General features: G+C 58.8%; 93 protein-coding genes, 2 tRNA genes and 1 CRISPR repeat array (2 of these 96 running past the window's edge). Of the genes, 30 read left to right on the top strand and 65 right to left on the bottom strand.

Features of this window, described 5'->3' with window-relative positions; all coding sequences use genetic code 11:
• Both ABGM91_RS11920 and ABGM91_RS11915 read right to left on the bottom strand, forming a co-directional pair.
• Window positions 1-240, bottom strand: the start of a protein-coding gene (locus ABGM91_RS11920; RefSeq protein ID WP_215428515.1) for a DUF58 domain-containing protein. Its footprint begins 663 nt before the window's first position; 240 of the gene's 903 nt are visible here — the first part of the coding sequence; its start codon is at window positions 238-240; its stop codon lies off the left edge, out of view.
• Between the two features lie 40 nt (window positions 241-280).
• On the bottom strand, window positions 281-1,285 hold the full coding sequence (locus ABGM91_RS11915) for an AAA family ATPase (protein ID WP_022397351.1): 1,005 nt from the start codon (window positions 1,283-1,285) through the stop codon (window positions 281-283).
• A 103-nt stretch (window positions 1,286-1,388) separates the two neighbouring features.
• On the opposite strand from ABGM91_RS11915, the gene ABGM91_RS11910 reads away from it, so the two are divergent.
• Together ABGM91_RS11910 and ABGM91_RS11905 are read left to right on the top strand one after the other, a co-directional pair.
• Window positions 1,389-2,246: a carbon-nitrogen hydrolase gene (locus ABGM91_RS11910; RefSeq protein ID WP_290565269.1), complete on the top strand. Its 858-nt coding sequence runs from the start codon at window positions 1,389-1,391 to the stop codon at window positions 2,244-2,246.
• A gap of 20 nt (window positions 2,247-2,266) precedes the next feature.
• The gene (locus tag ABGM91_RS11905) at window positions 2,267-2,809 is read left to right on the top strand and encodes a hypothetical protein (RefSeq protein WP_354832608.1); all 543 of its coding nucleotides are present in this window, start codon (window positions 2,267-2,269) and stop codon (window positions 2,807-2,809) included.
• An 84-nt stretch (window positions 2,810-2,893) separates the two neighbouring features.
• On the opposite strand, the gene ABGM91_RS11900 is transcribed toward ABGM91_RS11905, so the two are convergent.
• The gene (locus tag ABGM91_RS11900) at window positions 2,894-4,000 is read right to left on the bottom strand and encodes a zinc-binding dehydrogenase (protein ID WP_354832606.1); all 1,107 of its coding nucleotides are present in this window, start codon (window positions 3,998-4,000) and stop codon (window positions 2,894-2,896) included.
• Between the two features lie 284 nt (window positions 4,001-4,284).
• Between ABGM91_RS11900 and serS the strand changes: the two genes are divergently transcribed.
• The 3 genes from serS to ABGM91_RS11885 all read left to right on the top strand — a co-directional run bounded on the left by serS (window position 4,285) and on the right by ABGM91_RS11885 (window position 7,313).
• Window positions 4,285-5,565, top strand: coding sequence for a serine--tRNA ligase (gene serS, locus ABGM91_RS11895; RefSeq protein ID WP_354832604.1), 1,281 nt, complete (start codon window positions 4,285-4,287; stop codon window positions 5,563-5,565).
• Between the two features lie 37 nt (window positions 5,566-5,602).
• The gene (locus tag ABGM91_RS11890; protein ID WP_354832602.1) at window positions 5,603-6,385 is read left to right on the top strand and encodes a hypothetical protein; all 783 of its coding nucleotides are present in this window, start codon (window positions 5,603-5,605) and stop codon (window positions 6,383-6,385) included.
• 427 nt (window positions 6,386-6,812) lie between these two features.
• On the top strand, window positions 6,813-7,313 hold the full coding sequence (locus ABGM91_RS11885) for a GNAT family N-acetyltransferase (protein WP_290565273.1): 501 nt from the start codon (window positions 6,813-6,815) through the stop codon (window positions 7,311-7,313).
• Window positions 7,314-7,802: 489 nt separating this feature from the next.
• Here the strand turns inward: ABGM91_RS11885 and ABGM91_RS11880 are convergent, their stop codons facing one another.
• The 8 genes from ABGM91_RS11880 to ABGM91_RS11845 all read right to left on the bottom strand — a co-directional run bounded on the left by ABGM91_RS11880 (window position 7,803) and on the right by ABGM91_RS11845 (window position 17,535).
• The gene (locus tag ABGM91_RS11880) at window positions 7,803-8,132 is read right to left on the bottom strand and encodes an RNA-binding protein (protein ID WP_286010595.1); all 330 of its coding nucleotides are present in this window, start codon (window positions 8,130-8,132) and stop codon (window positions 7,803-7,805) included.
• Between the two features lie 448 nt (window positions 8,133-8,580).
• Window positions 8,581-9,201, bottom strand: a complete 621-nt coding sequence (locus ABGM91_RS11875) for a hypothetical protein (protein ID WP_354832600.1) — start codon at window positions 9,199-9,201, stop codon at window positions 8,581-8,583.
• Window positions 9,202-9,435: 234 nt separating this feature from the next.
• Window positions 9,436-10,053: a hypothetical protein gene (locus tag ABGM91_RS11870; RefSeq protein ID WP_354832598.1), complete on the bottom strand. Its 618-nt coding sequence runs from the start codon at window positions 10,051-10,053 to the stop codon at window positions 9,436-9,438.
• A gap of 5 nt (window positions 10,054-10,058) precedes the next feature.
• Window positions 10,059-11,645, bottom strand: a complete 1,587-nt coding sequence (locus tag ABGM91_RS11865) for a hypothetical protein (protein ID WP_354832596.1) — start codon at window positions 11,643-11,645, stop codon at window positions 10,059-10,061.
• 33 nt (window positions 11,646-11,678) lie between these two features.
• On the bottom strand, window positions 11,679-12,497 hold the full coding sequence (locus ABGM91_RS11860) for a hypothetical protein (protein ID WP_354832594.1): 819 nt from the start codon (window positions 12,495-12,497) through the stop codon (window positions 11,679-11,681).
• A gap of 124 nt (window positions 12,498-12,621) precedes the next feature.
• Window positions 12,622-13,731 (bottom strand): radical SAM family heme chaperone HemW, encoded by a 1,110-nt coding sequence (hemW, locus tag ABGM91_RS11855; protein ID WP_354832592.1) that lies wholly within the window; start codon window positions 13,729-13,731, stop codon window positions 12,622-12,624.
• Between the two features lie 14 nt (window positions 13,732-13,745).
• The gene (locus tag ABGM91_RS11850) at window positions 13,746-16,673 is read right to left on the bottom strand and encodes a hypothetical protein (RefSeq protein WP_354832590.1); all 2,928 of its coding nucleotides are present in this window, start codon (window positions 16,671-16,673) and stop codon (window positions 13,746-13,748) included.
• A 214-nt stretch (window positions 16,674-16,887) separates the two neighbouring features.
• Window positions 16,888-17,535, bottom strand: coding sequence for a L,D-transpeptidase (locus tag ABGM91_RS11845; protein ID WP_354832588.1), 648 nt, complete (start codon window positions 17,533-17,535; stop codon window positions 16,888-16,890).
• A 132-nt stretch (window positions 17,536-17,667) separates the two neighbouring features.
• Between ABGM91_RS11845 and pyrE the strand changes: the two genes are divergently transcribed.
• Window positions 17,668-18,237, top strand: coding sequence for an orotate phosphoribosyltransferase (gene pyrE / locus ABGM91_RS11840; RefSeq protein WP_290565280.1), 570 nt, complete (start codon window positions 17,668-17,670; stop codon window positions 18,235-18,237).
• A 15-nt stretch (window positions 18,238-18,252) separates the two neighbouring features.
• A complete protein-coding gene (gene nagZ, locus ABGM91_RS11835; RefSeq protein WP_354832586.1) occupies window positions 18,253-19,317 on the top strand; it encodes a beta-N-acetylhexosaminidase in 1,065 nt (354 codons plus the stop codon).
• Between the two features lie 218 nt (window positions 19,318-19,535).
• Here the strand turns inward: nagZ and ABGM91_RS11830 are convergent, their stop codons facing one another.
• Entirely contained in the window at window positions 19,536-23,927 is a 4,392-nt protein-coding gene (locus ABGM91_RS11830; protein ID WP_354832584.1) for a DUF6288 domain-containing protein, read from the bottom strand.
• 174 nt (window positions 23,928-24,101) lie between these two features.
• On the opposite strand from ABGM91_RS11830, the gene ABGM91_RS11825 reads away from it, so the two are divergent.
• Window positions 24,102-25,412, top strand: a complete 1,311-nt coding sequence (locus ABGM91_RS11825) for a malic enzyme-like NAD(P)-binding protein (RefSeq protein WP_215428532.1) — start codon at window positions 24,102-24,104, stop codon at window positions 25,410-25,412.
• A 322-nt stretch (window positions 25,413-25,734) separates the two neighbouring features.
• Window positions 25,735-26,724 (top strand): hypothetical protein, encoded by a 990-nt coding sequence (locus ABGM91_RS11820; RefSeq protein ID WP_354832582.1) that lies wholly within the window; start codon window positions 25,735-25,737, stop codon window positions 26,722-26,724.
• Window positions 26,725-27,129: 405 nt separating this feature from the next.
• Here ABGM91_RS11820 and menD read toward each other — a convergent pair whose 3' ends face one another.
• The 35 genes from menD to ABGM91_RS11645 all read right to left on the bottom strand — a co-directional run bounded on the left by menD (window position 27,130) and on the right by ABGM91_RS11645 (window position 66,028).
• Window positions 27,130-28,725 carry a 2-succinyl-5-enolpyruvyl-6-hydroxy-3-cyclohexene-1-carboxylic-acid synthase gene (gene menD, locus ABGM91_RS11815; protein WP_354832580.1) on the bottom strand — a complete coding sequence of 532 codons (1,596 nt, stop codon included), beginning with the start codon at window positions 28,723-28,725 and terminating at the stop codon, window positions 27,130-27,132.
• A 5-nt stretch (window positions 28,726-28,730) separates the two neighbouring features.
• Complete coding sequence (gene metG / locus ABGM91_RS11810) at window positions 28,731-30,338, bottom strand: methionine--tRNA ligase (protein WP_354832578.1); 1,608 nt, start codon at window positions 30,336-30,338, stop codon at window positions 28,731-28,733.
• 184 nt (window positions 30,339-30,522) lie between these two features.
• Window positions 30,523-30,687 carry a hypothetical protein gene (locus ABGM91_RS11805; RefSeq protein WP_354832576.1) on the bottom strand — a complete coding sequence of 55 codons (165 nt, stop codon included), beginning with the start codon at window positions 30,685-30,687 and terminating at the stop codon, window positions 30,523-30,525.
• 240 nt (window positions 30,688-30,927) lie between these two features.
• A complete protein-coding gene (locus tag ABGM91_RS11800; RefSeq protein WP_354832574.1) occupies window positions 30,928-32,109 on the bottom strand; it encodes a MalY/PatB family protein in 1,182 nt (393 codons plus the stop codon).
• 23 nt (window positions 32,110-32,132) lie between these two features.
• Entirely contained in the window at window positions 32,133-32,552 is a 420-nt protein-coding gene (fucU, locus tag ABGM91_RS11795; protein ID WP_354832572.1) for an L-fucose mutarotase, read from the bottom strand.
• A gap of 72 nt (window positions 32,553-32,624) precedes the next feature.
• Window positions 32,625-33,773 carry an aminoglycoside phosphotransferase family protein gene (locus tag ABGM91_RS11790; protein ID WP_354832570.1) on the bottom strand — a complete coding sequence of 383 codons (1,149 nt, stop codon included), beginning with the start codon at window positions 33,771-33,773 and terminating at the stop codon, window positions 32,625-32,627.
• A 77-nt stretch (window positions 33,774-33,850) separates the two neighbouring features.
• A complete protein-coding gene (locus ABGM91_RS11785; protein WP_354832568.1) occupies window positions 33,851-34,771 on the bottom strand; it encodes a hypothetical protein in 921 nt (306 codons plus the stop codon).
• A 90-nt stretch (window positions 34,772-34,861) separates the two neighbouring features.
• Window positions 34,862-36,043: an acyltransferase gene (locus tag ABGM91_RS11780; RefSeq protein WP_290565291.1), complete on the bottom strand. Its 1,182-nt coding sequence runs from the start codon at window positions 36,041-36,043 to the stop codon at window positions 34,862-34,864.
• Window positions 36,040-36,417 (bottom strand): hypothetical protein, encoded by a 378-nt coding sequence (locus ABGM91_RS11775; protein WP_290565292.1) that lies wholly within the window; start codon window positions 36,415-36,417, stop codon window positions 36,040-36,042. The genes ABGM91_RS11780 and ABGM91_RS11775 overlap by 4 nt, the downstream gene beginning before the upstream one ends.
• Window positions 36,418-37,018: 601 nt before the next feature.
• Window positions 37,019-38,020, bottom strand: a complete 1,002-nt coding sequence (locus ABGM91_RS11770) for an acyltransferase family protein (protein ID WP_354832565.1) — start codon at window positions 38,018-38,020, stop codon at window positions 37,019-37,021.
• 41 nt (window positions 38,021-38,061) lie between these two features.
• Window positions 38,062-39,135, bottom strand: coding sequence for a Coenzyme F420 hydrogenase/dehydrogenase, beta subunit C-terminal domain (locus tag ABGM91_RS11765; RefSeq protein ID WP_354832563.1), 1,074 nt, complete (start codon window positions 39,133-39,135; stop codon window positions 38,062-38,064).
• A 179-nt stretch (window positions 39,136-39,314) separates the two neighbouring features.
• A complete protein-coding gene (locus ABGM91_RS11760; RefSeq protein WP_354832561.1) occupies window positions 39,315-40,838 on the bottom strand; it encodes a lipopolysaccharide biosynthesis protein in 1,524 nt (507 codons plus the stop codon).
• Window positions 40,831-41,991, bottom strand: coding sequence for a polysaccharide pyruvyl transferase family protein (locus tag ABGM91_RS11755; protein ID WP_354832559.1), 1,161 nt, complete (start codon window positions 41,989-41,991; stop codon window positions 40,831-40,833). Before ABGM91_RS11755 ends, ABGM91_RS11760 begins: the two co-directional genes overlap by 8 nt.
• A gap of 5 nt (window positions 41,992-41,996) precedes the next feature.
• Entirely contained in the window at window positions 41,997-43,022 is a 1,026-nt protein-coding gene (locus ABGM91_RS11750; RefSeq protein ID WP_354832557.1) for a glycosyltransferase, read from the bottom strand.
• A gap of 211 nt (window positions 43,023-43,233) precedes the next feature.
• Complete coding sequence (locus ABGM91_RS11745) at window positions 43,234-43,908, bottom strand: glycosyltransferase (RefSeq protein ID WP_354832555.1); 675 nt, start codon at window positions 43,906-43,908, stop codon at window positions 43,234-43,236.
• Window positions 43,905-44,942 carry an acyltransferase family protein gene (locus ABGM91_RS11740; RefSeq protein WP_354832553.1) on the bottom strand — a complete coding sequence of 346 codons (1,038 nt, stop codon included), beginning with the start codon at window positions 44,940-44,942 and terminating at the stop codon, window positions 43,905-43,907. Before ABGM91_RS11740 ends, ABGM91_RS11745 begins: the two co-directional genes overlap by 4 nt.
• 44 nt (window positions 44,943-44,986) lie before the next feature.
• On the bottom strand, window positions 44,987-45,991 hold the full coding sequence (locus ABGM91_RS11735) for a glycosyltransferase family 2 protein (protein WP_354832551.1): 1,005 nt from the start codon (window positions 45,989-45,991) through the stop codon (window positions 44,987-44,989).
• Window positions 45,992-46,015: 24 nt separating this feature from the next.
• The gene (locus tag ABGM91_RS11730; RefSeq protein ID WP_354832549.1) at window positions 46,016-46,864 is read right to left on the bottom strand and encodes a glycosyltransferase family 2 protein; all 849 of its coding nucleotides are present in this window, start codon (window positions 46,862-46,864) and stop codon (window positions 46,016-46,018) included.
• Between the two features lie 143 nt (window positions 46,865-47,007).
• Window positions 47,008-48,063 (bottom strand): glycosyltransferase, encoded by a 1,056-nt coding sequence (locus tag ABGM91_RS11725; protein WP_290565928.1) that lies wholly within the window; start codon window positions 48,061-48,063, stop codon window positions 47,008-47,010.
• A 3-nt stretch (window positions 48,064-48,066) separates the two neighbouring features.
• Complete coding sequence (locus tag ABGM91_RS11720; RefSeq protein ID WP_290565927.1) at window positions 48,067-48,618, bottom strand: putative colanic acid biosynthesis acetyltransferase; 552 nt, start codon at window positions 48,616-48,618, stop codon at window positions 48,067-48,069.
• Between the two features lie 32 nt (window positions 48,619-48,650).
• The gene (locus ABGM91_RS11715; RefSeq protein ID WP_354832546.1) at window positions 48,651-50,225 is read right to left on the bottom strand and encodes a hypothetical protein; all 1,575 of its coding nucleotides are present in this window, start codon (window positions 50,223-50,225) and stop codon (window positions 48,651-48,653) included.
• Between the two features lie 22 nt (window positions 50,226-50,247).
• Window positions 50,248-51,429 carry a glycosyltransferase gene (locus ABGM91_RS11710; protein ID WP_354832544.1) on the bottom strand — a complete coding sequence of 394 codons (1,182 nt, stop codon included), beginning with the start codon at window positions 51,427-51,429 and terminating at the stop codon, window positions 50,248-50,250.
• Window positions 51,426-52,562 (bottom strand): glycosyltransferase, encoded by a 1,137-nt coding sequence (locus ABGM91_RS11705; RefSeq protein ID WP_354832542.1) that lies wholly within the window; start codon window positions 52,560-52,562, stop codon window positions 51,426-51,428. The genes ABGM91_RS11710 and ABGM91_RS11705 overlap by 4 nt, the downstream gene beginning before the upstream one ends.
• On the bottom strand, window positions 52,559-53,683 hold the full coding sequence (locus ABGM91_RS11700; protein ID WP_354832540.1) for a glycosyltransferase family 4 protein: 1,125 nt from the start codon (window positions 53,681-53,683) through the stop codon (window positions 52,559-52,561). The genes ABGM91_RS11705 and ABGM91_RS11700 overlap by 4 nt, the downstream gene beginning before the upstream one ends.
• A gap of 4 nt (window positions 53,684-53,687) precedes the next feature.
• Window positions 53,688-54,899, bottom strand: coding sequence for an O-antigen ligase family protein (locus tag ABGM91_RS11695; protein WP_354832538.1), 1,212 nt, complete (start codon window positions 54,897-54,899; stop codon window positions 53,688-53,690).
• A 37-nt stretch (window positions 54,900-54,936) separates the two neighbouring features.
• On the bottom strand, window positions 54,937-55,899 hold the full coding sequence (locus ABGM91_RS11690; protein ID WP_354832536.1) for a hypothetical protein: 963 nt from the start codon (window positions 55,897-55,899) through the stop codon (window positions 54,937-54,939).
• Window positions 55,896-57,068, bottom strand: coding sequence for a glycosyltransferase (locus ABGM91_RS11685; RefSeq protein WP_354832534.1), 1,173 nt, complete (start codon window positions 57,066-57,068; stop codon window positions 55,896-55,898). The genes ABGM91_RS11690 and ABGM91_RS11685 overlap by 4 nt, the downstream gene beginning before the upstream one ends.
• 40 nt (window positions 57,069-57,108) lie before the next feature.
• A complete protein-coding gene (locus ABGM91_RS11680) occupies window positions 57,109-58,248 on the bottom strand; it encodes a glycosyltransferase (protein WP_354832532.1) in 1,140 nt (379 codons plus the stop codon).
• Between the two features lie 15 nt (window positions 58,249-58,263).
• A complete protein-coding gene (locus tag ABGM91_RS11675; protein ID WP_354832530.1) occupies window positions 58,264-59,469 on the bottom strand; it encodes a glycosyltransferase in 1,206 nt (401 codons plus the stop codon).
• Window positions 59,448-60,602, bottom strand: a complete 1,155-nt coding sequence (locus tag ABGM91_RS11670) for a glycosyltransferase (protein ID WP_354832528.1) — start codon at window positions 60,600-60,602, stop codon at window positions 59,448-59,450. The genes ABGM91_RS11675 and ABGM91_RS11670 overlap by 22 nt, the downstream gene beginning before the upstream one ends.
• A 50-nt stretch (window positions 60,603-60,652) precedes the next feature.
• Window positions 60,653-61,429, bottom strand: coding sequence for a glycosyltransferase family 2 protein (locus ABGM91_RS11665; protein ID WP_354832526.1), 777 nt, complete (start codon window positions 61,427-61,429; stop codon window positions 60,653-60,655).
• 19 nt (window positions 61,430-61,448) lie between these two features.
• The gene (locus ABGM91_RS11660; protein WP_354832524.1) at window positions 61,449-62,111 is read right to left on the bottom strand and encodes a CpsB/CapC family capsule biosynthesis tyrosine phosphatase; all 663 of its coding nucleotides are present in this window, start codon (window positions 62,109-62,111) and stop codon (window positions 61,449-61,451) included.
• 10 nt (window positions 62,112-62,121) lie between these two features.
• On the bottom strand, window positions 62,122-64,488 hold the full coding sequence (locus ABGM91_RS11655; RefSeq protein WP_354832522.1) for a polysaccharide biosynthesis tyrosine autokinase: 2,367 nt from the start codon (window positions 64,486-64,488) through the stop codon (window positions 62,122-62,124).
• 72 nt (window positions 64,489-64,560) lie between these two features.
• Window positions 64,561-65,343 carry a polysaccharide biosynthesis/export family protein gene (locus ABGM91_RS11650; protein ID WP_354832520.1) on the bottom strand — a complete coding sequence of 261 codons (783 nt, stop codon included), beginning with the start codon at window positions 65,341-65,343 and terminating at the stop codon, window positions 64,561-64,563.
• A 28-nt stretch (window positions 65,344-65,371) separates the two neighbouring features.
• Window positions 65,372-66,028 carry a sugar transferase gene (locus ABGM91_RS11645; RefSeq protein WP_354832518.1) on the bottom strand — a complete coding sequence of 219 codons (657 nt, stop codon included), beginning with the start codon at window positions 66,026-66,028 and terminating at the stop codon, window positions 65,372-65,374.
• 543 nt (window positions 66,029-66,571) lie between these two features.
• Here ABGM91_RS11645 and ABGM91_RS11640 point away from each other — a divergent pair.
• Entirely contained in the window at window positions 66,572-69,094 is a 2,523-nt protein-coding gene (locus tag ABGM91_RS11640; RefSeq protein ID WP_354832516.1) for a DNA translocase FtsK 4TM domain-containing protein, read from the top strand.
• Between the two features lie 23 nt (window positions 69,095-69,117).
• A complete protein-coding gene (locus tag ABGM91_RS11635) occupies window positions 69,118-69,744 on the top strand; it encodes a hypothetical protein (protein WP_354832514.1) in 627 nt (208 codons plus the stop codon).
• A 95-nt stretch (window positions 69,745-69,839) separates the two neighbouring features.
• Here the strand turns inward: ABGM91_RS11635 and ABGM91_RS11630 are convergent, their stop codons facing one another.
• Entirely contained in the window at window positions 69,840-70,436 is a 597-nt protein-coding gene (locus tag ABGM91_RS11630) for a GNAT family N-acetyltransferase (RefSeq protein WP_354832512.1), read from the bottom strand.
• Between the two features lie 302 nt (window positions 70,437-70,738).
• Between ABGM91_RS11630 and rbr the strand changes: the two genes are divergently transcribed.
• The 3 genes from rbr to ABGM91_RS11615 all read left to right on the top strand — a co-directional run bounded on the left by rbr (window position 70,739) and on the right by ABGM91_RS11615 (window position 74,207).
• Window positions 70,739-71,314 carry a rubrerythrin gene (gene rbr, locus ABGM91_RS11625; protein WP_215428025.1) on the top strand — a complete coding sequence of 192 codons (576 nt, stop codon included), beginning with the start codon at window positions 70,739-70,741 and terminating at the stop codon, window positions 71,312-71,314.
• A 91-nt stretch (window positions 71,315-71,405) separates the two neighbouring features.
• The gene (gene ccsA / locus ABGM91_RS11620; protein WP_354832509.1) at window positions 71,406-74,057 is read left to right on the top strand and encodes a cytochrome c biogenesis protein CcsA; all 2,652 of its coding nucleotides are present in this window, start codon (window positions 71,406-71,408) and stop codon (window positions 74,055-74,057) included.
• Between the two features lie 75 nt (window positions 74,058-74,132).
• Window positions 74,133-74,207, top strand: a tRNA-Val gene (locus ABGM91_RS11615).
• Window positions 74,208-74,572: 365 nt separating this feature from the next.
• Here ABGM91_RS11615 and ABGM91_RS11610 read toward each other — a convergent pair.
• From ABGM91_RS11610 to katE, 4 genes are all read right to left on the bottom strand, one after another.
• Window positions 74,573-76,156 carry a hypothetical protein gene (locus tag ABGM91_RS11610; RefSeq protein ID WP_354832507.1) on the bottom strand — a complete coding sequence of 528 codons (1,584 nt, stop codon included), beginning with the start codon at window positions 76,154-76,156 and terminating at the stop codon, window positions 74,573-74,575.
• Window positions 76,157-76,161: 5 nt separating this feature from the next.
• Window positions 76,162-76,584 carry a hypothetical protein gene (locus tag ABGM91_RS11605; protein WP_354832505.1) on the bottom strand — a complete coding sequence of 141 codons (423 nt, stop codon included), beginning with the start codon at window positions 76,582-76,584 and terminating at the stop codon, window positions 76,162-76,164.
• On the bottom strand, window positions 76,584-77,795 hold the full coding sequence (locus ABGM91_RS11600; protein ID WP_354832503.1) for a hypothetical protein: 1,212 nt from the start codon (window positions 77,793-77,795) through the stop codon (window positions 76,584-76,586). Before ABGM91_RS11600 ends, ABGM91_RS11605 begins: the two co-directional genes overlap by 1 nt.
• Before the next feature lie 395 nt (window positions 77,796-78,190).
• Window positions 78,191-80,446, bottom strand: a complete 2,256-nt coding sequence (gene katE / locus ABGM91_RS11595) for a catalase HPII (protein ID WP_354832501.1) — start codon at window positions 80,444-80,446, stop codon at window positions 78,191-78,193.
• A gap of 411 nt (window positions 80,447-80,857) precedes the next feature.
• On the opposite strand from katE, the gene ABGM91_RS11590 reads away from it, so the two are divergent.
• The 6 genes from ABGM91_RS11590 (at window position 80,858) to ABGM91_RS11565 (ending at window position 90,288) form a co-directional block, all read left to right on the top strand.
• Window positions 80,858-81,571 (top strand): hypothetical protein, encoded by a 714-nt coding sequence (locus ABGM91_RS11590; protein WP_354832499.1) that lies wholly within the window; start codon window positions 80,858-80,860, stop codon window positions 81,569-81,571.
• 143 nt (window positions 81,572-81,714) lie between these two features.
• Window positions 81,715-82,164: a R3H domain-containing nucleic acid-binding protein gene (locus tag ABGM91_RS11585; protein ID WP_354832497.1), complete on the top strand. Its 450-nt coding sequence runs from the start codon at window positions 81,715-81,717 to the stop codon at window positions 82,162-82,164.
• Between the two features lie 15 nt (window positions 82,165-82,179).
• Window positions 82,180-83,169 carry a hypothetical protein gene (locus ABGM91_RS11580; RefSeq protein ID WP_354832495.1) on the top strand — a complete coding sequence of 330 codons (990 nt, stop codon included), beginning with the start codon at window positions 82,180-82,182 and terminating at the stop codon, window positions 83,167-83,169.
• Between the two features lie 160 nt (window positions 83,170-83,329).
• A complete protein-coding gene (locus tag ABGM91_RS11575) occupies window positions 83,330-86,911 on the top strand; it encodes a proline dehydrogenase family protein (protein WP_354832493.1) in 3,582 nt (1,193 codons plus the stop codon).
• A 286-nt stretch (window positions 86,912-87,197) separates the two neighbouring features.
• Window positions 87,198-88,352: an acyltransferase gene (locus tag ABGM91_RS11570; RefSeq protein ID WP_354832491.1), complete on the top strand. Its 1,155-nt coding sequence runs from the start codon at window positions 87,198-87,200 to the stop codon at window positions 88,350-88,352.
• Between the two features lie 358 nt (window positions 88,353-88,710).
• A CRISPR array of direct repeats spans window positions 88,711-89,132; the repeat unit is 31 nt; unit sequence GTCGCACCCTCACGGGTGCGTGGATTGAAAC.
• 328 nt (window positions 89,133-89,460) lie between these two features.
• Window positions 89,461-90,288, top strand: coding sequence for an aldo/keto reductase (locus tag ABGM91_RS11565; RefSeq protein WP_354832489.1), 828 nt, complete (start codon window positions 89,461-89,463; stop codon window positions 90,286-90,288).
• Between the two features lie 342 nt (window positions 90,289-90,630).
• On the opposite strand, the gene ABGM91_RS11560 is transcribed toward ABGM91_RS11565, so the two are convergent.
• The 10 genes from ABGM91_RS11560 to ABGM91_RS11515 form a co-directional block, all read right to left on the bottom strand.
• Window positions 90,631-93,045, bottom strand: coding sequence for a tetratricopeptide repeat protein (locus ABGM91_RS11560; protein ID WP_354832487.1), 2,415 nt, complete (start codon window positions 93,043-93,045; stop codon window positions 90,631-90,633).
• A 47-nt stretch (window positions 93,046-93,092) separates the two neighbouring features.
• Window positions 93,093-95,393: a VWA domain-containing protein gene (locus tag ABGM91_RS11555; RefSeq protein WP_354832485.1), complete on the bottom strand. Its 2,301-nt coding sequence runs from the start codon at window positions 95,391-95,393 to the stop codon at window positions 93,093-93,095.
• 18 nt (window positions 95,394-95,411) lie between these two features.
• On the bottom strand, window positions 95,412-96,398 hold the full coding sequence (locus ABGM91_RS11550) for a VWA domain-containing protein (RefSeq protein WP_215428056.1): 987 nt from the start codon (window positions 96,396-96,398) through the stop codon (window positions 95,412-95,414).
• Window positions 96,399-96,404: 6 nt separating this feature from the next.
• Window positions 96,405-97,019: a DUF4381 family protein gene (locus ABGM91_RS11545; RefSeq protein ID WP_290566531.1), complete on the bottom strand. Its 615-nt coding sequence runs from the start codon at window positions 97,017-97,019 to the stop codon at window positions 96,405-96,407.
• A gap of 17 nt (window positions 97,020-97,036) precedes the next feature.
• A complete protein-coding gene (locus tag ABGM91_RS11540) occupies window positions 97,037-97,927 on the bottom strand; it encodes a DUF58 domain-containing protein (protein ID WP_290566530.1) in 891 nt (296 codons plus the stop codon).
• A gap of 94 nt (window positions 97,928-98,021) precedes the next feature.
• Complete coding sequence (locus ABGM91_RS11535) at window positions 98,022-99,005, bottom strand: MoxR family ATPase (RefSeq protein ID WP_102711352.1); 984 nt, start codon at window positions 99,003-99,005, stop codon at window positions 98,022-98,024.
• Between the two features lie 55 nt (window positions 99,006-99,060).
• Window positions 99,061-100,473 carry an Asp-tRNA(Asn)/Glu-tRNA(Gln) amidotransferase subunit GatA gene (gatA, locus tag ABGM91_RS11530; protein WP_354832482.1) on the bottom strand — a complete coding sequence of 471 codons (1,413 nt, stop codon included), beginning with the start codon at window positions 100,471-100,473 and terminating at the stop codon, window positions 99,061-99,063.
• 56 nt (window positions 100,474-100,529) lie between these two features.
• Window positions 100,530-100,823, bottom strand: coding sequence for an Asp-tRNA(Asn)/Glu-tRNA(Gln) amidotransferase subunit GatC (gene gatC / locus ABGM91_RS11525; protein ID WP_022397159.1), 294 nt, complete (start codon window positions 100,821-100,823; stop codon window positions 100,530-100,532).
• Between the two features lie 43 nt (window positions 100,824-100,866).
• Window positions 100,867-101,199 carry a hypothetical protein gene (locus ABGM91_RS11520; RefSeq protein WP_102711358.1) on the bottom strand — a complete coding sequence of 111 codons (333 nt, stop codon included), beginning with the start codon at window positions 101,197-101,199 and terminating at the stop codon, window positions 100,867-100,869.
• Window positions 101,196-101,813, bottom strand: coding sequence for a hypothetical protein (locus tag ABGM91_RS11515; protein ID WP_146016511.1), 618 nt, complete (start codon window positions 101,811-101,813; stop codon window positions 101,196-101,198). The genes ABGM91_RS11520 and ABGM91_RS11515 overlap by 4 nt, the downstream gene beginning before the upstream one ends.
• Before the next feature lie 308 nt (window positions 101,814-102,121).
• Here ABGM91_RS11515 and ABGM91_RS11510 point away from each other — a divergent pair, with 308 nt between their 5' ends.
• From ABGM91_RS11510 to ABGM91_RS11495, 4 genes are read left to right on the top strand one after another with little or no spacing between them, the layout of a single operon-like run.
• Entirely contained in the window at window positions 102,122-102,967 is an 846-nt protein-coding gene (locus ABGM91_RS11510) for a hypothetical protein (protein ID WP_354832479.1), read from the top strand.
• Window positions 102,964-104,172 (top strand): hypothetical protein, encoded by a 1,209-nt coding sequence (locus ABGM91_RS11505; protein WP_354832477.1) that lies wholly within the window; start codon window positions 102,964-102,966, stop codon window positions 104,170-104,172. Before ABGM91_RS11510 ends, ABGM91_RS11505 begins: the two co-directional genes overlap by 4 nt.
• Window positions 104,172-105,707, top strand: a complete 1,536-nt coding sequence (locus tag ABGM91_RS11500; protein ID WP_354832475.1) for an SUMF1/EgtB/PvdO family nonheme iron enzyme — start codon at window positions 104,172-104,174, stop codon at window positions 105,705-105,707. Before ABGM91_RS11505 ends, ABGM91_RS11500 begins: the two co-directional genes overlap by 1 nt.
• A gap of 35 nt (window positions 105,708-105,742) precedes the next feature.
• Entirely contained in the window at window positions 105,743-106,588 is an 846-nt protein-coding gene (locus ABGM91_RS11495) for a hypothetical protein (protein ID WP_290566525.1), read from the top strand.
• An 82-nt stretch (window positions 106,589-106,670) separates the two neighbouring features.
• Here ABGM91_RS11495 and ABGM91_RS11490 read toward each other — a convergent pair whose 3' ends face one another.
• The 3 genes from ABGM91_RS11490 to ABGM91_RS11480 are packed head-to-tail and all read right to left on the bottom strand — an operon-like array spanning window position 106,671 to window position 108,615.
• The gene (locus tag ABGM91_RS11490) at window positions 106,671-107,708 is read right to left on the bottom strand and encodes a PDZ domain-containing protein (RefSeq protein ID WP_354832473.1); all 1,038 of its coding nucleotides are present in this window, start codon (window positions 107,706-107,708) and stop codon (window positions 106,671-106,673) included.
• 20 nt (window positions 107,709-107,728) lie between these two features.
• Entirely contained in the window at window positions 107,729-108,478 is a 750-nt protein-coding gene (locus ABGM91_RS11485) for a serine protease (protein ID WP_354832471.1), read from the bottom strand.
• 8 nt (window positions 108,479-108,486) lie between these two features.
• Complete coding sequence (locus ABGM91_RS11480; RefSeq protein ID WP_354832469.1) at window positions 108,487-108,615, bottom strand: hypothetical protein; 129 nt, start codon at window positions 108,613-108,615, stop codon at window positions 108,487-108,489.
• Window positions 108,616-108,801: 186 nt separating this feature from the next.
• Here ABGM91_RS11480 and ABGM91_RS11475 point away from each other — a divergent pair.
• The 6 genes from ABGM91_RS11475 to ABGM91_RS11450 all read left to right on the top strand — a co-directional run.
• Window positions 108,802-108,876: transfer RNA gene (locus tag ABGM91_RS11475), tRNA-Gly, on the top strand.
• A gap of 118 nt (window positions 108,877-108,994) precedes the next feature.
• Window positions 108,995-110,128 carry a tyrosine-type recombinase/integrase gene (locus ABGM91_RS11470; protein ID WP_354832467.1) on the top strand — a complete coding sequence of 378 codons (1,134 nt, stop codon included), beginning with the start codon at window positions 108,995-108,997 and terminating at the stop codon, window positions 110,126-110,128.
• Window positions 110,129-110,191: 63 nt separating this feature from the next.
• Window positions 110,192-110,791, top strand: a complete 600-nt coding sequence (locus ABGM91_RS11465) for a hypothetical protein (RefSeq protein ID WP_354832465.1) — start codon at window positions 110,192-110,194, stop codon at window positions 110,789-110,791.
• Window position 110,792: 1 nt separating this feature from the next.
• Window positions 110,793-111,542, top strand: coding sequence for a hypothetical protein (locus tag ABGM91_RS11460; protein ID WP_354832463.1), 750 nt, complete (start codon window positions 110,793-110,795; stop codon window positions 111,540-111,542).
• A 40-nt stretch (window positions 111,543-111,582) separates the two neighbouring features.
• Window positions 111,583-114,135: a glucosaminidase domain-containing protein gene (locus tag ABGM91_RS11455; protein WP_354832461.1), complete on the top strand. Its 2,553-nt coding sequence runs from the start codon at window positions 111,583-111,585 to the stop codon at window positions 114,133-114,135.
• 9 nt (window positions 114,136-114,144) lie between these two features.
• Window positions 114,145-115,343: the start of a hypothetical protein gene (locus tag ABGM91_RS11450; protein WP_354832459.1), read on the top strand. It continues 8,617 nt past the right edge of the window; the window shows 1,199 of its 9,816 coding nt (coding positions 1-1,199); it begins with the start codon at window positions 114,145-114,147; the stop codon falls past the right edge of the window.

The following is a 115,343-nucleotide window of genomic DNA, read 5'->3' as shown; positions in this document are numbered from 1 at the left end:
GCGCAGGTTGGTATCCGCCTCAAACTCCTTGATGTAATACCTGTCCGACCGGGCGTACGCCTTCCAGTCCAGGCGGCGCGTATCGTCCCCGGAAACGTACTTGCGGTACTCCGCAAACTCCACGGAGGAGCCGCGGTTGGCGCTCCGGTGGCGGCCGGAGACGTTCCCCGTCATGCTGTGGCGCGCCTCCAGGGGAAGGTTCCCCAGGCGGCTGAGCAGGTCATGGTTCAGGTACTTCATGGGAGGGCAGGGAAAAGGGGGGTGGATGACGCGGGGGCGGTCAGACTTCCGCCGCCAGGCGCGCCACGGCCTTGCGGGGCGTGATGCCCTGGGACTCCGCGGCAAAGTTGGTGACCACGCGGTGCATCAGCACGGGCTCCACAATGGCGTCAATATCCTCCTTGCGGACGATGTAGCTGCCCTGGAGGGCGGCGCGCGTCTTGGCCCCCAGGATCAGGAACTGCACGGCGCGCGGACCTGCGCCCCAGGCCACGTACTGCTTCACCCATTCCGGGGAGGTCTCCAGGGAAGGGCGGGTGGCGCGCACCAGCTTCACGGCGTACTCGTAAATATGTTCCGGGACGGGCACGCGGCGCACCAGGTCCTGGTAAAAGATAATCTCCTCCCCGGAGAGGACGTGCTTGAGTTCCTCGCTGCGGTTCCCGGTGGTTTCCCGGGCAATGCGCATTTCCTCCTCCTCCGTGGGGTAATCCACTTCAATCAGGAACATGAAGCGGTCAAGCTGGGCTTCCGGCAGGGGATACGTGCCTTCCTGCTCAATGGGGTTCTGGGTGGCCAGCACGAAGAAGGGGGGCAGCAGGGTAAAGGTGCGGCCCATCACGGTGACGCGGCGCTCCTGCATGGCTTCCAGCAGGGCGGACTGGGTCTTGGCGGGCGCGCGGTTGATTTCGTCCGCCAGCACGATGTTGGCGAACACGGGGCCCTTGATGAACTCAAACTGGCGTTTTCCTCCGGCGGAATCATCCTGGATAATGTCCGTCCCGGTGATGTCCGCGGGCATCAGGTCAGGCGTGAACTGGATGCGGTTGAAACTGAGGTCCAGCGTCTTTGCCACGGAGCTGATCAGCAGCGTCTTCGCCAGGCCGGGAACGCCCATCAGAAGCGCGTGCCCGCGGGAGAACAGGGCGATGCTCAACAGCTCCACGACACGCTGCTGGCCGATGATGATCTTGCTCAATTCCGCGGAAAGCTCCTTGTAAATGGCGCCGAGCCGGTCAATGGCGGCCACGTCGTCGTCGGGCAGAGAGGGGGTGGTGGGTTCCATATTATAAGTTCATAGCACTTTTCAGGCCCTTTTCCACCAAATAATTGCGTCGCATTCATTTTCCCTGCTTGGAATGGGAGGGGAAACGGGGTAAGGAAGGGGCATGCCGAAAATCGCACTCATTCAACTGTCCGCAGACGCCCGGCCCTCCGTGAACAAGGAAAAGACGGAAGCCGCCATCCGTGAAGCCGCCGCCAACGGCGCGCAGATCGTCTGCACGCAGGAACTCTTTACCACGGAATACTTTTGCAGGACGGAGGAATGCGACCTATTCAACCTGGCGGAACCCATCCCCGGAGAATTGACGGAAGCCCACTGCAAGCTGGCCGCGGAGCTGGGCGTGGTGATCGTGGCCTCCGGCTTTGAAAAGCGCGCCACCGGGCTGTACCACAACACCGCGTGGGTAGTGGACGCGGACGGAACGTTCCTGGGCATGTACCGCAAGATGCACATACCGCAGGACCCCGGCTTTGAGGAAAAATTCTACTTCACCCCCGGCGACCTGGGCTACAAGGCGTTTGACACCAGATTCGGCCGCATCGGCGTGCTCATCTGCTGGGACCAATGGTACCCGGAAGCCGCGCGCCTGACGGCCATGCAGGGGGCGGAAATCATCTTTTACCCCACGGCCATCGGCTGGCTGCCGGAGGAAAAGCCCCTGCTGGGGGAACAGCAGCACTGCGCGTGGGAAACCGTGCAGCGCGGCCACGCCGTGGCCAACGGCTGCTACGTCTGCGCCGTCAACCGCGTGGGGACGGAAGGGGAAAGCGAATTCTGGGGGCAGTCCTTCGTGGCAGACTACTACGGGCAGATTGTGGCGAAAGCCCCCGTCAGTGATGAAGCCATCCTGTACGCGGACCTGGACCTGGACGCCCTGGAAGACCACCGCCGCATCTGGCCCTTCTTCCGCGACCGCCGCATTGACTCCTACGGCGGCATCACGGAACGGTGGGGGAAGTGAAGCTGTAGTACACCTAGATCATGTATTCCGGGGAAAACATGGAGCGGCAATGGGAGCAGGCCCGGGAAGTGCTCCTTGCCATGAAAACGCAGTGCGGTGAACTGGTCATCGACTGCCTGCATGGCATGCTGGGAGAGCAGGGATGCCAGGTGACCGTGCTGAGGCGTGAACACATCCTGTCCCTCCTGCAGGAGCTGAACCGTCTGTATGATTCCGGCGTCCCCCGCAGGGAGGTGAGCGACGATGATGATGATGATGATGATGATGAAAATTGCTCTTTTTCCTGGATTTATGAATTCGATTTTTACCTCCGGGAGTCCGGCTTCCTGCTGCATTTCGTCATTGACGCCGCCCTGGATTCCGGCGGAGGCATCACGGAATATTTGACGCTGGAGAGGCAGGTGTACCGGGAGGGGCTGTACCTTAAAGTGAGCGAGCCCATGGTTCTTGCCCCTGCGGCATTGGCGCAGTTGAAGAGAAAAGTCGCGGCTATCATGGCTATCCCTCCCAACACGGGGCGTTTTTTGGACTGGGAGGACCTGTGGCCTGAACCGGATAAGTGACGTCACCACTGGAGAAAATGGCGCAAAAAAAACCGCCGTTCCCGGAGAAACGGCGGTGTAAAAAGAACAGGGAATTGCTTCCGCTTAGTCGCAGATGACGGCAATCTTGATGCCCTTCATCTGGACGTTGGTTTCCAGGGCTTCCGTGATTTCATCCAGCTTGAAGCGGTGGGAAATCAGCTTGGTCAGGGGCAGGCCGATGCCGTACGCGCGCTTCAGGAAATCGAACGTGGTGGGGTAATCCTGCGGGGAATACACCCAGGAGCCTACGGCGGTCACCTCCTTGTTGCAGAGGTCGTAATGGTGGTTGATGACGCTCTCTCCGCCGTCCATGAAAAAGCCCACTTCACACAGGCCGCCGCCGCGCTTCACGAACTTCCAGGCGTTCGCTCCGGCCTTGCCCACGCCCGTGCACTGGAAGACGAAATCCGCTAGGCGGCCGCCGTTGTCCTTCTTCACGGCGTCAAGGAGGCCGTCCAAGTCCGCGTAATGGGTGAAATTATAGGTGCGTGTGGCGCCCATTTCCTTAGCCAGTTCCAGGCGGGAATCATTGCCGTCCACGGCGATGATGGTTTCAATGCCCAGCGTGCGCAGCGTGGCGATCTGGAGTAGGCCGATGGGGCCGCAGCCTTGCACGAGCACCACGGAATTGAACTTCAGCAGTCCGGTGGACTTGGCGCGTTCCAGGGAATGGACCACCACGGCGGCGGGTTCCACCAGAATGCGCTGGTCCAGCGTCATGCCGGAAACATTGAAGAACGTGGAACCCTTGCGGATGACAAGGTACTCCCCGAAGTAGCCGTTCAAATGCACGTCGTCGTCAGGCATCAGGCCGTACACACCCACGTTCTCGCACAGGTTGGTGCGGGCGGGCGTATTCAGGCAGGCGTCACAGGTGCCGCAGGGGATGATGCAGGTCACGATCTTGTCCCCCAGGGCCAGGGGATTGCCCGCCGTATCCTTCGTGATATTCCTGCCCATGGCGACGATCTCCCCGGTGCCTTCATGGCCCAGCACCACGGGGCAGAGGCCGAAGGGGTCCCGGTTATACTCATGGCCGTCCGTGCCGCAAACGCCGCAGGCTTCCACCTTGATCAGCATTTCATCATCCCCGATGGAGGGAATGGGGTACTCACGGATTTCAAATGTCTTGGGCGCTGTCAGGACAGCGGCGCGTGCGGTCTGTTGCATAGTGTGGCTACACTACCCTGTGGCGTTCGGACTCTTCAAGAACAAATGAGAATGGAGGTGAATTAACTTGCTGGAAACGGAAAAGCATTGCCGTACGGTCACTAAAAGACCGTCAGGAGCTCCGCATGCCATGCGGCAAATCCGCAGGATGTCCCTTCCCCTTCTCCTCAGGAAAACCGCGCCGCGCCGGAGCGCAAGGCAGGTTATTGCATGTGAAGTTTTTCCATGAAAGTCCGTTCATTTGGCTTGCGTGGCGGAGGGATGGAGTGCAAGCTGTGCGCGTTATGCTTGATATCCGTGTAATACGAGAAAATCCGGAAGAAGTGAAAGCGCGCCTGAAGCCCCGCAGCGGGGACGCGTGGAAGCTTGTTGATGACGTTCTGGCGTGTGATGAAGCGCGCCGCAATGCCGAGACGGAAAAGCAGGCGTTGCAGTCCGAGCGGAATGCCACCTCCAAGCAGATCGGCATGCTCAAGAAAAAAGGGGAGGACACTTCCTCCATTGAAGCGCGCGTGCGCGAGATCGGCGACCGCATCCGGGAACTGGACCGCATGGCGGAGGAAAATGCCGCCCAGCTTACCTCCCTGCTGATGAACATTCCCAACCTGCCGCACCTGGAATGCCCCGTGGGCGCGGATGAAACGGCCAATCCGGAAATCAAGCTGTGGGGCGAAAAGCCCGCCATTGAAAACCCGAAGGACCATGTGGAGCTGGCCGCGAACCTGGGCATGATTTCCTTTGAAGACGGCGCGCGGATCACGGGCTCCGGTTTTGTAGTGTACCGCGGCGCGGGCGCCCGCCTGGAACGCGCCCTGATCAACTTCCTGCTGAACACGCAGACCGTGGAAAACGGCTATCAGGAAGTGGGCGTTCCCTTTGTGGTCAAGCGGGAGTGCATGGAAGGCACCGGACAGCTTCCCAAGTTTGAGGAAGACATGTACGGCACGGAAGACCAGCAGATGTTCCTGATTCCCACGGCGGAAGTGCCCGTGACCAACCTGTACAGGGACACCATTCTGCAGGAAAGCGAGCTGCCCGTCAAGATGGCGGCGTACACGCCCTGCTTCCGCCGGGAAGCCGGGAGCGCCGGGCGCGTCAACCGCGGCATGATCCGCATCCACCAGTTTGACAAGGTGGAGCTGGTGCAGATCCTGAAGCCGGAAGACTCCTTCCGGGAGCTGGAAGTGCTCCGTAGCCATGCGGAATCCATCCTCCAGAAGCTGGGGCTTCACTACCGCGTGATTGAACTCTGCACGGGCGACCTCGGCTTTTCCTCCGCCAAAACGTACGACATTGAAGTATGGGCGCCGGGCCAGGGGCAGTATCTGGAGGTTTCCTCCTGCTCCTGCTTTACGGACTACCAGGCGCGCCGCATGCGCCTGCGTTACAAGGACGCGGACGGCAAAAACCAGTTCTGCCACACGCTGAACGGTTCCGGCACGGCTCTGCCGCGCCTGTACGTGGCCCTGCTGGAATCCTGCCAGCAGCCGGACGGCTCCATCCGCATTCCGGAAGCGCTTGTGCCGTACTTCGGCGCGGACAGCATCCGCCCGGAACAGGCCTGAACCGGCGTTTTTCACGTCCCAACTCTGAATCAAGCCCATGCCTGACGAGGGACCCCTGGAACATTACCTGACTGCTTCCCATGATGAGCCGGAGCCGGACGTTCCGGAACCGGCTCCGGAACGCAGTCCCGGGCCCTGGCGGGAAAGGGGCGTCATGCTGGGCCTTGGCTTTCTGCTGGGGTGCGTGGGGGCGTACGCGCTGGTCTATTCTGAAATGTCCGGCAGCATGGGGAAGCTGAAGAAATCTCTTTCAGAAGAGCGTGATTCCAATGCCTCCCTGCAAAAGGAGCGCGCCCATCTGCTGGAAACGCTGGAACAGGTGCGCATGGACAGCCTGCTGACGGAACGCTCCCCCCTGTCCATGACGGGCAGCGGCATTCCCAAAGCAAGCCGCCGCCCCGTTCCCCAGCCTCCCCCTCTCACGCCTCTGCCCTCCGGCGGGCAGGCCCCCCCGGCTCCCGTGCCGGAACCCGGCTCCGTGGAAGAACGCCTGGTGAATCCCGGTCCGGAGGACTGGAAGGAGCGCTACCAGTATGCCGCGCTGAAATACAACCGGGTGGTGGAGGACTACAACAGGCTGAGAAAGCTTTACATGAACCTGGTGGGCCAGGGCGGGGCCGCCACCGGCCTGGTGACCGGAGCTCAGTTTTACAAGGCCCTGCGGAAGGATACGCGCGCGGAAGCGCGCAAGCTGGATGAGCGGTACATGAGGGGCGGCCTGCGCGGAAGCGAGCTCCGGGAACTGGAACGTAGCAGGGATGAAATGCGGCACCGGGACTGGTGGCTGAAAAAGATGGCGCGCCAGTTCCGGATAGATTAGGAGCGGAGGGGAAGCCCCGCTGGTGGAAAAACTGCCTTCCGGGATGCTGTGGCCTGGCTTGGAGGCTTTATCCTTTGAACGGCGCCGGGGGATGGCCGCCGCCCATACAGCAGGAGGTCCTGGAAGAAATACATGCCGCGGCGCATCTATAAAAATAGTAAATGTTTAGTGGCGATAGGATCCTTTCCCGGCCGGAAAACCCGTGAAATCAGTATTTATGTGGTGTACGGTGCAATTTGAAAAGGGCAGAATGGAGTCCAAGTGGGCAAACAGGGTTATGCACAGTGCCATGAAGCTATGAAACACCATGAGTCGTTTGACATTTCCACACGCTACTATTAGAAGGAAAGGTAATGGATCAGTTGTGTGTTAGTCCGCCTTTGGCGGAGAAAGCGGACTCGCTCAAAATTTGAAAGGCAGGATGAATATGAATACGCTTGAAGTAGCACAGTTGGAAGATTGTAACATGTGTAATCACATGATTCGCATGGGGAGAGAGTTCCAGAGGGAGCAGGGCTTTGTTCAGTGGACGGATGATTACCCCAATGAGGATACCATCCGCAATGATATAAAGAGTAACAAGGGATATGTCATGAAGATAAACGGCGTAATTGCCGGATATATGTGTATAGACTTTGATGGGGAACCGGCGTATCGGAATATTCAAGGAAAATGGAGAACGGAAGGTCCATATGCAGTTATTCATCGGATGGCATTTGACAAGGGCTTCAGGGGAATGGGCCTAACGGGAACAGCATTCAAACTGATTGAAAAATTGTGCATTCAAAATGGTGTCAGAACGATTCGGGTAGACACTGATTTCCCGAATGAGCGCATGCAGCATATCTTGAAAAAGAATGGTTTTGAAAACTGCGGAACGATTATGTTTCAGGGCAGTGGAAAATTAGCATATGATAAATCATTCTGACAAAGTTTCATTGTCCGACTGGTCAGGTACGCCTTTTTGCCATAATGCGTGTTCCCCCTTGGGTCCTTCTTAATTGAGGTTTTCCATTTTCTTGTCTTCGCGAAAACCTGTAAAACCTGCTTTGTTGAAAGAGTCGCCCCATCCACCTGGCGACGGCCGCTTGCGTTACCTTGTGAATATTCCGCCGCTTTTTACTGCTTCGGGGAAAGGTGCAGTCCGCCAGGGCTGTAAGCAGGTCCGGACACGGGACAGCTTGTAGTGCCAACTTTACGAAAACACGCTGTTACAGCTCATGCCGCTTTATTCGCGGGATTTGAAAAAATGCCCTCCCGTGCGGGTTTGCGGCGTCTGCCAGTGCAGCTATTTGCTACCTTGTGTTGGCTAATATGGGCAATAAAAAATAATAAGGCCAGGAGCATGAAGCACCGGGCCTTACTGGAAGTGTGGTGATGAGGGAGAGGCAAATGCCTTTCCCTCAATTTCCGTTTTTTAGCGGCGATTACGGCCGTAGCCGTTATTGTCGCGTCTGCCGCCGCCGCCATAGCCGCCGCCACCGTTGCCGCGGAAACCGCCGCCCGTGTTTGACTGGGGCTTGGCTTCATTGACAACCAGGGCGCGTCCCTGATATTCATTGCCGTTCAGGGCCTCAATAGCATTGTTCATGGCATCCGCGGATTCCATGGTTACGAATGCGAAACCCCTGGGCCTTCCGGATTCACGGTCGGTCGGAATGAATACTTCAGTCACTTCGCCATGGGAACCAAACAAATCCCTCAGGTCCTGTTCGGTGGCATCGAAGGACAAATTCCCTACGTACATTTTTGTGTTCATATGATCAAAAGACAAAGTGATCTGATTGTTCTTTAATGCATTCCCGAAGAGCCGGGATTAGAAGGCAAAATCTGAATACGCAGACACCGTTGTCTGTAAAAAGAGTAGTCTCCGAATCATAAAAAGCCAAGAATAATATTGCCCGGGCTGAATATTTCCATGACAGCTTTTCATGAATTCCGCGGGTGTGCGGTTTTTTACAGGGGAAAAACTCCCTCCGTCAGCACAGTTCCGCGGCAATGGCGTCCACCAGCAGGTGGCCGCGGCCCTTCAGGCGGGGAGACATCCGCCAGAACCAGTTCCCGGTAATGGTCCGGCAAGGCCGGATTCCGGCAGCATATCCTAGCGGAGGCTCCCTATCTGCCAAAATAGAACCGCCAGTGTTTTTCACATTCTGCGCTGAATAAAGTGTGGAACAGGTACATAGTTAATAAGTTTATTCGGCGGGTGCGGACCAGGGCTCTTTGAATGAAGCCTCTATGTGTTCTTGGGATTCATACCGGGAATCAATGAATTTGGCAACGTCCTGGGCTGATTGGGCTGTAGGTTCCAGAATAGTATCGAAAAGAAGATTGCTGCCCCGGTAACAGGTGTGGCCATCCATTTTCCTTTCATTCTGCATGGGAAGGAAAATAACCAGAAGGCGGCTTTGAAGCTGGAGAATGCGCAAAAGAATAAATTTCTGCATTTCCGGTGATGCAGGGATAGACAGAACCTGCTTTTTCATGTCGGAAGTGGGTCCTGTAAGTTTTTTAAGGATAGGGGAAACTTCCGTAGAAAAAGATTTTGCCGCCGCGTCCGCGGAATTTTTATCCACGATGGAATTATACCAATTCTGTACCTTGCCTACAGGTGTTTCATAGGTTTCAACGAATGTCTGCCACGCTTTTTGATTCTGTTCGTTGAAGAGCAATTCCTTGCCGGGCGGATTATAAGAAAGTCTTTTCAAGACTTCCGGTTCCAGTCCATTGATTTGGCAGGTGTCCCCATAGCACGCTGAATAATAAATAAAGAGGGAAGATGCAAATGTGAGAATGATGGAGTATTCCAAGATCATCAGATTATGGAAGCATGACAGGGTTCCTGAATGAAGGGGAATAAACATTTATTCTGTGCAACTTTTCTCTGTGCAATGGCTAAGTTATTGATTTGTGGCGGTTCCTGGATGAGAGCACGCAGGTGAGGCAAAGAAACACTATTAATACATGGTAAGTGGAACTTAATTGAGGGAAGAATAAAAAAAGGATGGAAATTTAATAGAGATCAACGCAATTTCTCTGTAAACTGCTTTTTAAGAAGATGATGTCTCTGTCCATGGTTCTTTGAAAGCTGCTTCAATGCTTTCCTGGTCTTCATTTTGAGTTTCAATAAATTTTGAAATGTCCATGGCTGTTGTTGACGTTAGACCTAGAAATATGTCAAAGAGTTTTTCGCTGCCATGATAACAAGCATCGGAACTTGACTTTTTACTGTCTTGCATAGGAAGAAAAATTACTAGCAAGCGGCTCTGCAATGTGAGGATACGTGAAAGAATGAGTTTTTGCATTTCAGAAGAAGCTGGAATAGCAAGGACTTGTTTCTTTATATCAGCAGAACGTCCCGTCAGCTTTTTAAGAATTGGCAGGACATCTATCTTGAACGCATCGGCTGCAGCATCAGCAGAATCTTTGTCCCTAATGGAATTATACCAATCCTGTACTTTGCCTACAGGCGCTTCATAGGTTTCAACGAATGTCTGCCATGCTTTTTTATCTTGTGCCTCAGAAAGCAATTCATTCCCTGGAGGATCATAAGAGAGATTTTTCAAATCTTCTGGACTCAGACCATTGATTTGACAAATATCTCCCTGGCAAACTGAGAAATATATAAAAGCCGACGATAAGAATGCTATGGTGGTTGATTGTGTCATGGAAATTAGGGGTTGAAACGTTTAATAGGGATAAGACGGCGTTCTCCAACATCAATGCCGTTTGTGTCAGCTGCTTCAAGTACCTGTTCCCAAGTTGCTCCACTATATTGTAAAATAGAAGAAACTAAGGAAGCACAATTTGATCCATTTTCTGTACTTTCTGGATTTCGGTTAGTTGGTGGATTGGTTAGATATCGTTCCTGCTCATTATAACTTTGTGAAAAATGAAGAACTTTTTGAAATAGTTCCTTGTTCTGAATAGCTATGATATTTGTGAAATTTGTAAATTTTTTGTCATGCTGGTTTTTGAACCAGTTTTCAACAGCCGCTATATCAGGATTGTCGTTTTTATGGTAAACCATGTTAGTTAAGCAATCAATATATTTGCTGGCTATACCTGCTTGAGCAAATGGGGGAGATAGGGATTCATAAATCCACTTATAATAAACGGTCCCGGCAGCTGGGATGATTTTGAGCTTTTTTTGGTATTTGATTTCCGCTCCTGCATCTCCTCCGATAGTGATGATTTTCATTTTTGGGATGGCGTTGCAGTCGGCAAGTCCGGGGTTTGGGAGATTTAATTTTTCCGGGTCGTCAGGAACAAATAACAGAAAATGATGGTTTGCCATGGGCAGGCCCTGACAAGGACGGATGGCCCAGTAAACTTCCCCCAGGCGATTGGGAATTCCTTCATAGTAAAAGATTTTGTCACCAATTATCACACGGATTAGTTCTACTTCTGTCGGAGTATAGGTGATGCACGGTCCTTTGCCGATGGGTTTCCAGGCGCCATTGTTGGGTTGGAACGTATGGTTGCGTGCCAGAATGACTCCATTAAATCGCTGAGGGCATTTGGAGTAAGCTTGAGCTTCCCATTTGATGGGGATGCCTCCGGAATCTTCGGAAGGGCCATTCGCCAGGTAAGTTTTATTAATAGCAAGCCGGAGCTGGGTTTTTTTCTCTAAAAAGAGGTGGCTTTTGCGGGCGGGAACCGTTTTTTCTCCTATGCACACATCAACGACAATGGGAGCAACTACAAGGCTGATGCCGTCCAAGTCACTTGTGCCCGGTTTTGGATTGTAATAGGTTTGCGAGTATTTGATCTGGAATTGATAAGATCCCGCTTTCAGGACATGCGGACAGTCCCGGCGGCCTTTGGAAATGTCATGTCCTTGTCCATGTTCCTTCAGCCAGTCTGTTTTTTCACCTTGTTCCGTAGTATAAGTGATGTCGCAGCCGTCATCGGAAATCAGGGAAAGCCAGGCAACTGTTGTAGGTTGGGAAATACGTTCATCCTTAAAATCCTTGAGGGAAATTTTCCCGTTATATGAAATCGTGGAGGGTGATTTGGGGTCGGTTACTTCCGTCGTATTGGGAATTTTCAGTTCTCCGGCGCAGCATTGTTTCAATTTATCTGCAAGCTGGGAAAGATTGGCTACCACTTCAACCGGAGACAGGGAAGCTTCCATTGTTGTCTTCCCTTCATAAACTTGTTGTCCTTTTGCGTGGAGGACAGAGAGTGCAGCAATGCCGGCAACTGCAAGCAAAACAGGCATTTGAAAAAAACATCGGGAGATTAATGCTTTGTCCATATGATGATCAGGCAGGTTGAATGAGGTTATTTTTTACGATTTTTTTTTGTTGGAAGCGGGTGTTGTCCATTTCTGAATTAAGGCACGGGAACCTTCCATGCCCCGGATAGGCGGAATAAAGGATGCCGCCCACCGGGCTTTTTGCGGTTCTTTCATGCGTATATAAAGATTGGCTAACCGATATCCGCAACGGGCCATTAAATAAGGATCTTCTTTTCCGTACCGCAGTGTCCTTATAAATAAAAGAGCCGCCAGTTTTCTTTGCAGGCCGGTTCCTTTTTCCATGGATATTGCCGCGCTTTCCCAAATTTTTAAGATGCGGCTCCGGAGGCTTGGCGGACATCCTTCCTCCATTTCCAGTTCCATCAGGGCGCAAAGCGATAAAGCTTCCATATCCATGGGGGAGTACCGGGAAGAGTACGTCCGGAGAAAGGCGTTTTCCAAAAATCCCGTAAGACAGGAGCGGCGCTGCCTTGATTGCATATTCCTATGCCGCATCAGGGCGGTCAATTCATTGAGACGGGCGCAAACATCACCGGGTGTTTGTCCCATGGCAGTCCGCTGAACGAAAAGAGATACGCCTTCGTCAAAGGCCAATGCCGGATATTCCCGTACAAAATGATGGATTCTCGGGTTCTTTTCAGCAAAAGGAAAGGCGGATAGGGATTTCCGGAAGACCTGCCTTTTTTCAGAAAGAGGTGCGGATTTCAGGTAAAGGGGCAGGATGAAGGTTTGGGGTTCCTGGGCTGATGCCGGAGGCTTGTTTCCCCATGCGTGGTTAAAGGGGGCCTGCAACAGGAAGACAAGTCCTGCCAGAAAAGAAACAGGGTAAATGTTGAATAGCGGATGCATGGAACATATCTGTCTATTTATGGTATAATGGGCGATAAAAAATGGAAAATGTCAAGAAATCAATTTCAAGCATTTCTTAATTTATTTCCAACTTATTGATATTAAGTTGGAAAAATAACGCCAATCAGCACAGCTCCGCGGCAATGGCGTCCACCAGCAGGCGGCCGCGGCCTTTCAGGATGAGCCGTTGTTCCGGGGAAATGTCCGCCAAATCCAGTTCCCTGTATTGTTCCAGCAGGGGAAGGGATTCCGGAAGGATGTATTTCAGCGGAAGCCCTTCATCCGTCCGGAGCATCAGGGCGATGCGTTCCAGGCGGTAGTCTTCCGCGGTGACGGGCTCCTGGTCGGAGAGGGGTAGGCCGGTCTCCAGCGTGCTGTGCATGTAGGCGTCCGTATCCCGCGTGTTGGAGTACCGCACGCCGTTGATGGTGCTGACCGCGCCGGGGCCTATGCCCACGTAGTCCTCTCCTTTCCAGTAAGCCATGTTGTGGGGGGAGCGGCAGCCTTCCCGGGCGTAGTTGGAGGTTTCATAATGGCGCATGCCCGCCGCTTCCAGTATGGTTTCCGCCAGTTCAAAGTAGGCCGCGTCTTCGTCCGGCTCCTGCCGCTTTTCTCCGCGGAGCAGGCTCCGGAAGAATTCCGTGTCTTCCTCATAGGTGAGGTTGTAAGCGGAGACGTGGTCCGTTCCGGCGCGGACGGCTTCCCGCAGGGTGGCTTCCCAGGTGGAGAGCGTCTGCCCCGGAATGGCGAACATGAGGTCCATGTTGACCTGGGGCATGCCTGCGTTTTTCAGCATTTCCACGGAATGGAGGGCCTGTTCCGGCGTGTGCTCCCGCCCCAGCAGGTGCAGGATGCGGGCGTCCAGGGATTGAACGCCCAGGGAGACCCGGTTCATGCCCAGGCTGCGCCAGAAGCGCACCTTCTTTTCCGTAAAGGTGGCTGGGTTGGCCTCAAAGGAGAATTCGTCCAGCCTGTCCACGGGAACCAGGCGGTCCAGGGTTTCCATGAGGCGCCCCAGATGGGTATCCGAGAGCATGGAGGGCGTTCCGCCGCCAAAGTAGAGCGTGGCCGTTTCCCCCCCGCGGTCCATGGACAGGGCCGCGGCGCGGGATTCCGCCTCCCGCGCCAGCGCACGGATGAAGAGTTTCATGTCCGTGGAGGCCGGCGTGTGCTTGAAGAAGGCGCAGTACGGGCAGATGCGGTGGCAGAAGGGGATGTGAACGTAAAGGTGCACGGGGGCGGAGGGGATCAGCGTCTCCGGCGGCGTCCGGAGTTTTCTTCCCCCTCTCCCTTCTTTTTCTGGGAGAGTTCCAGAATCCTGGCGGAAGAGTCTTTCATCTCCTTCTTGACGCGGGATTTTTCCGTGCCGTCAGCCAGGGACATGTAGTTCTTCGTCAGGGCGCTGTAGAAGGGGTGGATCTTCGTTTCCTTCTTGTTCTTGGGCTTGTACCTGAAACCGTCCGGGCAGGAGTCCACCATGTTCTTCATCCAGGGCAGCAGTTCGTCCTTGGGCAGGGCCAGGCACAGGGCGTCCAGGGAGAAGGACATTTCCTCCTGGTCAACGTCCTTGGGCGCGTTCAGGGCGTTGTTTTCATCCCGGTAGAAGTTGACGGCTTTCTTGAAACCCCTGTCCACGGTCCTCTTGAGCCGGTCCGTGCCCTGGGCCTTGGCATAGGCTATCTGGTAGGCGGCCTGCGGCTCCGGGTAGGAGTTGCGCTTGGACTCGGACTTGAGCCAGGACATGAGGTCCGCCCACTGGAAGGTCTTGTAGTCATGTTCCTGCTTCAGGGCGTTTTCCAGAATCACGGAGCAGAGCACGTTGACGTATTCCTTGGCGTGGTTGGCCAGCATTTCCTTGCCGTTCTTGTCCCCGCGGCCTACGGAGGAAACGTATTTGCGCGTTTTCCAGAGTTTTCTGATGCCCATGCCGTCCGGGAGGGCTTCCCGTACTTCATCCACCATCTTGGTGGCCCCCATGAGGTCCTGGGGTGATTGCTTGAAGAGGGTGTACCAGGCTTCCGTATAGAACGGGTTGGCCTTGAGAACGGTTCTCATGGCGGTCTGGGTGAATTCCCTGGGGAGGGCGGCGGAAGCGTCTTCCGCTTCTTCCGTGGAGGAGCCCGCGCCCGCCAGCTTGTAGATGTTCATGGCAAAGCGGCTGTCGATGAATTTCTCGTAGTCGATGTTCATGGACAGGGCCAGTCCGGACTGGTATTCCGCGTTGCCGGTGCGCGGCGCCTTGGAGTCCCGGAAGTACCAGAATCCCGTGGTGGCTTTCAGCGTGTCCACGCTCTGGCCTACGCTCAGCCAGCAGCCGTTGCCGTTGAAGTTGGTGGTCATCAGGTTGCCGTGGCCGGGCTGCCCGGCCGGAGCGGCGGGAATGCCGCGGGCAATCTGGGAGTTGCGGGAGATGAGGGACATGGTGCCGCATACGCCGCCTTCATGGAGCTTGCGTTCATTGGACTCGCGGGACCATTCCGGGTCCGGGTCAAAGCTGAAGAGGATGGGCGGCTCCTTGTCGTCATCCATGCGGTAGGGGCCGTACAGCCACAGGCGCGTGGGGCCGCGCTGGCCCATGTAGCGCTCCCATACGCTGTCGCATTCCCGCAGGGGGCGCGTTTCGGAAAGGGCCATCATGGCCGGCCAGGGCGTCCCTTCCAGGGAGACGCCGGTCCATTCCACGCGCTTGCGGTCCACGTCCCGCAGCTTGCCGCAGTTTTCATATTTGTCCACCAGGTAGGTGAAGAATTCCACCGGGGTGGGGAACGGGTCCCTCTTGCGTCTCAGCTGGCCGTGGCGGTACAGGTATTCATGCAGGAAGCCGGCCAGGTTGCCTTCCGTGATGGCGGTGTCCCCGATTTCCGAGACGGTGGGGTATTTGTTGATCCAGGCCTGCTTGGGCGTGATTTTCTTGCGGTCCAGGTAGGCTTCCACCTTCTTGTAGCATTCTTCATCCACCGTGCGCGGAGCGTTCCCGTACCAGTTCACGGGAGGCTTTCCGGCGCAGTACAGGTCCGCAGGCGGAGGCATGGCGCCGGAGGACCTCAGGCCGTTCAGTTTGCCCAGGGCGTCAATGTAGCGGCCCTGCTGGGTAAGGTCGAACGCGCCCATGCCGAATTCACGGCGCCCCACCGCAAAGGCCAGAACGAGCTGGTTGTATTTTTCCGTTGTTTCCAGGCCCAGTTCGTCAATCATGAAGGCCACGTTGGTGGCGACGCTGGGGTCCGGCGGGAAGAACATGGCGAAGACTTCACGGTTGTTTTTCGTGTTTTTCAGCCATTTTTCAAAGTCCGGGGAGAAGGTGCCGCCGCGCTTTTTCACGTAGTCGCGCACGTAGGCTTCCGCATAAAGGGGATATTTAGCCAGAAGCTTTTCAGAGAATTTGCCCTTGGAGGCCATGGCTTCCTCCCGCAGCGCCTTTTCCATGGCGATGACTTGCGGGGAGGGGGAAAGATCGGGCGCGACCGGTTCCGGCTCAGGCTCAGGTTCCGGCTCAGGCGCCACGACGATGGGTTCCGGTTCCGGGGCAACCACCACGGGTTCCGGCTTGGGCGCAACGGGCTTGGGTTTGGGCTTGGGGGGAGCCACTACCGGAGGAGCGACGGTTTTGGCGACGGGTTCCTTTTTGTCCTTGAGTATCTGGTAGCCCAGGAAGCCGAAGAGGGCGAGCATTCCCGTGACGATGACCGTGATGACGGGGAAGCCGCCGGAACGTTTTAACTTGGGCAGCGGCGCGCCGGGTGCGATCGGGCCGGCCACGGGCTTCCGGAGCTGGGGCTGCTGCGGTTTTTTGGCCGGGCGCAGGGCCTGGGCGTGCGCTACGGCCGGCTGGGGCTGTGCCGCAGCCTGAACCTGCGGCTGTGCCAGCGGGTAGAGGAAAAGTACGGTTCCGAAGCCCCTCATCTTGCCTTCCGCATTGGCGGAGTACCGGGCTTCAAAGGCTTCCTGCTCCTGGGAGAATTGAGCTTCATTTCCCGGAACGGGGGAAAGTTCCCCGCTGGCCAGGTCACGGGTGACAAGGCCCTGGGGGAAGAATTCACGCACCAGCACGGCCTGTCCTTCCGGGGAAAGGGCCTGGTACAGATTATAATCCGGACCGCTTTCTACAAGCGCCGTGATTCTATAGCCGCCTATGTTGAAGTGGGACGGGAGGGCTGGGGTTTGAGGGGTTGTCATGACGAATCAAAAGATCAAAGACTCATGTATTTAAAAAGATCCGGAACCGCTTGTCAATTCCGGAGTGCGGAAGGTGTGCCATAAGCCGCCGGATGAAACGGAATGCCCCCGGTGTGCCATGACGCACCGGGGGCAGTGAGGGGGGACGCTCCGTGTTACAGAAGCTGGCAGGGGCTTTTTTCATCTTTGCGGCAGAAGGAGCCGCAGGGAAGGGCTACCGGATGGTGACCTTGGTGCCCAGGGGGGTGTGTTCAAAGAATGTCTTGGCCATGTCCGCCGGCAGGCGCACGCAACCGTGGCTGACCGGGTACCCGGTGACGAAGCCCACATGCATGCCGTAGCCGCCCGTAATCCGCATCCAGTAGGGCATGGGAGCCGGGTCAAAATACGTTCCCGCGGGCGGGCCGCTGGACCGGGCGTTATAGTCCCCGTTCACCACGGCTCCGGTGGCCCTGCTGCGCAGGACGCCGTAAGTGCCGGATTTGTAGTTGGCGTCCTTCTGGATGATCTTGTAGGTGCCCCTGGGGGTACCATAGCCTTCCTTGCCGGAGGACATGGGGGATACGCCCACCAGCGTGGCGTCTACGTAGTAAAAGACTTTCTGCTGCTTGAGGTCAATGATGATGTGCTTTTCCCCCTGAGTGCCCGCCGGCAGGTCCCAGTATCCCTGGCCCAGGCGGGCTTCCGGCGGAAGCTCCGTGTTGACCCCGGAGGTGGTTCCCACACCGGACAGGTAGCTGTCCTGCCCGGACGCGCCCTGGATTTTCCCGGCTATTTTATCAAAGAGCGGGGGCCTTCCGTACGGATTGCAGGAAACGAGAATGGAACTGATAGAAGCTAATGCCAGTATGCCGGATTTCATGGGAACGGGGGAATGACAGGCAGGTTATGGAGCCTCGCCGCCTTTTTGTCAAGATTTGCATGCTGTTATCCGTTGCTTATTCCGGGGGCATCTGTTATACACGGCGGAGCCATTTCATCCATTCCTATCTTCATGAGTGAACAATACGACCTTCTGAAAAGCATTCTTCTGGAAAAATCCGTGCGCACGGGAACTTTCACGCTGGCCTCCGGCAAGGTTTCCGACCTGTATGTGGACTGCCGCATGACCGCCCTGGACCCCGTGGGGGCCACGCTGGTGGGCGCGCTGGGGTGGAAGCTGGTTCAGGAGGAGATTCTTCCCCGTTTTCCGGAGGTTGCGGCCATCGGCGGCATGACCATGGGGGCCGACCCCATCTCCCTGGCCGTCGGCATGACGAGCGCCCTGGAGGGGGCTGGAAAGAAGCTCCAGGTGTTCACCGTGCGCAAGGAGCCGAAGGACCATGGCCGCGGCCGGCGCATTGAGGGCAATTTCCAGGCGGGAGATACCGTCATCGTCGTGGACGACGTTATTACCACGGGCGGTTCCACCCTGAAGGCGATTGACGCCATTGAGGCGGAAGGGGGCAGGGTTGCCGCCGCCCTGGTGCTGCTGGACCGTGAGGAAGGCGGCCGCCAGGCGATTGAGGAACGCGGCATTCCCGTGTATACCCTGTATACCCGGACGTCCCTTCTGGGCAAGTAATCTTTTTTTCCGTTCATGCTCCCCGCCCTGATCGGCATTAGCGGCCATGAAGTGGGCGCGGAAGAGGAGGCGGCCATCCTGCGTTTGCAGCCGGCCGGCTTCATCCTGTTCTCCCGGAACGTGGCTTCCGTGGAGCAGGTGCGGAAGCTGACGGAAACGCTGCGGAAACTTTGCCGCCACCATCCCGTCATTGCCATTGACCAGGAGGGCGGCCGTGTGGTGCGCACCGCAGCCCTCGGCCTGAATCTTCCTTCCCCGGCGTCCCTGGCGCGGCGGAGCGGTTTTAACGGCATTGTGGAGCTGGGCGCCGTGACGGCCCTGGCGCTCCGCTGCCTGGGGGTGAATCTGAACTTTGCCCCGGTGCTGGATATCTGCCATGATCCTGCCGCCTCCAACGCGCTGCCGGGCCGCTGCTGGGGAGACAATGCCCAGGACGTGATTTCACGCGGAGGCGTTTATTCCGCCAATCTGCGCCGGGGAGGCGTGGAGAGCTGCGGCAAGCATTTTCCCGGCATGGGACGCGCCCAGGCGGACCCCCATTTCAGTCTTCCCGTGGTTGACCTGAATGAACGGGAGTTGTTTGAGACGGACCTGCTGCCTTTCCTGGCGCTGTGTCCGGAGCTGCCCGCCATCATGTCCGCCCATATCATGCTGCCGCAGATTGATCCGGATTACCCGGCCACCCTTTCCGAACGGGTGATCAGGGGGCTTCTGAGGGACCGGCTGGGCTTCAGGGGCGTGGTGTTTACGGATGACCTGTGCATGGGAGCCATTGCGGCGCAGTACGCTCCGGATGAAGCGGCCCTGCTTTCCCTCAAGGCCGGGTGCGACCTCCCCCTGATCTGCCATGAACCCCTCCCGTGGCTGGATAGCCTGGCTGCCCGCCTGGAGGATATGAACGCCTACGACCGGGATGATTCCTCCAAACGGGTGGAGAAGCTGAGCGACTCCCTGTGCTTCCCATTCCCGGAAAAGGCCTCCCCGTGGGATTCCTGCCTGCGCCGTGCGGAGGCCCTGTGCCGGCAGGCGGATGACGGCGCGGAGAACGGTTTGTCTTCTTCTCCCGTGCAGAAGTACTGAAATCCCGGAGAAAACACGCCGGAAGCGCCGCATGCCATGCGGAACTGGAAAGGCTGGTCATCCACGGGATGCCCTTTGATTTAAGAGGAAAGAATATCGTTCGCCTTCTCTGTATTGAAACAGCGTGGTCCTGTGGTGCTCCTGGCGTTTTCCAGTCATGAAAAAGGCGCTGCCGCACTTATGGTGCGGCGGCGCCTGGAGGGGAAGGGGATGCTGCTTCAGTTGGCCGCGGCCATTTGCTTGGAAACGGCGGGTTTGGCGGTGTCCGCCTTGTACACGTGCAGTTCCGCCAGGCGGACTTTCCCGCCCTTCTGGAAGAGTTTGACGCGCAGCCTGTTGGTGGTAATGGGTTCAAACGTCCTCATGCACTTGATGAATCCGTTGCCCGGAAGCTGGAGCATGCGCAGCACTTCCGGCTCATTGGCGTACATGGCTTTCTGCGCATCACTGACGCCGGCCGTGGCGGCTCCCAGGGAGCCCCAGTGAATGGGAATCCACTTGCCGCCCTTGTTGGCTTCAATGACAAGGCGGTTGTAGCCCTTTTCAATCTTGATGTCCACAGCACGCAGGGAGGCGGGGGATTTCAGGGTGAGTTCCAGCACCAGGGGATCGTCCTCCGTGGTGGAGGCGTCCAGCTCCTCAATGGTGGTGGCGTCCCGGTCCAGCAGTTTGGCGGTGTCCACATGGCCTCCGGTGGAGGCTTTCAGCTTGTAGTCCGTGACTTCCTCCGTGGCGCTCCCCAGCAGCTTGAGTTCGCGCACGCGGCACTCCAGGCCGTGCCAGTCCGTGGAAACGCGGAACAGGCAGCGGGAACCCTGCGTCAGGCAGGAGTCGTTCGGGGAAACCCAGGTTTTTTCCTTCTTCTTGTCCGTTTCATCATACACCTCAATCTGGTTGCCCTGGGAGGCGGCGGAGATGTACGTGCCGTCCGGCAGGTGGAAGGAGCATCCCCAGTTGCCGTGGTCGCGGATCAGGATGCCCGGCACCCACAGGTGGTTGCAGTTGGTGACCGGTTGGGCTTTTTCACCGCAGCCCACTTCAAAGCCGCCCACGGCTATGGGGCGGTCATATTCCACGTCCAGGTCATTCACGCGCCATTTGACTTTGGCGCTCATTTTCTGCACGCCCGGTTGGGTGGGGCCGCTGAGTTCCTTCTTGTAGGAGTATACGTTCCACTGGCCGCCGAATTTGGAATCAGGTGTCCAGGAGATGGTCTCCATGGGGGAGAAGGTGGTGGTATCGCTGAACTGCACCGTGCCGGCAAAGTCGTACTTGTAGGCGGAATTGGCCTTGCCCTCCAGCTCCTTGTCACGCTGGAGCCCCAGCGCGCGGCCTCCCAGCGGCTGCTGGACGTCCACGTTCAGGGAGTATTCCCCCGGCTGGGGCTTGTCATCCTTCCGCTTGGGTTCAAAGAAGATGCGCACGTCCATGCCCAGGATCATTTCCGCACAGGTGGCCTTGGTGAGCTGGTCCAGACCGGGGATGCCCATGATGGCCTTGGCGATGGGGAGGGCCCGGGAGTTGACGATGCTCATGAGCTTGAAGCGGCTGCCCTGTTCCACCGGAACGTTTTTCAGTTCCCGGATGGCGGATTTCAGGGAACCGGGCGCCTTGGCACCCAGCGCCGCGTTCACCATGGACCAGTTGCGGACGTAGGTATTCAGGAAGCGGGATTCCGTGTCAATAATGGGTGGGACCTTCCGGAAGGATTTTGCCTGGAATTCCGGCTTGCCCGTGATCGCCAGGTTCTGGCGTTCCGCGCACAGCGCCGTGATCCAGACGCTGGTGCGGATGTAGGTGCCTATGACGGGGTCCGCCGTCATCAGTTCCAGGCGGTTGGGGTTTTGCATCATGCCGCCGTCAAACGGGCGCAGAAGCGTCAGCTTCCAGCGGAAGGCCTCCATGTTCTTGTAGTACGCTTCCGGGCTGGTGCGCCAGTAGGCGGGAAGGGCCCACATGATGGAGAGAGTCTCGGAAGAGTGGCCCTGGTCGCACCCGCCAATGGGGCCTTCCCCGTACATGATGCGGCTGTTTTTGGTGTACAGTTCCGGTCCTCCGCAGATGAGGGAGGCAATGTAATACGGACCGTGGCGGCCGGAGTAGGTGCCTCCGCATTCGCGGTTGGGTTCAAAGGTGAAGGCTTCCGTCATGCGGCCGTACGGTCCCATGCCGGTGGGGCAGATGGACTGGGCGTGGTCCATCATCTTGTCCAGCACGTCGTCTTCCGTGCGCGCCGGGGTCTTGCTGGCCAGCGCCAGGAACAGGCACATGTGGGAGCCGCCGATGCTGACGCCCGTGCCCGCGTAGCCGGGGTGGATGCCGTGCCCGGTGACGAAGTCCCCGTAAAGGACTTCATTCTTCATGCGCTGCACGCCGTTGCGGATGGCCGGAAGCACGGAGTTGTCCCGGTAGCGCAGCCAGTATTCGCACAGGAAGATGCCCGCGGAGGCCTGGGGGACGGCCCACCAGCACTGGGAACCGGAGAAGGCGATGTACTGCGCGGCTTTTTTGATGACGGGGTCATACTTGGGGTTGCCCGTGGCCATCAGGGCCAGTCCGGCCCAGCCCGTATCATAATGGTTGCCGCAATAGCCGCCCGGGCGCTCCCAGGAGCCGTCCTCCCGCTGCTGGGCGGCCAGCCATTCGCTCATCATGTGGACCACGGCCTTGCTTTTGGCGCAGTTTTTGGGGAAACCGGGCGCGTACGTGCCCAGCTGGGGAATCTTGAACGTGACGTTTTTCACGTATTTTTTCACTTCATCCGGCAGGGAGGAGGAGCCGCCCACCTGTACCGTGACGCCTACGGAAGCCGCGCCGCCGGGCGTTCCGGTGCCTTTCAGCTTCCAGTCCCCCTTGGGGATGTCAAAGACCAGGGAAGAGACGGCATGGGCCAGCCACACCTTGCGTTCGGGGTCGTACTTGGCCGCCCCGTAACCCACGCTGTATTGCAGCGGCTTGAGTTTGGTCAGCGGAATGGGCGCTCCGGAGCCTTCCAGCCTCAGGTCCGACCATTCAAAGCCGTCACTGCCGATGCCGTTGCCTCCGTCATCCACATGGAGGCGGAGCTGCTGGCCGCCCTTTACCGGAATGGAGAGGGCAATGGGCTTTCTGGCCCGTTCCTCCCGGAAGACTTCCTTCCAGAGCGGGGGGATGCCCTGGATTTTTTCCACGTTTTCCGCGGGGATGACATTGAGGGTGATTTTCCCGGCGCCTTCCGCCTTGTCCACCAGAAGGCCCGCGTGCATGTCCAGGCCGCGCCTGTCCTGGTGCTGGTAGGGGCCGTAGGGAACGTCCAGGCTGAGGGACGTCTTGAAGGGCTGGCCGTCAATCCCCAGGATCACGTCACCTTCCTTCACGTATTTTTCTGCGGGAGAGCCCTCAATCACCTGGGTGACCACGTACATGTTGGCTACCGGTTCTCCGTTGGGGTCCTGAAGGGACTTGGGGACGAAGCTCCGGAAATTGGCGTCCGGCCAGGAGGAGTCCAGTCCGCGGGCGCGGAAGCCCAGCGGGCCGAAGGTGGTGATCCAGCCTTTGGCTACCTCTTCATTGCCGCCGAACCAGCTGGTGTACATGTTGGCGTACTGCTTTCTCCATTGATTGAGGGTCATGGCCTTGGCGAATTTCTTCACGTAGGCGTTCACGTCCCCCATGTTGGTGGTCTGCTTGACGGCTTTTCCGCGGGGCCGCGCAGCGGGAGCCGGTTTGGCGGCGGCGTGTGCCGCCGGGGCGGCGGAGGGAGTTTCCTTTTGCTTGGCGGGAACGGCGGGGACCGGTTGTTCTTCCGCAGCGGGCGTTTCGGTATCTTCCGCGGCCTCTTCAGGTTCCGGAGCAGGCTCTTCGGCTGAAACGGCGGAATCGTCCCCGGTCTCCTCCGCAGGGGCATCCGCGGACGGGGTTTCTTCCGGCTGTTCTTCTCCAGCGGGTGCGCCGTTTTCCGCGGCGGCGGTTTCCTGTTCAAAGGGGTCTTCCGCCTCCACGGCGGGCTGGGCAGCTTTCTTTTCCGCCTTGGGGGCTTCCTTCTTTTCCTTCTTGTGCTGGGGCTTGGCGGCCTCCTGCGCAGCGGCAGGCTCTTCTGCCGGGGTCTGCGTGTAATGGTAAAGGCCGTAGGCGGCTCCAAGAAGAATCAGGAGGAGAATCCATAGCCCGGCGGAGCTTTTCTTTTTCCGGGGCTGGGGAAGGGGGATGGAGTGTGCCGGAGCTGCCGACGGTCCGGGAGTAGCCAGGGCTCTCTGGTCGCGCTGGAGGGGTTCCACCGGTGGAGCCGGGGCCGCGGGCTGCTCCGGATGGACGCCGGGCAGGGCATAAACCAGGTACAGGGTGCCCAGGGCGGGGATTTCCCCCAGAGAGCCGGTGCGGAACTGGGCTTCAAAATCGTTTTTCAGCGGGAGGACTTCCCGTTCAATGTCCGTGGTTTCCGGATAGCGCAGTTTTCCGCTTTCCGGGTCGCGCACGGCGAGGCCCTGCGGGCAGAACTCGCGGACCAGGTACTGAACGTGGCCGGCGTCCGATGCGTAGTAAACGTGGCAGAGGGAATCCGTCTGCTTCAGGGACTGAATAAGATAGCCGTTGATGTTAAATCCGGAAGGCAGGGGGGGAGTGGTTTCCATGGTCACGAGGCAATTGATAATCCGGCTATTTACTACCATATCCGGAAGCCTCTTTCAATGTAAAAAGCCGTTTTTCAGTCCCGGCGTGTGACGCGATTAAATGATTATTTGCTTGAAACCATGGTGATTATGTGGTGCAAGCAAGGCTCGATTTTCCGTTTTTCCATTACGATCATGAGTTCCGATATCAGATTAGATGCCTTGCAGTACCATTCCCAGCCCCGCCCCGGCAAGGTGGAAACGCTGCCCTGCAAGCCCTGCTTTTCGCAGCGGGATTTGACGCTTGCCTATTCCCCGGGCGTGGCCGAACCCTGCCTCCGCATTCAGGAGGACCCATCCCAGAGCGCCCTGTACACGGGCCGCTCCAACCTGGTGGGCGTGGTGACCAACGGCACCGCCGTGCTGGGCCTGGGCAACATCGGTCCGGACGCCGCCAAGCCGGTGATGGAAGGCAAGGGGGTCCTGTTCAAGGTGTTCGCGGATATTGACGTTTTTGACATTGAACTGAACGTGAAGGAGCCGGAAAAGCTGATCGAGGTCATCAAGACGATGGAACCCACCTTCGGCGCCATTAACCTGGAAGACATCAAGGCCCCGGAATGCTTCATGGTGGAGGACCGCCTGCGGGAAGAAATGAACATCCCCGTATTCCATGACGACCAGCACGGCACGGCGGTGATCTCCGGAGCGGCCCTCCTGAACGCTGCGGAACTGACGGGCCGCAAGCTGGAAGACATGAAGGTGGTGGTGGTCGGCGCCGGGGCTGCCGGCATCTCCTGCGCCCGGTTTTACATGACGCTGGGCGTTCGCCGTGAACACATTTACATGTTTGACTCCAAGGGGCTGATTCACACCGGGCGCATTGACCTGCACGCCACCAAGGCCCAGTTCTCCCAGTCGGAGGACTGCTCTCTGGATGAAGCCCTGACCGGGGCGGACGTGTTCCTGGGGCTTTCCACCAAGGGGCTGCTCACGCAGGACATGGTGAAGCTCATGGCGCCTTCACCCATCATCTTCGCCTGCGCGAACCCGGACCCGGAAATCACGTACCAGGATGCCAAGAAGGCCCGTCCGGACTGCATCATGGGGTCCGGACGTTCCGACTGGCCCAACCAGGTGAACAACGTCTCCTGCTTCCCCTTCATCTTCCGCGCCGCCCTGGACGTGCACGCCACTGTCATCAATGAACAGATGAAGATTGCCGCCGCGCGCGCGCTGGCTGATCTGGCGAAGGAGCCCGTTCCGCAGGAGGTGGTGGACCTCTACGGGGGCACGCCCCTCAGCTTTGGCATTGACTACGTGATTCCCAAGCCCATTGATCCCCGCATCATTGAATGGGAATGCCCGGCAGTGGCCCAGGCGGCCATGATTTCCGGCGTGGCCCAGTCCCCCATCCGGGACATGGAGGCCTACACGCTTGAACTGCGCAAGCGCATTGCCGCCGCCCGGGAGCGCGTCTCCGGCGTGGTGCGCAGCTACCTTTAACCGTTTCCGGCGGAAGGCCGGAAGTTACATGCCGCCGATTGATGTATCCAGCAGTTGCACGGAACCGGGGGAACGTCATGTTCCGCCCGGTTTTTCATGCCGGGCGGGGCGCTTGAATGACAGGAAACACTCTAAATATGCCGCGAACCGGAAAAGAGGATTGCGGCCCGGGGCTTCCTGCCGTATGAAGTGGGCAGACATGTCTGTTCATGGTGCTGCCTTGCTGAGTGCGGTTTTGGCCGTCTGTACATCATCCGCGTGGGCTGTTTCCGCTGCTCCGGCGGAGCCTGTTCCCGTACTCCCCGCTTCGGAATGCCTGCCGATGGAGAAAATGCTGGCGGAACAGTGGGAAGAGGCCATTCCCCGGACGTTGGAGGAATGTGACCGTTATCTGGCGGCGGGGCGGCTGGCCAATGATCCATGTGTTCTGAAAACGGAGAAGGACGGCCTGGGCCTGGTGCCCGATGCCGCCTGGGAGGAGGAGGAAGGCTGGAAAGCGATGCAGGTTCATCTGGACGGCGCCCTGACCTTCATTTTTTTTGACGAGGCGGGTATTCCGGAGCCGTTCTTTCCGGGATTGTGCCGGGTGACGGTGGACCACCGTTCCTCCACGGTGGTCAGGCTGGGATACGGCGCCTGGCAGGCAGGCAGGGCCAAGGCCCTGTACCGTACGTCCTATTGCTTTGACCCTAAAGGTAAAAATATGGGGGAAATTTGCGACGTTTCCTTTCCGGACGGACGGAACTTCAATGAGTGGACCTTTTCCCACAAGCCTGAGGGGCTGTTTGCGTGCAGGGATGAATCCTGGACTCTCTCCGGCCTCCGGTCATATACCCGCCATACCTGGGACATGAAAGACGGGCGCCTGCTCTGGTGGAAAATAGAAGAGATTCCCATGCCGGACAAAGAGCTCCCTGTTCACGGGGAGCCGGTGCGGCATGGAGCTTCTTCCCTGCCGGAGCGGGGAAGAGAGGAACCCGTTTACGTCTCCATCATGCACTTTCCGGAGAAGGGCGGCCAGCATCCCTCCCTGCAAATTAATGAGGATGTGAAGAAGAAGGAATTCCGGTGCCTGTTTTATGACGCTTCCGGCCACGGTACGGCCATGCTGGTCTACCGGGACGGAGTGCTGGACAGAAAGCAATCCTGGTTTTTCCAGCCGCGCATGGATGCCGCCGCCGTGGCGGCAAGGGAGAAAAAGGCGCGGAACAAGGAAGAGCGGCGGATGCTGAAACTCCTGTACCGCTTTGCCCCGTATGCGGAAAAGGCAGCAGAAAAAGTTCCCGGCCGTGGGGTGGCCATGCTGGGGTGATGGAGGGAAGAGAAGGGGGACTGTGGAAACGCCGTCCGCATCAACGCTTCCACTTGGGGGCGCCCTGTGGTTGCCTGGCCGGGAAGGATAACTTTTCCCGTTGTCCGGCGCGGGGAGGGATTTCTTGATTCGTTTGTTGCCCATAGTTTACAAGGGCCGGGAGGCCCTTGTTCCCAGCAGCGCGGCCATCAAGGGACACAGATGAACGGGCATATTCCTGCGGTTTGGACAGATCACGGCCAGCCGGGAGCGGAGGTTTGATTCGTTCATCTTCCAGATTAGCTCTCCTGCGGGCTGCACGCTCCGCATTTCGGCCGGGCAAGTTCGGTTTCCCGTCCTTCGTACTGAATTCCATCCGGAACGTGGCGGAGGCATTGGAAGCACGCGCGGCAAACTGCCGCATCTTCAACTTCCCGCCAGCGCGTTCCTGACGTGTTCCGTCTGTTCCCGGTCCGGGATGAGTTCCACAAGCGTCTGGCTGTCTTCAGCCAGGGAGTCAAGCTGGTCGAAGTCCTCCGCCGTGCGGACCACCAGGTAACGCATGCCCCATTGTTCCGCAATGGCCTTGAAGGAATGGGCGTGGGGCTGCACGAGCAGGTTGCGCATGGCTTCCGGATGGCTGGCCGCTCCGGGCAGGGCGCGGAAGATGCCGCCCCCGCCGTTGTTGATGACGCCGAGCACGCGGGTTCCCTTGTCCAGTTGGGGGAGGAGGGCCAGCGCGTTGGAGTCATACATGGCGGTCAGGTCTCCCACAAGCCCCCAGGAGCGGGAACACCGGGCGGAGACCCCCAGAAAGGAGGCGATTTGCCCGTCAATGCCGTTGGCCCCCCGGTTGGCGCGGACGTTTTCCGTGGGAATGGCCGTCTGGGCAAAGCTGTTCCAGTACCGCACGGGCATGGAGTTGCCCAGGTAAATGCAGTCGCCGTCCGCGGCAAAGCAGGAGAAGGCGCGCACCATGGCCTGCTCGCTGTCCGGGCAGGTGATGAGCAGTTCCTCCATCAGGGCTTTTTTCCGCTTGTTCATGGCGCGCAGGCCGTTGACGTCCCCCACGCTGTCCACATCACCCAGCGCGTGCAGAATGGCTTCCAGGTCTCCGGTGACGACGGTGGAGGGCCGGGCCAGCCCGGAAAAACCGGTGCGGGTGATGGAAAAGACTTCCGTGGAGGGGATGTCCTCCAGGTCACGCCAGAAGCGGGCCACGGGCACGTCCCCTATTCTGAGCAGGACGGCAGGCGGGTTTTCCCGGAGCAGGGCATCCGCGTCCGTCAGGGCCAGGTGCGCCAGGTCCTCCCGCAGGCCGGAGGTGGCGTCCGCCACCACAGGGGCTTTCAGTTCATTGGCCAGCCACAGGGCAGGGGCCTGTTCCATGGGATCCAGCCCGCCGAGCATGACCACCAGCCCGCCGCGCGATTTGAAGCGCAGGGCCTGGGCCAGTTCCGCCAGGGAGCCGCGGAATTCGCTGTCTTCCGGCGGTTCCGCCGGGTAAAGGTCGCAATTGCCGGGGTTCCAGGCGGGGTCCGGGTCCGGCAGGCAGACGTTGATGTGCAGGGGGGAGGCGTAGTCCCAGTCTTCCAGAATATCTTCCGGCAGGCTGTCCGGTGTTTCCAGGTCAATCGTGGGCGCGTAAACGCCGAAGATGTCCGCCTGTTCAATGGCCTGCGGAGCGGCGGAGCCGCGGTAGTCCGCCGGGCGGTCCGCGGTGAGCAGAAGCAGGGGGCGGCGCTCGTAGTACGCCTCCACCACGGCGGGGAGGAGTTCCGCCGCCGCCGTGCCGGACGTGGTGACCACGGCTACGGGCAGCCCCATGTCCTGAACGCGGCCCAGCGCGAAAAAGGCGGCGGACCGTTCGTCAAAGTGAGTCCATTTCACCAGGTCCTCCGCGGCGGCCAGCACCTGGAGCAGCGCCATGTTGCGCGCGCCGGGGCAGACCACCCATTCACAGATGCCGCCCAGGCAGCACTGGGCCAGCAGGGATTTGACGAAGGATGCGGAGGCGCTCACGGGAATCAGCCTTGTTTTTTTGCCGCCTTGGCCGCTTTTTCAGCCAGCTTGGCCTTTTCCTCTTCGGAGAGAATGCGCGGGAAGACGGGGGCCGGGTCATTGATGCGGTGGCCTGCGGGGAGGATTCCCCAGGCCAGCGTATCCGGCGTGCGGCCCTGGAACAGGTCCGCGGCGTTGAGCTGGTCCAGGATGCGGGCGGAAGCGTCCGGCAGGACGCAGCCGATGAGGTAGCCCGTCTGGGCGCAGCATTCCAGCAGGTGGCGCAGCACGCAGCGGAGGCGCGGCGCGGCGGACTCATCCTTGGCAAGCTGCCAGGGCTGCTGCTGTTCAATGTACGCGTTGCAGGCGGAAACCTGGGCATTCAGGGCCGCCAGGGCGTCAGAGACCATGTTGTCATCCATGAATTTGGAGAACAGGGTAACGGCCTGGTCCATGGTGACGCGCAGGGCCTTGGAGGCCTCGTCATCGTATCCTTCCTCACCGGAGATGACGGACTCGCAGTAGCGGCGCGTCATGTTGATGGAACGGTTGCACAGGTTGCCGAGGTCGTTGGCCAGCTCTGTATTGTACAGCATGACCAGGCGGTCCGCGTCAAAGTTGGCGTCCTTCCCGGTGGTGATGTCCCGCACCAGGTAATAGCGCACGGGTTCCGGGCCGAACTGTTCCGCGAGCAGGTTGGGGTCCACCACGTTGCCGATGGACTTGGACATTTTTTCCCCGTTGATGTTCCACCAGCCGTGCACGAGCAGGGTGGGCATTTCCTCGTCGGAGAAGCCCATGGCGTGCAGCATGGCGGGCCAGTATACGCCGTGGGCGGGTACCAGGATGTCCTTGCCGATCACTTCGCAGTCCGCGGGCCAGAGTTTGGAGAATTCCGGCAGGCCGCTGTCCGGTTCCGCCAGGTACCCGGCGAAGGAGACGTAGTTGATGAGGGCGTCAAACCACACGTAGGTGACGAATTCCGGGTCAAACGGAAGTTCGATCCCCCAGGAAAGGCGGCTCTTGGGGCGGGAAATGCAGAGGTCCGAGTCAAAATCGATGGCGTTGAGCACTTCCGCCTTGCGGAAGGCCGGAAGAACGAAATCGCTGCTTTTTTCCACGAACCGCTTCATCCACTCCACATGGTCCGTCAGGCGGAAGTACCAGTTTTCTTCCTCCAGTTCCACCACTTCACCCCATTCCGGACCAAAGTTGCCTTCCGCGTCCCGTTCCTTGTCCGTCAGGAATTGTTCCTGCCGCACGGAGTAGAACCCCTTGTAGGATTTTTTGTAAAGCTGCCCCCTGTCTTTCAGGTTCGTCAGGATTTTCTGCACGCAGGCCTTGTGGCGCGGGTCCGTGGTGGAGGCCCATCCGTCATTGCTGATGCCCAGGCGCTCCCACAGGGCCAGGAATTTGGCCGTGATGTTGTTCACATGCTCCTGCGGCGTAATGCCCAGTTTTTCCGCCGTCTGCTGTACTTTCTGCCCGTGCTGGTCCACCCCGGTCAGGAAATAGACTTCCTCCCCCTTCATCCGGTGCCAGCGCGCGAGAACGTCCGCAAGGACTTTTTCATAGGCGTGCCCGATGTGGGGCGGTCCGTTGGTGTAGTCAATGGCCGTGGTGATATAGTACATGCGGGGAACGATACTCCTTTCCTTTTATTTTGCAAGCAAAGTCATTCCCTGCCAGTGTTCGGGGAATGAAGCCGGCGTTTGCCCGGATGCCGAAGGTTTCTTTCCCGGACGGCCCCGGGACGGCATGAAAAGAGGCGCTTGGCCGCCCTTTTCTTTCCATGACGCTTTGATGCGGGAGGGGGGATTAGTCTTTCTTCAGGAAAGCTATCACGAGGAAAATAAAAGCAATGATGGTGAGCGCGATGGATAAAAGCGCAATTGTTTTTGTTGCCCAGATGGTTGTGTCTATGGTCAATGCCGCAGTCACCATGGAGAACCCGAAAATAATGGAAAAGGCGATTCTATTCATATACCTGCCATAATAATCCATTTTTTCTTGAAGACAATCATTTACGGACGGGCATTTCCTGTAAATGGGGCTTCCGTCTCTTCTTTCAGCCGGCGACTGTGGCAGGTTGGGAATTGAGTGCACCTCCCCGGCGTGCGGAGAGCAGGTCTGCTGAAGGTTCCCTCCATGACAGAGCAAAGGGGAGCGTGAAAGCTCCCCTTTCCTGAATGAACCGTGCCGGACGGACCCGGGCCTCTGTGATCAGAAGCCGCGCGCCCGGTAGGCCTCTTCCAGCTGGTTGAGCGCCTGTTCCAGGATGGAGCGTGGGCAGCCCGCGTTCAGGCGCATGAAGCCTTCCCCTTCCTTGCCGAAGATGGAGCCGTCATTCAGGGCCAGGCGCCCCCCGTCCACAAAGAAGTCCGCCAGTTCCTTCTGGGAAAGGCCGAGTTCCCGGCAGTCCAGGAAAACCAGGTAGGAGGCGTCCGGAAGCATGGCCTTTATTTTAGGCATGCGGCGGCGCAGTTCCCGGTCAATGAACAGGATGTTTTCCTGAATGTAGTCCAGCGCCTGCTTGAGCCATTCCTCCCCTTCCGGGCCGGAGTAGGCGCTGATGAGCCCCTCATACGCAAAGACGTGGCCTTCCGCCAGCTCCCTGCCGCTGACAAAGCTTTGGTATTTCCCGAAGAGGGCCGGATTCTGGCAAATCAGGTAGGAACTGCCCAGGCCGGGCACGTTGAAGGCCTTGCTGGGCGCCATGTACGTGATGGAGTTCATGCGCGCCTGCCCGGAGACAGTGGCGAACACGGTGTGCGTGTGGCCGGGGAGCGCCAGGTCCGCGTGAATCTCGTCAGAGACGACCAGCGTGCCGCTTTCCGCGCAGATTTCCGCCACGCGGCGCAGTTCCTCCGGGCTCCACACGCGGCCTCCGGGATTGTGGGGATTGCAGAGGATGAACATGCGGCAGCCGCGGACGGCCTCCTGCATATGGTCAAAGTCCATGCGGTAGCGCCCTTCTTCCAGGATAAGGGGGTTGTTCACGATTTCCCGGCCGTTTTCCCGGATAATCATGGCGAAGGGGTGGTACACGGGCGGCTGGATCATGATCTTGTCCCCCGGTTCCGTGAAGCACTGGATGGCGCTGGAGATGCCCGGGACGATGCCAGGCGCGAAGCCTATTTCCGAGGCGCGCACTTCCCAGCCGTGGCGGCGCCCCACCCAGTCCCGGATGGCTTCAAAGAAGGCGCGTGGCTTGACGGTGTACCCCAGGAGCTCATGCTCACAACGGCGGCGGATGGCCTCCATGATGAACGGGGGCGTTTTGAAGTCCATGTCCGCCACCCACAGGGGGAGCAGGTCATCCCGGCCCCAGCGGGGCAGCAGGGCTTCATATTTCAGGGCGCCGGTGCCGCGGCGGTCGATCACTTCGTCAAAGTCGTACTGCATGGATTTGTCCGCGTAGGCAAGTGTCAGGAAATGGGGGTAACGCCTTTTTTCAGGATGATATTGCCGTATTTGGCGGTTTCTCCGGTGATGACCACGGCATAGGCCTTTTTGGCCCGTTCATAAAAGGCGTAGCGCTCCATTTGCTCAATGTCCCCGTCATAGTTCAGGGCCTTGCGGTATTTGGCCTCCACCGCGGGGTCCAGGGAATCTCCCGGAACCGGGGCCATCATGATGACGGGGGTGGCGTATGCGTCCAGTTCGAAGAGGGGGATGACGGCGGCCAGCAGGGCGTCCGCTCCCAGTCCGTCCGCCCTCAGCACCGTGGGGTTGAAGGTGTGGCCGGGAAAGTGGGCGTCTGAAAAGACGATTTCATCGCCATGCCCCATTTCCGCCAGGATTTTCAGCAGGGAGGGGCTGATGAGGGGTGAAATATTTTTTAACATGCGCGGGAGTATACCAAACACCCGCGTTCGGAGACGATCACAAAATCAGGCGTCCGTTATATTAGTTCTCCGTCAGCGGGAGGCCGCGTGAAAGCAGCGCCGGACGCATTCTTCCATTTCCGGCATTTGCTCTTCCATGCTTTCCACCAGCTTGAGCTGGGTGCGCGCCCGGTGCAGGTTATGGCGGTTCCGCTCCGTTTTAAAGTAAACGTCCCCTTCCAGATAATCCGTCAGGAAGCGGATGCCGGTTTCCAGCGTGATGAGCACCCCGGAGAAGGCCAGTTTGGAAACTTCCAGCGGCGTGATGAAGTCCCTGGCGGCGTCCAGGTAACCCCTGGCTACGGCTTCAAACATGGGCATGCGCAGGAAGGTTTTGTCCAGGTCTTCTTCATCCTCCGCCGCGGGAGAGGTCATGGTGCGCACCATGTCCCCAAAGTCGTACAGCACGCTGCCGGGCATCACCGTGTCCAGGTCAATGACGCAGACGGCCTTGTCCGTTTCCTTGTCCAGCATCACGTTGTTGATCTTGGTATCGTTGTGCACGATTCTGACGGGGAGTTCCCCCCGTTCCTGAAGGTCCAGCAGGACGTCCACATACCGTTCCCGGCGGCGGATGAAGTCCAGCTCCCTCCGGCAGGAGTCCAGCCTTCCGCGGGAATCGCGGGCAGCCGCTTTTTCCAGGCGGTCAAAGCGCCTGCGGGTATGGTGGAAGAACGGGATGGTCTCATGGATGTCTTCCGGATTCATGTCGCACAGGAGCTGCTGGAACGCGCCGAAGGCGCGGGCCGCTTCATAAGCCTGGCGGGGATGTTCCGCCACGTCAAACGTATGGGTGCTTTCAATGCAGTTGTAGCAGCGCCAGAAGCCGGAGCCGGGAATTTCCAGGTACTTGCGGCCTCCGCGGGCGGAATACAGGTTAAGCGTCTGGCGGAAGGGCGTTTTCAGCACCCGGAGCATTTTCCACCGGATGTGGTTGGTCACCTTCTCCACGTTGTGCATCACGTCCCGTGGGCACTGGAAGACGGCGTCATTGACGCGCTGGAAGATGTAGCGGTCCGTGGTGCCGTCCATTTTCCGGTAGGCGGCCCGGAAGGTCAGGTTGATATGGCCGCTGTTGATGGTGTCGCAATGGAGGAATTCCCCGGCAATGGCGAAGGCGTCGCCCAGGGCGGCAACCTGCTCCTGGAGGGAATCAGTATGGAAAACGGCGGACAGGGGCATGGCAGGGAAGAGAAGCAGGCCCCCGGCGCATTGCTTGGAAGCGCCGGGGGCCGCAGGGATATGGATGAAGGGGAGGCTTAAAAGGAGTAGGTAACCCCCAGGCCCGCTACAAACGTGAAGTTGCGGTAAATCCGGGAAGGGATTCTGGAGGGAAAGCGGTCGGAGGGGCCGCGGTAGTTGCCCGCCATGCCGCCGTTGCCGAGCCAGACGGTGCTGACGAAAGGAGTGAGGACCAGGCGGTCCACCGCCTTGAAGGGCACGGCCACGGTCACGGAAATGCCTTGCGTGCCGTTGGCATTCAGGGAATCCCGGTCAAAGTAGCCGGCGGAAGCATTCCAGGTGCCTGCCACGATCAGGGAGGAGGAGCGGTTGAAGTCATATTTGTAGCCCAGCGTGTTGGTGAACCACCAGCCGGACATCCAGCGGAAGGTGTACTGCACGCGGCAGTCCCAGAAGAAGTTTTCAAGTCCCTTGCCGAAGTCATGATGGAGGTCCAGCACAAAGCTGTGTTCTTCAGACCGACCGTGTTCAAACGCCGGGAAGTCGCTGGAGGTCTGCCCGCGGTGGACGTTCATCAGGCCCGGCAGCCCGCCGTTGACGAACTGGTAGCCCAGAGAGGCCATGGTGTAATCGCTGAATTTGCGGCTGACGCCCAGCAAAGCCGTTGCTTCATCGGAAATACCCGTGCTGTCGTGCGTCAGGTCGTTCTGGGTCAGCCACTGGTATTTTACTCCGGCCAGGATGGAATATTTTTTGTTGAGGTCATAGGAGCCTATGGCTTCCACCGGGATCACATGGTCACTGCCGGATTGCTGGAAAGCCAGCCCGCGGCTGACGTACTTGGTGGCATAGCCCGTACCCAGCATGGCGGAAAACGGGCGGGAGGCGTCATAAGAGGCATTCAGCGCCCGGAGGGGGACATGAATATCTGCGGAAGCCATACCGGCGAGAGAGAAGGCCGCCGCGCACACGGTTGCGGTAATAGTTGTATATTGCATGTTTCGCCGCCATAATAATGGCGCCGTTCAATTTCGCAAGACATTCTTTAGGAAATTGAAAGAATTTACAGTTAAATTTACGCCGTGAAGTTATGATGGAATGCTCCGGAGAATCCATTGCTTCAATTTTGACAGGACGGCCTCCAATTTAACGGAAAGTTCCCGGATATGGAGCAGGCGGAACAGGACGCTCCGGACGGAGTCGATCATGCTGCATGCCAGGTAGATGCCCAGGCTTGCCCCCAGCGCTCCCGCGGCCATGATGTACCAGGGGGAATCCTGCAGCACGGCAAACCGTCCCTTCAGGACATGATGCCACACAAGGGGATTGGAGTGAATCAGGTAAACGGCAAAGGAAAACGGGGCAAGGAGGGAGATCAGGCGGATGGCCGCTCTGCTGGTGACCCGCATGCGCGCACAGGCCTGGAGAAGGAAGAAGGAGCACAGGCAGCAGAGCGGCGCCGTATAAACGGCAAAGAGTTTTTCTGAAATTCCCTGCCGGAAGGGAAGATAGTTCCATGCAAGCATTCCCGCCGTACCCAGGAGACAGCAAAGGAAGTAATAAAAAGCGGGCCGCTTTAACGTGCTCCATAGCTGGAAATGGCTGATGCACCCTCCCGCAACGTACAGGCAGCCCAGCCAGATGGCGCTGTATCCGCCGTGGCTGAGCCAGTCTTCATTTCCGGAGATGGTGGACAGCAGGGAAAAAATAATGAAGATCAGCAGGCAAAGCCATTTGGCGGATTCCCTGCCAAGGGAACGGATGAGCGTATTAAGGAAGGGAATAAAGAAAAACAGGACGGCATAAGCCGTAAAGTACCAATAAGCCATGCGCAGAACGGGAAAGAAGGCCTGGAACATTCCCTTAAGGCTTACGCTTCCAGGCATGAGCCATTTAAATAAAAAGGTTATTCCAACGGTGTAAAAGAAAACCTGAAACCATAAATTGATAAAACGGGAAATGCGGTGCGGCACCCTGACGCCTACATACCCTGTAATAAGAGCAAAACTGTTGACCGCGCAGAAGGCGCTTAGTTCAAGAAACCAGGAAACCGCGTAATTGGGAGTTCCCAGGGTGTGGTTGACCAGGTTCCCGGCCTCCCCCCACCTGAGCACGTGCAGAAGAACCACAAAGAACATGGACAGGCATCTGAGAAAATCAAGGCCGTAGTTTCTGGAATGGGCAGGCCCTCCCATGGGCAGCACCAGGGGCGCGGAGTTTTCCATGCCGGAGCCTGCCGCGTCCGCCTGCATTTCTTTCCTGCGGTTCATTGGACCCCGTCCCTCCCGTCTGCGGGGGTTTTCGCGGCCGCTTCCACGGCCCGCGCCAGGAATTCCTCCATCGTCAGGTTTTGCCGGACGGCCGCCTTCATGGCAAGGTTGAGCACCCTGTTACTCAGGGGAACCGTGATGAGGGAGGAAACCTCACGGGAGGCTCCCACGGCTTCCTGACCTTCCATGAACCGCTTGATGAGGATTTGGGCGTGGCGGGAAAGTTTTTTCCTGACAAAATAATTGTCAATGGCGCTTCTGTTCATGCCAATGGCTGAAGCCAGCGCGGAGCGGCTGATATGATTTTCAGCCATCCAGCGTCCCAGCTCCAGAATATCCACAAGAGGTTCGTGCATGAGGGGTACTTTGCTCATTGTGATAATGAATCAAAGATTTTGAGGCGTGTATGATTGAAAATCGCTCAATGAGTGTTATTGTTGAGCACAATAAAGGATGGATGCCGTCAATGAACGCGTCTATTTCACGGGAAGACAGGTATTTTTTTTGGACAGGGTCATCTGCCTTCCGTCCTTTTCTGGGGTCTTCGTCCGTTGATCAGAAATGGATAAAAAATTGTCGGCAGCATTCTTGCTGTGGCTGTAATCCGTGTTTGCCTCGTCAGGGCGTTTCCTGTTCTCCGGAATTTCATTGCTTGAATTAAAGTTTCCGTGCACGTTCAGGTTCTGCCATGCCGCATTTGCAGGGAGGACGGAGGCCTGGCGAACGCGTCCGGAAAAAGGTCCATGGGACAGCAAGGCTCCACCGCAGGGGAATGGCGGTGCCGCACATTAGTTCATGCATGCGCCTTGCAGCAAGTGCGGACGGATTCGCATCCTCCTCCTGTGAAAAGAATGAGGAGCTCCAGGCTGGAATATGGGAACAGTTGGAATCCGCAGGTAAGGCCGGCGTTTTCCGGCTGCGTTCAAGTATCTTTCCCGGCGGGCGCGGCTAGTGTTTTAATGGGGCATTTGCCCTTTAAGACGCTGATTTCCCTGACGGCCGTTTAACATGGGCCAGATACGGCAGCAGGAACGGGGCAAAGCGTTTCAGGGCAAAATAGAACAGGACAATGGCCGTGAATGCCATCAGCGGCGTGAACAGGGCGAACGCGCCGAATTTCATGGAAGAAGGCAGCCATTCGTAAATGGGCATGTGCAGCATGAACGTCAGGAAGCAGGCGGGAGCCAGCAGGGCTATTCTGGCGGCCACGCCGGGCAGGCGCTTTTCCATCCAGATGCCTGCGTACATAATCAGCATGACTCCCAGCAGCATGCCCGCGACCGTTTCCGTCCACAGGGAGAGGATTCCGGCGGAGTGCAGCAGAATCATCGCGGAGGAAGCGAGAATGCTTACGCAGAAGACGATGCCGAATTTTTTATTCAGCACCAGATGGATGTCGTCAATCCGGCGGGAGCTGAGCACGACGCCCAGCAGGTAGAAGGCGCAGGCTCCCACGGAGAGCGTCACCAGGGGATCGGGAGCCATGTTGCAGAAGGAGAAAAAGAGCAGCAGCACGGGCAGCAGCAGTATTTTGATGCGGGCCAGGAGCGGCGTCAGCAGAGTGAGGATGATGATGTCCCGCAGGAACCAGGAGGGACCGATGGGGGGAACACGATGAGGCTCGCTCCCGAAGGGGAAGAGGTCCATGCCCGGCAGGAAGACATCCCGGATGCCGAGCAGGTCCGCAAACTGGAAGGAACTGCCGCCGTGGAGGGAGAGAAGGAGCAGGTACAGCACGTTCCAGAGGATGTACGGGATGAACAGCCATAAAGCCCGGTCAAAGGCCTTGTTCCAGGTGATGTTCCTGGCCAGGAAATAGCCGGCCAGTACCAGGAAGAAGGGAACACGGCCATTGTAGAAGAGGTGGATTCCCGTTGTTTTGAGCAAGGGGGAGGACAAGTGGACGTGCATGATCAGGAGCGCTGCAAGCACTCTTGACACGTCAATCCATACGACGCGCTTTTTCGGTATTTCCATGTTGAGAGAGTTTTTCAACGGGGTCGGAAATAAATATTGAATTAGTGAATAAGGTTCTGGAAGGAGCTCATTAAAATGATGCGTTTCAAGATGGATTTCAGCTTTGTTTTCACTTTTGTGAAAAGAGTGGGCTTGAAATAGGAGTCCATGAGCCTGACTGCGGCCCGGTCAGACCGACATTTAACCAATCGCCGGAAAAAAGAGTCCCGACCGGGATTTTTTCTGGGGTCAAAACGCAAGCCTTCGTTATGAATTGCGGCCTGTTCATATTCCGCGGACCGTAAAATGGAAAAGGCATCACGTACCAAGTCCAGCAATGCATGAGCTTTCGGCGATTTACAGATTATGATGGAAAGGCCTTCCTGCATGGACAAGTCCGGAAAATAATTTTCCACCCCCCAGAAGTCACCCAAGGTGATGTCACTGCCGCTTGCCATGTTTTTGGCGGGGCATCGTTCACATGATGGGCGGGAAAAGAGTCCTTCCAGAAAACCGAGTCCGTAGGAAGTCTGGTAAATGGAATCCTGGAATGCAGGTTTGCCGGAATGGCCTGATTCCACCAGAAAGGAATCACATCTCCAGCCGCGCTGTGGATCAAAGGTCCTTTTTCTCATGAAAACACCTGTTGCCCCGGAAATCTTGTTTCTGGACATCAGGTCGCGGAAAAAGGCCTGCCAGACTTTGGGGGAAGGCACGCTGTGGCAGGCAACATCTACGGTGATCAGCCGATCGGAATGCTTCCGGATGACCTTTCTTAAACCCGAAATCTGGCATGGAGTTCCGGAAAATAAGACCTTACGGCCTTGTTTCAGAAAGTCCTGGACCAGGAGAAACGCATTTCCCATGGAGGATTGAATATACTTGCTGCCCTGAAGGAGGTGCAAATCTTTCATGTCTGTGATGAAATCATGGCGCACGGCCATGAAATCCTCATCCCACCTGGCGCCGAAGACAACGCCGCCTTCCTTCAGCACCTGTTCAGCCAGAACAGGGAAGATACCTCCCGAGGCGCTGTTGCTTTTGAGCCGTTCATCTCTGCACCGCGCCGCATAGGCCTTGATGGAGGAGTCCCCTCCATCCGGCACGGTAGATGGCGGGACGGGAGGGGAGATCATCGGGCAGGCGCGTTCGCACAAATGGCAGTCCACGCAGAGATTCAAATCCGTTGAGGGGTACAGGAAACCTTCTTCATCTGCATGCATGGAAATGCATTTCCGGGGGCAGATGGTCACGCAGGCATGGCAGCCGCAGCAGTCCTGTTTGCTTTCCAGAGTGATCATGTTCGTGGATGAGATTAACAATGAAGATATTTTCTTGCCTGCTGGAGGACAATGCGGCGTTCCGTGGAGGTCAGGCCCAGGAAGTAAATGCCCGCCATGGAAATGCAGCAGGACAGGAGAAGTATGATGATGTTGCCGTAGGGAATATCAGGGAAGAGGAAGAGAAGAACGGAATTCAAGGCGCAGATCAGAAGGACGACGGAAAGCGTTTTAATAAAAACGGAGCGGACGAAGAACGTGATGGAGAGGGAGAACATTTTCTTTAACAGGAAAAGCCGAAGGCCGGACGCCGCGAGCGTCAGCAGGATGGATACCACCAGGAAGCTTGTGGGGCCGTATCCCCATTTGAAGGCCAGATAGCTCAAGGGAATATTGAGCAGGAGGATGGTTCCTACGCTGACCTGGTAAAACGCAATTTTACCCGTAGCCAGCATCACGGTGATCAAATAGGAGGAGTAGCTTTCCATCAGGACGTTCGTCAGGAAAAGGATAATGAAGATATTGGTGTACGTGGGAATTTCCTTGAGCCAGAGGGACAGGATGAAATCAATGTTGAAGCATAGCGGGATGATGAAAACGGCCAGCAGGAAGAAACTGTAGCGCGTTCCGTTGAAGACGAGTTTCCACATGTGCCCATAGTCGCCGGAGGCATAGCTCTTGATGATTTGGGGCTGCACGGCGCTGGAAAAGCTCCCCATCAGGGCCGTCACCCCCGTGGATACCTGGGAAGCCACAGCCTGGGCCGCATTGATGAGAACCCCGAAGAAGAGGTTGATGACGACGTTGATGCCGGACCCTTTCAGCAACCATGCCACGGAACCGAACAGGTTCCAGGAGTAAAACGCCCCCATTTCTTTAAGGAAGGGCTTGTCCAGAATAAGGCGGTAGCGGCAGCTCGGGTAATGCCTCTTGCAGTAAAAGATGTAAAAGCCGCTTGAAGCCAGGGTGAGCAGGAAACAGTACCCGGCAAAGTAAATCAGCCGATCCATGGGGACGTAGTACAGCAGGATCACGCAGACGACCTTGACCACGGTCAGCGTGATGTCCACGGACGCCATAATGCGGAAATTCTCATGGGCCGCCAGCGTGGCGGAGTAAGCTACGTTGAGCACGCTGACCAGGAAAGTCATCAGGGAGAGCTGGTAAACCCAGTTGACGGCCGTCATGCGGTCCGCGGGAAAAACCATGTGGTAATTGACCGCCCAAAGCCCCACCGTTTCCCCCAGAATGAAAATGACCAGGGCAAAGAGGAACAGGATGCTCAGGGAGGAGGAAAAAACCTTGTTCAGCTTCTCATGGTTGTTCTTTCCCAGCTCATAGGTGATGAACCGGCTGATGGCCGTATTCAGGCTTCCGTTGAACAGGCCGAAAAGGGCCACCAGGCTGCCCACCACGTTGTAAATCCCATAATCCGCTATGCCCAGGGCGTCAAGCGTAAGGCGCGAGGTGTACAGCCCGATGAGCAGATTGATCAGCGAGCGGGAATAGAGCAGCATGGTATTGCGCGCAATGCGCCTGTTGCTGTTTTCTTCAGTCATGGCGGGGACAGGGGGTGCATTGTTGAATGGCATTCCCCAGGAAGTCCATGGAATGGCGGCGCAGGGCTTCCAGGTTCCGTTCCGTGGCTTCCCAATTGACGGGGCGCTCCAGTTGCGCGTTCATGGAGCCCTGTTCCGGGCGGTATATCCTGTCCTCCAGGCCCAAGGCTTCCAGAAGGGAAAGGACGCGGGCGTTCTGGGTGGCCGTGTGTCCGTTCTGGAGGATGGTCAGGAAGGGCTTTTGCATGATGATGGCAAATACCGTCCCGTGGAATGAATTGGTGATGACGCAGGAGGCTTCCTGAAAAGCCTGCAAAAATTGGTAGGGGTCCGGGGTGATGGCGTATTTTTCCGGAATGCAGTGTTCCGCCCCCTGGAGGGGAATCACATGAAGAGGGGCGTGCATCCTCCTGCTCACGGCTTTTACCTGTTTCCACGGCAATTGGGAAAGGTCTTCAATGTTGAGAAAGTAACCCAGCACGCAGGGGGCGACCAGGTAGGGGGAACGGCCTTCCAGCAGCCTGCCGTACTCCCGGCGGTCCAGAAGCAGCGTGGGGTCCAGCACCACGTCCACCTTTTCCGCCCCGGCTTTCCGGCAGATGTCCACTCCGTTTTTTTCACGCACGGAAATGGCGGCAAACCTGGGGAATTCCCTCTGCGCGTGCATGAACCATTCCGGCGCCTGTTCTCCCCAAGCGGCGCTGGCGGCGTACGCAATGCGTTTTCCGGGTGGGGCGAAGTCCAGGAGTTTTTCCGGTTCGCAGGAAGTCCATATCTGGTCGCTTCCCGCCAGGTACAGGTCAAAGCCCAATTTTTCCGCGTGAAGCTCTCCCGGACGGAAGACCGGGGGGAGACTGCGGATTTCCTTCTCCAGAAAGGCGCCGAACGGCAGCGTTTTCAGGGATGTTTTTCTCCGGGGAGCAAGAAAACGCGCGCAGCGTGCAAGAAAATGGAGGGGATGGTGAAGATAATAGGCCAGCTTCTGCCGGGCGGAGGGTGGAGCGGGGACGGGGGACAAAGCCGGCAGTTGCTTGATCAGCGCGGATTGAATGGACATGCGGTCCAGCACGCGCTGTATGGCGTACAATTGCAGCAGGGAGCCGTAATTGCGCGTGATGAAGGAGTAATGGATGGTGATGATGCCTATCTTCATGGGCGTCAGCTTTGGAAGGGGTTTCTGATTCCGTGCAGCAGGGACTGGAGCCGCGTTCCGATGCCCGCCTGCATTCTCCAATGCCGGAACATCAGGCGCAGGGACGTCATTTTTTTCCCCTTCCGCAGATAGCTTGAATAAGGAAAGGACGTGCTGCCCAGGATGGACGCGCGGTCTTCCCGCGCAAGCCGCCGGAGCACCTGCCCGTAAAAGTTCTTCCCCGCCAGGGCCCTGCGCAGCGTGCCCGTGACGCGTTCCCGGCGTTCCTTCCCGGGCAGGTCCCGGGGAACGCACTGGTACAGGTGGTAAATGGCCCTGAGGGAGTTGATGAAATCCGCCGTGCTCATCCTTCCGTTCATGAGATTGTTCATGATGCTGCTTTCATGGCCCGCCCGGTAATGGTACAGGGGGCGCGGAATGATGGAGATGCGGTTGCTGTGGCAGAGCAGCCGGGTGGAGAATTCCATGTCTTCTGAAACCTTGAGGTCCGGGATGAAATGAATCCCGTTACGTCTGATGGTTTCCGTTTTGAAGAGCTTGGCCCAAACGGATACGTCCACCAGGGAGGAGCCGGAAAAGGCCTCATTGGTAACCGGGCATTCCGGAAGATTTCCAAGAGGGCGGTGGGGAATTTCCGTATAGGCGTCTTCCCGGTTTGACTGGTGAATGAAGATGGAGCACACCGCCATGTCCGCGCGGCTTTCCTTCATGGAGGCCAGCAGGCATTCCAGCGCGTCAGGTTCCATCCAGTCGTCGGAATCCACGAACGTCAGCCAGGGCGCGGAGGCCAGTTCCATGCCCAGGTTGCGTGCGGCGGATACGCCTTCATTCCGCTTGTGGATGATGCGGAACCGCGCGTCCCTGGCGCCGTATTCATCCAGAATGGCGCCGCTTCCGTCCGGGGAGCCGTCGTCAATGCAGATGCACTCCCATTCTTCCACCGTCTGGCTGAGGACGGAATCCAGGCATTGGCGCAGGTGCTCCTCCACCTTGAAGACGGGAATGATGATGCTGACGAGGGGCTGGAGCATAGGGCTGGAAAGGAATGCGGGCGGGTTTTTATCCGTTCCGCACCTGCCGGGCGCAGGAACAGGGGCCGGCGGAGGCGCATAGGCCGGAGGCATTTGCCGCGCCGCCGCTTGAGAGAGGGTTCGTCATCCGGGTTTCCTTCTTGATATTATTCATGTGGAAATGTGCTTTTTGCCGGCCAGCCAGTTTTTAAAGGTGCGCCCGTAATTTGATTTAAGAAAAAAGTAAAGTATCAGAGGCAGGTTTGCAAGTGTTGCGTATTTTTTCATGCTCCGGATAGAGGGTTTTTATTCTGTCTGAAATGAGTTTATAGTCTGAATAGGAGAGCGTGAACAGGGCGAGCAGGCTTCTGTTCCGGAGAAAGTAGTTCCTGCTGTACGGGGAACGCCCGTTCAGGCATTTGCTCAAATCCAGGACGGGTTGAAGGGCGGTGCGGAAATCCTCCGGAGGTTTCCTCCGGTTGAAGAAGCCGCTTGTAGCTCCGGTGTCCCCGTTGGTGGAATATTGATAAAAAGGCTTGCTGATGACGGTTGCGGAGGTGCAAATGCAGAAATATTGAGCCGTAAGATAAAGATCTTCCGCAAATTTGAATCTTTCCGGGAATTTTATCTTATTTTTTACCGGAAATTCTTTTTTATATATCCTGCCCCGGCAGGCCGGAACATTATTGTTTGCCGCAAGTGGAACGCCTGAAGGGAGCTTGTCCCGCAAGGAATAGCCGTCCAGAATATCCGCTCTCCCGTCCGTAGAGCCGCCATTAATGCAGATGCACTCCCAATCCTCCAGGGTCTGGCTCCGGATGGAATCCAGGCAGGCCGCAAGCTGCTTTTCATTCCGGTACACCGGGATAATGATGCTGAACAGGGGGGGGTGTGCGTCCAGGGTCATGAAGGGTAAGTCAGGGGGGCGGACGGTTCAACGGAAAGGGCAAGGGGAGAGTACATCTTCTTTTTGAAGAACAGGAACCTGCTCCAGCCCAGGGCGTCGCATAATCTGGTGGCTCCCAGGCAGGCCGCCAGCACCAGCGTCACGGACAGGAGGGCAAAGCAAATTCTGCTGGAATCAAAGGCCAGCACCGGGGCCAGCGGCTTGCACAGGAGCGTGAAGGCGGGGGAAAAGATTACGATGGACAGGGAATTCCTTCCCAGGTAGGTGAACAGCCGCCGGACGGCTTCTCCCGCGAGGTCATGCGTTTTTACCAGAAAACTGAGCGTCAGCATGCACAGGCACAGCCCCAGCATGCTGTCCCGGGCGGGGAGGGGGAAAAGGAGGCAGAGCGCGGCGGCGGGGACAGCCGCCCACAGGGTGGGGAAGAAGCATTTCAGGATGGGAAGCCCGGTCGTCCGGAAGAAGGCCCCCAGGAGAAAGTAAGCGACGTGAATCATCTGGAACGCCGGGTTAAGCCAGGAAACCGCCGCCAGGATGGCGGCGGTTACGGCCAGCCGGGCCGGAGGGGAGAGCTGCGGAATGCGGGAGACGAGATAATAAACGCCCAGGCACACCACCAGGAGATAGAGGTACCAGTACGTTCCCGCCGGGGCCAGCAGCAGCGTTTTCCAGAAGGCCGTGAACGCGGGTTCCAGGCGGTTGCTGGCGGGAATGGAGGCGGGCAGATGGGCCAGGGCCAGGTAGTACAGCGATTCAAAGACTAGGTACGGAACCAGAATGCCCAGCCATGTTTTCAGGAACTGGCCCGGAGTCTTGTCCGTATTGGCAAAGAAGCCGGAAAGGATGATGAAACCGGACATGTGGAAGACGTACACGTACCGCGTGACGTCCAGGTAGTATGTGGAGAACCGGGATAGGTGGAAGAGAACCATCAGGGTAATCAGGATTCCCTTCAGGTAGTCCGCCTGCGGAATCCGCTCCCTGCCGGGCGCGGCGGCGGGTGCGGGGATGGAACTGTCAAGGGCGGCTTGCATGGCTGGATAAGGAAAAGAGAGAGGAGAGGAGGGAGGGCACGGCGTTAAAGGTGCCTTGTTTTCAGCAGGAGATGGGCCATGCGGTACCTGCGCGCGGCCAGCAGGCGGCAGACCAGGTGAAAGTACGGGCCGCACAGGCGCAGATCTGCCTTGCGCGCGGCCAGCCCGCTGGAGAGGAAGTCCCGGAACACCGCTTTGCGGGCGGCATAGGGCTGCTGCCGGAGGGCGTGGAAGATCACGTTGATTTTTTGCAGGATGTAGCCTTTGACGACGGGAACGTCTTCCTGCGGGAGGGCTAGGGTGTCCGTCCACGCCAGGAACTTGGCCGCCAGCACGTCGATGTCCTGCACAAGGTTGAAGCGGCTGCGCTTGGCCGCTCCGTTTTCCTCCTCATGGGCGCGGTAGTGGTAGAACGCCCTTTTCACCAGGCTGATGCCCGGCGCGCAGGCGGAAAGGTAGTCCAGGACAAACTGGAAGTCTTCAAACACCACCGCGGAGGCATTGAACCGGAGGCCGTTTTTTTCCAGAAGCTCCGTGCGGAACAATTTGTTGCAGGAGGATTCCATGTCCAGGCTGGTCAGCAGGTAGCGCAGGAAAGTTCCCGTTTCCTCCGCCGGGATGTACTGGTCCCGGCTGGGCAGCGTGGTTTCCGTGCGGATGAGGCGGCTCCCCGCGTGGAAATCCTTGCTGATGCCCCAGCAGTGGAGCGCCGCTTCCGGCGTCCGGAAGGCGGCTTCATGGAGGCAGGCCAGCATGTCCGGCTCCACGGTGTCGTCCCCGTCAATAAAGGCGGTCCAGGTTCCCCGAGCCCGGGAAAGGCCCGCATTGCGCGCGGCGCTCACGCCCCGGTTCTCCTGGTGGATGATGGTAAAGCGGGCGTCCGTGCGGGCATATTCGTCCAGAATGGTACTGCACCCGTCCGGGGAGCCGTCATTGATGCAGATGCATTCCCAGTCCGTCATGGTCTGGTTCCTGACGGAATCCAGGCAGTCCCGGAGAAAGGGGCCGGAACGGTAAACGGGAATGATGATGGAAAAGAAGGGGTTCATGGAAAAGCGGGAAGGAATGGGAGGTCAGCGCGCCGTCTTGCCGGAGTCTTTTTTCTGTTTCTCAAATTGCCGGGCGTCCACGAGGGTCCTGTACCACCATCCCTGCATGAAATGCCACAAAAATCCTTCCCGGCCGTCCAGAAAACCCAGTTTGAGGAAGTAGCGGTAGCAGAAGTAGGCGAAGGAGCGCCAGAAGAGCGGCTGCCGGGCGTAGCGTTCCTTCATGGCGCGCTTCCTTTCCGCCTGCCCGTTGATGCCGGAATCCGCGGCGGCGGCGGAGAGGATGTCTTCCAGGTCCGCCAGCTCCCGGGCGGAGTAGTCCACGTGCTTGTGCGCCCACCAGCCCAGGCCGTTCAGGTTCTCGTCCACGAAGTCGTGCTCGAACTCCACGGCGCGCCCGCGGCAGAGCTCCATGTGTTCGTCCATATAGCGCTGTTCGCATCTGGCCGCGCCATACCGGAACAGGCGCAGCAGCTTGACGGGGTAAACGCCGTGCTTCATCCACCGGCCCAGGAAGATGTGCCTGCGCTTGTGGATGACTCCGGTGACGTCTTCCGGCAGGGAGGGGAGTTTCTCCTTCAGTTCCTTCAGGGCTTCCGGCATGAACCACTCGTCCGCATCCAGGCGCAGAACCCAGGCGGTCCGGATGGGGCAGTTGTCCAGCGCCCAGTTGAACTGCGGGGCGTAGAGGCCGGGCCATTCGTGCTGGATAACCTGCACCCGGGGGTATTCCCGGCAGATGGCGGCGGTGTTGTCCGTGGAAAAGCAGTCGATGACGAAAACCTCTTTGGCCGCAGGGAGGATGTTCTCCAGGCAGCGGCGGATGTGAAGTTCCTCATTCTTGGCAAGGATGATGACGGAGAGGTCGAGCATATTTTATTTCGAGATTTTATATAGAGTAGTCTTGTCACGCTATTTTTATTCTCTATCAACGGTATTCAGATGATAACGATAAAATTCTGATGTTGTTTATCAATGATCTAAAATGGAAGAATCAGAGGTTGATCTCGGCAAGGCTAAAGAAAATAATTCTTTTTTATTTTCTTTTGTTTCTTATTTCTTTCTACAAAGAAGACGAGTGATAGGAATAAGTATAATATAAATAGATGATGACGGGAAAGAATGCCAACAATTTTTGGTATTCCGGATTCAAGATTGTAACTCCAATTTGGAAATTGTTCATTTGCAAATTGAGACAGGCGTGTCAGATGATAATACTTTTTATTTTCCCTTGAACGGAACAGGTTATAGATCTGAAATACGATATTATATGAGAAAACTTGCAATTTTCTTTCTAGAAGAATAGTTGTAAAATTTTCGCTGCAATACTGTTTTTCATAAAAATTACAGACATCCTTTATAGCATCAAGATATATTTTTTCACAGCTAAAAAATACATCTCCATAAAATTTGCAAGTGGTATTTGAAAAACTTATATCATAGCAATAGAGGACTAATGGCAGTGTTTGTACGCATGTACATTTTTTTAAATAACAATAGTTGAAACATGCATCTTCATGCAACCTTAACTGGGGATCAAGCCTCAGGTTATGTTGTTTGATAATCTCCTTTTTGTATACTTTAGACCATAGAGAGCCAAAAGTCAGATCATCTAAATCAAGAAGGACTTTAAAACATGCCAGCGGCGAATTATATTGTTTCTTTGCTGTCACATTTGTATGCAATTTTCCATTTCTTGTGGAATGCTGCGTGCTAAATATCGTCAAATCAGAATCAAATTCCTGTGCTTCAGATAACCCGGTTTTTAATGTGTCCGGAAGTAAATAGTCATCAGCATCTACAAACATAATATATTGGCCTGTTGCCTTATCTATCCCTGCATTCCTCGCGGCACTAACTCCTTTATTTGGCTGATTGATTACAGTTATAACCGGGCCGTATGCAACTTGATATTGATCCAGGACCTCCCTACTATTGTCAGTAGAGCCATCATTGATACATATAATTTCAATGTTATCAATATTTTGTGATAAGATGCTGTCAAGGCACCGCTTTAAGAAAGCTTCCGCATTATAAACAGGAATGATGATAGATAAACAGATGGCAGGCATATTCTAATCCTTATTGTTTGGGAGTTCCCTTTTCTTAATGAATTTGGCAGGATTTCCCCCGACAACCGTCCATGGTTCTACATCTTTGAACACGGCAGATCTTGCTCCCACCACCGCGCCATTGCTTATTGTCACCCCCATGCCCACGAAGGCCTGGGCCGCCACCCATGCCTGGTCTTCCACGGTAATGGGGGCGCAGATGAGGGGGTGGCGGGGGTCCGAGATATCATGGGAGGCCGTGCAAAGGAAAGCCCCCTGGGAGATGACGGCGTGGTTCCCGATGGTGATGGGGGCCTTGTTGTAGATTTCCGTGTCGGGGCCGATGCAGGCGTATTCCCCCATGGAGAGGTTCCACGGCGCCCAGATCCTGCTGCTGGGATACACGAGGGAGACGAGCGGTATTTTTGCCCCGAACAGGCGCAGCAGAAGATTCCGGGGGACTTTCATGGTGTTGGTGACCATGATCCGGAAGAGGGTCCGGTTGACAATGTACCAGCCGTACCGTTTGAGGCGGTGGCTGAGGGAGTAGTGTTCCTGGTAACGGGAAAGATCCATGGCGGAGGATGGGAGTAAATGGTGAAAGGTGATTATGGCCGTGGGGCGGTAGCAGGCTCCATGTCCGTTCTTATTCCGGTGGAAAATGGGCTCAGCGGGCCGTCCGCAGACTGGCCCGCCTTCTGGAAATAGACGGCCCGGAAGGCGGCTCCCTCTCCGTTGCCCCACAGCGGGGCATTCCAGGGATGCTCCGGATGGTGGAGGTGGCCCTCCCACAGCCGCTGCATGTTGGCAAGCTGCGCGGGCTCCGTGAAGGCGAGCGTGGGCGCGGCCTTGGCGAAGACGGAGAGGCTGGGCAGGGCCGCCAGCGCCAGGTAGCAGACGCACCAGGAGCGCCACGGGCGGGTGCCCACCGGCTCCGCAAAGATGCGGGTGAAAAGGAGAGCCAGGCAGAAGAAGCTGACGCTTGAGGCCTTGTAGCAGAATTCATTGTAGCCGCCCACGGACCCTATGTAAATGAAGTAGGTGAGGGTCAGAACGGTCAGCGCGGTCCAGAAGAGGGCGTCTTTTTTAAAGCGGCGGAACAGCAGGACTGCCGGAGCGCCGACCGTCAGCAGCCAGGACCCGGCCAGCGCACCCCAGAATTTCCAGCCGCCGTGCCGGAGCAGGTCAAAGGGGGAATCCTCCCACGTCAGGCGGATGCGGTTGTTCCCGTTGCTGCTCGTGAAGTAGATTCCCGCCAGCAGGACAAGCGCGCCGCCCGCCAGCACCGTCCAGGAGGAGAAATACTGCCTGGCGGGAGTGTGGCGGACCAGTGCGCGGACGGCGATGAAGACCAGCAGGCCCAGCGAACCGATGGGGGAGGCGAGCAGGCACAGGGAGGCCAGGAAGAGCTGGTAGCGGGGCGGAATGTTCCAGGCAAAGGCCATGGCGACGAACAGCCACAGCAGCGTGGTATGGTGGAAGGTGTAGTGCAATTGCATGGTGGAGGCCACGCCGCCGAAGAAGGCCAGCACCGTCAGGTAGAGTTCATGGGCAGTCTGCCCCTGCGGGTTGAATAAATGCACGCTCCATCTGACTATTCCGTCCAGCGGGCCCTGGAAGATGAGCAGGACCAGGAAGAGCAGGGTAGCCATGCGGAATTTGCCCCAAAGGACCGTGAGCGCCAGCGCCAGGCCCAGTTCAATCCAGGCGGTCAGAACGTAGTTGACCATGAAGACGTCCGAGCAGGAGAAGCATTTGCATATCAGGGCCGGAGGCAGCCAGAAGGCATGGTAGTAAATGAAGTGCCTGCCTTCCGCGTTCACCAGGGGCCAGTCACACCGGATGAGAGTGTCATAAATGGGGTTGCGGACGACAAAGTCCGCGTGTTGGAGCACCACGCCCGTAATGCCCCCCGCCAGCAGCCACAGGAGGGAGAGAAGAAGGGCGCAGAGGTAAACGGCCAGTTGCCGCCTGGTGAAATGAAGCGAAGGAACCGGGAGCTTTACGCAGAGCAGGACGGAAGCCGCCGCTACGGCCATGGCCGCCGGAACAGAGAACAGGGGCCTGACCCAGCCCAGCAGGAAGAGGATGGTAGGCAGCGCCATATAGGCCACGGCGCAGGAAGCCAGGAGCTTGCCGCTGATGGTGAACACAATGTCTGTTTTTTCCCGTATTTGTTCCATGAGGTGGCTGAATGAAGTTCTGCTAGGGGGTGAGCGTGTTATTGCGGAAGACTTCCTCCCACTGGCGGACGACGTGTTCGCGCGTGAATTTCCGGCTTTTGGCGGCGGCTTCCCGCGCCATGGCGTGCAGGGCGGAGGGGGACTGCATCAGCCCGGCGGCCATGTCAGCCATCTGCCGCGCCTGGAACCCGCCGGACGCCGGCAGGATGCAGCCGTTCTTCCCGTGGTCCACCAGGTCATAGGCGGCGGAAAAACTTCCATAAACGATGGGGGTGACGCCGAAGGACATGCCCTCCACAATGACCAGGCCGAATCCCTCATATTCCGAGGTTAAAAAAAGCAGGGAAGCCTGTTCGTAATACGGGGCAGGGTTCCTGAAACCCTCAAAGGAGACGTGTTCCAGACGGTGTTTCGCGCACCATTCCTGGAGGGCCTGTTTTTCCGGCCCGTCTCCCACCAGGCGGAGCGTCCAGTCCGGGAAGCGGGGTTCCAGCAGCGCCCACGTTTCCAGCACGCGGGAGACTCGTTTCTGGTTGGGTTCCAGCCGCCCCACAAAGAGAACCTCTTTCTTCTTGAAGGACGGATCATAGCGGAATTCCCGGTTTTCCACGGTGACGGGGTTGGGAATCGTCAGGAGCTTTCCGGTATTCTTCAGTCCGGTGATGTTCCGGAAGGCCTGGTGGAAGCTGTCTGAAAGCAGGATGTAACGGCCGCTGCGGGAGTAAACGTAACGCAGGCTGGCCCCGGTAGCCATGGCGCAGCCTTTCAGCAGGAGGCGCAGGAAGACCCTTGTTACCGGGTTCCCCGTCCGGGCCAGCCGCATCCGGAGGCCTTCCAGCTTCTTGTTGCAGTCCGGCGCGTTATGGTGCACGGCCAGCAGAAGGCAGGGGAGGCCCCGCATGGCCTTCCGGCACAGGCGGGTGACGTGGAAGGGCAGGCACCACTGGTTGATGATGACGTCAATGCGGCGGGAGGAAAGGATGTCCCGGAGGGTGGAAATATTGGCCCGGCCGGAGACGGGATAGCTTAAGCGGTGCAGGGTGACCCGGCTGTCCAGCGCGGGGGCGGGCGTTTCCGCCGCCTGTTCAAAGGAGACCACGTGCACCTCATGCCCCCGGGCGGAAAATTCATTAGCCAGGATGGTGGTGACGGTCTCCACGCCGCCGATGGAGGGGAATTTCCCAAGCAGGAAGAGGATGTTCATGACAAGTCAAGGAAGTCCGGTTTGGGTTCCCGCCCCAGCAGGTAGCCGTACAGGCTCTTCATGCTGGCGGCCACATGGTGGGAGGCGTACGTTTCCATGATGAGGGAGCGGCCCCGTTCCCCCATGGCGCGGCTTTCCTCCGGCGTGAGGCTGCGGGCCTCTTCCAGCGCGGCGGCCAGGGATGCGGTCCCGCTGCCGCACCACCAGCCGCACCGGCGCGTGCGGAGTTCCTCCCACGGGGTGCCCGTGCTTGCGATGACGGGGGTGCCCGCCAGCAGCCCTTCCGCAATGCCCATGCCGAAGTTTTCCTGATGGCTGGGGGCGCAGAGGACGTTGAGGGAGGCAAGCAGTTCATATTTTTCCCTCCCTGAGGCGAAGCCCGCGAAGCGGATGCTTTCCCCGCCCTCCTCTGCGGCCAGCCGCTTCAGGTGCGCCACGTAATCCGCCGGCCCGTCGCCGATGAGGAGGAGTTCCCCGTTCCGGAGGTGGAGGGAGCCCCACGCGCGGATAAGGCTTTCCAGATTTTTAATGGGGTGGAAGCGGCCCAGGAACCCGGCGCGGAAGCGCCCGCCCGTGCTCCGCCGGATCTGGTCAATCCATGGAGGCACGGCCACCGGATTGGGGATGACCGCCACGGGGTTGGTAAAGCCCAGCCCGCGCAGGTGCACCGCCTCTTCCCGGCAGGTGGCGTGGATGCAGTCCGCATGGGACAGGTCCCGGCGGTGGCCCAGCGCCAGCATGAGTTTTTTTCTCTTGGGCTTGATGGCTAGGGCCTGGGGGTAAAGCATCCCGTGGGGGGAGACCACGCAGGGCTTGCCCGCCTTTCTGGCCTCCGCGCAGGTGGCGTGGTTCACGTCCAGCCACAGGCCGTTGGTGTGGTAAAGGTCATAATCCTGCCAGTTTTTCAGCCGGCAGCGCAGGTTGCGGGAAATGCCCAGCGGGGTGCGCAGGTCGTTGGGGACGGCGTGGATGAAGGCGCTTTCCTCCTCCGGGGCGCTCCCGGCGCTGTCCTCCACAGTGAGGACATCCGTAGGGCAGCCTGCATCGTTCAGGGCCCGGACCAGCTCGCGGGTGCAGGCCGTGGTTCCCCCGGACCGGGAGGACATGGAGGCGATGGTATGCAGTATCTTCATGATTCCGTTCCTTTGATCTGTGCCCAGGGAGCCACGGGGCGGTTCCGTTCCCGGCCCTCCGTCCAGGCGGCGATTTGTTCCAGATAACGGGCCGCGGCGGCTCCTCCGGCGTGTTGTTCCGCCCAGGCGGAAATAGCGTTCCGTTCCGCGGGGGAAAGGGGGCCTTTGCCCAGCCACTCCTGAAGGGCGCGGGGCAGGTTCTCCGGACGGTCCGGGTCAAACGTGCCGCCGCGCAGATGGCCGTCCAGCAGGCTGGCGGCTCCGCACGCGGTGGAACATAACACCCTCATTCCGGCCTGGAGGGCCTCATTCACCACGGCTCCCCACCCGTCAAACAGGCTGGGGAGGACGAGCAGGTCACACCGGCGCATCAGCTCCCGCGTTTCCTCATTCCCCCGCGTGCCCAGCAGGGAAATCTGCGCGCAGCCCTCCGCCTCCAGGGCGGCCTGCTCCCTCAGGGGGCCGTCCCCCACCACATGGCAGCGGCGGAAGGCTCCGCTGCACTGCCGTGCGGCGCGGAGGAAGGGCAGAATGTTTTTGCGCGGAATGAGCTGGCCCACGAACAGAAGGTCCGGTTTTTCCCCCGGACCGGGGAACGGGACGGCGGAGGCATCCGCGGATGGCGCGGCTTCCGTAAAATAGCCCCATTCAAAGATGGAATGCTCCGCGAACCCGGCGCGGCGGTAGCATTCCACGCCCAGCCTGCCCGTAGCCAGCAGGGCCGTTATTTTTTTCCCGTACCGGGCATGGAGAAGGCGGTACTTGAGGACCCTCAGCGCGCCGCGCCACCCCTGGCGTCGGTAGGGTTCCGCGTACACCATGATTTTCAGGCCATTGCGGACGGCCTGTTTAAAGGCCGTGTAAACCATGGGATAGGTGTTGATGCCGGAAAATACATGGATGGCGGCGGGATGGGCGCGTACGGTTTCCTGCGCCTCCCGGGGGGAGGGGGAAAGGAGGACGCGGGCATTCCCCATGTCCGGCACCGTCCAGCCGCTGGCGCCCCGCTCCCCTTCAAAATCCGTTTGAACCGCCAGCAGGACGTCATGTTCCCGCGCCAGCGCCTTAATCAGGGCTGACTGGTGGATGCTGAGCATGTTTTGCCAGAAGACGAATTCCATGGTGTTATTTTCCTCCATTGGGAAGGTTGCGGCAGGCATAGGCCCCGCCGATGGTGGCCCAGAAGACGGCGGACAGTCCGGAGCCGGCGGCAAAGACGTACCCCTCCGCGACCATGTGGACGGAGAAGAGGGCCAGCGCCGCCTGCGCCGCTGAAATGGGCGGAGAGCCGGGCGTGCGGAACGGACGCTTGAGCAGGTTGCCGAACAGGATGAACAGGAAGGGGACGCCGCCCAGCAGGCCCGTCATGGCGAAGACGGCCCCGTAGGACGTGCCCGGCTCAATGATTCCGGTGACCAGGGAGTGCTTGAATGAAATGATTTTCTGGGAGGCGAAGCCCACGCCGAACAGGGGGGAGGAGAGGAATTCGTTCTCCCGGTCCTGCCACAGATGGGAGCGGGAGGATATGGCGCTGCCCATGCCTACGTTGGCCTGCTGCTTGGCGAGCGTATTGGCGCCGAAGTGCTGGACGAAAGGCACCAGGATGATTCCCAGGAAGAACAGGGCCAGCAGCGTCCTGAACAGTTTTTTGGGGGAGTGCCGGAAGTACATGAAGAAGACGTAGGCCGCCCCCATCAGGGTGGCTACCAGGGCGGAGCGGGAGGCGGAGAGCAGGATGGAGCCCAGGCAGGCGACCATCAGGCCCAGGCGGATATAAAGTTCCTTTTTGCCGGAATGCCGGTTTTCCATGTGGATGACGGTCAGGTAAACCAGCCCCAGCCCCGCGAGCAGCCCCAGCGTGATGGATTGCCAGACCAGGCCCCCGAAGAGGCCCGCTACATTGATCATCCCGCTGGCATTATGGCGCATGTAGTTGATCCCCAGAAAGTAGCCGATGAAGGAGCCTGCACCGATGAAGACGCAGAAGCGCATGAGCCACAGGAACAGGTTCAGGCGGAAGGCGTTCAAGGGGCGGGAGGCGGTCAGGGGGGTGAGCGCCAGCAGGAGGATGAGGAAATAGCCCAGGCGGTACCAGGGCTTGAAAATGGCGGGCGGCTGGTTGAACACCAGGCTCAGGACGCAGGCCGCCGCCATCAGCACCAGCGCCAGGCTGGTCTTCTTCGCCTTTGTCACGCACACGGCGGCACACGCCGCCAGCATCACCGGATACAGGGGGGAAAGAAAGGAGATGGCCCCCGTCATGGTGGCGGCAATCGCCACCATGACCGCGAAGGACCATGTTCCGTTTTTTCTGATGTACTGAAGAAGGGGGGCCATGTGGTTCAGGAATGGGAAGTGATGCGGAGCGGGTAATTCATGGCTGGTAGCCCAGCAGGGCCAGTTGCGGCAGCAGGGCGGACAGGCGCGCCTCCCACGGGGCGTGCCGGAGCGCTGCCCGGTAATTCCTGTCCACCAGGTCCTGGTAGGAGGAGATGTCCGTTAAAAGGCGGGTGATCTGTTCCTGGGCGTTCCGTTCGCTCACTTCCATGACGGGATTATACCCCAGCAGGTCAACCAGCTCCTGCGGGGCCCTGCCTGCTGGGAGCGTGCGGGACAGCATGCATTCCCAGTAGCGCTGGGTGAGGGTTTCCACCTCTCCGGCCATGTCCGGGTGCGTATCGCACCGGGGGTAGGAGACGGTGATTTTTGCGGAGGCCAGCCCTTCGCAGAGGGAACGGAAATCCGGGAACAGGAGCGGCCCCTCCGCGGCGGGGGACAGATGGGTCCATTCCGGATGCTCCCGGCACGCCCGGACGGCAGCCCGGTGGAAGAAAGGCATCTGCCTGCCGAGTTCCAGAAGGTCAACGGGCCTTTCCCGGAGGTCCTTTCCGGGCAGGTAGCCCGCGGGGTCAATGCCTTCCGGAACGTGGACGGCATGGACATGGGGCAGTTCCTTCCGGACGTATTCGCAGACGCGGGAAGAGGTGCACAGGAAGGTGCGGACATGGTGCCGTTTCAGGGAGGAGATAAGGCGCGGCCAGTACCGGGGCCACACATCCCACAGCATGGGCACGATTTCATGTGTGTAGGCGTACGGCCACGCGAAGGAGTCCGGATAGCCCGCTCCGGGGACCAGCAGGGCCGGCCGCTGGGAGAAGAGCAGGGGCAGGCCCGCGGAGAGCTTCAGCCGGGCAATCGTCAGGAGCGCGGGCCACGGCACAGCGCGCCTGCGCTTCACGCCGCCTCCTGCGGCCTGCCACGCCCGGGCAAACCAGTCCATGAAGAACTGGTGGTTCCCCTTTTTCCTGACAGGTTCCAGCAGAAGAAGCTTTTTCATGCGTTTCCCTCCTTGAGCGTCTCGTTCCATTCGCGGATGATCCGTTCCAGCGTAAAGCGCGGTTCCTGCTCCCGCGCTTTCCGGGCGTACGGGGCCAGATCCTCCGCGGCCATGGCGAGCATGGCGGCACACAGGGCGTGGCTGTCTCCGGCGGGGAACAGGCGGCCCGCCCCGCTGTCACGGATGAGTTCCCGGCAGATGGGGATGTCCGCGGCCAGGACCGGAAGGCCGCAGCCCATGGCCTCAATCTGCACGAGGCCGAAGCCCTCGCACCGGGAGGGGAACAGCAGAACGGCATGTTTGGGGTATTCCCGCTCCATGGCTCCGCAGCTGCCGTGCAGGCGCACGCGGGATTGCAGGCCGCGGTTCCGGATGAATTCCTCCATCCACGGGCGCAGCGGGCCTTCCCCGTACACGTGCAGGTTCCATTCCCCGTTCCGGCGGGAGAATTCCTCAAACGCCTCCAGGGCCAGGTCCGCCCCCTTGTGGGAGGAGAGGGAGCCTGCAAAGACGAACGTCTTTGACGTCAGGGAGGAATGCTCCGTGGCCGTGAAGCTGGCCGGGTTGTAAATGCGGCGCGTCTTCAGCCGGTGCTGCGTTTCAAAGTTTTCCCGGTCATGGTCTGACAGGACGATGATCTGGTCAAAACGGCGGTGGAACCGCTGGAGCGCGTGGCGGAAGTAACGGGCAAAATGGGGTCCCTTGAACCCGAAGTAGTCTTCATACGCCGCATGGGACCAGGAGATGGTCCTGGTGCCGGGGGAAAGATGCGGCTGGACCAGGGCCAGCAGGAGTGAGTCTTCAAATCCGGAGCCGAACACGACGGCGTCATACCCCTGGCTGTTGATATGCCCGGCGAGGCGTTTTTTAAAGGCGCGCGTGTACCGCAGGAGGGCGTACGCGCGGGCTCCGGTAGCGGAGGAGAACAGCGGGGTGCGGGTGACCAGCCTGTCCGCCGCGGAACGCCTTATCTTCTCGTAAAGACTCATTTCATGGTGGAAAAAGCGTATCCTGTCCAGGTTCAGCCCGTACGCGTTTTCCAGCGGGGGCTGTCTCAGGCAGTACACGCTGAGGTCATGTTCCCGTGCCAGCGCGTTCATGACGCGCGTCAGGACGCGGGAGACTCCCCCTACGCCGAAACGTTCCCAGGCGATGAAACAGATTTTCATGAATAAAAGGAAAGGATGATGGAAAGAGAAGGGGGGCGGTTCATCTGGACGTTCCCGCCAGAGTGGAGAACAGGTCTTCCCACAGGCCGGTAATGCGGGACTTGCTGAATTTCCGGCTGCTCCGGAAGCAGGCCGCGGACATGGCCTCCCTTTTCCCGCTGTCCCTCATGAGGTCCAGGAGCCGGGCGGCGTACTGCTCCAGGTCAAAGGGCGGAACCAGGATGCCCGTGCGGTCCGGGTCAATGATATCCCGCACGGCGGTGAAGGATTCAAAGGCCATGGGGACGCAGCCGTGCTGCATGCCTTCAATCAGGACCATGCCGAAGCCCTCAAAGGTGGACGTCATGCACAGGATGGAAGCCCTGCGGTAGTATTCCTCCGGGTGGCCGGAAGCGCCTTCAAAGGAGTAATTGACGCAGCCGCATTCCTCCGCCAGCCCGGTGAGGAATTCCCGGTCCGGCCCGTCCCCCACGATGCGGAGGAACCAGCCCGGTTCCCGGCGGCAGACCGCGCTCCATATCTTCAGCAGGCGGTCCACGCCCTTCACGGGATTGTCCAGCCTCCCCACAAACAGGACTTCCTTCTCTTTTGCGGCAGGGATGCTTTCGTTTTCAAAGGAATTCATGTTCGGGATGGCGGTGATCTTCTCCCGGCGGACCCCCGGCAGGAAGGCGTAAAAATCCTTCCTGAAAGAATCGGACAGGACGACGAAGGCGTCCGCGTGCGCGATGCGGAGGTAGAAATTCCTGCGCCACTTGAGGCCGTAGTACATTCTTTTCAGGAAAGGCGCGCGGAGGCGTCCCCGGATGTCCGAGTGGTGCATGTCGACAATGACCGGGGGTTTTCCCGGAAAAGCTTCCAGAAGGCGTTTTTTTCCGGCCATGCCGGGGAAAAGGGCCCAGGCCCCCAGCAGTTCCCCGTCATGGATGATGACGTCCGGCGCCAGTTCCGCCATGACCTGCCGGAAGCCCTGCTGCCGCTGTTCCCTGGCCCCGGCGGGCGGCGTGGGCAGTATCTTCTGAATGGCTGCAAAGGGCGCGTAAGGGGCGTTCCGGTACCAGCTCACGACCGTGCATTCGTGCCCGCGGTCCTGCAATTCATGAATCAGGTTGCACATGGTGCGTTCCACCCCGCCGCAGGAGGGGTTAAGCGTGCCCATGAAACAAAAGAGAATCTTCATTGGAATATTGGCTGGTTAACGCTGGAACAGGGAGTTCCATTCCCGGACGACGCTCGCCGGGGAGAAGAGGGAGGCATGCTGAAGCCCGGCCTGCGCCATGGCGGCGCGGAGGGGGGCGTCCTGCATGAGGCGGATGAGCTGGCGCGCGTACTCCTCCTCGTCAAAGGGGGGGACCAGGATGCCCGTGCGGTCCGGAATAACGAGGTCGCGCACGGCGGCATAGCTGTTGAAGGCCATGGGGACGCAGCCGTTCTGCATGGCTTCCGGCAGTACCAGCCCGAAGCCCTCAAAGGTGGAGGCCAGGCATAAGATGGAGGAACGCCGGTAATAGGGGGCCGGATTCCGGAAGCCCTCAAAGGAGACGCCGGACAAGTTCAATTCCCGGGCCAGCTCCTTCAGGCGGGCGGCGTCCGGGCCGTCGCCCACGATGTCCAGGCGCCAGTCCGGCAGGGCCTTTCCGGCGCGGGCCCATATCCTCAGCAGCCTGTCCACGCCCTTGACGGAGTTGTCCAGCCTGCCGACGAAGAGGACGCGTTTTTCCTTTTCCTGCGGTGCGGGCGCGTCTTCAAGCAGGGGGAGAGCGTTCGGGATGGCCGCCAGTTTTTCCGCAGGGGTGCCGGGGGCCAGCAGCCGGAACTCCTCCATGCCGCCGCGGGAGAGGGTGACGATGTGGTCATAATTGGCCGCCAGGTCCCGGAACAGGCTCTTTTGCAGGCGCCATGCCCTCTGCTGCTTGACGGGAAGCACCAGGGCGTTGAACAGGAGGTTCCGCAGTTTCCCCGGGAACGTGCGTGCGCCCCGGCGCTTGTGGACAAGACGGTAATAACGGAGGGAGGAATACTGGGAGCTATGCTGTACGGCAACCAGCTTCAGGGAATCCTCCTTCATTTGGGCGCGGCTGCTGAAGATGCCCCAGCGGCCGGTGATGCCCCCCTCCGTCTGGTCAATGAGGACGTCCGTCTTTTCCTCCCACAGCAATTTCCGCAGGTAATCCTGCTCCTCCCTGCGGGAAAGGCCCGGAGGCAGGAAAGTCAGGGGAACGGGCGGGAAATACGTTTCCCCCAGCCTGTTCTTCTCACGGCAAAGCAGCAGGACGCGGTGCCCGGCGTCACGCAGCATTTCAGCCAGGCCATGGGTGGCGCGCTCCATGCCGCCCTGCTTGCCCAGAGGTTCGCTTGGGAGATAGATGACGATGTTGCTCATGGTTGTTCTTGCAGGCATTCCAGCCATTGGGGAATGACTTTTTCCGGCTGGTAATGGGTTAATACGTCCGTGCGGGGAGGCACGTGGGGGCCGCTCATCAGGTCATCCAGCTCCCGGGCGAACAGGCGCAGGCTGAAGGGAGGGATGAGCCGGCCCGTCTCCCGGTCCGGCAGCATTTCCGCGGCGGCGTGGAAACTGTTGAAGGCAACGGGGATGCAGCCATGGGAAAGAGCCTCGTTAATCACCATGGGCATGCCTTCATGCGTGGAGGTGAGGCACAGGATTCTGGCCTTCCTGTAATAGGGGGCCGGGTCCCGGACGCCTTCAAAATGGACGTTTTCCAGTTTCAGCCGCGCCGCCAGCCGTTCCAGGGCGCCGCGTTCCGGACCGTCCCCCAGCAGGTACAGGCTCCAGTCCGGATGCCGGGGGTGGACTCTCTTCCAGACATTCAGCAGGCGGTCCACCTTCTTGGGGGAATCCACCAGCCGCCCTACGTAAAGGACGGCGTTTTCCTTGCGGCAGGGGCCGGTTTCCACAGGCTCATAAGTCAGCAGGTTGGGGATGGAGTACAGCCGCGCCCTTTCCGGCGCTCCGGCCAGTTGAAGGGCATCCTGCGCATAACGGCTGGAAAGGAAGACCACCTTGTCGGAGCCGCGGAACATGTCCCGGTATTTCTTCCTCTTGGCGCTTGCGGCCTGATATTTCCTGTACGGGAGGATGGCCCGGCGCAGCAGGGTTTTCACGGCATTGCCCCAGGTGCTGAAATCCTTCCGGAGCAGGGCGGAAAAGTAGTCCAGCCCGGTGTGGACGTCAAAGGAAATCCAGGAGACGATGGACGCCTGAACGGAAAGGCGCTCATGGCTGAAAAAGAAGGAGTCGTCCTGGTTGGCCCCGCAGTTGATGATGCAGTCAATCCCTTGTGCGGCGCACAGGGTTTCCACGTACTCCCTGTTTTCCGCGCAGGAGAGCGTGTCTGTCCGTGGGAGGTAAAAGTAGGGGGAGGCGGCGGGCAGGGAATCCGGCCGCCGGAGGGACAGGAAGGAAACCCGGTGGCCGTGCCGTGACAGGGCCTCCGCCAGAAGGTGCGCCGCCCGTTCCGTTCCCCCTGCATGGGGCAGAATGGGGTGGTCAAAGTAAAAGATCAGGTTCATGGCGGCGGAACGGAGGTGGAAACGGAAAAAGCGGGGGGAGGGAAGGAAGGTTACCGGGCTTTGAAAAAGTAATGGAGGGGATTGCGTGTGGAGGCGGCCTTGGACAGCAGGCGCGTGACGCCGTAATGCCAGGGGCAGGGGAGATGGTTCTTCCGGAAGGCCGCCCGGTTCTGCCGCGTATTGCGCAGGATGGCCCGCAGGCCAGCCGTGCTGGAACCGCCGGGGCGCATGAACACCATGTTGCGGTCCATGTAAGCCGTGGAGATGCGGTTCTTTTCAATGAAGCGGAGCATCAGTTCAAAATCCGCCGCGCTGCCGATGGCGGGGTCAAAGCCGCCGTAGCGGGTGAAGCATTCTTTTTTGCAGTAAAACGTGGGATGCGCCGGGCACCACCCGCGCTGGAAGGCGCCGGGGCGGTAGCCCGTGCCGCGCCACGTGCGGACGATTTTACGCGCTCCGTCAATGTAATGCAGGTTGCCGTGGACGGCGTCCGCCCCGTGCCGGGCGAAGGCTTCCGCAATGGCCTTCAGAACGCCGTTGTCCTGGTAATAGTCATCCGCGTTCAGGAAGCCGATGACGTCCCCGGTGCTCATGCGGATGCCCTTGTTCATGGCGTCGTAAATGCCGTTGTCCGGTTCGGAAATCCATTTCAGCCGTCCGCGGAAGCGGTCTTCAAAGGCCTGGAGCATTTCCCTGGTGCCGTCCGTGCTGCCGCCGTCCACCACCAGGTATTCGTAATCGTTCCAGGACTGCGCGAGCACGCTCTCCAGGGTGTCCCGGAGAGTGGAGGCGCTATTGCGGCAGACGGTGACGATGGTGATCTTCATGTGGCGGAGCCTGGCGGGATTACGGGCGGAGTTTTTTCAGCATGCCGGCATGGTGGGCGTCCGTCCCCCACCACAGGTACAGGTTTTCCTTCCGGAACTGCCGGGCGACCGCCTGGCAGGTTTTTCCGTAAAGGCCGAACAGGGAACCTATATTCCCCTGGAAGCGGATGCCCCGTGAGGCCAGGGCGGCCAGTTCCTCCGGAGGCATGATCTTCCCGTACCGCTCCGGATGGGCCAGCACGGGAGTGAATCCCCTGTCCCGGACCAGTTGGAGCATGTCCATCCACGCATTCGGCAGGCGGAACTGCGGAAGCTCCACGAGCAGGTGCGTGCCGTCATGGCTGAGCGGCTCCTCCTCCGTGATCATCCGCTCGAAGTTCTCGTCAAGCATGTACTCCGCCGAAAGCCGGAGATCGAAATCCCGGTCCGGCAGGGAGTCCAGAAGCTCCCGGAAGCGGGCTTTCAGGCTGGCCGGGGTGTTGGAGGGGTAGCGGCTGATGATGTGGGGGGTGCAGTACGCGCCCCGGAACCCCCTGGCTTTCAGCAGGGAAATGATGTCACTGCTGTCCTGGAGGGTATGCGCCCCGTCGTCCACGCCCCACAGCAGGTGGCAGTGCATGTCCATTCCGTCAGGACAGAGCGCGGCGGTCTTGAGCCTGGGTTGGAAGAGGGAGGAGAACAAGGCTGGGAGATCAGGAATGAGCGTTCTTGGAGGTATTGCCGTAGTGATAGCCGTAGCCGTAATAACTGTAGCTGCTGGCCTTGAAATCCACGGCGTTGATGATGAAGCCCAGATTGGGAAGCTGGCCGGAGTCCGCAAGCTGCTGGACGGTGGAGATATGCCGCTTGTCTATCCTGTTGCTGCGGATGACGTACAGGGAGATATTCGCATGGCTGGCGAGGATGGCCGTGTCTGCAAGGATGCCGTACGGGGGGGAGTCAATGATGACGGCGTCATAGCGTTCCCTGAAGAGCCGGATGAGCTCCTCCAGCTCCGGCAGGGAGAGCAGGGTGACGGGATTGGGTACCTGCGGTCCTGCGTACAGGATGTCCACTCCGGCGTGTTCCGGCAGGGTGCGGATGACGGAAAACGGGTCTTCCACTTTGCGGAGAAGGATGGTGCTCAGCCCCTTGCGTCCCTTGCCGTCCAGTTGTTTGGACAGGGACGCCTTGCGCAGGTCTCCGTCAACGACCAGCACGCGTTTGCCGATGTTCGCAAAGGCCAGGGCCAGGTTCGCGGAGATGAAGGTTTTCCCTTCCCCCTGCATGGTGGAGGTAAGGAGGATGACGTGCCCCTGGTTCCGGGTGACCGGAAGCATGGAGTCCGCATTGTGGCACAGGATCTGGAAATACTCTGAAATGACGGAATGCTCATCCGTGAACATGCGGGTCACGTTCCTCTGCTCCTTCTTGGTCATGGCCGGGAGTTCCGCTACCACGGGAAGGTGGGTGACGGCGTTCAGGTCCTTCCTGTTCTTCACCTTGTTGTTGAGCAGGGCCAGGCCGAGGAATCCGAGGATGCAGGCAATGGCGCCTCCCGCGGCCGCGGTCAGTACGGATTTTCTGGTGTTGGGGGCGATGGGGGAGTCCGGGCCGTGGGCTGCCTCCAGCACGCGTGCGGAGGATTCCGTCAGGGCCAGCGTCAGGTCGTTTTCCAGTTCCTTGCTCAACAGCGTGAGGTAAAGTTCCTCCTTCACCCGGTGTTCACGGTCCAGGGGCGTCAGCTCCCGGGCTTTTCCGGAAGTGGCCGTGAGCCTTTTGCCGATGTTTTCACGCTTCTTGGTGAGCTCCTCAAGCTGGAGTTTCTGGTTATTGCGGAGATTGTCCAGGGAACGGGCCGCCGCGCTGCGGGTGGCGTCCATCTTCTTGGTCAGGGTAACCACAATGGGGTTCTGCCCACCTGCGCTGCCGGCTACTTTCTGGTATTCCAGATACGCGGTGTTATAGGCTTCAATCTGGCGGGAAACGCCGGAATCCGCAATGCCGGTATCCAGGGAGATGAGGCCCGCCTTCTGGTCCAGGGCATTCAGGCTTTCCTTCAGGCCGTCCGCCAGTTTCATCTGCGTCTGGAGCTCAAAGATGGAATTATCCAGGGTCTGTGCCGCATTGAAGTCTGCGGAAATGGACGCCTCCGTGTCTGCGATGATGTCATTCTTGATTTTAATATCATCCATTTTCTGGTCCACCTGCTTTAGGTCCGCGCCTACCTGCGCGCGCTGTTCCCGGATGAAATCCTTTGTTTTTACCGCGGTGGTGCGGCGTTCCGCCGTGGAATGGTCATTGTAAACCGCAATCAGCTTGTTCAGCGTATCGGCGGCTTTGGCCGGATTGGTGGAAGTCAGCGTCATTTGCAGGATGCTGGACTCCTTGGCGTCCGGGCGCATGACCGTAAAATTGGCAAGAAGCTGGTCCGCGGCGGCGTTCACGGGGGTACGGCGCACGGTGATGGTGGTGCCGGGGACGGCCTCCGTCATGTTGGACGTGGGGTAAACCGTAACCGTGGCGAAGGGAAGATGGATGGGGGTGTGGAAGGTGCCTTTCTCCTGGACGGGGTTGCCGTTGATGTCATGGTACGTCAGCACCAAGGAGTTGCCCTCCTGCAAGGTGACGTCCACGCTGCAGAAGCGGTTCTCCGCGATGCCGTCAAACGTGACGGTGATGGGGCTGTCCCTGTACAGGTCTATCTGGCGCAGGTCCTGCTGCTTCCAGTAGGAGACATTCAGCGCCAGGTCTTCCACCGTGCTCCGCATCACCGTGCTGGAGCGGAGGATGAAGCTTTCATTAGCCAGGTTGGCGGCTCCGGAATCCATGCCCAGGTCCACCTTGATGCGGTCTGAGGAGGACTCCTTGCTGGACTCCCTCATGAGGACGCTGGCTGTTTTTTCAAAGATGTAATTCTGCTTCCCGGTCATGTAGTAGGCCGCGCCGCCCCCGGCCAGGGCAAAGAGCAGAATCCAGTACCAGCGTCTGAGAAGAATGCCGGTGATGACATCCAGGGAAAGGGAGGACTCCGGTTCCTCGGCGGGCGGTGCGGCGGGGGGAGCAGAAGTATCTGGCATAAAAGAAGGAGCGGTCAAAAAAGGTGTCGGCTTTCCGTTTCGCGGAAAGCCGGAGGGATGGGCAGGGTGCGGCTACAGGGCGCACAGGGCGACGATGCCGAGGATCAGGCCCAGGCCGGAAGCGGCCCAGCCGACGTACTGGACAGTATCGCTGCGGGTGTTGATCTTGCGTTCGGCAGGCGTGACGTAAAGGGTGTCATTCTGCTGAATGTAGTAATAGGGGGACTGGAAGAGGTCCTTGCTGCGGAGGTCCACGGTGGCGATCTGGCGTCGGCCGTTGGTCTCCCGGATCAGGGTAATGTCCCGGTTGCCGTCAATGTTCAGGTCTCCGGCGCGGCTGATGGCTTCCAGAATCGTCAGGCGCTGGCCGTCCACGGTGTAGGTTCCGGGGGAGGCCACCTCGCCCAGGACGGAGAATTTGAAATTGGTGATTTGAACGTTGACGGAGGCATCGCTGATGTAATCCCTGTTCCTCAGGGTGGCGGCAATGTCATCCCCCAGCTGGGAGCAGGTCTTGCCGGCCGCCTTGATCTTGCCGATGACCGGAAGAACGATGTAGCCGTTTGAATCCACCAGGTAGCCCTTCCGGGAGGTGGTGCCCTGGCTGCCGGAGCCTATCTCCGAGACGGCGAAGGGAGCGGCCAGTTCAGGCTGCTTGCTGCTCACGGTGATGGAAAGCTGGTCATCCTTCTGGATGCGGGTCTGGTAATTCCCCTTGATCTGTTCATTCGTCTGTCCGGAGACATCTTGGATATAGAGGACTTCCTTGGGGCTGACGCAGGAAGGGAGGAGAGAGGAAGCGGCCAGGACTGCGGAGCAGACGGCGGCTTTGCTGATGAGGTGGTGTATATTCATTGGTTGGAGAGAGGTTGGATGAAGGGAGTCAGAAAGAGCGGTTGGGAGAGGGAGTGGAGGAGGGCAGGGAAAGATCGTTATGGACCAGGGTTTGTCCCAGTTTGTTCTGGAATGCCTCATTGCACTGCTGGATTCCTTCACGGATCAGGACTGTGCGGGCTGTCTGGAAAATGAGGGAAAGGTCCAGCTTCAGGTTGATGTTGTGAACGTAAATCAGGTCATAGCAGAGGCGGCGGCAGAAGGGGATGCCATTGCGGCCGTGGATCTGCGCCATGCCGGTGATGCCGGGACGGACGGAGCAGCGCCTTTGGCAGTAGCTGGGCGGGAAAGCGGCCATCTGGGAGGGAATCCAGGGCCGCGGTCCTACAAAAGCCATGTCGCCTTTCAGGATGTTGATTAACTGGGGAAGTTCGTCCAGGGAGGAGCTGCGGAGAAAACTACCCAGCCGGAACACCCTCTGTTCATCAGGCAGAAGGTTGCCGTGTTCATCCCTTTCATCGGTCATCGTTTTGAATTTGATGATCTTGAACAGCCTTCCCCTGTACCCTACGCGCGTTTGCAGAAAAAACGGGGATTTCCCTGTAGAAAGTACAAGAAGTCCCGAAACGATCAGCAGCAGCGGAAGAAGAATAATGAGAGCAGTTCCGGCAATGAGGCTTCCAAGAAACGGTTTGCAGATACGCATGTACATAAAGGCCGCGGCAGAATTAGCGGATTGCAAATCCGATGTCAATAGTAATCATTAAAGAAAAATTACTTATTTAACTTCTCTGTGTCTTAAAAAAGTAAAAAAATTTAATGCAAATCAATGTTTTTAAAATATAACATGATGAAATAAAAGGATTTATAATAAAATTCATTCTACCCTATTATTTTGATAGGATTTGCAATCCGCTGGATATTTTAAACCGGACGGCGAAGAATTGAATAAGATGTCTTTTTATAATAGAAAGAACGTTGAATTAACTTATTCAGTAAGATAAGATAACGGAATTGGCTATTGTTGTGCTTGTATTGGTTTGCAGGGGAATGGCGGCGTTTGTACAGGTAATGGAAGGAGTATGCACGGAGGCGTCAGCAGGGGGAACGGGGGAGGGCGTTTCTCTGATTTTTTCTCTCCCGGCGCTCTGTTTTTTGCCGCATTCAAGTGAATTCTCCCCCTCAAGGCCTCCCGCCTCTTGTTTAGCCTTGAGTTGCGCGCGCGGAGTTGTTAAGATAGAAGGCAGGTATGGCATTGGATGTGCAGGAGCATCATGCATTTGAGCATGAAGAGGAGCGCCCCCCGGTTTGGATAGGAATGGTGTGGGGTGGCGTGTCCCTGCTGGGCGGCGCGGCGCTGCTGGCGGCCATGCTGACGTTTGACGTGCGGGAAATAGGCTGGAGTTATTTAAACAAGTCCGGGCACGTGGTTCCCGGAACGTCCAATGTGCTGGGGCTGGCAGGGCTGTATGCCGCGGGAATTCTTTACTGGGTGCTGGGCGGCATGGCCTGGATGCTTGTCATTCTGCTGGAATGGTGGGGCTTTTACCGTCTGGCGCATCGCGGCAGATTGCCCCGCGGCGTGGTGTACGGAGGCCTGTTCCTGCTGCTGTGCGGGTGCCTGTTCCTGACGGCCGGGCATGTGCCGGGAGCGGAGTGGGTGGCGCGTCACCAGGTGCAGGGTTCCGGCGGCCTGGCAGGCCATTTGCTGGGGACGCTCCTGTTGATTCCCCTGGCGGGAGCTTCTGCCGTGCTGGTGCTTTCCGGCCTGGGTTATCTGGCGGCCCTGATTTACGCCGCGGGCATGCACCCCCGGCCGCTGTTCCGCGCCGTGCTGCGTGAATGGCGCGCCTGGCGCATGAACCGGAAAGAGAAAAAGATGAAGCGGCGTTCCGACCAGCTTGCCAGGGAGGCGGCCCGCGTAAGGGCCAGCATGGACGCCGCCGCCCTTTCCGCCCCCAGGCCGGACCGGAAGAGCAGGGCTTCCTCCTCCCCCCGCCTTCAGCGCACCGGGGATGATCTGGAAGGCTTATATAGTGAAGTCACCGCGGCTCCCCCCGTGAAGCCTGCCGCCGCGCCCGCCCGGGCCACGCGCACGCAGGGCCGCCTTCCCCTGACGCCCAAGCCCAGGATTACCGTGGCGGAACCCGCGGAAATCAAGCCCGCGCCCAAGGAGCAGCCTTTCTCCAAACTCTCCACGCCGCCCACGGAGGAATTCCGCAATTACGAGCTTCCCCCCTTTGAACTGCTGCATTATGAAGAAAAACCGGACGGCCCCACGGAGGAGGACAAGGATGAAATGCTGGAAATCCAGCAGAAGATCATTGATACGCTGACGACATTCCGCGTGGATGTGACGCCGGGGGACATCACCCGCGGTCCGACCATCACCCGCTATGAAGTTTATCCCGCGCGCGGCGTGCGCGTGAACACCTTTGACCAGTATGCCAAGGACATTGCGCTGGCGACGAAGGCGGAAAGCGTGAACATCGTGGCGCCCATACCGGGCAAGGACACGGTGGGCATTGAAATTGTGAACCGGAAGAAGGTGGCCGTGCCCCTGCGGGAACTGCTCCAGGACCCCGGCTTCTGCTCACCCAAGAAGAAAATACCGCTGGCTCTGGGGAAAGACGTGTACGGCCGCACCGTGATCGGGGATCTGGCCTCCATGCCTCACCTGCTGGTGGCCGGGGCCACCGGGTCCGGCAAATCCGTCTGCATCAACAGCATTATCTCCTCCATGCTCCTGAAATTCCGTCCGGATGAACTGAGGCTCATTCTGGTGGACCCCAAGGTGGTGGAAATGCAGCCTTATTCCAAGCTGCCGCACCTGATCGTGCCCGTGGTGACGGACCCCAAAAAGGTGCCCAATGCCCTGCGCTGGTGCGTGAATGAAATGGAGCACCGCTACCACTGCTTCGCCAAGGTCGGCGTGCGCAACTTTGAAGCCTTCAACAAGCGTCCGCCGGACGCGCCTGCGGAAGAACCTGAAGAGCCGGAAAACGGGGAGGGGGACGAAGCGCTGGCGGAGGCCGTCGCCCGCGAATTTGAATCCCAGGGCGAATGGCCGGCGGAAGAAGATGATGAACTGGACCTGGATGACGACGGCGTCATCCCTGAACGCTTCCCCTACATCGTCATCATCATTGACGAGCTTGCAGACCTGATGCAGACGGTGGGGGCGGACATTGAAACCAACATCGGCCGCCTGACCCAGAAGGCCCGCGCTGCGGGCATCCACCTCATTGTGGCTACGCAGACGCCCAGAAGGCAGGTGGTCACCGGAACCATCAAGGCCAACATACCCACGCGCATCGCCTTCCAGGTGGCCAGCGGCACGGACAGCCGCGTGATTCTGGACAGGCAGGGCGCGGAAAAACTGGTGGGCAAGGGGGACCTGCTGTACCTGCCGCCGGGTTCCGCCCAGGTGGAGCGGGCGCAGGGCGCCTTTATTTCTGATGACGAGGTGGAGGCCCTGGTGGCCCACTGCGCTTCCCAGGCCAGGCAGAAATTCCATGAAGAGGTGCAGAAATCCCTGGAAGAGCCTTCCCACGGAGGGGCGGACAGCCCGCTGGATGACGCGGAGGAGGAATGCTACTCCAAATGCCTGGAAGTGGCCCTCATTGAGCGCAAGGTGAGCACGTCCCTGCTCCAGCGGCGCTTGAGCATCGGGTACGGGCGTGCGGCCCGCATGATGGATTTGCTGGAATCACGTGGAATCATTGCGCCTGCGGACAACACCAACCGTCCGCGCAAGGTGCTGGTGGAATAAATGATAAAAAGCTGCCCTCTCCCATGAAACGCTTCCTTTCCCTGCCGGTCCTGGCGGCGTGCGCGCTGCTGGCCGCCTCCTGCTCCCAGCGGGTACAGCCTGTCAAAAAGGCCCCCCGGCCCCCGGTGTACGTGGGAAAGGTGGAGCAGGTGTACCCCACCCATAACTATGTGCTGATTGCGCTGGCCGGGAAGATTTATGAACCGGGCACCGTGCTGATCTCCCAGTCTCCGGGCCTGGAGGAAAACCGGAGGGTGGCCAACCTGGTCGTGACGGAGGAACGGCTGGGCCGGGCGCGCATTCCGGCGGACATACGCAGCGGCGCCGTGGAGGCGGGGGACCTGGTGTTCCTGTACCGCAACCTGGCCGCTCCGGAAAGCTCCGGGAAGAAGGATGACCAGGACCCGGACCATCCGGCCCCCAAACCGGATGAAGACAACAGGGACATTACCCCTCCGATTACCCCGGACAGCGGCAAGACTCCGGACGGCCTGCTGCCCATGCCCGGAGAGGAACCCGCGCCTGACTCCGCGGAGCAGGAGCGCATTTCCCGGGAACGGGAAAAAATCCTGCGGGAGCTAGACAACATCCCGGGCAGGCTGGATGACCCGTGGCGCGAGGCTTTTTCCGGAAAATCGGCGGGTAAATGACCGGCAGCGGATGCATTTGGGATGTTGAACGGGGCGGTTACGCGCTGCTCCTGATGCCGGAAAGGAGGGCGGGAACCGGTCCGGCCATCCGGGATTCAGACTCCTGCTTCCTTAAAACGGATGGATGATTGATTCCAGTATTCCATATATACCCGGTTCTCTTGTCCATCAAGATTCAACTGGTACAGGCGGAAGATGACCGGAATATCCTTGGGCTGCCACTGCTCTTCATAGGAATACTGGTAGTGCATGCCCAGCTGTTTCATCACGCCGCCGCTGCGGGGATTCCTGATATCGTGCGTGGCGGTGATGAAGGGGACGCCGTCCTTTTTCAGCTGGCCGACGACAGCCCTGGCCGCTTCCGTCACGAGGCCTCTGTGCCAGAACTCCTTGAGCAATCCGTAACCGAGGTCATGACTCCCGTCCGTACCTGCGTGGATATACCCTACAGGCGCCTGGCCGTTCTTCAGGCAGATGGCGTAATGGTATCCATGAGGTTGCCTGTATACTTCCAGATACTTTTCTTTGAAAAGAACCCCGGCTTCCTCCACGGAGGCCAGCGGAAACCACGGCAGATACGTGTTCACCTCTTCATCACTGTAAATATGGAACAAGGCGTCCAGGTCCTTTTCTGTAAATCTTCTCAGAATCAGCCTTTCTGTTTCTAAAGCGGGCGTATTGGTGGAATCCATGGATTGAGCTTCTGGGCGGCTTTTTATAATTCTAGTATCTGTCTGTGGAATGTCAAACGGCCCGTTTCATTCCCCGGCCCGGCCTCGCGGTGCGGAAGGTTGCCTGTTCCCTGGAGGCCCGTTTTTTCGTTGGCGGATGGGGAGGCTTACAGCGGGAATGCGGCATCCGCGAGCTTTCCCGTCTGGGAAAAGTGCCGAATTACTCCCGGATATGCCTATTTTTTAGATTCATTCAATAAATGCTTGTTTTTTTACAGGCCGTTATTAGGATACTCCCGCTTACGCAACCCGATGACTAATTTATGAAATCCATCAAAGGCACAGAAACAGAAAAGAATCTCCTCAAGGCGTTTGCCGGGGAATCCGAAGCGCGCAACCGTTACACCTACTTTGCCGGTGTAGCCAAGAAAGCAGGCTACGAGCAGATTGCGGCCATCTTCCTGGAAACGGCTGACAATGAAAAGGAACATGCCAAGGTGTTTTTCAAACTGCTTAAGGACGCCTGCATTGAAGTGACCCACACCGTCTGCACGGCTCCCCTGGAATCCACGGAGGAATGCTTGCTGGCCGCCGCGGCCGGAGAGCGCGACGAATGGTCCGAAATGTACCCCACGTTTGCCGAGGTGGCGGACAGGGAAGGCTTCCCGGCCATTGCGGAAACCTTCCGCAAGATTGCCACCGTGGAACAGCACCATGAAGCCCGCTACCTGAAGCTGGCTGAAAACGTGCGCGACGGCAAGGTATTTGCCAAGGAAAAGGAAATCCAGTGGAAGTGCCGCAACTGCGGTTACGTGCACACCGGAGCCACCGCCCCCAAGGTATGCCCGGCCTGCGTGCATCCCCAGGCGTACTTTGAAGAACTGGCGGATAACTTCTAATCCTCCTTTCTCCAAGAACTTGATTGGGGCCGGTTTCACGAGCTGATCGTGTGATCGGTCCCGCTTTTTTACATACGGACGCATTACACTGATGGACGGGAAGCACACGGATACGAAATGGAGGGACTATGGCCGGCGGCTCTGGAAATTTGCCGGAAGCTACGGGCTGGGCATCGCCCTGATGCTGGTACTGCTGGTGCTTACGTTTGCCGGCACGCTGCACCAGGTGCGCCTGTCCTCCTCCATGGGGTCGGAAGCCGCCATAGAATCCTTCTTCGGCGCGCCGTATGTGCTGATTCCCCTGGGCGGGGAGCACTCCCTCATCTCCCTCCCGCTGCCCGGCATGGGAATCACGTGCACTCTTCTGTTCATCAACCTGCTCATAGGGGGCATGTTCCGCGTCCGGTGGACGTGGAAGCACGCGGGCATTCTGGTGGCCCATGGCGGAATTCTGCTGCTGCTGGCCGGCATCATGCTTGGCAATAAAATGACGGTGGCCGTGGACCAGGTGGAACTGCCCCAGGGGGACCGGGTGCATGAGCAGGCCCTGCCGTTTGACCTGCGCCTGAACCGCTTTGTGCCGGAATTCTACCCCGGCACCTCCAAGCCCAAATCCTATGAATCCCAGGTAACCGTCTTTCCGGAATCCGGAGGCCAGTATGACGCCGTCATCCGCATGAATGAGCCGCTGCGCCTCTCCGGGTGGACGCTGTACCAGATGAGCTGGGGGCAGGACTCCCTGCACCCCGGCAGGCTCATCTCCATCCTCCGCGCCTCGCACAACCCCCTGGAGCAAATGCCCAAATGGTCCTCCTACATCATTGCGGCGGGGCTGCTGTGGCACTTTGGCTTGGTCTTTGGAAGATACCTGCGCCGTAAGCCGGGGCAGGTTCCCGCAGGGATGGAGGCAGCCGGGGAACAGCCGGAACCGTCCGTTCCCGGCGGAAGACGCCGCCTGCGGCTGGTAGGCGTTTGCGTGCTGGTGGCCGCCATCTTCGGAATCGGCATGCTGGCGGCCAGGCCTGCCGCCCATCCGGTTGAAGTGAAGAACTATGCGCCCTGGTCCTCCTTCCTGGTGGAACGCGCCGGGGGAATGGCCGTGCAGGACGGCGGGCGGCTGAAGCCCGTCTCCACGTATGCGGGCTTCCATCTGCTCCGGACGCTGGGCAAAAGAAGCTTCTCCATCAATACGCCGGAGGGGAAAAAGAAGCTCTCCCCGGTGGAATGGATGCTGGACTGCATGTTCCGCCCGGAACTGGCGGAGCAGTACCCCGTTTTTCTGGTCAACCGGGAAGAGGTGGTCACGCAGCTGCACCTGCCTGGCCAGGCGGACAAGCGTAAAAAATACTCCTACGCGCAGATTGCGGAACGCTGGCAGGAAATGACCCGTGCCGTCCGGGAAATCCGGATGCTGGGAGAAGGAAACCTTACGGAAGCCCAGAAGGAAATCCTGGCCCTTTCCCGCAACTTTGACGTGGTGCGGGGGTGGATGCTCGGCTCACGGATCATGCTGGAAGACCCCGCTGCCATGGAGCGGATGGAATTCCCCCGCTGGTTCCCCGCCGGAAACCACGATGGGGAGCGCCTGTGGACGGCTGCCCCGGACAAATCCACCGGGGCCTTTCTGGCCATGGCCTCCCTGCTGGAGCGCAAGGCCATGGGCATGGAAGGGAAGGAAGCGTCCGGACTGAGGATGAAGGCGGAAGGACTGCTGCTGGAAAAATTGGCGCAGCCCAATGAAGCCGCCTCCGCCGGGGAGCGGCACAGCCTGGAAAGGGAAATCTTCTACTACCGCCTGGACCCGCTTTACGTCTCCCTGGCTGTCTTTGTGGCGGCGTTCGTGTGCCTGCTGGTCTGCGCCCTTTTCCGGCCTTCCGCCGGCGCTCCGCTCTGGCGGCGCTTCCTGCGGCCCGGCGGGTTCAGCCTGGCGTGGCTGCTGGGAGCGGCGGGAACCGGCGTGCTGGTGGCGGCCCTGGCCATCCGCGTGATGATCACCATGAGATCCCCGGTGGGCAACACGTATGAAACCATCGCCTTCATCGCCTGCATGGGCGTGCTCTGCGCCCTGGTGGCGGAGCTGTTCAGCAAAAAGGGCATCGTGCTGGCGGCGGGGCTGCTGCTGGGGGCGCTCTCCTGCCAGATGGGCATTCTGTATGAATCCTCCCAGGCGGTGGACCACATGGACCCGCTGGTAGCCATCCTGCGCTCCAACTTCCTGCTCTCCACCCATGTCATCACCATTGTGCTGGGGTATGCGGCGGGACTGCTGGCGGCGGTGCTCTCCCATGTGTACCTGCTGGCCTCCCCCCTGCACCTGATCGGCAGGAAAACGGAACTGTCCCTGGACCGCATGGCTTACGGCATCCTGTGCTTCTCCCTGGTATTCACGCTGGTGGGAACGGTTTTCGGCGGCATCTGGGGCAATGAATCCTGGGGCCGCTTCTGGGGTTGGGACCCCAAGGAAAACGGGGCGCTGATGATTGTGCTGTGGCAGTTGATCGTGCTGCATGCGCGCAAGGCCGGGTGGCTCTCCCCCTGGCTGCTCCACTTCAGCAACGTGGTGGGCGGCGTCATCATCGCCTTTGCCTGGTGGGGCGTCAACATGCTGGGCGTGGGGCTGCACTCCTACGGCTTCACCTCCGGGCGGGACGCCCTGGACATCTTCTACTGGTCTGAGGCCGTCCTGTGCGTCCTCTTTATCATCCTGCACTACCGCGCGCTCCGGCGCGTGGACATCAGGTAGGGGAGGGAAGGACGCATTTTTCTCATTTTCTCCTTGCCGTTCCGGATTCCCCGGTATATATTCTTGCCACCTCATGCACGGATAGCTCAGTGGTAGAGCGGCTGTCTTACACACAGTTGGTCGGGGGTTCGAATCCCTCTCCGTGTACCATCAATAAGCCTCGCAAGCTTAACGTCTTGCGGGGCTTTCTTTTGTTATGGATTTGTGGACGGACGCCTGTCATGTGCAGAATAATTTGCAACGTTTCCTTGCTACATTCAGTGTCCATGCCATCACCCATATTCAAATGGTCACAAAGCTAAAGCATGAGGGCCGCGAGGAAAAAATTTTCAGGCTGGCATTCAAAAGAGCCGGTTTGAAATAATAAAGCCCTGTTTCCAAATCTGGAAACAGGGCGGTTTGGCTTCAAACATTCGGTGAACGCATTTGCTTGGTTCTCCCTGTTTCAAGGAGAGAACCGCATCTGGTTCTATCGGCTATTTTAATGCCATTGTGAGTATGTAGCCTATTTATAATTATAGTTGTGATGCCTTTTGCATAATTTTAATGATTTTGGAACCACCCCGGTTGATTAGCCCTGTGAGCACATAGCACCAGCGTTCCTTTCCAGTTTCATTCGGAGCAACAATAATATCTATGGGACCGCTGTTGTCTTTATGTACAGAGAACTGCGATGGTTGCACCCATTCCGCGAGGCTGATAACTGCTCCGCACCAGCCGTAATCCGGACGGTTCTCTCCATCACAATTGACATGGCCCGTGATGGTTCCGCCCTCCGGTTCGATAGTGTAAGCAGTTTCAAAATTATCTTCCCAATTGTAGGGCTCGACGACTTTCAGCCCATACATACTGCACAGTATTTTTTCTTCTAAAACAGCCTCCTCGGCAGTAACACTAGTTGAATACGTGCGGATAACAGCTTTTTCCGTGATGCCGTCAACGGTGGAAATGGTTTGTCCTCCTCCGCACATATAAGCCTTCCCAAGGGAATAAGCATCAGCATACCCTAATGAATTATATTCTCCTCTGGTGCCAAAATACGCCGCGAGACTAACTTTATAACGGTGACGGTGAACGCCAATATCCGTACCGTAATCCGGATCATACTCTGGTGTACCATGCAGGCCCCACGTTGTGTGGAGAGGAAAGTAGGTTCTGTCCCAAAAGATGGCGGCAAAAATAGGTTTATGAACGTATACATTGTAAGCGATGAGCACAGGCAGTTTGTTGCCACAGTAATTTTTTCCTATTAACGTCCACACACATGTGGAATGACCATAGCCTATTTCTGCTGACTTATCTGTCAGAGGTACATGTAAAGCCCAGGGAGCTTCTTCCCATATGGAGACGGCCCTGTCGTATACCCAGCCAAAAAAGCGGAGCGACGCTCCAAAATGTACCACAGACTTATTTGGGCATTCGATGTGTATCCATTGTGAGTTTGCACCGTCATCTTTGTGTCCTTCCCCCACAAGTGTGGTTAAAACTCCTTTTTGCGGTATTGCTGATGCATTCGTCCAGCACCCGCCCCCATGGTAATCTTCTTGTGTTGAGAACGCAAAAAATGAATCGTAGACTGCTTGCATACGGGAAACGATCTTTGCCCCACGGACAGTCAGGAGGGCCGTATCAGTGCTTTCCAACGTATTTTTTCGCGTATTTCCATTCACGACAAGCGAACCGTTAAACGTTTCCGTTCCTGTGTGAATATTGTTGCCGGTAAAGGTATTATTGCCATCAAGAGTAGCAAGGTTGGATGGAGCGGTAGCATTCCATTTATTCCTTTCCTGAGCAGTAATATGAACCGTAGAATCATTTTTATGAGTAGTGAAGGTAGCTATACTCACCTTGGAGCCAAGTTCAGAAGAATCGGCTTTCGCATTCCATGTGGTACGTTCCTCTTCCGTAATGTGAACGGTCATATTTTCAGTGTGTGTGTCCAGTCCATCCTGCGTGGCCGTTAACACTCCCTTCGTTTCTCGGGTATTCCATTTCTCACGTTCTTCTTGCGTCAAATGCATTGTCGCATTTTCGGTGTGTTCGGTTACTTCATCACGGGATGCCAGAGTGACTCCGTTAAGAATATTAGTAGTATTCATGATTATTATTGATCGTTATTGTTTGTTGTGAAGTAGTTGAAAAACGCCACTGCCGCCCCGTCCACCATCGTGAACTCCGAATAATCCTGACTGGTGAAAAGTCTGCGTCCTCCCCGGGCATTGACTGCTTCCACGGTCAACGCAACCGCATCCCTGGATTCCGGGAATACTTCCCCTTCCTCCGGGAGTGGGCTGACGGTGACTTGTTCCAGCCGCACCCAGACTTGAAGCGCTTTCCATTCGTCGGATAAAACGGCAATGTGTGTTACCACTTCCTTGAAAGTTTCTGCCTGTTCCTGGGAAATATCATCCTGTGTGAAACGTCGGGACTTGATGAAGCCGTTATTATCCACGAATACGGCTGTCAGGATAAACCTTCCCCAGTTGCCGGGTTCGGGAAACTGAAATTGTAATTGTGCTTTCATCATTATTTAACCTCCATCATTTCACACCATTCCGCCACTACGGATTTTTGCCCGTAAAGCCCTGTGTAAGTTTTTAGCGGATTAATTCCTACTTCCAAAACTTCTCTATTGCATAACAATCTTATATTTTGCGTGTTAACAGAATTATGATAAGAAGAGGTGAGCCAGGTTTTTTCACAAATGCGGTAGGCCTCCAGTCTGCCTCCCGTTGTCTCATTTACTCCAACAACCCAAATCCCCCCATGGTCATGTTCATTTCCCCATGCTATCGCAATCCCCCGTAACCGGAAATTTGCAGGTAACAGCGCCGTCTTACTAAATAGCTCCACCTTTCCGGTATTGTGGTTGAATCGGCAAAATCGCCCGCGCGCGGGAATCTTGTTGTCCTGGTCCGCGAGCTGGTCCCCAAAGTAAACATCCCACCACATGGCAACGCCATTTACAGGTTCGGAGAAAGGATAATCGTCAGGGGTGGCCCATGCTTCATTAAGCGTTACATCAAACAGTCCCCCGGCAACAACCTGAAACATGCGCTGATAGCCAAGACCGGTGGATAAGGGCAGAAAGATGCCGGTTACAGCGGTATAGGAGCCGCCCCGGTCACTGTCTTGGCCAAAAGGAGCGCATCGGAAATTAAAAACCACCCATCCATTTTCCGTTGCCGGTTTGGGCCAATAGGTAGCCAGCCAGGAAAATGGCGATAGCAATTTACCGCATGGGGGCGTGGAAAAATTGAAATAGTTTTGTCCTGCTCCATTGGTAATCTCATTAAGCACCCTCACCTCATGGTAGCGGGCGGCATCGGTATCCGTTACAGGATCAACTGGAATATTAATGCCGCCGTTGGCGTTATAGGCTCCTGCCGTCGTCAGACTTCCGGCAAGCGTCATATTGCCGCTTTCGTCGACTTCGGGAGCAGCATTCCATCGGTTACGTTCTTCTTCCGTGATGTGGGCCGTGGCGTTCGTTTTGTGGGCTTCGAATGCTTCCGTGCTGACTTTGGAATTGACGTCAGATGCTTCAGCCTTGGCGTTCCAGGCCGTTCGTTCGTCCTCCGTGACGTGAACGGAACTGTTTTTCTCGTGCTGATAAAAATCATTCTGAGATGATAGTAGAATTCCGTTGATAGAGGTAATTTTATTCATGGTTTTTTGTTTGCGGGTATCGTTTGTAGTGAGGTAGTTGATCAACTCATTCTCCTTCTTTCTATCCATGGTGATGAATTCCGTATCGTCCTTGCAGGGAAAGCTTGCTCTCTTCCTGTGGATTGATTTCTCCAACGGTCAAAGCAACTCCGGATGCTGAAGTTGGATTCAGTGGTGAATTTGATGTAATATTTTTACTTTCAAAGGATAAAAAGATGAGGTTGAAAACTGCTTCGGAAAAAAATTACGGCTGTTCCGGAAAAAAATTACGGCTGTTCCGGAGAAAAATCATCATGCGTAAAACGTTCAGACAGCATGAATGCCGTACCCCGTTTTTCCGCTCCTGATTCCCGTGAAGCATGGGCGGACTGCCCGCCATTGGTATAAAAAAGGGCTGCCCCACCAGAAGGTGAGGCAGCCCTTGCTTAATCATGCGGCTGAACCGGGGCCTGAATGGGAAGAAATCAGGCTCCGAAGTCCAGCGCCTTGGGTTCGCGGGCCCAGACGCGGTGCTGTTTCATGGCCGTGATGAAGGGTTTCATCAGCGCCTTGGTGTCCTTCGGCGTAAGCAGGCCGGGATCGTCCATGTCCTGGGGCAGGTCCGCTGCTTCCTGCATTTCACTGGCGTCTCCGGGCAGGCCGATGGCCTTCAGGTGCCGATAGGCCTGGCGCAGGTGGTATTTGGCGTCTCCGTTCATCATCAGCGTCTGAATGCTCTTCGCTCCTTCCGGGACGATGACGGCGTCAAACAGCACGGCCAGGTTGCCGGACAGGGTTCCGTCCACGTGGAGGTCTTCCCCGTCCTCCGTTTTGACGGAGCCCATGTGGGGGGCGAGCACCTGGGGATGCACTCCCTCCTTGTTCAGGGCGTCGCAGATTTCATCCACGGACTTCAGATTCACTCCGTCCGCCACCAGCAGGGAAACGCGCATGCCTTTGAGGTTGCCGTCCGGCTTGGCGTACAGGCTCAGGGTGGGGTCTTTTTCCAGGCCGCATACAGGCTTGGGAAGTTCCCGGTTAAGCTGTTCCTTCGTCAGTTCGATGCCCAGGTTCTTGGCTACCCCGGCGGCCAGGTCCGGATCAATGCGCGTCAGCAGGTCCACCACCCGTTCCCGGATGTACGGGCGCGTCACCTTGCCTACTTCAAAGCTGAAGGCGTCAATGATGTGCCTTTGCTCCACGGGAGTCTGGCTCATCCAGAACAGGCGGGGCTGGGCATAGTATTCCGCAAAGGAGGGGCTCCTGAGGCGTTCTTTAATGCCCGTTACCGGCTGGGGACTGGTGGCAAAGCCGCCGTCTTCCGGCGGCGTTTCACGCGGCCAGTTGTCCCCGATGGAGTTGGGGTCATAGTTGGCCGGGGCGGTGTCTATCTGCATGCGGTGGAAGCCGTCCCGCTGGTTGTTGTGGAAGGGGCAGACGGGCCGGTTGATGGGAATCTCCGTAAAGTTGGCTCCGCCCAGGCGGTGCCGCTGGGTGTCGCTGTAGGAAAAGATGCGGCCCTGGAGCAGCGGATCGTCGGAAAAGTCAATGCCCGGTACAATGTTGGCGGGGCAGAAGGCGACCTGTTCCGTTTCCGCGAAGAAGTTGTCCGGATTGCGGTCCAGCACCATCTTGCCGACGATTTCCACGGGGACCAGCGCTTCCGGGATGAGCTTGGTGGCATCCAGGATGTCAAAGTCGAATTTATCCACGTCCTCTTCCGGGATAAGCTGCAGGCCGAGCTCGAATTCCGGATAGTCTCCGCCTTCAATGGATTGCCAGAGGTCCTTGCGGTGGAAGTCCGGGTCCCGTCCGGTAAGGTCCTGGGCCTCATCCCAGATCAGGGATTTCTTGCCATATGCCGGCTTCCAGTGGAAGCGGACGAAGGTGCTTTTTCCTTCCGCATTGACCAGCTTGTACGTGTGGATGCCGAAGCCTTCAATGGTACGGTAGCTCCGGGGGATGCCGCGGTCGGACATGAGCCACATGACGTTGTGCAGGGTTTCCGGCTGGAGGGAAACATAGTCCCAGAAGGAATCGTGGGCCGTCTGTCCCTGCGGCATTTCATTATGGGGTTCCGGCTTCACGGCATGGATGAAGTCCGGGAATTTGATGGCGTCCTGGATGAAGAAGACGGGCGTGTCATTGCCCACCAGGTCATAGTTGCCTTCCTTGGTATAGAATTTGGTGGCGAAGCCGCGGATGTCCCTCACCGTATCCGGAGATCCTCTGAAGCCCTGCACGTTGGAAAAACGCACAAAGACCGGAGTCTTTTCTCCCGGATCCTGCAGAAAGCCCGCCTTGGTGTACTTGGAAAGGGATTTGTATACCTGAAAATAGCCATGTGCCCCGGAACCTCTTGCGTGAACCACGCGTTCCGGTATCCGCTCCTGGTCAAAATGAGCCATTTTTTCCAGAAAGTGGAAGTCTTCAAGCAGAGAGGGGCCCCTGCTTCCGGCTTTAAGTGTGTTTTGGTCATCGGCTATTTTTACTCCCAGGTTGCTTGTGAGGGGCTGGTTCATGCCGTTGGAGCGCATGGTGTCCAGGTCCTTGATTTTTTCCGTGGTATTGTCCGGCGTCTTCATGGAGCCGGGGGCGGAGGGTTCCGCGTTGGGCGGCGTAGGCTTGGGGGTGGGCTTGATCAGCTCCGGGTCAATAGTATCTGTATAGTGGGGTTCCGCTTCCGTTCCATCCGGAAAGGGGGCGTAGCGTTCTTCCATTTGCTGGGTCTTTTTTTTCATTGGCTTGTCCCTTGATGTGTTTGAATTTTTACATGGGTTGAAGCTTGGACTCTGTTTTTCCGCGGGATGTTCCGGCCGGTTTTGTCAGTCCGGTACGGAAAAGATGATGGAGAATCCGGAAAAGACGCTTGAAGGGAATGATTTAAGTTGAGGGGAACGGAAGGCGCGGATCATCCCTGTTTTTATTGGCATGCGTTCCTGCCTGTGGCTTATTCTCTACGCTCGGGTTTCTTTTTTATCTGCCGCAAAGACTTGCGGCGTTTCTTCAGGTTTTACGCGGCTGCGGCTCTTTCCGGCAGGGATTGTTTTCAACTGCGGAAGTCCGGGTACGATTCTCCGGAATGGACTCGACTTGAAGAAGTAGTATGCTAAAAAATGAGCTTCATGAATAAAGCGTGTTTCATTGGACTCATGTTCCTGCCTGTGATGGGAGCGGCTCAGGAGGCCGGGAACAACCAGGATGTGGCCGTGGAGGTTCAGGCGGCGTTTGGCAAGCCGCCGCGTGTCCTGCATCTGGAGCCGGTGGAGAGCCTTGTTCTTCCGCAATACCCGGATGCCCCTTCCGGGCTGGTCAGCCGGGTGCATCTGTATGTGGACAAGGCACATGGGTCGGGTGAAAATTCCCTCTATCTGGTGGCGGAAATGAATTACCGCGGAGAGGATGAGGACCAGCCCCATATTGTCGGGATATTTGCCGGCTCCAGGGTGGGGGATGGCCCTGCTCTGCGGCTGTCTGATCTGGACGGGGACGGCATGCCGGAGCTGGTGCTGGCCCATGAGGCCGGAGCCGGGGCCTTTCATTTGCGCGTGTTCCGCATTTCTCGTGAGGCTCATGCCGGAGATTACCGGAGCTGCATTACGGCCTCCCCCATGCTGAAGCAGGTCGGGTGCATCGTCGCCTCACTGGGTACCGTTGCCGTGGAGGAGGGCGGCGCCGTGGTGTCCCGGTGTTATACGGATGAATCCCGCAGCCGGCTCATGGTGCGGAAGTACCGTTTGAAGAAGGGGGAGGATGAAATAAAGCCGGAGGGACCGGAGGAGGTGGAAGCCGCGGGAGTCCTCAAAAGCGGCGCTGGTATTCTCCTGAACACGGGAATGGATAAAATCCCCTGCATACGTAAATGAGGCGGAGCTTCCACAAATTTTCATAGACGCGCGGAATAAATAGGTTATGATTTTTTTGTCAATGGGGTTACCGGAGGGGGCATTCCTGCTGCGCGGCACAGGCCTTTCCGGTACGGAACATTTTTATTAGTTGTTAACAGGTTATGACGGTGCAAGAAATAGCTGAACAGAGTTTGAAGAGCCTTCTGGCTTCACTGGGTTTTTCCGCGGATATTGAAATAACGGAGACGGACGGCATTATTTGCCTGAACATTTCCTCCCCGGATTGCCAGTATATCATTGGCGGAGACGGGGACAGGCTGGACGACCTCCAGTACCTGGTCAACCGGATGATTCAGCGGAAGATGGAGGAGGCCCCCCGCGTGAAGGTGGACTGTGACCATTACCGGGAACGCAACGAGGCCCGCCTCCTGGAAAAGGCCCGCTCCCTGGCGGAGCGTGTGCAGGAAAGCGGCAAGCCCATGAAGATGCAGCCGCTGAACGCCTACCACCGCCGCCTGGTGCACAATGCCCTCCAATCCATGGAAGGCATCGCCACGGAGTCGGAGGAAGGTGACGGCCGCTACAAGCGCATCACCATCCGGCGTGCCTGAAGCCCGGTTACGTTCATGAGGGCTGCAGCGGTAATGGCGTGCGCCTGTCTGGCGCTGGTGATGGCGGTTCCGGGCCGTGCGGAAACGGAGGATGCCTCTTCCACCTGCGCTGCGGTTTCCTTGCCGCCGCCCCCTGTGCTGGTGGTGTACGGTTCCGCGGAGCCCGGAGCGGCGGAAGCCCGCTGGGTGAAGGCGCTGCGCCCCGGAACGGCAGAACGCCGCGCGCTGGAGGGGAAGGTGCGTGACGTGCAGTTTGTCACGGTGCCCAAACGTCCCGTCCTGAAGGACTGGGAAGAGGGCGGCAGCCTGTCCCGCGCGGCGCTGCATGGCGTGCGTGTGCTCCCCACGGTGGTTTTTCTGGATACCAGGGGGCGCGTGTTTGATGTAATGGAAGGAGGGGCGGATGCCGCCTCCCTCCCGGGAAGGATGGCCCAGCTGGCGGAAAAGGCGCAGCGCGTACGCCCCGTCACCGTGGTGAATGATATCCCGAAGGGCGGAGACCCCGCGGAGGAAGCCGCCGCCATTTGCCGGGTTCTGGAGCAGGTCCCGGCGGAAGCCTGGTTCCGGGACTATCCGGGAACCATGAAACGCCTGGAAAAACTGGACTGTAAAGTTCCCGCCTTCCTGAACGCCCGCGCGGCGGCCCTCCGGCTGGAGAAAAACCGGGAAACAGCTGATTTGCTCTGTGAATCCTTCCGGGCCTGTGAAGCCCCGGCCATCCGGAAATGCCTGGAAACGTGGCGGAGCAGGGCGGCTGATCCTTCCCTGGCCGTGGAGGAACGGCAGCTGCTCCTGCTGGCCATGGTTCATCCTCTCTGGGTCCGGCTGGAGGAATCCCTGTACCGGGACGGCCACAATGCGGAAAGTGAGGAGGCCTTCAACCGGGCCATTGCCGTGCTGGAGGAAGTGCGGGACATGGACCGTTCCAGCGTTTGCGGCAGGCGTGCGCACCAGCTCCGGGAGGAGCTGAGAAGGGCTCGCCTGGCCGCCGCCCGGTATGATTGAACCGGTTTTTCCATAACTCCCGGAAACGGACAGGAAGGGGCCCCGGCTCCCGCCACGGAATCAAGGAGTGCGTTTTTTCTTCCTGATTCTCCGCTCCACAGGAAGGACCGGGCAAATTGGCTTGATTTTGCCCATGGCAGGGGCTAGTCTTCGGACCGTTATGACAGATTCATCCATCCCGGACATGATGGCGGCGGCCAACCGTGACAAGTGGACTGACCAGCAATTGGCCGCCAAGGCCGTGGAGCTGGCGGAATCCATTCTGAAACAATCCAATGCCGGGATGCGCAGGAAGGAAAAGAAGCAGGCGGAGCAGATGGAGCGCATGATGAATGATCCGGCGGGCAAGGCGTTTACGCTGGCGCTGGCGGACCGCGTCTTCCGCCCCTCCGCCTCCGCCCGCGGCGCGGAGCTGTTCCGGTACCTGCTGGACGGCTATGGCATCCCCAGGTACCTGTCCGCCACGGACCGCCTGGCCATGAAGCTGGGCGGCAGGCTTTCCGCACAGTTTCCGGGCGTGGTGATGCCCATGATCACCAGCCAGCTGAGGAAGGAAAGCTCCAACGTCATTCTCCCGGCGGAGGACGGGAAGCTGCATTCCCACCTGCGGCGCAGGCGCAAGGCCGGAATCCGGATGAACATCAACCAGCTGGGCGAGGCCATTCTGGGTGAGAGCGAGGCCCACCACCGCCTTCAGCAGGTGGTGGACCGCCTGGGGGACAAGGACTGCGAATACATCTCCGTCAAGATTTCAGCCATTTTCAGCCAGATTCATCTGGTGGCCTTTGAGGAAACCGTCAAGCTCATCCAGGAGCGCCTGCGCATCCTGTACCGGGCGGCCATTACGAATGCGGTGACTCTGCCGGACGGCTCCAAAAAGCCCAAGTTCGTGAACCTGGACATGGAGGAATACCGGGACCTCCACCTGACGGCGGAGGCGTTCAAGCGCACCCTGATGGAAGAGGAATTCATGCATCTGGAAGCCGGGATCGTCCTTCAGGCCTATCTGCCGGATTCCTGGGAGGAACAGATGAAGCTGTGCGCCTGGGCGAAGGAACGCGTGGAGCAGGGCGGCGCGCGCATCAAGATACGCCTGGTGAAAGGCGCCAACCTGGCGATGGAGAAGGTGGAGGCCTCCATGCATGACTGGGCGCAGGCCCCGTACGGCACGAAGGCCCAAGTGGACGCCAACTACAAGAGAATGCTCCATTACGGCTGCATGCCGGAGAACGCCAGGTACGTGCAGTTCGGCGTGGCCTCCCACAACCTCTTTGACCTCTGCTACGCCATGCTCCTGCGTGAGCGGGAAGGCGTGCGGGATTACGTGGAATTTGAAATGCTGGAAGGCATGGCCAACCACCAGGCGCGCGTCATCCGCCAGGCGGCGGACGGCCTGCTGCTGTATGCTCCCGTGGTCCTGAAAGAAGACTTCCACAGCGCGATTGCGTACCTGGTGCGGCGGCTGGATGAAAACACCAGTGAGGAGAACTTCCTGCATGACCTCTTCGGCATGACGCCGGGCTCCCGGAGCTGGGAAGCCCAGAAAAAGCGGTTTTTAAAAGCCTGCCAGGAGAAGGACGAGGTGAAGTACGGCCCCAACCGCACGCAGAACCGCGCCGCGGACCCCGTACAGCCCACGCATTACCGGGACGCCTTTTCCAATGAGCGCGATACGGACTGGTCCCTCAGGCAGAATGCGGAATGGATCAACGGCCTGATTGCCGCGGAAAAGGAAAAATCCGGAGAAGAAATCCCCCTGGTCGTTAACGGGGAGGAAGTCACCACCAACCTGTGGGGCGTGGGGCGCGACCCGTCACGCCACAATGAAGTTTCCTACAAGTTCGCGTATGCGGACTTTGACCAGATTGAACGCGCGCTGGACACGGCGGACAAGGCCCGCTCCTCCTGGGCGTCCAAAAGCGTCAGTGAGCGCGCTGAAATCCTGCACCAGGCGGCGCAGGAATTGTCCAGAATCCGCGGCGAGGCCATTGCGGCCATGGTCCGGGACGCCGGAAAGGCGCCCACGGAGGCGGATGTGGAAGTGAGCGAGGCCATTGACTTCTGCCGCTATTACGCGGAAGGGCTGGACCGTGACGGCATGAATGACGGCGTGGAAATGACCCCGCTGGGCACCGTTTGCGTGATGTCGCCCTGGAACTTTCCCTTCGCCATTCCCACGGGGGGAATCGCTGCCGCGCTGATGGCGGGGAACACGGTGGTGTTCAAGCCGTCGGAGCTGGCCGTTTACACGGCCTGGCAGATTGCCCAGGCCTTCTGGCGCGCCGGGGTGCCCAGGAACGTGCTTCAGTTCATGCCCATGCCGCGCAATGAAATCTCCCACAAATTCCTGATGGACCCGCGCCTGAACGGCGTAATCATGACGGGCTCCTACCGCACCGGGAAGATGCTGCGCGGCCTGCGGCCGGACCTGCGCGTGCTGGCGGAAACCAGCGGAAAAGACGCCATGGTCATTACCGCCACGGCGGACCCGGACCAGGCCGTGAAAGACCTGGTAAAAAGCGCCTTCGGCCACTCCGGGCAGAAATGCTCCGCCGCCAGCGTGGCCATTGTGGAAGCGTCCGTTTATGACAACCCGGCCTTTCTGCGCCAGTTGAAGGATGCCGCCGCCAGCCTGAAGGTGGGCGGCTCCTGGGAGGTCAACTCCGTAGTGACCCCGCTCATCAAGGAGCCGGAAGGCAACCTGCTCCGGGCGCTTACGCAATTGGAGCCCGGGGAGGAATGGCTGCTCAAGCCGGAACCCTCGGAAGACAACCCGTGCCTGTGGTCGCCCGGCATCCGGCTGGGCGTGAAGCCGGGAAGCTGGTTCCACCAGACGGAATGCTTCGGGCCGGTGCTGGGCATCATCCGCGCGGAAAACCTGGAAGAAGCCATTGACATCCAGAACGACTCCGAATTCGGCCTCACCGGAGGCCTCCAGTCCCTGGATGAACGGGAAATCGCCCTCTGGAAGAGCAAGGTGCAGGTGGGCAACGCCTACATCAACCGCGTCATTACCGGCGCCATCGTGCGCCGCCAGCCGTTCGGCGGGTGGAACCACTCCTCCATGGGGCCCGGCGCCAAGGCCGGAGGCCCCAACTACCTTACCATGCTGGGAAGCTGGGAGGAAAAAGCGCTCCCGCAGAAACTGCGCACGCCGGGGGAACGCATTACCGGGCTGGTGGAAAAACTGTGCTCCGAACTGCCGGACTGCGCCAAGCGCATCCGTTCCGCCGCGGGCTCCCAGGCCAAGTGGTGGATGGAGGAATTCGGCGTGGAGCATGACCCCTCCCGCATCTACGGGGAAAACAATACATTCCGTTACGTGCCCGTGAAGGGAATACTGGCCCGTGTGGAAAACATGTCTGACGATGATGCCGCCATCCTGCTGCTGGGCGCAAAACTATGCGGAGCGGCTCTGCACCTGAGTGCGGAGGAAGGCCATCCCTGGATTCAGAAAATGAACGGCTACTACGCCACCCTGACGGTGGAGACGGAAGCCGAACTCATCGACCGGATGCCGGAGGCGGCCCAGGGCGTGCAATTCCTGCGCGGAACGGGCATCTCCGAGGCACTGGCGAACGCCGCCCGCGCCCGTGACGTGGAAGTCCTGGACCGCTCGGTGCTTGCCAATGGACGCCTGGAACTGCTGGGCTACTTCCGGGAACAGGCCGTCTCCGAAACTGTCCACCGTTACGGCAACCTGATTCCGCCTCCCGGCAGTTTCAAGACGGCCGGGGCGTGAGAAAACGTCCGGGAACGGGAAGAAAGAAAAACATCTGGGTGCCGCAGGTCCTGCGGCGCTCCTTGAGCCTGCTGGATGGGGAAACCCTTAAAACCAACGGGCCGTCCAGGCTTTCCTGGCCATTGTTCCACTCTTTTTTCTTTTCCCCTGCTTCCGCCGCTTCCGGATGCCTGTTTCCGGGAACCTTTTGTTTCTTTTCCCCATTTTATGATAGAACGTTTCCGGGAAAAGGGTATATTTCCGGGAATGTCCGCAATGCTGCGGCGCTTCTTTCCACCACACCTCCATGAGCACCAACCAACCATTGAACCCACACGGCAGCCACATCGCATGGATTGACTTCCTGCGCATCCTGGCCTGTTTCCTCGTTGTCATGGCCCACTGCTGCGACCCGTTCGTAGGCAGTTTTGACGGCACGTTCAACTTCAAATCAGCCGTCTTCTGGGGCAGCCTCGTCCGTCCCTGCGTCCCGCTCTTCGCTATGATCTCCGGCGTGCTCCTCTTCCCCGTCACCATGGAAATGAGCGCTTTCTATGCCAGGCGTCTCAAAAGGGTGCTGATTCCCCTCATCGTGTGGTCTCTGCTGCTCCCCCTGTTCTACTTCGGCTACTTTGCCGCAGGCGTGCAGACGGCCAGCCCCAACATCGTGATGGACACCTACACCTGGGGCGCCACCGTTCAGAAACTGTACACCTTCCTGTTCAACTTCAACTATGACACCACCCCCCTGTGGTACGTATACATGCTGGTGGGCCTGTACCTCTTCATGCCCATCATGAGCGCCTGGCTGGCGCAGGCCAAACGGAAAGACGTGAAAATCTTCCTGGGGATATGGATATTCAGCATGACCCTCCCCTACATCCAGATGCTGGCTCCGGCGCTGGGCTATGAAGGCAATTACGGCAACATGGGCATCCTGGGCGTTTGTGACTGGAACCCGTACGGCATGTTCTATAACTTTTCCGGCTTCCTGGGTTACATGGTGCTGGCTCATTATCTGGTTAAATACCCCCTTGCCTGGAGCTGGAAAAAAATGTTCGCCATCACCGCTCCCCTGTTCCTGGTTGGTTTTGCCATCACATTCTTCGGCTTCCTCGAAACTCAAAAGCACTTCCCCGGCCAGTACTCCAAGCTGGAAGTCCTCTGGTACTTCTCCGGCATCAACGTCTTCATGATGACCTTCGCCATCTTTGCCATGGTCAGCAGGCTCAGGATCAAGCCGCGTCCGTGGCTGAGCAGTCTGGCGGCGCTGACCTTCGGCGTATACCTGTGCCACTTCTTCTTTGTCCAGTGCTCCTATGACTTCGTGAACTTCATCGGGCTGGGCGGTCTCCCCTCGGCAGTGAAAATTCCCCTGCTGGCCTGCATGGCCTCTGTCATCTCCGTGGTGCTGGTATGGTTGTTGAGCCTGAACAAGTGGACGCGCAAGAGCATCATGTAAAGCCGGATATTTTTTGTCTGGCGGGGCGGGGAATAACGGTATTCCCGGGACAAGGGCTGTGCAAAGTTCTGGACGGAGGAAAGGGCGCGGGTTAGGATGCTCCTGCATCGTGCACAGGCCCAGGTTGCCGGAGGCGGCTGCTTTTTACAGGAGAAAAAGCATAGCGTCCGGTCTCCCTTGCGCCAACCCCAAGCTCACAGGAAATTCCCGGGACATCGGCGATTCCTGCAAGACGTTGGGAATCCTATCTTGACAACAATAATCTCTTCTTTACGGCCTGGAAACCATGCGCCGGCATGGGAGGTTGGCGCAAAACGCCCACGGCGTTATTGATGCTCAACCTGTAAGACCTTAGGCCGTCGCACCCTCACGGGTGCGTGGATTGAAACCTGCACGGAGCAGCCCCTTTTAACGAATCCCCTGTCGCACCCTCACGGGTGCGTGGATTGAAACCGAGAATTCCCGCTACATGGTCCACAGGGCGCAGGTCGCACCCTCACGGGTGCGTGGATTGAAACTTCCGTCACGTTGGTGATCCAGCTGCGCTGGTAGGTCGCACCCTCACGGGTGCGTGGATTGAAACCAGTGACGAGGCTTCCTCTTTAAGCAAGGTGGGCGTCGCACCCTCACGGGTGCGTGGATTGAAACAGCGGCACTTGCGAGCGGCCTACCCGTTTGCAGCTGTCGCACCCTCACGGGTGCGTGGATTGAAACACGAGTGCTTCGTGTGCATTGCAGACTGGCAAGGGGTCGCACCCTCACGGGTGCGTGGATTTAAACACGTTGGAGGGAGACGGAACCGTGCGGAAAGCGAGGCCCTTACCAGCCGGAAGATGCATGCCCGGTGGCAGGTATGACAGGACGGCGGCGTGGAACTGTTTACGGCGGCATGTTCCGAGTGGTTCTGTTTTGAAATAAGTTTATTTTATTATAAGCAAGTTGTGTAAAAATTTCCGTGTACGTTATTTCACGCTGAAGCGGGGGCGCTGGATAAGCCGGGGCCGGGATGAATGAGGGAAACGTCCTTATTCTTGATCTTTTTTCTCTGAATGTTGTCAAAGGTTTATACAGTATGAACGTGCACGATCAGGTAGAAAGAATACCGGCAATGGAACATTCAGTGATTTTTCCGGACCATCGGAAGGTTTGCGCCCTGGGGCAGGGAACCTGGAAGATGGGAAAGTCGGCGTTAAGGGAGGCCGAAGAGATCAAGGCGCTGCGCGCCGGCATTGAGCTGGGCATGAGCGTGGTTGACACGGCTGAAATGTACGGAAACGAGGACCTGGTGGGTGCGGCGATCCGCGGATTGCGCGACCGCGTTTTCCTAGTGAGCAAGGTGCTTCCAGGCAATGCCAGCAGAACCGGGACGAAGGCCGCCTGTGAGCGTAGCCTGAAGAAGCTGAAGACGGATTTCATAGATTTATATCTGCTTCACTGGGGCGGTCCCCATCCCATTGAAGATACGGTGGCCTCCATGCTGGAGTTGCAGCAGGAGGGTAAAATCAAATCATGGGGCGTCAGCAATATGGATGTGGCGGAGATGGAACGGTTTTATGCCGTACCGGGAGGAAAGAGCTGCGCGGCCAACCAGATTCTTTATAATTTGTCCCACCGCGGCGTGGAGTATGACCTGCTGCCCTGGTGCCGGGAACGCCATATTCCCGTAATGGCCTATTCTCCGGCGGATGAAGGGCGTCTGTGCACCCATCCCGTTCTGGTGGAACTGGCCCTGAAGCATGAGGCCACCCCGGTGCAGATCGCGCTGGCCTGGATTATGCGGATGCCCGGAATGATTGCCATTCCCAAGGCCGGTTCCGTCACGCATGTGCAGGAGAATTACCACAGCCTGTCCGTTAAGTTGACTGCGGGGGATGTGGAGCTGCTGGACGAGGCTTTTCCGCCTCCGGGCAGGAAAGTGCATCTGGATTCCTGGTAAACCATGCCGCCGCACGGTTGCGAGTGAAGCGGGACAGGCCGGGTTCACCCGTCAGTTCCCCTTCACTTTTTTTGTTTAAAGCAGGTGATTTCCGGCATTCCCGGATTTTTTCCCCTCCGGATGTTTCCGCCTTGTTTTCTTCCATCCGCCCGGAAATGGGTGAGGAGAAAAAGATGGAAATTCCCGTGAAAGCGGTTCCTGGACATCGGGACATGTCCCGGTTCTTCAAATCGCCATTGCCGTGTGCCTGCGTAGCTCCGTTCAGGCATGGACAAGGGCCGTTCTTCCGGAAAGCCGGGGTCCGGGAGAACGGCCCTTTGCAAGGGGGAAGTGCGGCCGGCTTTACAGCGGCTGGGCGTCCGTCCTGGGTATCCAGACGGGCGTGTTCTGGAAGGTGCTGGCATAGTACCAGGAGCCGCGTTCCGCGCGCAGGATGAGCGGGGTGGATTCCGGAAGGGTGATGATGGCCGGGCTGGCCAGGTCAGCCGCATGCCTGCCGGGCGTCTTTTGTGTGACGACAAGAAGGCGGTCCGCGGGGACGGATTCCGGCGTTTCCGGGTACATGATGTAGTTCATGACGGCCGCCACGGTGACCAGGCCGCTGAGGGTGGCCAGGATGGTCAGCAGCGCGCCGTGCCTGCGGGTGACGGTCAGGAGGGCCAGGAAGGTGAGCATGACCGCTCCGGAGAGGATGGAGACCGGGCCCAGCGCATCATGGCTGAGGTAGGTGAGCCACTGGTTTTCCGTGGTGTCCGGCGGCAGGATGGCGCCTTCCTTGCGTTCAATGAATTCCAGGTTGTATCTGGCCTCCGTGAAGTAGGGGGATAGCTCCAGAGCGCGGCGGTAGTTGAGAGCCGCCAGTCCGGGCTTGTTCATGCGGTAGTAGGCGTTGCCGGTGCCGAAGCAGGCATAGGCGCGTTCCGCCCTGGAGAGGTCCGGGTTGGCGCTTTCCTTGCTGAAATAGTCCGCGGCTTTTGCGTATTCCCCCTGCTCGTAGGCCTGTACGCCCAGGTTGTCCGCTTCCTCCGCGTTTACGGCTGTTCCAGCCAGGGCCACCGCTAGGACGGCGGCCATGATGACCACGGGAAGCTTGGCAATGGCTTTTTTAATGGCTTGCAGCATGTGCTGGCGTTCCGCATGCGGCAGTTCGTCCGCAGAGCCGGAGGGCTTGAACGCCGTGTCATCCCGGAGCTGAAGGATCGTTTTCATTTCTTCATTCTGTTTGGTGGGCGGGATGTAGCTTTCAATGAAGTTGCCTGCGGCGCGCAGGAATTCCGTGGAGCTGGCGTGGCGCGGGGTGGAGGCGAGCCTCCTGAAGGAACGCATGCGCTCCCTGGCCGTGAAGCTTTCCTTCTGGACTTTCCGGATGTAGCGGATGAGAGCCATGCCCAGCAGGACGACGGCGGGGATGTAAGCCAGGAAGTACCATCCCCAGTGGGCCGGGGCGGTCAGGGCGTTCATGACGGATGCGGGCATGAGGCCGTAGATGTCCGTCATGTCCGCTACCGGGATGGTGCCCGCGGGGGGAGGTGTGGCGGGCGCAGCGGCTCCGACCGCCGCTCCGGTGATGGCGGAGGCCTTCCATTCCAGCGGAATGGGGGCGGTGGTCACGGTTTTGTACTGTTGCGTGCTGGGGTCAAAGAAAGTGAGTTCAAAGGGGGGAATGGCATCCGTCTGGGCAATGGGGCGCAGCATTTGCTGGAATTCCACGGTCCCCTGGATGGTGCGGGTGTTCTGGCCCGGGTCCAGCTTGTTGGGCGGGTAGAGCTTCCAGTTGGAGGCGTCCGTGAGGGCAGGGCAGGCGATGCTGTGGATGTTGCCCGTGCCTGTCACTTTGATCTTGACGGTGATGGGTTCATTGGCGCTGAGGTCCCGTGCATCCGTGCTGGAAGAGATGCGGAATTCCCCTACGGCGTTGGTGAAGGAGGCTGGCGCTCCCTCCGGGAGTTCCTGCGCCGTGATTTTTACTTCCGGGATGGACATTTCCACCAGCACTTCCGAGCGGATGAAGTTGGCGATGAGGGGATCCGCCTCCGGCAGCGTGGCGCGGGCCGTAACGGTGCCCGCGGCGGTGACTTCCCCTGCGCGCAGCGGGAACAGGGTGCTCTGGAAGGTCATGACGTTCCAGTTTACGCCTTTATAGAGCACGGAACCGCGGGGCTGTCCGCGGAGCAGTTCCACCAGCGTGGGTTCAAAGCGCCAGGTGGCCAGGTTGGAGGTGGTGATGGTGGGGGCCGTGTATTCCAGGATGTATTCCGGAGCGTATATCTTCAGTTCGCAGCGGTCCGGCTGGTGCACGTAGGGCCTCTGGTTGTCCACATGCCACAGCATGCCGTACGGCACGGTGGTTCCGTTCATGTTCAGCGTGTTCCACTTGATGGCGCTGTACGGGTAAACGGTCAGCGTCTGGGGAAGCGTGGTGTAGGTGCGCCCGTTGTTGGCCTGGAGGGTGAGGGAGGGGATTTCCACGGTGCCCACTTCATCCGGCGTGACTTCAATGGCCATCAGGAAGGCGGACTGGTTGGGGGACCCGGGCCAGCGGATGTAGTTGCCCTGGCTGACCCAGCGCAGGCTGGCGCCTTTCACCCTGGGGAGCGGGTCCTGGCGGGCGATGCTGCCGTCCGTCAGGATGATGAACAGGCGGGTCTGTTCTCCCGGCACCACGGCGTCAGACAGCCAGGTGGTGACCACCTGCTGCGCCATGGCCGTGATGGCCATGCAGAAGAAGAGTGAAAGAATGGCGAACAATTTTTTCATGATGTTGCGGTGTGATTTGAAGGGGTTAATAATGAAGAGGGTGAAGGTTAATAGTCCTTGTCCGGGGGAATTTCCGGGGAGCGCTGGGGAACGGGGCACCCTGGCTCAATATCCCTGCGTTCCATCAGGATGGCTCTGGCTTCACGGCGTTCCTTTTCCTCCTTGCTTTCCTTTTGCGTGGCTACCGGTACGGGCTTGTCACCTTCCGGGCGCGGCTGGGGCTGCGGTTGCTCCGCTCCCGGCGTTTCCGGCAGCTTGTCTTTTTCCGGAGAGGAAGGGAGCTGGGCGTTTTTCATCTCATTCCGGTTTTCCCGGTCCTGGGCGTTATCCTTGTTTTGCTGCTCCTTGTTTTGCTGATCCTTGTTTTGCTGGTCCTTGTCCTGCTGGTCCTTGTCCTGCTGGTCCTTGTCCTGCTGGTCCTTGTTTTGCTGGTCCTTGTTTTGCTGATCTTTGTCCTGCTGGTCCTTGTTCTGCTGGTCCTTGTCCTGCTGGTCCTTGTCCTGCTGGTCCTTGTTTTGCTGATCCTTGTTCTGCTGATCCTTGTTCTGCTGATCCTTGTTCTGCTGATCCTTGTTCTGCTGATCCTTGTTCTGCTGATCCTTGTTCTGCTGATCCTTGTTCTGCTGATCCTTGTTCTGCTGATCCTTGTTCTGCTGATCCTTGTTCTGCTGATCCTTGTTCTGCTGATCCTTGTTCTGCTGATCTTGTTGTTTTTTCTTTTCCTCTTCCAATTTCTTCTTTAGTTCCTCAAGCTGTTTGCGGTATTCGTCCAGCTCCTTGTCGTAACGGAGCATGTCTTCCCTGTTGGCAGCGGCTCCTTCATGGGAACGGTAGGCATTAATGGCATCGTCAAAGCGCTTGACGGCCTCCTTGACGTGTTCTTTTGCCACGGGAATTTTTGCCAGCCGGGCATCTATTTCCTTGATCTGGTCATCAATGGAGGAGGGCCGGGCCTGAGGCTGTTCCTCGTCCGGCTTGGAGAAGGTCATGGTTTTTCGTGCCTGGGCGGCTTCCAGGTTGCCAAGGTTGAAGTGGGAGTCCGCCTGAAGGCTGGCTTTGGGAGAAAGGAGCGCCCGGGAGAAGGCTTCCGCGGCTTCCTTGGCGTTGCCTTCCTTCTGTTCCAGCCAGCCTTTGGCGAATTCCAGCGCCTGGCGCGTTTCTTGCGCCAGGTCCGGCGCGGAAAGCATCTCGTCAATGGACTTGACGGCCTCCTCCGTTTTTCCCGTGCGGAGCAGGTCCGTGACATTGTCCAGGGCGCCCGTGTCCGCTCGCGCCTCCGTGCCCAGCAGTCCGGCGGAAAGCAGGAGCATGGCTCCCAGGGCGGCCATGCCGCGGCGTCCGGAACGGCGGAAGGAGCGCCAGCGGGTGCCGGCAAGAAGGGTGAGGATCAGGCAGATCAGGGCCGGAACGGCAAAGATGACGTAGCGGTCGTTCGGCACGCGGCGCACTTCCTCCTTTCCTTCCGTGACATCCAGGCGGTCCGCAATGTCCTTGACAAAGCGGTTGAGCGCGGCTCCGTCAGAGAGCTGCACATACTGGCCGTCCGTCTGCCGGGCCAGGTATTGCAGGCTTTCCGGGTTGAGCTTGGAAACGACATGTTGGCCGCGGCGGTCCCGGTACAGGCCGGAGGGGGATTGTTCATCCGGAATGGTGGTGCCGATGGTGGTGCCGATGCCCGCCGTGACGATGATGAGTTCATGCTGCCGGGCGGCTTCCGCCGTCTTGTAGGTGATGTTGACGGTGTCTTCCCCGTCGCTCAGGATGACCAGGGCGTTTCTGGCGTCCGCCTCCTTGTCCCGCTTGAAAGTCTGGAGGGCCAGCCGCACGACGTTTTCCAGGTTGGTTCCCCCCTGGGATACCCAGCCGAATTGAAGCTGTTCAATAGTTTCCTTCAGCGCATTGTGGTCATGGGTGAGGGGCATGAGCAGGACGGCATCCCCGGAGAAGATGATGATGCCGAAGTTGTCCCCCGGCAGGGCGTCCAGCAGGTCGTAGGCGGCGGTTTTAGCTCTTCCCAGGCGCGTGGGGGAGGCGTCCTTGCTGAGCATGGAGCGGGAGCAGTCAATGGCGATGAGGATGTTGCGGGATTTGGGGATTTCCCTTACCTCCGTATAGCCGTCCACCGGGCGGGCTACGGAGAGGATGGCGAAGATGGACGCCAGCACGGCAAAGATGACGGGGAGCACCCGGTGCCAGGTGGCCGGAGCGTGGACCAGCTCCTGCCGGTATTCCGGTGAGACGAGCACTTCCCATTTTCTGGAACGGCGGCGCCACAGCCACCAGGCCGCCGCCGCGAGCAGGGCCGGGAGGATGAGCGCGTACAGAACGTAGGGATAAAGGAAGGTCATGGCGGGGAAGGGATGGTGTTACGGGGCCGGGGCGGGTTTGAGCACTTGCAGGGAGAGGCCCAGAAGAGTCAGCGCGGCGCCCGTGACAAGGAAGTACATGAAGTATTCCTCAATGTGGCGGACGGTCTGCACCTTGGCCTCGCTTTTTTCCAGCTTGCCGATGGAGGTGAACGCCTTGTTGAAGGAGGCCATGTTCGTGGCCCGGAAGTGTTCCCCGCCCGTAATCTGGGCTATTTTCCGCAGGGTGGGTTCGTCAAATTCGCTTTGCACCACCATTCCGTTCGCCAGGGTGCCTTCTTCCGTGCCCACGGCAATGGTGTAAATCTTGATGCCCAGTTTGGCCGCGTTTTCCGCCGCCACCAGCGGGGATATCTGGCCGGAGTTGGAGGCGCCGTCCGTTACCAGGATGATGATTTTTGATTTGGTGTCCTTGCGGTCGTCCAGCCGAGTGGCCGCCGCCGCGATGGCGGAGCCGATGGCCGTTCCGTCTGCCTGGATCATGCGCAGGTGAAAGTCACGGATGATGCTGTTTACCAGGGCGTGGTCCAGCGTGAGGGGGCAGAAGGATTTGGTCTTTCCGGCAAAGCCCACCACGCCGATGCGGTCGTCCGGGCGGCTGTCCACGAACTGGGTGATGACGTGCTTGGCCGCCACCAGGCGGTTGATGGGCATGCGGTTGAGGACCATGTCCGGCGTCTCCATGGAGTAGGAGAGGTCAAAGGCGATCATGATGTCAATGCCGTTGACGGTGCGGAAGGTTTTATCTTCCACGTTTTGGGGGCGCGCCAGCGCGATGGCGATGGCTGCCGCCGCGAGCACGAAGCAAATGGCCCCTATTTTCCCGGCCAGGGATTGGGGATTGCGGGCCAGGGAGGCGATGAAGCGCACGGTGGGGTAGGTGATGGAGCCTTCCGCTCCCCGCCTGCGGCGGAGGATGATGAGGCACAAGATGAAGGGAAGGACGTAGAGCCATTCAGGTTGTGCGAATTGGAAGTGTTCCGTCATGGTGTGCTAGCGTTGGTTGGAGCGGGGGGAAGGTTTTTTAACGACGAGGTCCGTTTCCTCTTTCGTGCGGCGGGCATCGTCTTCTATGTCATTGATAAGTTGGACTGTGTCGTCCGCCAGTTCGTTGACCAGGGAGTCGTTTTCCGGGGTGTCCGGCTCATATTTCAGGGAGGCCATGCGGTCCAGCAGGTCGCGTGTGGGGCCCTGGAGTTCGGAGGGGAGCGCGGTGAGCGCGTCCGCCCGGCGGTTGAATTCCTGCTGGGTTTCATACAGCGCCGGGTCTTTGGTTTCCCCCACCAGGTATTTGCGGAGGAGAAGGGAGAATTCCACGGCAGCCTGCCTGAGGGAGGGATGCGTTTCCCGGAGCGTCGTGATGTCCCGGATGGCGGTTTCCGCCGGGCTGAGCGGAGCGGGGGGCGTTTGCCCCTTCCTGCGGATGAGTACGATAACGGCAATGGCGACGGCCAGCAGGATGGCAGCGAGCATGATCCAGATGCCCCACGTATCCCAGAAGCCCGCTTGAAGGTAGGCGTCCGGGGATTGCGTCTCCATCAGCGTGGGGAAGGCCGGCGGCTCCGGAATGGCCGTGGGGGGAGTCTGGAAGGTGGCGGGGGCTGGCATGGCTGGCGGGGAAGGGGTTAGCGTGAGAATTTGCGGGACCTTCTGGAGAAGAGGGCCTGGAGGGGCGGCATGAAGTTGTCCGTAGTTTGAAGGTCCAGGAAGTCAATGCCCAGGCGGCGGAAATCCTGCGTCCATTTTTCACGGTGCAGGTGCACGACGTTGGCGTGGGCTTCCCGGACGTCCTGGCGGGAGAGGTTCAGGAACATGCTCCGGCCGGTTTCCGGGTCTTTCAGGATAACGCGCCCGGCGTCCGGAAGGTGGAGTTCCATGGGATCCGCCACACGGATGGGGATGAAGTCATGCTTGAAGTTGAGCTGGCCCAGGGCGGCCTTGTTGTGCTCGCTCCAGAAGTCGCTGATCATGATCACCATGGCCGCTTTTTTCTGGGAAAGGACGAGCTGGCGCGCTACGTCCGAGATGCTTTGGTCCGTTCCGTCGTTTTTACTGGCTACGATTTCGCGCACGATGCGCAGGGTCTGCTTGATGCCCTTGGCCGGGGGGATGTACCGGGAATGGCTGTTCCCGTAAATGAGCAGGCCGCACTTGTCCCCGCTCTGGGCCGCGCTGAAGGCGAGCACCGCCGCCACTTCCGCCGCGTAATCCAGCTTGGAGGCGCGGGCCGCGGAGGAGGCGTAGTGCATGGAGCCGCTGACGTCCACCGCCAGAATGACGGCCTGCTCCCGTTCCTCCCGGAAGCGGCGCACGAAGGGGGAGTTCATCCTGGCCGTCACCTTCCAGTCAATGAAGCGGGGGTCGTCCCCCGGCATGTATTCCCGGAAGTCGTCAAAGTCCAGCCCCTGGCCGCGGAAGCCGGACTGGTATTGCCCGGCAAAGTTTTCCGTGGCCAGATGCCTGGCGCGTAGTTCAATGCGGCGCACGCGCTTGAGAATGTCTGAGGCTTTATCCATGAATTAATCCTCCCTGTTTGAGTTCAATCAGGTTTTCATGAGGCGCCCCGCAGGGCCTGAAGGATAAGGCGGACGGGGGAACCGCCTCCTGGCGTCACGGCACGGGGACCTTCGTCAGGATGTGGTCAATGACGTCGTCCGTGGTGATGTTTTCCGCTTCCGCCTCATAAGAGAGCAGGATGCGGTGGCGCAGGATGTCATGGGCCAGGTCCTTGATGTCCTGCGGGGTGACGAAGGAGCGGTGGTGCATGAAGGCGTTGGCGCGGGAGGCCAGGGCCAGGTTGATGGTGGCGCGGGGGGACGCGCCCGCGCGGATAAGGCCGCGCAGCTTTACGTCCACCGTTTCCGGGAAGCGGGTGGCCCGCACCAGGTCCACGATGTAGCCGCGCACGGCGTCGTCAATGTAAATCTGGTTGACCAGGTCGCGGGAGGCCGCCACCTGTTCCGGCGTGGTGACCGGGGAGGTTTCCGGCGGCTTGGCGGAGCTTGCCATCAGGTCCAGCACCTGGAGTTCCTCCTCCCGCGTGGGGTAGGTGACCAGCACCTTGAAGAGGAAGCGGTCAAGCTGGGCTTCCGGGAGCTGGTAGGTGCCTTCCTGGTCAATGGGGTTCTGCGTAGCCAGCACCAGGAAGGGGTCCGGCAGGCGGTAGGTGGTTTCACCCAGCGTCACTTGGCGTTCCTGCATGGCTTCCAGCAGGGCGGACTGGACTTTGGCCGGGGCGCGGTTGATTTCGTCCGCCAGGATAAGGTTGGCGAAGATCGGGCCTTTCTTGGCCGTGAACTGCCTTTCCTCCGGATTATAGATCATGGTGCCCAGCAGGTCCGCCGGCAGAAGGTCCGGCGTGAACTGGATGCGGGCGAACTGCGCGTGCAGCGTGCCCGCCATGGCTTTAACGGAGAGCGTCTTGGCAAGGCCGGGCACGCCTTCCAGAAGAACGTGCCCCTTGCATAGGAGGCTGAGGATCAACCTGTCCACCAGCGCCTGCTGGCCGATGACCACCTTGCCAACCTCCGTTCTGAGAGCAGAAATCCACGATGAGTTCGCGGCGATAATTTCGTTGAATTCTCGGGTGTCCATGATTGTTGATAGCGGGTGAGACAGTCTGCCGTGCGCCGGCGTTGAAAAATTCCGATTATTTCCCAAGGGCAAATCCGGTTTTTAACAGAAGGTCTTCCCGGAAATGGGGAGCGATCATCTGGAAGCCGACCGGAAGTTCCAGGTTCCCTTCCTTCACCGCCCCGCAGGGGATGGAGATGGCGGGAAGCCCTGCCAGGTTGGCGGGGATGGTGTAAATGTCCGCCAGGTAGGTCTGGAGGTGGTCCAAGGCGGAATCCCCTATTTTGGGCGCGGGGGCGGGGGAGGTGGGGCCCACGATGATGTCCGCCCTGGAGAAGGCTTCCGCAAAGTCTTTGGCAACCAGAGAGCGGACTTTCTGCGCGCGGGAGTAGTAGGCGTCATAGTAGCCGGAGCTGAGCACGTACGTTCCCAGGATGATGCGGCGCTTCACTTCCGGGCCGAAACCCTCTTCACGGGTGCGGGAAAAGAGCTCCACCAGGCCGTTGGCGTCTTCCGCCCGCTTGCCGTAGCGCACGCCGTCAAAGCGGGAGAGGTTGGAGGAGGCCTCCGCGCAGGCGATGATATAATACGCGGCCACCACGGCGTCCGCATGGGGAAGGCTGATCTCCACCAGTTCCGCGCCCAGGCTTTCCAGTTGCTTCACGGTGTTCTGCACGGCCTCGGAAATGCCCGGATGGTTGCCGGAGGTGAAGTATTCCGCAGGGATGCCCACCTTCAGCCCCTTCACGTCACGGCCCAGCGCGGCTTCAAAGTCCGGCACGGGCTGGTCTGCGGACGTGGAGTCCTTCGGGTCATGCCCGGAGATGGCCTGGAGCAGGATGGCGGCGTCTTCCACCGTCCGGGTCATGGGGCCGATCTGGTCCAGGGAGGAGGCGAAGGCCACCAGGCCGTAGCGGGAAACGCGCCCGTAGGTGGGCTTGAGCCCCACGATGCCGCAGTGCCCGGCGGGCTGGCGGATGGAGCCGCCCGTATCCGAGCCAAGCGCGGCGATGGCGGTGGCGGAGGCTACGGCGGCGGCGGAGCCGCTGGAGGAGCCGCCGGGGATGTGGTCCGGAGCGTTCGGGTTGCGCGTGACGCCGTAAGCGGAGTTTTCACCGCTGGCGCCCATGGCGAATTCATCCATGTTCGTCCGGCCCAGGGGAATGCCGCCCGCCGCCTTCAGCAGGCGGATGGAGGTGGCGTCATAGGGAGAGGCATAGGGGGCCAGCAGGCGGGAGGCGCAGCGCGTCGGCTGGCCCAGGACGTTGATGTTGTCCTTCACGGCGATGGGGATGCCGGCCAGGGGGCTGGAGGTATCCGCGGCGGCGGCGGCCCGGAGGGCGGACTCGCGGTCAAAGGAGATGTAGGCGTTGGTGGTCCGGTCCGCCTCCATGGCGTCCGCGGTCAGGTTGACCAGTTCGGCGGGGGAAAGTTCCTTGCGGCGCAGGCGGTCGCGCCACTGGGCCAGGGTGCCTTGAATGCTTGACATGAAAAAGGAAGGGGTAAGAACGGTTGAAGCGTGAAGAGGGAAAGACGGGGAGGAGGTCAGGCGGATTCCACTACCTTGGGCGTGCGGAACTGCCCCTGGGACTGCTGGGGGGCGTTGGAAAGGGCTTCCTCCTGGGAGAGGCCGGGCTCCGGAACGTCCTTGCGCATCACGTCCATCGTGGGCAGGGGATGGTTCATGGGGGCGATGCCCGTGACGTCGTAGGATTCCAGCTTGGTAATATAAGCCAGGACTTTGTCCAGGTCTTTGGAGAAGAGGGCTGCCTCTTCCTCCGTCAGGTCAATGCGGGCCAGTTTGGCAATGTAGGCTACGTCAATTTGGGGCGTGCTCATGATGGGAACGTGCGTCATATGGGAGAAAGGAAAAGGGGAAGGACTACTGCTGTTCCAGCAGGCGGACAATCCAGCAGAAGGAGGCGGCGATGGCGCAGACCAGCAGGCCCAGCAGCATGAAGTTTTCACGCAGCTCCCGCCTCATGTTGGTGGCGCGGCCGTCGCGGGCCACCACGGCGCGCAGGGCGCGGTTCTGGGTGCCTTCCCGCACGCGGTCCGGCGGGGGCATGGTATTGCGGTCCAGGCGCATGCGGGTCTGCTGCGCGGGGCGTTTGAGAGAGGCTTCCAATTCCTGGATGCGGTTCTCAATTTCCCGTGAGGCGCGGTCCAGTTCTGCCAGTTCTGAGGAACGGCGTTTGGCTTTTCTTTTAATCATGATGCGGAGGGGCTGAAAATCCAGATGAAGAAGAGGATAATGAGGGCAATCAGGAGCAGGGGAAGATGGAAGGAAAGGCCCTGGAGGAACTGGGTCATGAATTCACGGGAGCTGATGCGCACCTTGCTGGAACGGCGCACGCCCGTAAGCACCTTGGTGTGCTGCATGCGGGCGCACTGCTGGACGGCGTCCGCAAACTCCTCCTCACAGCGGTCAATGACCTGCTGGCCCTGGCTGATCAGGTTGTCCGTGTTCTCAATGGGCCATTCATCCGGCCGCACGGTGCTGAGCATCTTCAGGCTGCGCGTCAGGGTCATGTGAATCTGTTCCAGCTCGTTGCTCTCCTGCCGGAGGCTTTCCACCTCTCTGGAAATGAGGTCCGCGGCGTTCACCATGCGGTCCCCCAGTTCGTTCTGCTGGTCCATGAAGCGGGCCTTGCGCAGATGGCTTTCCTCCAGACGGCGGCGGGAGCTCTCCACCTCCTCCTTTTCCTTCCGCAGTTGTTCCAGCCTAAGCTGGGCCTGTTCCATGTCGGAATCCACCTGGTCGTCTGCCTGGGGATTGAAACCGGGATCGGCGTCCATGCGGCGGTATTGGGGATTGCTTGGTCTCATATGCGGTAAAATGATGCGTGCCGGGATACGGGAATGCAGCGGATTACGGCGTTTCCGGGCAAAATGGCCCATCAGGCAATCCCTGCGCGTGTTATTATTTAACTTTCACAAAATAAATCAAGCCAAGAAGAAGGTAAAAAGTGATTTTCCAGGTACATCCCCGGAACGGAATGCAGGGGCGTTTTATCCGCCGCCGCCGCATGTCCGGACCCGCCGCCGGGAAGGAATCCGCCCCTCTTTCCCGCAAAGGCGGGTGACGTGCGCTTTTTTTATGGTCAAGGGCATGGCATTGTTGGTATGTAAGGAACATGCAGTCTGACACGGTAGAATGTAAGCCGACCATGTGGTTCACCGGCAGGGCGGTTCTCATGGCTCTCATGTTCCTGGGGTTCGGAGTGTACTTTTATTATGATGCTTCCACCGGGTATCCTCAAAAAAACCTGGAATTCTTCATGCACAAGGCGTTTGTGGATGCCGGCGCCCTCTTTGACCGTGAAGTGAGCGGAAACGGCGCGTCCCGGGATGAATGGGAGCGTACCGTCATGGCGCGCACCGTGGAATTCCCGGAGGGGTACAAGATACCCTCCGGCGTGGACAGGACCGGAACGGCATGGCCCGCCGTGCTGGCGGATTACGGGCTGATGTCCGCCCCCGGAAAGGGGTGGAGCGCCGCATGGCAGTCCTATTCCGGAGAAATGCGCTACCCCATCAAGCCGGAGGACCATCCGTATGACGCCTCCAAGATTTTTGAACAATGGGTGGCCGGAAGCGTCTGCATGGTGCTGGCCATGGTGGCCCTGTTCTTCCTGGTCAGGACGCGCGGCAGGAAAATGGCCCTCAGCGAAGGGCAGGTGACGGCTGCCGGCAAAACCTTCCGCGTGGAGGACATTGCCCGCCTTGATTTGCGCCGGTGGAAGCAGAAGGGGCTGGCCCTTGCGACGTTGAAACCGGAATGCGGGGGAAACCGCATCAGGCTGGACGGGCTGACCTACGGGGGCTTCCGCAAGGAGGACTCCCCCAACAACGCGGAGGATTTCATGAAGGCCCTCCTGTCCCTTTACCGGGGAGAGGTAGTTGATTATGAAGAAGCTCCGGATGCGGACGCCCCGTCTGCCCGGAAGGATGGCGGGGAACATGCGGAGCATGGCATATGAGCGAGTCCCCCCTACCGGAAAAAAACGCCCGTGACCGTGCGTTTGGCATCGCCTGCTGGACGCTGGGCGCGCTGGCCTTCATCCTGCTCCTGATGGTGGGCGTCTCCTTCAGCCTGTCCGCCCGTACCGTGGTGGTGGAAAAAATGGTGGAAATTCCCGTGGCCGTGGCGGCGGAAGCCGACCCGCAGGCCCCGTCTGCCGCTATTGAAGACGAGGAACCTGCGGAGGCACCCCCCGTACCGGGAACGTCCTCTGAAAAACCCCGTTCCGTGGAGGAAATGCTGCGGGACGCTGACCTGTCCGACCCGGCCGACGATCCGGCCCCCGCCGCCGTGGCGGCTGCCGTGCCGGGGGGGGAAGATGTTTCCGCCCAGGCTCCCCGGGCGCCGGAGGACCCGGCTGAAGCCATGCCGCCCATGACGGAGGAAGTGGCGGAACTTGTCAAGGCGGCGCGGTATGCCCAGATTGACGGAGACCTTAAAGTGGCGGTGGTGAAGCTGGAGCAGGCCATGAGGCTGGAGCCGGACAACCCGGTGGTGCTTTACTATTACGGCCTCACGTATGAATGGCTGAGGAATGCGGATAAATCCCGGGAGTTTTTCCTGAAGGTATACACCCAGCGGGAAAAGGCGGGGAAATACTTTGCGCGCGCGGCGAAGCACCTCCAGGCCGGTTTTTCCAGCCCGGCGGACCTGCGGGGGGATATGTCCTTCGGCACCATTCTGGAATACCGGGATCCGGAATGCCCCGCCGGGGAGCGCGTCAAGCTGATCGTTCCCATTCTGATGAAGGATGGGTTGAACGTCAGGCCGGAGGACCTGCGCGTCATTGTCCAGTTCTTTGACAAGGTCAACGGAAAAAAGGTGGAAAAGACGCACGCTCCGGAACCCTCCTCACGGTGCGTTACGGAACCGGCGGACTGGGCGGACGGGGAGGAAATCATGGAAGTGACCTACTACATGCCCCCCCTGACGGAGGAAGAGACGATCGCCTACGGAAGCCTCAAGTATTACGGATATACCGCCAAATTATACTATAAGGGTGAACCGATGGATTGCCATGCCTCCCCCCCCGTGCTATTCTTGCTGGAACAGATGAACCAGAGTTCCCCTTCCGGCATGCCTGAAATTTACGACGGCGGCCTGCTGCCCCCGGTGGAGGCGGCTCCGGTTTCCGACTCCTATGACTCCCTTCTGCCTCCCTGATGCCTGACTTGCCCATGTTCGACCTTCCCCACAACTTTGGCGACTACACGCTGGTGGCGTTCATCGGCCGCACGCGGGGAGGGATTCTTTACCAGGCCATCCAGCAGGGCATGGACCGTTCCGTGTTCCTGGAACTGCTGGACCCGGACAATGCGGAGGGCGTGAGCGTGGAGGACTTCCTGATGAAAGCCCGCACGCGAGCGGCTCTCACCGCCCCGGTGCTGGGCACTGTTTACGAGGCGTCCCAGGCGCAGGGGTACTGGTTCGTCACCAGTGAACAACTGGGGGGCTCCTCCCTCCAGTCCATGCTGGACCGCGGGCAGACCGTGCCCATGAAGGACCTGCTGAAAGTAATTGAAACGGTTGGCGGCATGTGCGGCAGGTATGAACGCCTGCAAACCGCCTTCAACGTCATGGAGCCGCGCCACATCTTCCTGGATGACAAGTCCGCCGTGCGGCTGATGAATACGGCCATGCCCGGTGACTTTCATGAAGAAATATCCCGCGCGCAGATGAAGCGCCTGGGGGCCGACCTTCTGCCCCTGGTCACGCCGGACGTGCCCGGGACCACCCGCATGCGCACCCTGCTGGAGTGGATGCAGGAGGGCCAGAACGGCAAGCCGATGCAGTGGGACCAGGTCATGGAGCTGATTGCCGCGGTGCGCGAACAACTGGGAATCTCCCCGCGGGCCACCACCCACCGCTATACCGTTCCCGTGGAACCCCGCAGAAAACGCGGGGCATGGATGCTCTGGGCCGGAGCGGGCCTGCTGGGCGCAGGAATAGCCGCCGGTGCCGTGCTCCTTTTACTCCCCCGGGAGGAAGCCTCCGGGCCTGCTCCGCCTCCGGCGCCGAAACACTATCCGGATTTCTCCGCCAGCGACCATACGGAAGTCCGCATAACCCTTCCCGGCGGCGGGGAATTGATGGTGGGAGCCCATGAAATCACCATGGAATCCTACCGCCTGTTTCTGGACCAGTGGGCGCGCCTTACCCCGGAACTGAGGGAGGAATACTCCCATCCGGACCAGCCGGACAAGCAGACCGCCACTCATGTTCCCGCGGACTGGGAAGCCATGTGGACGGCGGCCAATACTCCGGGGGGGAAATGGAAGGGCAGGAAAATCACGCTCCGCTCCCCGGTGGTCAACGTCAGCTTCTGGGATGCCTGGGCGTATGCAAGCTGGAAACCCGTTGCGCCGGGAGAGCCGCGCTACCGGCTGCCTGCGCGCCGGGAATGGATGGCCCTGGGCGCCATGCTGGACACGGGGGAAAAGGGGGACAAAACCCTGGTAATTGACCGGTACAGCAATGACTATGATTTAAAAACGGGCGTGTGCGGCATGGCCTCCGGCGTGATGGAGTGGACCTCCTCCATGGAAAAGGACCCCGCGCGCGTGAAAGAGCCGCCGGGGCCTGTGGCCTGCGGCGGGGACTGGAAGCACCCCGGCATCACCAACAGGGTGGAATACCTGCGCTCCCGTGATGAATGCCGGGACAACCTGGGCTTCAGAATTGTGCGGGACGTCCGCTGACCTATTTAAAAACACCTACTCGACATACCAATACCATGAAACACATCCTTGCAATGCTGCTGCTGGCCCTGATGGGGGCGTCCGGGGCCCTGGCCCAGATCTACGTGAAAGTCGTTCCGGAAAAGAAAACCTTCCTGAGCGGGGAGGCCATGTACATGAGGCTGACCATCACCAACAACTCCGGCGTGCCCGTGGAACTGAAGAGCCAGGAATACTCCTCCTGGCTGGACATCCATGTGGAGCACTCCACCGCAGGAGCGGAACTCCCCCAGTCCAAATTTGCCATGTTCCCGCCGCTCAAGGTTCCCGCCGGCATGAGCGTATCCCGGAAAATTGACCTGCGGCACTTCTATGACCTCTCCCGGGAAGGGAACTACCATGTGCAGGCGGTGGTGAAAATGCCCAACCAGAAGGACATGTTCGCCTCCCAGAAATCCCTCTTTGCCGTCCGTACCGGCACCCCCATGTGGTCCCAGACCGTAGCCATTCCGGGCAGCGCCAAGCGGTGCACCTTCTCCATCTGCACCATTGCCGTGCGCGGAATCCAGAAACTGTACGTGCAGACGAAGGACCCGGACACGGGCGTGGCCTACAATGCCGTGTGCATCGGGGACTGGCTGGGCACCACGCGGCCGCAGTGCATGGTGGACGGAAAGGCGAACGTGCACGTCTTCTTCCCCACCACTCCCCTGTTGGGCGCGTACTCCCGCATCAACTGCCGCGGAACCATGGAAAAGCTCCAGTACTACAAAAAAGTGATGGGCTCCCCCTCCATGGTCTTTCTGCCGGACGGCAGCGTGCGCGTGACCGGGGCCGTCCACTATGACCCCACCGTGCAGCCCAAGACGGTGCCGGATGCCGCGGACGTGCCGGGCATGTAGCCGGACTTGTTTTTCCAGAATCCGCGCGGGGGAAGGCAACTACTCCCGCGCGTTTTTTATGCCGGGAAAAGCGGGGAATGGTTCAGGAATCTCCCTGGGGCTTCTTCTCCTGCTGCTGGGCTTTTTCCAGAATGCGCTTCACGCTTTCCTGCACCACGCTGATGGGAAGGGCGTAATTCTCCGCCCGGTTCACTCTGGCGATGTTCATGCCGATGAGCTCTCCCTTTAGGTTGAGCAGCGGGCCGCCCATCAGTGTATACCGGGAAGGGGTGTCATGCTGGAGCACCATGGGAAAATCATCCCGGCGCTTGCTGAAGCCTCCGCTGATCAGGTCATTGGAATTCTGGGGCGTATCTTCACCCAGAGCCTTCCGCCGGGAACCCAGCGTGATGGCGTAGGAAACCTTGTTGCCCTTGCGGCTGACCTTCAGCGTCACCTTCTCCCCGATCTCCTTCTTGGACAAAATGGGGTAAATGGCTTCCAGCGTGGTAACAGGGGCGCCGTCCACCGCCAGAATCTCATCTCCGTCCATGGCGCCGGCCTTGTCGGCGGGGCCATCCTTGACGACCTCCTGAATGGAGCACGGAGCGGCGAAAACCACGCCCATGTAAGCCGTATCCCCGTTCGGAATGGGGCGCTGCGCCGCGCTGAGGGTGCCGAGCTGGGCCCGTCTGGAACTGCGGGTGGTGGAGCCGTTGCTGACCACCAGCATTCCCATGGGAGCCTCATGGCTGACGGGACCGGGGGCGGAAAGGTTGGAGGCGTCCACCTTCACCACGGCGATGTCCGTGGCCGGGTCCGTGCCGATCTCCTTGAAATGGCTGTACTTGGCAGCCCCTATACGGATCACCGGATTCTGGTGGGCGTGAAGTTCGGAAGCCTTGGTGGCGATGTAGCCGTCCGGACTCAGGACGATGCCGTAAACCATCACGTCATGGCCGGAAAAGAAAACGGCGCTCAATTCCTGAAGGCGTTCACGCACGGGTTCAATGGTCTTCAAAACCGTCTTTCCATTGATGCGCTGTTCAAAATCCAGGCTCCCGTTATAACCTTCCGCCACGGCGGAGGGCAGCAGGAAACAGGCCACGGGAAGCAGATACGCGCAGGAGGGAAGTTTCATGAGCGGCAGGAATAAATGGTTTAGCCGTCCTGTTCCGGTGACGGGGGGAGGGGCGCTTTTCCTCCGGAGGGAGGTTCCGTCAGGGCGTCGAAATCCTTCATGGGAACGTGAAGGTTGTCTTCAAGCCCGGAACCCACCCGGCTGTGAATGCCGATCAACTCTCCATTCAGGTTGAACAGAGGGCCGCCGGAATCCCCGCGGATCAGCTTGCAATCCGTCTGGATAACGCCATTCTTGAGGGAAACCACACGGCCCAGGCGCACCATCGGGCCGCGTTTCTGGTCCAGTCCGCCTCCGTGGCCCAGCGCGAACACCCAGTCTCCCACGCGGGGCAGTTTCTCTGTCCGCTGCACACGGGGAAGCCCCTTGTTCAGCACCGTGGTGATTTCAGCCAGTCCGGCGTCGGACTCGCTGTTCTGCGCCGTGGTCTTTCCGGGCAGGCGCGTACCGTCCGGCATGATGATCTTGAGCACGGTTCCCTGCTTGTCAACGACGTGGGCCGCTGAAAAAACCAGCCCTTTTTCCGAGACCAGGATGCCGGAGCCGCTCCCGTTGTTCACCTCAATGCAGACCAGGGCGGGAAGCACCCTGGGAAGCACCTGCTTAAGCTGGTGTTCAATGCGCTGGAGATCCTCCACGGACTGCGGCGTGGTGGAGAGGATTCCTGTGCTGTCCGTAGACTGCGCCAGAGCCTGCGGAAAAGAAGCCAGCAGGGCCGTGCCGCAGAGAATGGCGGAAAAACAGGGTTTCCGGGAAGCCGTTTTCATCATGGCCGGGGCTATTGGGCGGAAGCGGGAGCTTGCGTCTTCTGCTGGTCCGTCTGTCCATCCCCCACAAGGGAATCATGGTAATGCATGCCGATGAACAGGCCTGCCAGCGTAATAAGGGTAATGAGCAATTCTTTCATGCCGCCACAGCATAGAATGTGTCTCTCCGCCTGACGAGAGAATTTCATTTATAAGCCACACTTTAATACAGTTCGGCAGAAAGGGAAGGGCCGCGGGACGGGAAAATCCCAAAATAAAGGTTGCTTTTTTCCGGCGCAGGCGTATAAACCCTCCAGCGGCCAGTTCCGGTCCGCTGACCCATCCAAGCGGATGTAGCTCAGGGGTAGAGCGCAACCTTGCCAAGGTTGATGTCGTGGGTTCGAATCCCATCATCCGCTCCAAAAGTTTCTGTAAGAAAACCTACGCAAACCTTGATATTGCTAGGGATTATGAATAAAGTACACGTAAGAAAACTTACGTAAACCATATTACAAAACCCTTACAGGAAATATTACAGGTATGAGCAAGCCTTTCTACAGCGGCCGTCTGTCCATCAACAAGGAAAAATCTTCCCCTTACTGGATGGTAACATTCCAGGGACCGGACGGCAAGATGCGGCGGCGCTCTACCAAGGTGCCTGTGAATGGCGGCGAGTTCGAGGGAGACCGCATCACGGCCAAGCTGGCGGAACGGCTCGCCTACCAGCGGGGCGTGCAGATTGCCTGCGCGGAGGCGGAAGAATATCAGGCGCACAATAATGTTTCCGTGCGCGCCTGGTGCGACGGCTACGTGATGCGCAAGGCGGCGCTGGTGTCGGAAGATACGGCGCGGAACGCCAGGACGGCCTACAAGCATTTTTACGCTTATCTTGGGACGCGGGCTGACGCCCCGCTGCGTCTGATCACCAAGGCGGACATCAAGGGCTTTGTGGCGGCCCGCCGGGAAGAAGTCAGGCAAAAGACGGTGGCCAAGGATTTGGCCGCCCTTTCCCAGGCATTCACGGATGCCGTAGATTCCGAAGTGATCGACCGCAACCCGTGCACCGGCGTTTCCATTCCCCCGGATCGCGCGGGCGAGAAACTGCACAAGGAAGCGTTCACCCTTGACGAGATACGCTACATGATTGAGCATTTCCCGCCCCTGTGGAGTTCCGCGGTGCGCTGCTCATTTGAGACCTTCGGCCAGAGGCTGGGGGATATTCTGCGCCTCAACTGGAATCAGTTTGACTGGGAGCGCCGCGTCGTGCGCTTTGACACGGGCAAGACGGGGCGCTGGATGGACCAGCCCATGAGAGAAGGATTTTACCAGTGGGCGCTTGCCCGCTGGAAGGAAGCCGGGGAACCGGCGGACGCACTGCTTCATGCTCCCCTGCTGGCCCTGGGGGATGGGGCTTCCGCCCAGTTCGGGCTATTGCTGCGCACTCACGGCATCGGTGTGGTGCATGGAGCGGCCGGCGGCCGCAGACGGAGGATGAACAGCAAATCGTTCCACAGCATCCGGGCCACGGCCGCCACCATGTTGCAGGCTTCCGGCGTTTCCCAGGGGCTGGCTATGGAGCTGGTGGGACATGATTCATCCGCCGTTCATAGCGTGTACATCCGCCCCTCCGCGGACCAACTACGTTCTGCTGCTGAATCCCTGCCGGAATTGTAAGGTTCCCGGCTGTGTGACACCGTCACGCTTTCTTTGATTCTTCCGCCTTGCCATGCTGTAGGCATGGACAGGCATACCGTGTTTACTCTCGCCCTGCAACTGCTTGGGACGCAAGAGTATAAAGAGGACTCCCCCACACAGCACCCGTGTGATGTATGGTACAATCCCGTACTGCGGATAGCGTGCGCCCGTTTCAACTGGACGTTTGCGGCGCGTGAAACGGTGCTGAAGCGCAAGAGAGACGCCCAGGTGGCGCCGGGTATGGCCTTGTTTCCTTATCCGGACGGGTGCCTGAAGATTACCCGCATGAGGACGGAGGACGGGGTGGACGTGCGCCTGCCCCGCTTGGAAGCTGATGGCATCCTGGTGGATGAAGACGAGTGCCCGGAGACGTTGCGGGTGAATTACCAGAGTGACCTTGTGGCGCTGGGAGGGACGTTGCCGGACCATGCGCCGGAGTTTTGCGACGCGGTGATTTACCTGTTGGCCAGCCGGGTGTGCATGGCGCTGACGAGTAATGCCAGACTCCAGCAGGCGTTGGAAGAACGGGCCCAGATGGCTTTCCTGTCCGCCATTGCAACCGACCGGCAACAGGACGGCAGCAAGGCGATCGACCCCATCACCCGCATCACGAGGCAGAACATTTTTAGAAGGAGACGCTGATATGGGTTTTATCAATAGCATGCTTTCCGCCGACGTTACAGCCAGCGGGTATGATGCCAGGAAGAAGCAGACGCTGGCCCACGGCCAAGCAGCCAAGAACCGTGCCTACAGTCAAGCCACGGGAGTGGAACAGGCCGCGCGGGCCAACGCGCTGACCGAGGGAGCCAACATGATGACGATGCGGGGCAACCAGCGTCGGGCGGTTGGCACCGCCAGGGCCCAGGCGGCAGGCAGCGGGTTCACCAGTGAGGGCACAGGTGCGGCAACTGCTGACGCGATAAGTGACCTGTATGGGAAGCGGATTTCCGACATGGCCTATGAGTCCAGCACGGGTTCTCTTAATGCGGTGAATCAGGCTATCGGCCTGCGCCGGCAGGGAGACGAGTACATGAGGGCGGCAGAAGCGGAGGCAGCCCAATACCGCAGCATGGCCAAGGGAGTACGCACGGGCATGTGGATTAGCGGTCTTGGTGCCACAGCGGGCGCCATCAAGGGAGGAATTTCTGCTTATAATGGGGTTGCATCAGCGAACGCTATAGCAGACAAAACCAATGCTTCCATAGAGGTTCAGCTTGGTTTGGTAAAGCCTAAGGAAAAGCAAAACCTGGCAGAGAGTTCCATCATTGGAGCTTTGGATGGACTAGGCTGGGGAAGTTCTGCGGTCAATGCGTTCAACCCCTACATGTCCTCTTTCACGTCCCAGGGATGGGAGAAGAATTTTTTGAAAGCACTTGGTTATGGACAGAAATGAAAGCTTGATCAATGGGCCGGGGGTGCAACCTCCGGTGAGTGTGAACGCCCCGGTGCCTCGTGACGTGACTGGGGATGCCTTGCGCCGTGGCGTCGTCCAGGTTGGCCAGAACATCGGCGGGGTGTTCCGCGAGATGGTAGATACAGAGGATTCCATGAAGCAAATGGAGCAGGAGCGGACTCTGATGATGATGCAGGACGAGGTGAATCGTGAGAGCAAGAGGCGGCTGCAGCTCCCGGATGGAGACCCGGAAGCGTTTTTTGACGAGAGGGGGAATTTCAGTCACGTGAACGTGCGCGATTTCCTGACCCCCTACCGGAAGACCTTGGAGGGAATAGGAAGCGGCATCATGGTTCCAGAACGTGCGCAGAGGATGCAGATGAAGGCTGCCTTGATAGGGGACAAGATGTTGAGCAACCTGATGGATAACGGGTTTGAAGTAGCAAAACAGAAGCAAAAACAGGAGTTAGACACCAACCTCAAACTGGCTGAGGAAACAGGAAATTGGGGGTGGTATGAAGATTCCTTACTGGAAGCGGAAAAAGAAGGAGCTCTTACACACATACAAGCAGAGTTACTGCGCGTCAAAGGAAACAAGATCAGATATGACAAGCAGCAGGAGAATTTGAAGACAGCCTTGTTTTCCAGCGTCGCCGCCGATCCCATACGTGCGGCTGCGGCTATCAACAAGGGACTGTACAATGACCTGAATCCCATTGACCTGGACCGGGCCAAACGCGAGGTGCGCCGACGTCTGGCTGATGAGGCCACGCCCGCTCCACTTTCCGCAGAGGACCGCCGCAAAATTCAGGAAAAGAATATTGAAGCCCTGAAAAAACAGTTGCCCAACGGAGCTACTGAACAGATGTGGAGATGGGCCCGCAATGCCCAAAAGAACGGCGGACGGTTCACGGAACGGGACAAGGTGGAAATACGGGGTGCGTTCAATACGGAGTTGGACAAGCTTCCTGTTCCTCAATCACGCGAGGAGGCTAATCAGATTGCCGAGCGCACCGCCAAGAAGTGGGCACTCCTGGGGGCTTATGAGGGGAACCAGGAGTATATCCGCGCCGTGGTGATGGATAAGATGACTTCCCGGCTGGATGCCGCCAAGGGCGCACGCAGAAATGACATCGGTCTGGTGCTGCGCCATATTCCGGATGATGCGTATATTCCGAACAGGTCCGCTTCCGTACGGGATGCGTACAAGAAAGGTGACCAAAAGAAGATTCAGGAGAAGGAGGCTGCCAGAAATTTGGTAGAGAGCCAGATTGACGAGTATGTGCGCGTCCAGATGGCGTATTGGCGTGAACGGAATCCGGAGGCGAGCATTCACGACGACCGGATGCAGATTTTCAGATTTGCCGCAAAGAAAGCCAAAGAGTTGAACGAGTACGAGCATCCGGAAAAGCTGAATGTTGAGAAGAAGTCCAAGGAGATTTCCCGCGCTTTTGACAGTGAGGCCCAGGTAGGAGACACCAGGGAACGCACGCCGGATTCCGGGAAGGATTTCATCGACCGGAAGAATAAGGAGTGGAAGGAGTATCAGGAGAAGCAGGTTCCCTACACGCCGCAAGTGGAGGTCGTGAAAGACAGCGCCCCCCTGGCCGTCCCCATGTCCTTTGTGGCTGGCAGGCGCGCCGGGGCCTACGTGCCCAGGGAAATGTACCAGCAGCTTGTTCAGAAGTACGGAAGCCGCCCCTGTCTGAAAGCCACCATGGACCAGTCCAAGGCTTACAACGAAGTTCCCGTGGTGGGGTTTTATGAAGGCCCCAACAGGGGGATTGAGCTTTCCGGCGACGAGTACGGCAACCGCCTGATCATGCTCGCGGGGGACAAGGGGAATGCGACCGTCCGTTTTGCCCCCGAAGAGGTGCCCGGCATGATCGAGCCCGGCAATATTGATTTGAGCGCACGTCCCGTCGTCCGCAATACCGACGGCTCCATCAGCACGGTGCGTTCCATTTCCGTGGAGATGGACGGGAAGGAATACCTGATTCCTACCGTTTCCGAGGACGGCAAGGTTCTTTCCGAGGACGATGCCGTGAAGCAGTTCAAGCAAACCGGCAAACACCTGGGCGTGTTCAATTCTCCGGAGGACGCGACGGCGTATGCCAGACAGCTCCACGAGGACCAGGAGAGTTTTTATGCCCCGCAGCAACAAGGAACAAGCAGCGTACTGAACCAGCCTATTTCTTCCCCGCAGAAGGCCGCCCAGGTTCTTTCCCCCGCTCTTCTGCAGTACGAATCTGCCTTCCGGCGGGCCGGGGAGAAGTACGGTGTGGACCCTGATTTGCTGATGGCTATTGCCATCCACGAGACAGGCAACGGCACCAGTTCCGCTTTCCGGAATAAGAAGAATGCCATGGGCGTGAGTCCGAATGGCGGAGGTCCCCGGTCTTTTGAAACGGTCGAGGCCGGTATTGAGTACATGGCCGGACAGCTCGCCCGGAATTACCTGGGCAAAGGACTGACAACGATTGCCGCCATCGGCAAGAAGTACGCTCCCCCAGGAGCATCCAACGATCCCAAGGGATTGAATTCCCACTGGGTGAAGGGGGTTTCCGAATATTATTTCCAACTTAAAGCTTAATTGATTACCATGTTTGAAACAGATTTTTTTCCTCTGGCGAAGCAGGCGAAGGATTATAACCTGGTTCCCGATTCCCTTGACCATTTGCAGGAGAATACCGCTTCCCCTTCCTTGCAGGATTGGGGACAGGCGCCGGGTTCCAAAAAACTTCCGGAGTTCAGGCCCGATGAAAGCCGCCTGAAGGTGTTTTCCGCGCTGGCCCTGGGGGATGCCGCCGATGAAGGAGCCAGAAAGCTGGTGAAGGCGGAAGGCTACCAGGCCCCAGCCACGCCGGACGAAGAGGCTTGCCTGGGCCTTGATGTGTGTGTTTCCCTGTTTGGTCTGGACCAGGCCGCCGACCCGTATTTGTATTGGGCCCGGCAGGGTAAAGAGGCCCCACAGTTCAAGGACATGGGGGAGGCTCACCGCGCTGTGTGGCAGGATTTTTCCGAGAGAACACGCGTGGAGGATGCCGCCTACAAGGAACGGGTGAAAAGAGTCCAGCAGGAACAGGAAGAGATTTCCCGCCGGATGGTGGATTGCGTAGCCGGGAAGGAAGGCGACTGGGATGCATGTCCTGCTGATTTGTTGAAGTATGCCGAGAGACCGCAGGAGGCTGCCGATTCCATCATGCGGGCGCGGCGGGCGTATGCTTTTGTCAAGAGGCGCGGGTTTGAGGATGTCTGGCGTTCCGACGCTCTGGACATGGCCAATCTGCTGACGGTGAATGTCAATGGTAATGAGGTGCTGGACCAGCAGGCATTGAGGCTGCTGATGACCGCGGTTGACCGGAAGGTTCAGGAGAACCAGACGGATTCCACTTCTTTCTGGCGCAATTTGTACGGGAGTTTTGCCGACACGGTGCGCGGCGCGGAGAGCCTGGGCGTGAAGGCGGTTCAGGCTGTGCGCAATATACCTGGCATGGAAGGCGTGGAAAACCTGTATTCCGATACGGTGGCGTCCGCGCTGGGCATGAAGGATACGTTTGACGGACAGAGACAACTTTATGACCGCTACGAGCAAAGACGCGGGGCGCTGAATACGATGCAGGACATCATGCACGAGTTCGGCCAAAGGATGCGGGGCACGAGTCCCGACGCATCCTGGTACGTCAAGGCGATTAACGGTGCCGGGAATATCACCGGGCAGAGCCTTTCCTACATGGCCCCCGGCGGCTGGGCCCTGGCGCTGGCCGGGGATATGGGCCACGCCGGGAATGCCGCCTCCCG

Source organism: Akkermansia muciniphila (assembly GCF_040616545.1).
Taxonomy (GTDB): Bacteria; Verrucomicrobiota; Verrucomicrobiia; order Verrucomicrobiales; family Akkermansiaceae; genus Akkermansia; species Akkermansia muciniphila_E.
Note: the sequence above shows the minus strand (reverse complement) of the source record. Positions and strands in the feature narration are given on the sequence as shown.

Excerpts from the sequence above, each read along its gene's own strand:
- ABGM91_RS11665 (WP_354832526.1), bottom strand. The coding sequence starts at position 61,429 with ATGAAGATCACCATCGTCACCGTCTGCCGCAATAGCGCCTCCACTCTC.
- ABGM91_RS11715 (WP_354832546.1), bottom strand. The coding sequence starts at position 50,225 with ATGGAACAAATACGGGAAAAAACAGACATTGTGTTCACCATCAGCGGC.
- ABGM91_RS11500 (WP_354832475.1), top strand. The coding sequence starts at position 104,172 with ATGCCTGACTTGCCCATGTTCGACCTTCCCCACAACTTTGGCGACTAC.
- ABGM91_RS11830 (WP_354832584.1), bottom strand. The coding sequence starts at position 23,927 with ATGGAAACCACTCCCCCCCTGCCTTCCGGATTTAACATCAACGGCTAT.
- ABGM91_RS11510 (WP_354832479.1), top strand. The coding sequence starts at position 102,122 with ATGCAGTCTGACACGGTAGAATGTAAGCCGACCATGTGGTTCACCGGC.
- ABGM91_RS11485 (WP_354832471.1), bottom strand. The coding sequence starts at position 108,478 with ATGATGAAAACGGCTTCCCGGAAACCCTGTTTTTCCGCCATTCTCTGC.
- ABGM91_RS11600 (WP_354832503.1), bottom strand. The coding sequence starts at position 77,795 with ATGGATAGAAAGAAGGAGAATGAGTTGATCAACTACCTCACTACAAAC.
- ABGM91_RS11465 (WP_354832465.1), top strand. The coding sequence starts at position 110,192 with ATGGACAGGCATACCGTGTTTACTCTCGCCCTGCAACTGCTTGGGACG.
- gatC (WP_022397159.1), bottom strand. The coding sequence starts at position 100,823 with ATGAGCACGCCCCAAATTGACGTAGCCTACATTGCCAAACTGGCCCGC.
- ABGM91_RS11780 (WP_290565291.1), bottom strand. The coding sequence starts at position 36,043 with ATGAACCGCAGGAAAGAAATGCAGGCGGACGCGGCAGGCTCCGGCATG.
- ABGM91_RS11860 (WP_354832594.1), bottom strand. The coding sequence starts at position 12,497 with ATGCATCCGCTATTCAACATTTACCCTGTTTCTTTTCTGGCAGGACTT.
- gatA (WP_354832482.1), bottom strand. The coding sequence starts at position 100,473 with ATGTCAAGCATTCAAGGCACCCTGGCCCAGTGGCGCGACCGCCTGCGC.
- ABGM91_RS11545 (WP_290566531.1), bottom strand. The coding sequence starts at position 97,019 with ATGCCAGCCCCCGCCACCTTCCAGACTCCCCCCACGGCCATTCCGGAG.
- ABGM91_RS11650 (WP_354832520.1), bottom strand. The coding sequence starts at position 65,343 with ATGAATATACACCACCTCATCAGCAAAGCCGCCGTCTGCTCCGCAGTC.
- rbr (WP_215428025.1), top strand. The coding sequence starts at position 70,739 with ATGAAATCCATCAAAGGCACAGAAACAGAAAAGAATCTCCTCAAGGCG.
- ABGM91_RS11705 (WP_354832542.1), bottom strand. The coding sequence starts at position 52,562 with ATGAAGATACTGCATACCATCGCCTCCATGTCCTCCCGGTCCGGGGGA.
- ABGM91_RS11605 (WP_354832505.1), bottom strand. The coding sequence starts at position 76,584 with ATGATGAAAGCACAATTACAATTTCAGTTTCCCGAACCCGGCAACTGG.
- ABGM91_RS11910 (WP_290565269.1), top strand. The coding sequence starts at position 1,389 with ATGCCGAAAATCGCACTCATTCAACTGTCCGCAGACGCCCGGCCCTCC.
- ABGM91_RS11885 (WP_290565273.1), top strand. The coding sequence starts at position 6,813 with ATGAATACGCTTGAAGTAGCACAGTTGGAAGATTGTAACATGTGTAAT.
- ABGM91_RS11770 (WP_354832565.1), bottom strand. The coding sequence starts at position 38,020 with ATGGAAATACCGAAAAAGCGCGTCGTATGGATTGACGTGTCAAGAGTG.
- ABGM91_RS11520 (WP_102711358.1), bottom strand. The coding sequence starts at position 101,199 with ATGATTAAAAGAAAAGCCAAACGCCGTTCCTCAGAACTGGCAGAACTG.
- ABGM91_RS11635 (WP_354832514.1), top strand. The coding sequence starts at position 69,118 with ATGAAACGCTTCCTTTCCCTGCCGGTCCTGGCGGCGTGCGCGCTGCTG.
- ABGM91_RS11805 (WP_354832576.1), bottom strand. The coding sequence starts at position 30,687 with ATGAATAGAATCGCCTTTTCCATTATTTTCGGGTTCTCCATGGTGACT.
- ABGM91_RS11735 (WP_354832551.1), bottom strand. The coding sequence starts at position 45,991 with ATGAACCCCTTCTTTTCCATCATCATTCCCGTTTACCGTTCCGGCCCC.
- ABGM91_RS11710 (WP_354832544.1), bottom strand. The coding sequence starts at position 51,429 with ATGAACATCCTCTTCCTGCTTGGGAAATTCCCCTCCATCGGCGGCGTG.
- ABGM91_RS11915 (WP_022397351.1), bottom strand. The coding sequence starts at position 1,285 with ATGGAACCCACCACCCCCTCTCTGCCCGACGACGACGTGGCCGCCATT.
- ABGM91_RS11570 (WP_354832491.1), top strand. The coding sequence starts at position 87,198 with ATGAGCACCAACCAACCATTGAACCCACACGGCAGCCACATCGCATGG.
- ccsA (WP_354832509.1), top strand. The coding sequence starts at position 71,406 with ATGGACGGGAAGCACACGGATACGAAATGGAGGGACTATGGCCGGCGG.
- ABGM91_RS11675 (WP_354832530.1), bottom strand. The coding sequence starts at position 59,469 with ATGCCTGCAAGAACAACCATGAGCAACATCGTCATCTATCTCCCAAGC.
- ABGM91_RS11765 (WP_354832563.1), bottom strand. The coding sequence starts at position 39,135 with ATGATCTCCCCTCCCGTCCCGCCATCTACCGTGCCGGATGGAGGGGAC.
- ABGM91_RS11845 (WP_354832588.1), bottom strand. The coding sequence starts at position 17,535 with ATGAAATCCGGCATACTGGCATTAGCTTCTATCAGTTCCATTCTCGTT.
- ABGM91_RS11740 (WP_354832553.1), bottom strand. The coding sequence starts at position 44,942 with ATGCAAGCCGCCCTTGACAGTTCCATCCCCGCACCCGCCGCCGCGCCC.
- ABGM91_RS11685 (WP_354832534.1), bottom strand. The coding sequence starts at position 57,068 with ATGAAAATCTGTTTCATCGCCTGGGAACGTTTCGGCGTAGGGGGAGTC.
- ABGM91_RS11630 (WP_354832512.1), bottom strand. The coding sequence starts at position 70,436 with ATGGATTCCACCAATACGCCCGCTTTAGAAACAGAAAGGCTGATTCTG.
- ABGM91_RS11550 (WP_215428056.1), bottom strand. The coding sequence starts at position 96,398 with ATGACGGAACACTTCCAATTCGCACAACCTGAATGGCTCTACGTCCTT.
- ABGM91_RS11880 (WP_286010595.1), bottom strand. The coding sequence starts at position 8,132 with ATGTACGTAGGGAATTTGTCCTTCGATGCCACCGAACAGGACCTGAGG.
- ABGM91_RS11460 (WP_354832463.1), top strand. The coding sequence starts at position 110,793 with ATGGGTTTTATCAATAGCATGCTTTCCGCCGACGTTACAGCCAGCGGG.
- ABGM91_RS11890 (WP_354832602.1), top strand. The coding sequence starts at position 5,603 with ATGCCTGACGAGGGACCCCTGGAACATTACCTGACTGCTTCCCATGAT.
- ABGM91_RS11490 (WP_354832473.1), bottom strand. The coding sequence starts at position 107,708 with ATGAAACTTCCCTCCTGCGCGTATCTGCTTCCCGTGGCCTGTTTCCTG.
- ABGM91_RS11755 (WP_354832559.1), bottom strand. The coding sequence starts at position 41,991 with ATGAAGATAGGCATCATCACCATCCATTACTCCTTCATCACGCGCAAT.
- ABGM91_RS11540 (WP_290566530.1), bottom strand. The coding sequence starts at position 97,927 with ATGGATAAAGCCTCAGACATTCTCAAGCGCGTGCGCCGCATTGAACTA.
- ABGM91_RS11610 (WP_354832507.1), bottom strand. The coding sequence starts at position 76,156 with ATGAATACTACTAATATTCTTAACGGAGTCACTCTGGCATCCCGTGAT.
- nagZ (WP_354832586.1), top strand. The coding sequence starts at position 18,253 with ATGCTCCCCGCCCTGATCGGCATTAGCGGCCATGAAGTGGGCGCGGAA.
- ABGM91_RS11775 (WP_290565292.1), bottom strand. The coding sequence starts at position 36,417 with ATGAGCAAAGTACCCCTCATGCACGAACCTCTTGTGGATATTCTGGAG.
- ABGM91_RS11680 (WP_354832532.1), bottom strand. The coding sequence starts at position 58,248 with ATGAAGATTCTCTTTTGTTTCATGGGCACGCTTAACCCCTCCTGCGGC.
- ABGM91_RS11900 (WP_354832606.1), bottom strand. The coding sequence starts at position 4,000 with ATGCAACAGACCGCACGCGCCGCTGTCCTGACAGCGCCCAAGACATTT.
- ABGM91_RS11695 (WP_354832538.1), bottom strand. The coding sequence starts at position 54,899 with ATGGCCCCCCTTCTTCAGTACATCAGAAAAAACGGAACATGGTCCTTC.
- ABGM91_RS11905 (WP_354832608.1), top strand. The coding sequence starts at position 2,267 with ATGTATTCCGGGGAAAACATGGAGCGGCAATGGGAGCAGGCCCGGGAA.
- ABGM91_RS11725 (WP_290565928.1), bottom strand. The coding sequence starts at position 48,063 with ATGCCTGCCATCTGTTTATCTATCATCATTCCTGTTTATAATGCGGAA.
- ABGM91_RS11730 (WP_354832549.1), bottom strand. The coding sequence starts at position 46,864 with ATGCTCGACCTCTCCGTCATCATCCTTGCCAAGAATGAGGAACTTCAC.
- katE (WP_354832501.1), bottom strand. The coding sequence starts at position 80,446 with ATGAAAAAAAAGACCCAGCAAATGGAAGAACGCTACGCCCCCTTTCCG.
- ABGM91_RS11745 (WP_354832555.1), bottom strand. The coding sequence starts at position 43,908 with ATGACCCTGGACGCACACCCCCCCCTGTTCAGCATCATTATCCCGGTG.
- ABGM91_RS11565 (WP_354832489.1), top strand. The coding sequence starts at position 89,461 with ATGGAACATTCAGTGATTTTTCCGGACCATCGGAAGGTTTGCGCCCTG.
- ABGM91_RS11535 (WP_102711352.1), bottom strand. The coding sequence starts at position 99,005 with ATGGACACCCGAGAATTCAACGAAATTATCGCCGCGAACTCATCGTGG.
- ABGM91_RS11495 (WP_290566525.1), top strand. The coding sequence starts at position 105,743 with ATGAAACACATCCTTGCAATGCTGCTGCTGGCCCTGATGGGGGCGTCC.
- ABGM91_RS11645 (WP_354832518.1), bottom strand. The coding sequence starts at position 66,028 with ATGCGTATCTGCAAACCGTTTCTTGGAAGCCTCATTGCCGGAACTGCT.
- metG (WP_354832578.1), bottom strand. The coding sequence starts at position 30,338 with ATGTACTATATCACCACGGCCATTGACTACACCAACGGACCGCCCCAC.
- ABGM91_RS11800 (WP_354832574.1), bottom strand. The coding sequence starts at position 32,109 with ATGCAGTACGACTTTGACGAAGTGATCGACCGCCGCGGCACCGGCGCC.
- ABGM91_RS11750 (WP_354832557.1), bottom strand. The coding sequence starts at position 43,022 with ATGCTCCAGCCCCTCGTCAGCATCATCATTCCCGTCTTCAAGGTGGAG.
- ABGM91_RS11590 (WP_354832499.1), top strand. The coding sequence starts at position 80,858 with ATGTTCCTGCCTGTGATGGGAGCGGCTCAGGAGGCCGGGAACAACCAG.
- ABGM91_RS11585 (WP_354832497.1), top strand. The coding sequence starts at position 81,715 with ATGACGGTGCAAGAAATAGCTGAACAGAGTTTGAAGAGCCTTCTGGCT.
- ABGM91_RS11505 (WP_354832477.1), top strand. The coding sequence starts at position 102,964 with ATGAGCGAGTCCCCCCTACCGGAAAAAAACGCCCGTGACCGTGCGTTT.
- ABGM91_RS11655 (WP_354832522.1), bottom strand. The coding sequence starts at position 64,488 with ATGCCAGATACTTCTGCTCCCCCCGCCGCACCGCCCGCCGAGGAACCG.
- ABGM91_RS11555 (WP_354832485.1), bottom strand. The coding sequence starts at position 95,393 with ATGACCTTCCTTTATCCCTACGTTCTGTACGCGCTCATCCTCCCGGCC.
- ABGM91_RS11760 (WP_354832561.1), bottom strand. The coding sequence starts at position 40,838 with ATGACTGAAGAAAACAGCAACAGGCGCATTGCGCGCAATACCATGCTG.
- ABGM91_RS11560 (WP_354832487.1), bottom strand. The coding sequence starts at position 93,045 with ATGAAAAAATTGTTCGCCATTCTTTCACTCTTCTTCTGCATGGCCATC.
- ABGM91_RS11865 (WP_354832596.1), bottom strand. The coding sequence starts at position 11,645 with ATGGACAAAGCATTAATCTCCCGATGTTTTTTTCAAATGCCTGTTTTG.
- ABGM91_RS11470 (WP_354832467.1), top strand. The coding sequence starts at position 108,995 with ATGAGCAAGCCTTTCTACAGCGGCCGTCTGTCCATCAACAAGGAAAAA.
- ABGM91_RS11640 (WP_354832516.1), top strand. The coding sequence starts at position 66,572 with ATGGCATTGGATGTGCAGGAGCATCATGCATTTGAGCATGAAGAGGAG.
- ABGM91_RS11690 (WP_354832536.1), bottom strand. The coding sequence starts at position 55,899 with ATGAAAAAGCTTCTTCTGCTGGAACCTGTCAGGAAAAAGGGGAACCAC.
- ABGM91_RS11580 (WP_354832495.1), top strand. The coding sequence starts at position 82,180 with ATGAGGGCTGCAGCGGTAATGGCGTGCGCCTGTCTGGCGCTGGTGATG.
- ABGM91_RS11790 (WP_354832570.1), bottom strand. The coding sequence starts at position 33,773 with ATGCCCCTGTCCGCCGTTTTCCATACTGATTCCCTCCAGGAGCAGGTT.
- ABGM91_RS11720 (WP_290565927.1), bottom strand. The coding sequence starts at position 48,618 with ATGGATCTTTCCCGTTACCAGGAACACTACTCCCTCAGCCACCGCCTC.
- ABGM91_RS11515 (WP_146016511.1), bottom strand. The coding sequence starts at position 101,813 with ATGAGACCAAGCAATCCCCAATACCGCCGCATGGACGCCGATCCCGGT.
- ABGM91_RS11870 (WP_354832598.1), bottom strand. The coding sequence starts at position 10,053 with ATGACACAATCAACCACCATAGCATTCTTATCGTCGGCTTTTATATAT.
- ABGM91_RS11875 (WP_354832600.1), bottom strand. The coding sequence starts at position 9,201 with ATGATCTTGGAATACTCCATCATTCTCACATTTGCATCTTCCCTCTTT.
- ABGM91_RS11480 (WP_354832469.1), bottom strand. The coding sequence starts at position 108,615 with ATGAAAGAATTGCTCATTACCCTTATTACGCTGGCAGGCCTGTTCATC.
- serS (WP_354832604.1), top strand. The coding sequence starts at position 4,285 with ATGCTTGATATCCGTGTAATACGAGAAAATCCGGAAGAAGTGAAAGCG.
- ABGM91_RS11575 (WP_354832493.1), top strand. The coding sequence starts at position 83,330 with ATGACAGATTCATCCATCCCGGACATGATGGCGGCGGCCAACCGTGAC.
- ABGM91_RS11785 (WP_354832568.1), bottom strand. The coding sequence starts at position 34,771 with ATGCAATATACAACTATTACCGCAACCGTGTGCGCGGCGGCCTTCTCT.
- ABGM91_RS11670 (WP_354832528.1), bottom strand. The coding sequence starts at position 60,602 with ATGAACCTGATCTTTTACTTTGACCACCCCATTCTGCCCCATGCAGGG.
- ABGM91_RS11850 (WP_354832590.1), bottom strand. The coding sequence starts at position 16,673 with ATGACAACCCCTCAAACCCCAGCCCTCCCGTCCCACTTCAACATAGGC.
- pyrE (WP_290565280.1), top strand. The coding sequence starts at position 17,668 with ATGAGTGAACAATACGACCTTCTGAAAAGCATTCTTCTGGAAAAATCC.
- ABGM91_RS11700 (WP_354832540.1), bottom strand. The coding sequence starts at position 53,683 with ATGGAATTCGTCTTCTGGCAAAACATGCTCAGCATCCACCAGTCAGCC.
- ABGM91_RS11825 (WP_215428532.1), top strand. The coding sequence starts at position 24,102 with ATGAGTTCCGATATCAGATTAGATGCCTTGCAGTACCATTCCCAGCCC.
- fucU (WP_354832572.1), bottom strand. The coding sequence starts at position 32,552 with ATGTTAAAAAATATTTCACCCCTCATCAGCCCCTCCCTGCTGAAAATC.
- ABGM91_RS11820 (WP_354832582.1), top strand. The coding sequence starts at position 25,735 with ATGGAGAAAATGCTGGCGGAACAGTGGGAAGAGGCCATTCCCCGGACG.